General features: G+C 65.8%; 116 protein-coding genes and 1 pseudogene (2 of these 117 only partly in view). 41 read left to right on the top strand and 76 right to left on the bottom strand.

The window, feature by feature from the left end; all coding sequences use genetic code 11:
- The 4 genes from ACIGJG_RS01015 to ACIGJG_RS01000 all read left to right on the top strand — a co-directional run.
- Positions 1–533, top strand: partial view of a lysophospholipid acyltransferase family protein gene (locus tag ACIGJG_RS01015; protein ID WP_011296390.1) — the 3' portion only. Its footprint begins 355 nt before the window's first position; only the last 533 of its 888 coding nucleotides appear in the window; its start codon lies off the left edge, out of view; it ends in the stop codon at positions 531–533.
- A complete protein-coding gene (locus ACIGJG_RS01010; protein ID WP_140949357.1) occupies positions 530–1423 on the top strand; it encodes a lipid A biosynthesis lauroyl acyltransferase in 894 nt (297 codons plus the stop codon). The genes ACIGJG_RS01015 and ACIGJG_RS01010 overlap by 4 nt, the downstream gene beginning before the upstream one ends.
- Positions 1424–1466: 43 nt before the next feature.
- The gene (gene dapF, locus ACIGJG_RS01005; protein WP_011296388.1) at positions 1467–2333 is read left to right on the top strand and encodes a diaminopimelate epimerase; all 867 of its coding nucleotides are present in this window, start codon (positions 1467–1469) and stop codon (positions 2331–2333) included.
- A gap of 108 nt (positions 2334–2441) precedes the next feature.
- On the top strand, positions 2442–3251 hold the full coding sequence (locus ACIGJG_RS01000) for a polyphosphate kinase 2 family protein (protein ID WP_011296387.1): 810 nt from the start codon (positions 2442–2444) through the stop codon (positions 3249–3251).
- Between the two features lie 25 nt (positions 3252–3276).
- Here ACIGJG_RS01000 and ACIGJG_RS00995 read toward each other — a convergent pair whose 3' ends face one another.
- Together ACIGJG_RS00995 and pyrE are read right to left on the bottom strand one after the other, a co-directional pair.
- A complete protein-coding gene (locus ACIGJG_RS00995; protein ID WP_373460830.1) occupies positions 3277–4458 on the bottom strand; it encodes a patatin-like phospholipase family protein in 1182 nt (393 codons plus the stop codon).
- A gap of 194 nt (positions 4459–4652) precedes the next feature.
- Complete coding sequence (gene pyrE / locus ACIGJG_RS00990; protein WP_011296385.1) at positions 4653–5354, bottom strand: orotate phosphoribosyltransferase; 702 nt, start codon at positions 5352–5354, stop codon at positions 4653–4655.
- Between the two features lie 32 nt (positions 5355–5386).
- Between pyrE and ACIGJG_RS00985 the strand changes: the two genes are divergently transcribed.
- Both ACIGJG_RS00985 and argC read left to right on the top strand, forming a co-directional pair.
- The gene (locus ACIGJG_RS00985) at positions 5387–6163 is read left to right on the top strand and encodes an exodeoxyribonuclease III (protein ID WP_011296384.1); all 777 of its coding nucleotides are present in this window, start codon (positions 5387–5389) and stop codon (positions 6161–6163) included.
- 200 nt (positions 6164–6363) lie between these two features.
- Complete coding sequence (argC, locus tag ACIGJG_RS00980) at positions 6364–7311, top strand: N-acetyl-gamma-glutamyl-phosphate reductase (protein WP_011296383.1); 948 nt, start codon at positions 6364–6366, stop codon at positions 7309–7311.
- 62 nt (positions 7312–7373) lie between these two features.
- On the opposite strand, the gene ACIGJG_RS00975 is transcribed toward argC, so the two are convergent.
- Positions 7374–8333, bottom strand: coding sequence for a M48 family metallopeptidase (locus ACIGJG_RS00975; protein WP_220631219.1), 960 nt, complete (start codon positions 8331–8333; stop codon positions 7374–7376).
- Positions 8334–8454: 121 nt separating this feature from the next.
- Between ACIGJG_RS00975 and ACIGJG_RS00970 the strand changes: the two genes are divergently transcribed.
- Positions 8455–9714: a muropeptide transporter gene (locus ACIGJG_RS00970; protein WP_011296381.1), complete on the top strand. Its 1260-nt coding sequence runs from the start codon at positions 8455–8457 to the stop codon at positions 9712–9714.
- Positions 9715–9732: 18 nt separating this feature from the next.
- Here ACIGJG_RS00970 and ACIGJG_RS00965 read toward each other — a convergent pair whose 3' ends face one another.
- Both ACIGJG_RS00965 and ACIGJG_RS00960 read right to left on the bottom strand, forming a co-directional pair.
- The gene (locus ACIGJG_RS00965; RefSeq protein WP_041679448.1) at positions 9733–10587 is read right to left on the bottom strand and encodes an acyl-CoA thioesterase; all 855 of its coding nucleotides are present in this window, start codon (positions 10585–10587) and stop codon (positions 9733–9735) included.
- A gap of 74 nt (positions 10588–10661) precedes the next feature.
- Entirely contained in the window at positions 10662–11549 is an 888-nt protein-coding gene (locus ACIGJG_RS00960) for a DMT family transporter (protein ID WP_011296379.1), read from the bottom strand.
- A 111-nt stretch (positions 11550–11660) separates the two neighbouring features.
- Between ACIGJG_RS00960 and ACIGJG_RS00955 the strand changes: the two genes are divergently transcribed.
- The gene (locus ACIGJG_RS00955; RefSeq protein ID WP_483672662.1) at positions 11661–12569 is read left to right on the top strand and encodes a LysR family transcriptional regulator; all 909 of its coding nucleotides are present in this window, start codon (positions 11661–11663) and stop codon (positions 12567–12569) included.
- 22 nt (positions 12570–12591) lie between these two features.
- On the opposite strand, the gene metW is transcribed toward ACIGJG_RS00955, so the two are convergent.
- Complete coding sequence (gene metW / locus ACIGJG_RS00950; protein WP_011296377.1) at positions 12592–13203, bottom strand: methionine biosynthesis protein MetW; 612 nt, start codon at positions 13201–13203, stop codon at positions 12592–12594.
- Positions 13200–14372 (bottom strand): homoserine O-succinyltransferase MetX, encoded by a 1173-nt coding sequence (gene metX / locus ACIGJG_RS00945; RefSeq protein WP_011296376.1) that lies wholly within the window; start codon positions 14370–14372, stop codon positions 13200–13202. The genes metW and metX overlap by 4 nt, the downstream gene beginning before the upstream one ends.
- A gap of 310 nt (positions 14373–14682) precedes the next feature.
- Between metX and creB the strand changes: the two genes are divergently transcribed.
- From creB to creD, 3 genes are all read left to right on the top strand, one after another.
- A complete protein-coding gene (gene creB / locus ACIGJG_RS00940; protein WP_011296375.1) occupies positions 14683–15363 on the top strand; it encodes a two-component system response regulator CreB in 681 nt (226 codons plus the stop codon).
- A 19-nt stretch (positions 15364–15382) separates the two neighbouring features.
- Entirely contained in the window at positions 15383–16828 is a 1446-nt protein-coding gene (creC, locus tag ACIGJG_RS00935; protein ID WP_011296374.1) for a two-component system sensor histidine kinase CreC, read from the top strand.
- 111 nt (positions 16829–16939) lie between these two features.
- Positions 16940–18340: a cell envelope integrity protein CreD gene (gene creD, locus ACIGJG_RS00930; RefSeq protein ID WP_483672661.1), complete on the top strand. Its 1401-nt coding sequence runs from the start codon at positions 16940–16942 to the stop codon at positions 18338–18340.
- Here the strand turns inward: creD and slmA are convergent.
- The 3 genes from slmA to argB form a co-directional block, all read right to left on the bottom strand.
- Entirely contained in the window at positions 18337–19002 is a 666-nt protein-coding gene (slmA, locus tag ACIGJG_RS00925; RefSeq protein WP_041679447.1) for a nucleoid occlusion factor SlmA, read from the bottom strand. The genes creD and slmA overlap by 4 nt on opposite strands.
- A complete protein-coding gene (locus ACIGJG_RS00920) occupies positions 18999–19967 on the bottom strand; it encodes a pyrimidine 5'-nucleotidase (RefSeq protein WP_011296371.1) in 969 nt (322 codons plus the stop codon). Before ACIGJG_RS00920 ends, slmA begins: the two co-directional genes overlap by 4 nt.
- A gap of 75 nt (positions 19968–20042) precedes the next feature.
- The gene (gene argB, locus ACIGJG_RS00915; RefSeq protein ID WP_011296370.1) at positions 20043–20972 is read right to left on the bottom strand and encodes an acetylglutamate kinase; all 930 of its coding nucleotides are present in this window, start codon (positions 20970–20972) and stop codon (positions 20043–20045) included.
- A 237-nt stretch (positions 20973–21209) separates the two neighbouring features.
- Between argB and ACIGJG_RS00910 the strand changes: the two genes are divergently transcribed.
- Genes ACIGJG_RS00910 through ACIGJG_RS00900 form a run of 3 tightly spaced genes read left to right on the top strand, consistent with a single transcriptional unit; the run spans position 21210 to position 22288 of the window.
- Positions 21210–21809 carry a sigma-70 family RNA polymerase sigma factor gene (locus ACIGJG_RS00910; RefSeq protein ID WP_140949362.1) on the top strand — a complete coding sequence of 200 codons (600 nt, stop codon included), beginning with the start codon at positions 21210–21212 and terminating at the stop codon, positions 21807–21809.
- An 18-nt stretch (positions 21810–21827) separates the two neighbouring features.
- A complete protein-coding gene (locus tag ACIGJG_RS00905; protein WP_140949363.1) occupies positions 21828–22061 on the top strand; it encodes a zf-HC2 domain-containing protein in 234 nt (77 codons plus the stop codon).
- Positions 22058–22288 carry a cysteine-rich CWC family protein gene (locus ACIGJG_RS00900; RefSeq protein ID WP_483672660.1) on the top strand — a complete coding sequence of 77 codons (231 nt, stop codon included), beginning with the start codon at positions 22058–22060 and terminating at the stop codon, positions 22286–22288. Before ACIGJG_RS00905 ends, ACIGJG_RS00900 begins: the two co-directional genes overlap by 4 nt.
- Here ACIGJG_RS00900 and ACIGJG_RS00895 read toward each other — a convergent pair.
- Positions 22273–22791: a DMT family transporter gene (locus tag ACIGJG_RS00895; protein ID WP_220631216.1), complete on the bottom strand. Its 519-nt coding sequence runs from the start codon at positions 22789–22791 to the stop codon at positions 22273–22275. The genes ACIGJG_RS00900 and ACIGJG_RS00895 overlap by 16 nt on opposite strands.
- A 94-nt stretch (positions 22792–22885) precedes the next feature.
- On the opposite strand from ACIGJG_RS00895, the gene ACIGJG_RS00890 reads away from it, so the two are divergent.
- A complete protein-coding gene (locus tag ACIGJG_RS00890; protein ID WP_483672659.1) occupies positions 22886–23821 on the top strand; it encodes a LysR family transcriptional regulator in 936 nt (311 codons plus the stop codon).
- Positions 23822–23982: 161 nt separating this feature from the next.
- On the opposite strand, the gene ACIGJG_RS00885 is transcribed toward ACIGJG_RS00890, so the two are convergent.
- Entirely contained in the window at positions 23983–24459 is a 477-nt protein-coding gene (locus ACIGJG_RS00885) for a copper chaperone PCu(A)C (RefSeq protein ID WP_483672658.1), read from the bottom strand.
- A 156-nt stretch (positions 24460–24615) separates the two neighbouring features.
- On the opposite strand from ACIGJG_RS00885, the gene ACIGJG_RS00880 reads away from it, so the two are divergent.
- Positions 24616–25971 carry an ATP-binding protein gene (locus ACIGJG_RS00880; RefSeq protein WP_140949625.1) on the top strand — a complete coding sequence of 452 codons (1356 nt, stop codon included), beginning with the start codon at positions 24616–24618 and terminating at the stop codon, positions 25969–25971.
- Between the two features lie 5 nt (positions 25972–25976).
- Positions 25977–26588 (top strand): response regulator transcription factor, encoded by a 612-nt coding sequence (locus ACIGJG_RS00875; RefSeq protein WP_041679788.1) that lies wholly within the window; start codon positions 25977–25979, stop codon positions 26586–26588.
- A 37-nt stretch (positions 26589–26625) separates the two neighbouring features.
- Here ACIGJG_RS00875 and ACIGJG_RS00870 read toward each other — a convergent pair whose 3' ends face one another.
- A complete protein-coding gene (locus ACIGJG_RS00870; protein WP_140949624.1) occupies positions 26626–26922 on the bottom strand; it encodes a hypothetical protein in 297 nt (98 codons plus the stop codon).
- Between the two features lie 271 nt (positions 26923–27193).
- Between ACIGJG_RS00870 and ACIGJG_RS00865 the strand changes: the two genes are divergently transcribed.
- Positions 27194–27751, top strand: a complete 558-nt coding sequence (locus tag ACIGJG_RS00865; protein ID WP_483672657.1) for a YcnI family copper-binding membrane protein — start codon at positions 27194–27196, stop codon at positions 27749–27751.
- A gap of 85 nt (positions 27752–27836) precedes the next feature.
- Here ACIGJG_RS00865 and ACIGJG_RS00860 read toward each other — a convergent pair whose 3' ends face one another.
- The 5 genes from ACIGJG_RS00860 to ACIGJG_RS00840 all read right to left on the bottom strand — a co-directional run bounded on the left by ACIGJG_RS00860 (position 27837) and on the right by ACIGJG_RS00840 (position 32805).
- On the bottom strand, positions 27837–28289 hold the full coding sequence (locus ACIGJG_RS00860) for a PA2169 family four-helix-bundle protein (RefSeq protein WP_140949623.1): 453 nt from the start codon (positions 28287–28289) through the stop codon (positions 27837–27839).
- A gap of 211 nt (positions 28290–28500) precedes the next feature.
- On the bottom strand, positions 28501–29832 hold the full coding sequence (gene hslU / locus ACIGJG_RS00855; protein ID WP_140949622.1) for an ATP-dependent protease ATPase subunit HslU: 1332 nt from the start codon (positions 29830–29832) through the stop codon (positions 28501–28503).
- A gap of 55 nt (positions 29833–29887) precedes the next feature.
- Entirely contained in the window at positions 29888–30424 is a 537-nt protein-coding gene (hslV, locus tag ACIGJG_RS00850; RefSeq protein ID WP_140949621.1) for an ATP-dependent protease subunit HslV, read from the bottom strand.
- 232 nt (positions 30425–30656) lie between these two features.
- Positions 30657–31643 carry a tripartite tricarboxylate transporter substrate-binding protein gene (locus ACIGJG_RS00845; protein ID WP_140949620.1) on the bottom strand — a complete coding sequence of 329 codons (987 nt, stop codon included), beginning with the start codon at positions 31641–31643 and terminating at the stop codon, positions 30657–30659.
- A gap of 262 nt (positions 31644–31905) precedes the next feature.
- On the bottom strand, positions 31906–32805 hold the full coding sequence (locus tag ACIGJG_RS00840) for an alpha/beta fold hydrolase (RefSeq protein ID WP_140949619.1): 900 nt from the start codon (positions 32803–32805) through the stop codon (positions 31906–31908).
- A 180-nt stretch (positions 32806–32985) separates the two neighbouring features.
- Here ACIGJG_RS00840 and ACIGJG_RS00835 point away from each other — a divergent pair, with 180 nt between their 5' ends.
- From ACIGJG_RS00835 to ACIGJG_RS00810, 6 genes are all read left to right on the top strand, one after another.
- Positions 32986–33504, top strand: coding sequence for a Fur family transcriptional regulator (locus ACIGJG_RS00835; protein ID WP_140949618.1), 519 nt, complete (start codon positions 32986–32988; stop codon positions 33502–33504).
- Positions 33505–33551: 47 nt separating this feature from the next.
- The gene (locus tag ACIGJG_RS00830; protein ID WP_011296353.1) at positions 33552–34625 is read left to right on the top strand and encodes a CobW family GTP-binding protein; all 1074 of its coding nucleotides are present in this window, start codon (positions 33552–33554) and stop codon (positions 34623–34625) included.
- Positions 34626–35230: 605 nt separating this feature from the next.
- Positions 35231–35650 (top strand): RNA polymerase-binding protein DksA, encoded by a 420-nt coding sequence (gene dksA, locus ACIGJG_RS00825; protein ID WP_041679444.1) that lies wholly within the window; start codon positions 35231–35233, stop codon positions 35648–35650.
- A gap of 212 nt (positions 35651–35862) precedes the next feature.
- Complete coding sequence (locus tag ACIGJG_RS00820) at positions 35863–37053, top strand: GTP-binding protein (protein ID WP_483672656.1); 1191 nt, start codon at positions 35863–35865, stop codon at positions 37051–37053.
- The gene (locus tag ACIGJG_RS00815) at positions 37043–37450 is read left to right on the top strand and encodes a hypothetical protein (protein WP_011296350.1); all 408 of its coding nucleotides are present in this window, start codon (positions 37043–37045) and stop codon (positions 37448–37450) included. Before ACIGJG_RS00820 ends, ACIGJG_RS00815 begins: the two co-directional genes overlap by 11 nt.
- Positions 37451–37605: 155 nt before the next feature.
- A complete protein-coding gene (locus tag ACIGJG_RS00810) occupies positions 37606–39735 on the top strand; it encodes a TonB-dependent receptor (protein ID WP_041679786.1) in 2130 nt (709 codons plus the stop codon).
- Positions 39736–39820: 85 nt separating this feature from the next.
- On the opposite strand, the gene ACIGJG_RS00805 is transcribed toward ACIGJG_RS00810, so the two are convergent.
- The 25 genes from ACIGJG_RS00805 to ACIGJG_RS00685 form a co-directional block, all read right to left on the bottom strand.
- Complete coding sequence (locus ACIGJG_RS00805) at positions 39821–40714, bottom strand: MBL fold metallo-hydrolase (protein ID WP_140953483.1); 894 nt, start codon at positions 40712–40714, stop codon at positions 39821–39823.
- Positions 40715–40762: 48 nt separating this feature from the next.
- On the bottom strand, positions 40763–40999 hold the full coding sequence (locus ACIGJG_RS00800) for a DUF1289 domain-containing protein (RefSeq protein ID WP_140953484.1): 237 nt from the start codon (positions 40997–40999) through the stop codon (positions 40763–40765).
- A gap of 2 nt (positions 41000–41001) precedes the next feature.
- A complete protein-coding gene (locus ACIGJG_RS00795) occupies positions 41002–41430 on the bottom strand; it encodes a thioesterase family protein (RefSeq protein ID WP_140953481.1) in 429 nt (142 codons plus the stop codon).
- The gene (locus ACIGJG_RS00790) at positions 41427–41951 is read right to left on the bottom strand and encodes a YbaK/EbsC family protein (protein WP_011296344.1); all 525 of its coding nucleotides are present in this window, start codon (positions 41949–41951) and stop codon (positions 41427–41429) included. The genes ACIGJG_RS00795 and ACIGJG_RS00790 overlap by 4 nt, the downstream gene beginning before the upstream one ends.
- Before the next feature lie 31 nt (positions 41952–41982).
- Positions 41983–42918: a hydroxymethylglutaryl-CoA lyase gene (locus ACIGJG_RS00785; RefSeq protein ID WP_140953480.1), complete on the bottom strand. Its 936-nt coding sequence runs from the start codon at positions 42916–42918 to the stop codon at positions 41983–41985.
- 42 nt (positions 42919–42960) lie between these two features.
- Entirely contained in the window at positions 42961–43902 is a 942-nt protein-coding gene (locus ACIGJG_RS00780; protein WP_140953479.1) for a 2-hydroxyacid dehydrogenase, read from the bottom strand.
- Positions 43903–44002: 100 nt separating this feature from the next.
- A complete protein-coding gene (locus ACIGJG_RS00775; RefSeq protein WP_483672655.1) occupies positions 44003–46027 on the bottom strand; it encodes an acetyl/propionyl/methylcrotonyl-CoA carboxylase subunit alpha in 2025 nt (674 codons plus the stop codon).
- A 73-nt stretch (positions 46028–46100) separates the two neighbouring features.
- Positions 46101–47129: a biotin synthase BioB gene (gene bioB / locus ACIGJG_RS00770; RefSeq protein ID WP_140953519.1), complete on the bottom strand. Its 1029-nt coding sequence runs from the start codon at positions 47127–47129 to the stop codon at positions 46101–46103.
- Between the two features lie 15 nt (positions 47130–47144).
- Entirely contained in the window at positions 47145–47891 is a 747-nt protein-coding gene (gene bioD / locus ACIGJG_RS00765) for a dethiobiotin synthase (protein ID WP_483672654.1), read from the bottom strand.
- A complete protein-coding gene (gene bioF, locus ACIGJG_RS00760; protein ID WP_140953520.1) occupies positions 47888–49114 on the bottom strand; it encodes an 8-amino-7-oxononanoate synthase in 1227 nt (408 codons plus the stop codon). Before bioF ends, bioD begins: the two co-directional genes overlap by 4 nt.
- A complete protein-coding gene (gene bioA, locus ACIGJG_RS00755; RefSeq protein ID WP_220631210.1) occupies positions 49104–50522 on the bottom strand; it encodes an adenosylmethionine--8-amino-7-oxononanoate transaminase in 1419 nt (472 codons plus the stop codon). The genes bioF and bioA overlap by 11 nt, the downstream gene beginning before the upstream one ends.
- Positions 50523–50809: 287 nt before the next feature.
- Positions 50810–51715 (bottom strand): dienelactone hydrolase family protein, encoded by a 906-nt coding sequence (locus ACIGJG_RS00750; protein ID WP_140953522.1) that lies wholly within the window; start codon positions 51713–51715, stop codon positions 50810–50812.
- A 33-nt stretch (positions 51716–51748) separates the two neighbouring features.
- Positions 51749–53356: a carboxyl transferase domain-containing protein gene (locus tag ACIGJG_RS00745; RefSeq protein ID WP_483672653.1), complete on the bottom strand. Its 1608-nt coding sequence runs from the start codon at positions 53354–53356 to the stop codon at positions 51749–51751.
- 99 nt (positions 53357–53455) lie between these two features.
- Positions 53456–54148: a glutathione S-transferase family protein gene (locus ACIGJG_RS00740; RefSeq protein ID WP_140953216.1), complete on the bottom strand. Its 693-nt coding sequence runs from the start codon at positions 54146–54148 to the stop codon at positions 53456–53458.
- On the bottom strand, positions 54145–54576 hold the full coding sequence (locus ACIGJG_RS00735) for a YchJ family protein (protein WP_011296333.1): 432 nt from the start codon (positions 54574–54576) through the stop codon (positions 54145–54147). Before ACIGJG_RS00735 ends, ACIGJG_RS00740 begins: the two co-directional genes overlap by 4 nt.
- Positions 54573–55280: an HAD family hydrolase gene (locus ACIGJG_RS00730; RefSeq protein WP_483672652.1), complete on the bottom strand. Its 708-nt coding sequence runs from the start codon at positions 55278–55280 to the stop codon at positions 54573–54575. Before ACIGJG_RS00730 ends, ACIGJG_RS00735 begins: the two co-directional genes overlap by 4 nt.
- Positions 55277–55936 carry a 2-hydroxychromene-2-carboxylate isomerase gene (locus tag ACIGJG_RS00725; RefSeq protein ID WP_011296331.1) on the bottom strand — a complete coding sequence of 220 codons (660 nt, stop codon included), beginning with the start codon at positions 55934–55936 and terminating at the stop codon, positions 55277–55279. The genes ACIGJG_RS00730 and ACIGJG_RS00725 overlap by 4 nt, the downstream gene beginning before the upstream one ends.
- A 99-nt stretch (positions 55937–56035) precedes the next feature.
- A complete protein-coding gene (locus ACIGJG_RS00720) occupies positions 56036–57166 on the bottom strand; it encodes an acyl-CoA dehydrogenase family protein (RefSeq protein WP_483672651.1) in 1131 nt (376 codons plus the stop codon).
- A 33-nt stretch (positions 57167–57199) separates the two neighbouring features.
- A complete protein-coding gene (locus ACIGJG_RS00715) occupies positions 57200–57880 on the bottom strand; it encodes an SDR family oxidoreductase (RefSeq protein ID WP_483672650.1) in 681 nt (226 codons plus the stop codon).
- A 90-nt stretch (positions 57881–57970) separates the two neighbouring features.
- A complete protein-coding gene (locus ACIGJG_RS00710) occupies positions 57971–59152 on the bottom strand; it encodes an acetyl-CoA C-acetyltransferase (RefSeq protein ID WP_140953219.1) in 1182 nt (393 codons plus the stop codon).
- A 110-nt stretch (positions 59153–59262) separates the two neighbouring features.
- Positions 59263–59934, bottom strand: a complete 672-nt coding sequence (can, locus tag ACIGJG_RS00705) for a carbonate dehydratase (protein ID WP_011296327.1) — start codon at positions 59932–59934, stop codon at positions 59263–59265.
- Entirely contained in the window at positions 59931–61757 is a 1827-nt protein-coding gene (gene aceK, locus ACIGJG_RS00700; protein ID WP_011296326.1) for a bifunctional isocitrate dehydrogenase kinase/phosphatase, read from the bottom strand. Before aceK ends, can begins: the two co-directional genes overlap by 4 nt.
- 166 nt (positions 61758–61923) lie before the next feature.
- Positions 61924–63105: an isovaleryl-CoA dehydrogenase gene (locus ACIGJG_RS00695; protein WP_011296325.1), complete on the bottom strand. Its 1182-nt coding sequence runs from the start codon at positions 63103–63105 to the stop codon at positions 61924–61926.
- Between the two features lie 45 nt (positions 63106–63150).
- Positions 63151–63630 carry a PaaI family thioesterase gene (locus ACIGJG_RS00690; protein WP_011296324.1) on the bottom strand — a complete coding sequence of 160 codons (480 nt, stop codon included), beginning with the start codon at positions 63628–63630 and terminating at the stop codon, positions 63151–63153.
- Positions 63631–63723: 93 nt separating this feature from the next.
- A complete protein-coding gene (locus ACIGJG_RS00685; RefSeq protein ID WP_011296323.1) occupies positions 63724–64179 on the bottom strand; it encodes a MerR family transcriptional regulator in 456 nt (151 codons plus the stop codon).
- 230 nt (positions 64180–64409) lie between these two features.
- Here ACIGJG_RS00685 and ACIGJG_RS00680 point away from each other — a divergent pair, with 230 nt between their 5' ends.
- Entirely contained in the window at positions 64410–65486 is a 1077-nt protein-coding gene (locus ACIGJG_RS00680) for an MBL fold metallo-hydrolase (RefSeq protein WP_011296322.1), read from the top strand.
- 6 nt (positions 65487–65492) lie between these two features.
- Here the strand turns inward: ACIGJG_RS00680 and ACIGJG_RS00675 are convergent, their stop codons facing one another.
- From ACIGJG_RS00675 to argS, 5 genes are all read right to left on the bottom strand, one after another.
- Positions 65493–66320 (bottom strand): helical backbone metal receptor, encoded by an 828-nt coding sequence (locus ACIGJG_RS00675; protein ID WP_220631205.1) that lies wholly within the window; start codon positions 66318–66320, stop codon positions 65493–65495.
- 2 nt (positions 66321–66322) lie between these two features.
- Positions 66323–67120, bottom strand: coding sequence for an SDR family oxidoreductase (locus ACIGJG_RS00670; protein WP_011296320.1), 798 nt, complete (start codon positions 67118–67120; stop codon positions 66323–66325).
- A gap of 67 nt (positions 67121–67187) precedes the next feature.
- Positions 67188–67823: a thiol:disulfide interchange protein DsbA/DsbL gene (locus ACIGJG_RS00665; protein WP_011296319.1), complete on the bottom strand. Its 636-nt coding sequence runs from the start codon at positions 67821–67823 to the stop codon at positions 67188–67190.
- A 103-nt stretch (positions 67824–67926) separates the two neighbouring features.
- A complete protein-coding gene (locus ACIGJG_RS00660; protein WP_140953220.1) occupies positions 67927–68715 on the bottom strand; it encodes an SPOR domain-containing protein in 789 nt (262 codons plus the stop codon).
- A 126-nt stretch (positions 68716–68841) separates the two neighbouring features.
- Positions 68842–70629, bottom strand: a complete 1788-nt coding sequence (gene argS, locus ACIGJG_RS00655) for an arginine--tRNA ligase (protein WP_140953221.1) — start codon at positions 70627–70629, stop codon at positions 68842–68844.
- A 272-nt stretch (positions 70630–70901) separates the two neighbouring features.
- On the opposite strand from argS, the gene ACIGJG_RS00650 reads away from it, so the two are divergent.
- Entirely contained in the window at positions 70902–71219 is a 318-nt protein-coding gene (locus ACIGJG_RS00650) for a DUF1840 domain-containing protein (protein WP_011296316.1), read from the top strand.
- 172 nt (positions 71220–71391) lie between these two features.
- Here ACIGJG_RS00650 and ACIGJG_RS00645 read toward each other — a convergent pair whose 3' ends face one another.
- Positions 71392–71811, bottom strand: a complete 420-nt coding sequence (locus tag ACIGJG_RS00645) for an ElaB/YgaM/YqjD family protein (protein WP_011296315.1) — start codon at positions 71809–71811, stop codon at positions 71392–71394.
- Between the two features lie 45 nt (positions 71812–71856).
- Positions 71857–72021, bottom strand: a complete 165-nt coding sequence (locus tag ACIGJG_RS00640) for a DUF1328 domain-containing protein (RefSeq protein WP_011296314.1) — start codon at positions 72019–72021, stop codon at positions 71857–71859.
- 301 nt (positions 72022–72322) lie between these two features.
- On the opposite strand from ACIGJG_RS00640, the gene ACIGJG_RS00635 reads away from it, so the two are divergent.
- Entirely contained in the window at positions 72323–73723 is a 1401-nt protein-coding gene (locus tag ACIGJG_RS00635; protein WP_011296313.1) for a CHASE3 domain-containing protein, read from the top strand.
- A gap of 49 nt (positions 73724–73772) precedes the next feature.
- Here the strand turns inward: ACIGJG_RS00635 and ACIGJG_RS00630 are convergent, their stop codons facing one another.
- The 5 genes from ACIGJG_RS00630 to ACIGJG_RS00610 all read right to left on the bottom strand — a co-directional run bounded on the left by ACIGJG_RS00630 (position 73773) and on the right by ACIGJG_RS00610 (position 79670).
- Complete coding sequence (locus tag ACIGJG_RS00630) at positions 73773–74183, bottom strand: response regulator (protein ID WP_011296312.1); 411 nt, start codon at positions 74181–74183, stop codon at positions 73773–73775.
- Between the two features lie 71 nt (positions 74184–74254).
- Positions 74255–74887: a response regulator gene (locus tag ACIGJG_RS00625; protein ID WP_011296311.1), complete on the bottom strand. Its 633-nt coding sequence runs from the start codon at positions 74885–74887 to the stop codon at positions 74255–74257.
- A 334-nt stretch (positions 74888–75221) separates the two neighbouring features.
- Positions 75222–75584 carry a hypothetical protein gene (locus tag ACIGJG_RS00620; RefSeq protein WP_011296310.1) on the bottom strand — a complete coding sequence of 121 codons (363 nt, stop codon included), beginning with the start codon at positions 75582–75584 and terminating at the stop codon, positions 75222–75224.
- A 263-nt stretch (positions 75585–75847) separates the two neighbouring features.
- Positions 75848–78595, bottom strand: coding sequence for a methionine synthase (metH, locus tag ACIGJG_RS00615; RefSeq protein WP_011296309.1), 2748 nt, complete (start codon positions 78593–78595; stop codon positions 75848–75850).
- 19 nt (positions 78596–78614) lie between these two features.
- Positions 78615–79670, bottom strand: a complete 1056-nt coding sequence (locus ACIGJG_RS00610) for a homocysteine S-methyltransferase family protein (protein WP_483672649.1) — start codon at positions 79668–79670, stop codon at positions 78615–78617.
- Between the two features lie 167 nt (positions 79671–79837).
- On the opposite strand from ACIGJG_RS00610, the gene ACIGJG_RS00605 reads away from it, so the two are divergent.
- The gene (locus ACIGJG_RS00605) at positions 79838–80230 is read left to right on the top strand and encodes a rhodanese-like domain-containing protein (protein ID WP_011296307.1); all 393 of its coding nucleotides are present in this window, start codon (positions 79838–79840) and stop codon (positions 80228–80230) included.
- An 82-nt stretch (positions 80231–80312) separates the two neighbouring features.
- Here the strand turns inward: ACIGJG_RS00605 and ACIGJG_RS00600 are convergent, their stop codons facing one another.
- From ACIGJG_RS00600 to ACIGJG_RS00585, 4 genes are all read right to left on the bottom strand, one after another.
- Positions 80313–80570, bottom strand: a complete 258-nt coding sequence (locus tag ACIGJG_RS00600) for a BTH_I0359 family protein (RefSeq protein ID WP_011296306.1) — start codon at positions 80568–80570, stop codon at positions 80313–80315.
- A gap of 216 nt (positions 80571–80786) precedes the next feature.
- Positions 80787–81635 carry an alpha/beta fold hydrolase gene (locus ACIGJG_RS00595; RefSeq protein ID WP_483672648.1) on the bottom strand — a complete coding sequence of 283 codons (849 nt, stop codon included), beginning with the start codon at positions 81633–81635 and terminating at the stop codon, positions 80787–80789.
- 52 nt (positions 81636–81687) lie between these two features.
- Positions 81688–82668 (bottom strand): DUF3108 domain-containing protein, encoded by a 981-nt coding sequence (locus tag ACIGJG_RS00590; RefSeq protein WP_011296304.1) that lies wholly within the window; start codon positions 82666–82668, stop codon positions 81688–81690.
- Between the two features lie 85 nt (positions 82669–82753).
- Positions 82754–83587 (bottom strand): IclR family transcriptional regulator, encoded by an 834-nt coding sequence (locus ACIGJG_RS00585; RefSeq protein ID WP_011296303.1) that lies wholly within the window; start codon positions 83585–83587, stop codon positions 82754–82756.
- 244 nt (positions 83588–83831) lie between these two features.
- Here ACIGJG_RS00585 and ACIGJG_RS00580 point away from each other — a divergent pair, with 244 nt between their 5' ends.
- From ACIGJG_RS00580 to rfaE2, 8 genes are all read left to right on the top strand, one after another.
- On the top strand, positions 83832–84848 hold the full coding sequence (locus tag ACIGJG_RS00580; RefSeq protein WP_483672647.1) for a Bug family tripartite tricarboxylate transporter substrate binding protein: 1017 nt from the start codon (positions 83832–83834) through the stop codon (positions 84846–84848).
- A gap of 76 nt (positions 84849–84924) precedes the next feature.
- Complete coding sequence (locus tag ACIGJG_RS00575) at positions 84925–85905, top strand: fumarylacetoacetate hydrolase family protein (protein WP_011296301.1); 981 nt, start codon at positions 84925–84927, stop codon at positions 85903–85905.
- 117 nt (positions 85906–86022) lie between these two features.
- Positions 86023–86856 carry an enoyl-CoA hydratase/isomerase family protein gene (locus tag ACIGJG_RS00570; protein ID WP_483672646.1) on the top strand — a complete coding sequence of 278 codons (834 nt, stop codon included), beginning with the start codon at positions 86023–86025 and terminating at the stop codon, positions 86854–86856.
- Between the two features lie 74 nt (positions 86857–86930).
- Complete coding sequence (locus ACIGJG_RS00565) at positions 86931–87728, top strand: PhaM family polyhydroxyalkanoate granule multifunctional regulatory protein (protein ID WP_041679440.1); 798 nt, start codon at positions 86931–86933, stop codon at positions 87726–87728.
- A gap of 40 nt (positions 87729–87768) precedes the next feature.
- A complete protein-coding gene (locus ACIGJG_RS00560) occupies positions 87769–89097 on the top strand; it encodes a patatin-like phospholipase family protein (protein WP_483672645.1) in 1329 nt (442 codons plus the stop codon).
- Between the two features lie 159 nt (positions 89098–89256).
- Positions 89257–90111, top strand: a complete 855-nt coding sequence (locus tag ACIGJG_RS00555; RefSeq protein WP_011296297.1) for a ferritin family protein — start codon at positions 89257–89259, stop codon at positions 90109–90111.
- 661 nt (positions 90112–90772) lie between these two features.
- A complete protein-coding gene (locus ACIGJG_RS00550) occupies positions 90773–91729 on the top strand; it encodes a LysR family transcriptional regulator (protein WP_140953223.1) in 957 nt (318 codons plus the stop codon).
- Positions 91730–91790: 61 nt separating this feature from the next.
- Complete coding sequence (gene rfaE2, locus ACIGJG_RS00545) at positions 91791–92285, top strand: D-glycero-beta-D-manno-heptose 1-phosphate adenylyltransferase (RefSeq protein ID WP_140953224.1); 495 nt, start codon at positions 91791–91793, stop codon at positions 92283–92285.
- Positions 92286–92291: 6 nt separating this feature from the next.
- Here the strand turns inward: rfaE2 and ACIGJG_RS00540 are convergent, their stop codons facing one another.
- The 3 genes from ACIGJG_RS00540 to ACIGJG_RS00530 all read right to left on the bottom strand — a co-directional run bounded on the left by ACIGJG_RS00540 (position 92292) and on the right by ACIGJG_RS00530 (position 94836).
- The gene (locus ACIGJG_RS00540; protein ID WP_483672644.1) at positions 92292–93077 is read right to left on the bottom strand and encodes an SPOR domain-containing protein; all 786 of its coding nucleotides are present in this window, start codon (positions 93075–93077) and stop codon (positions 92292–92294) included.
- 74 nt (positions 93078–93151) lie between these two features.
- Complete coding sequence (locus tag ACIGJG_RS00535; protein ID WP_140953226.1) at positions 93152–93979, bottom strand: type III pantothenate kinase; 828 nt, start codon at positions 93977–93979, stop codon at positions 93152–93154.
- Positions 93976–94836: a biotin--[acetyl-CoA-carboxylase] ligase gene (locus ACIGJG_RS00530; RefSeq protein WP_483673095.1), complete on the bottom strand. Its 861-nt coding sequence runs from the start codon at positions 94834–94836 to the stop codon at positions 93976–93978. Before ACIGJG_RS00530 ends, ACIGJG_RS00535 begins: the two co-directional genes overlap by 4 nt.
- Positions 94837–95156: 320 nt before the next feature.
- On the opposite strand from ACIGJG_RS00530, the gene ACIGJG_RS00525 reads away from it, so the two are divergent.
- The 5 genes from ACIGJG_RS00525 to ACIGJG_RS00505 are packed head-to-tail and all read left to right on the top strand — an operon-like array spanning position 95157 to position 99865.
- Positions 95157–96170: an MlaE family ABC transporter permease gene (locus ACIGJG_RS00525; RefSeq protein WP_245001965.1), complete on the top strand. Its 1014-nt coding sequence runs from the start codon at positions 95157–95159 to the stop codon at positions 96168–96170.
- Positions 96167–97003, top strand: a complete 837-nt coding sequence (locus ACIGJG_RS00520) for an ABC transporter ATP-binding protein (protein WP_483672643.1) — start codon at positions 96167–96169, stop codon at positions 97001–97003. Before ACIGJG_RS00525 ends, ACIGJG_RS00520 begins: the two co-directional genes overlap by 4 nt.
- Positions 97000–97941 (top strand): MlaD family protein, encoded by a 942-nt coding sequence (locus ACIGJG_RS00515; RefSeq protein ID WP_140953228.1) that lies wholly within the window; start codon positions 97000–97002, stop codon positions 97939–97941. The genes ACIGJG_RS00520 and ACIGJG_RS00515 overlap by 4 nt, the downstream gene beginning before the upstream one ends.
- Before the next feature lie 34 nt (positions 97942–97975).
- Entirely contained in the window at positions 97976–98602 is a 627-nt protein-coding gene (locus tag ACIGJG_RS00510; RefSeq protein ID WP_483672642.1) for an ABC-type transport auxiliary lipoprotein family protein, read from the top strand.
- A 12-nt stretch (positions 98603–98614) separates the two neighbouring features.
- Positions 98615–99865: a VanZ family protein gene (locus ACIGJG_RS00505; protein WP_220631202.1), complete on the top strand. Its 1251-nt coding sequence runs from the start codon at positions 98615–98617 to the stop codon at positions 99863–99865.
- A gap of 72 nt (positions 99866–99937) precedes the next feature.
- Here the strand turns inward: ACIGJG_RS00505 and ACIGJG_RS00500 are convergent, their stop codons facing one another.
- From ACIGJG_RS00500 to lipB, 14 genes and pseudogenes are all read right to left on the bottom strand, one after another.
- Positions 99938–100102 (bottom strand): hypothetical protein, encoded by a 165-nt coding sequence (locus ACIGJG_RS00500; RefSeq protein ID WP_181184460.1) that lies wholly within the window; start codon positions 100100–100102, stop codon positions 99938–99940.
- Positions 100103–100142: 40 nt separating this feature from the next.
- Positions 100143–100187 (bottom strand): annotated as a pseudogene (locus tag ACIGJG_RS00495) (hypothetical protein); the annotation flags it as partial.
- Positions 100178–100693 (bottom strand): hypothetical protein, encoded by a 516-nt coding sequence (locus ACIGJG_RS00490; RefSeq protein WP_041679438.1) that lies wholly within the window; start codon positions 100691–100693, stop codon positions 100178–100180. The pseudogene ACIGJG_RS00495 and the gene ACIGJG_RS00490, both read right to left, overlap by 10 nt.
- Positions 100694–100720: 27 nt before the next feature.
- Complete coding sequence (locus tag ACIGJG_RS00485; protein ID WP_258234602.1) at positions 100721–102394, bottom strand: ShlB/FhaC/HecB family hemolysin secretion/activation protein; 1674 nt, start codon at positions 102392–102394, stop codon at positions 100721–100723.
- An 84-nt stretch (positions 102395–102478) separates the two neighbouring features.
- On the bottom strand, positions 102479–102883 hold the full coding sequence (locus ACIGJG_RS00480) for an Imm63 family immunity protein (RefSeq protein ID WP_140950882.1): 405 nt from the start codon (positions 102881–102883) through the stop codon (positions 102479–102481).
- Positions 102880–104631, bottom strand: a complete 1752-nt coding sequence (locus tag ACIGJG_RS00475) for a TNT domain-containing protein (protein ID WP_483672641.1) — start codon at positions 104629–104631, stop codon at positions 102880–102882. The genes ACIGJG_RS00480 and ACIGJG_RS00475 overlap by 4 nt, the downstream gene beginning before the upstream one ends.
- A gap of 350 nt (positions 104632–104981) precedes the next feature.
- Positions 104982–105632: a pyroglutamyl-peptidase I gene (gene pcp, locus ACIGJG_RS00470; protein WP_483672640.1), complete on the bottom strand. Its 651-nt coding sequence runs from the start codon at positions 105630–105632 to the stop codon at positions 104982–104984.
- Positions 105633–105647: 15 nt separating this feature from the next.
- Complete coding sequence (locus tag ACIGJG_RS00465; RefSeq protein WP_011296281.1) at positions 105648–106598, bottom strand: DUF979 domain-containing protein; 951 nt, start codon at positions 106596–106598, stop codon at positions 105648–105650.
- Between the two features lie 3 nt (positions 106599–106601).
- Positions 106602–107333: a DUF969 domain-containing protein gene (locus ACIGJG_RS00460; protein ID WP_011296280.1), complete on the bottom strand. Its 732-nt coding sequence runs from the start codon at positions 107331–107333 to the stop codon at positions 106602–106604.
- 101 nt (positions 107334–107434) lie between these two features.
- On the bottom strand, positions 107435–108175 hold the full coding sequence (pxpA, locus tag ACIGJG_RS00455; protein WP_483672639.1) for a 5-oxoprolinase subunit PxpA: 741 nt from the start codon (positions 108173–108175) through the stop codon (positions 107435–107437).
- A 12-nt stretch (positions 108176–108187) separates the two neighbouring features.
- On the bottom strand, positions 108188–109207 hold the full coding sequence (locus ACIGJG_RS00450; RefSeq protein ID WP_011296278.1) for a 5-oxoprolinase subunit C family protein: 1020 nt from the start codon (positions 109205–109207) through the stop codon (positions 108188–108190).
- Positions 109204–109854, bottom strand: coding sequence for a 5-oxoprolinase subunit PxpB (gene pxpB / locus ACIGJG_RS00445; RefSeq protein WP_483672638.1), 651 nt, complete (start codon positions 109852–109854; stop codon positions 109204–109206). The genes ACIGJG_RS00450 and pxpB overlap by 4 nt, the downstream gene beginning before the upstream one ends.
- 241 nt (positions 109855–110095) lie before the next feature.
- Positions 110096–111091, bottom strand: a complete 996-nt coding sequence (gene lipA, locus ACIGJG_RS00440) for a lipoyl synthase (RefSeq protein ID WP_011296276.1) — start codon at positions 111089–111091, stop codon at positions 110096–110098.
- 49 nt (positions 111092–111140) lie between these two features.
- On the bottom strand, positions 111141–111477 hold the 3' portion of the coding sequence (lipB, locus tag ACIGJG_RS00435) for a lipoyl(octanoyl) transferase LipB (protein ID WP_140950887.1). The gene runs 374 nt beyond the window's last position; the window shows 337 of its 711 coding nt (coding positions 375–711); the start codon falls outside the window, past its right edge — the gene reads right to left on this strand; it ends in the stop codon at positions 111141–111143.

Here is a 111477-nt window from a genome sequence, read left to right as displayed (position 1 = left end):
ATGCGCTCTTGCGCCCCGTTACCGCCCTGTTCAAGCCGCCGCACCAGGCGTGGCTGCGCGACTGGATCGAACGCATGCGCACCCGGCCCAATTTGGCAATGGCGCCGGCAACGCCGCGCGGCGTGCGCATGCTGGTGAAAGCGCTCAAGCGGGGCCAGGCTGTCGGCATCCTTCCTGACCAGGTACCGAGCGGCGGCGAAGGCAACTGGGCGCCGTTCTTCGGCAAACCCGCCTATACCATGGCGCTGGTCCACCGCCTGCAGCAACTGACCAGAGCGCCGGTTGTCGCCATCTTCGGCGAACGGCTCCCTCGCGGCGCTGGCTACCGCGGCCATCTGTGCGTCATCAACGATGGCGGCATGTTGCCCGAAGACCCGGCCGAAGCTGCCGCCATCATCAACCGGACCATAGAGGCACTCGTGGCCATCGCGCCCACGCAGTACCTCTGGGGCTATCACCGCTACAAGACTCCGTCCGGCGTGCAGGACCCCGATCGGGGCACGCTGGCGGCTACCGAATCCTCCCGCTCATGAGCCGTATCTTTACCTGGCTCGGCATCGGTCTGCTGACCGTGCTGGGCAAGCTGCCCTACCCGTTCGTCGCCCGTTTCGGCGAGGGGCTGGGCAGCCTGCTATATCTCTTTCCGAGCAGCCGGCGCCGGATCGTGCAGGCCAACCTGCGCGCCAGCTTTCCCGACAAGACCGAAGCCGAGATCGACACGCTGTCGCGTGATTCCTTCCGCACCGTGTTCCGCAGCTTTGCCGAGCGCGGCATCTTCTGGACCGGAAGCGAGGCACAGATGCGCCGCTGGGTGCAGATCGACGACCAGGCGGATCTGGTCGCGCTCGACGGTACACCCCACATCCTGGTCACGCTCCACCTGTCCGGCGTGGAAGCCGGTGCGATCCGCCTGACCATCCACCTGCGGGACCACGTCGGTCGTTCGGGTGCATCGCTGTACACCGCGCAGAAGAACACGCTGTTCGACGGGTTCCTCAAGCACGCACGGGGCCGCTTTGGCGCGAAGATGATCTCGCGCAACGACAGCGCGCGCGACATCCTGCGCTGCCTGAAGAAAGGCGAAGCACTGCAGCTCATCGCCGACATGGACTTCGGCGAGCGCGATTCGGAGTATGTGCCGTTCTTCGGCGTGCAGGCGCTGACGCTGACCTCGGTGTCGCGCCTGGCGCGGATGACGGGCGCCAAGGTCGTGCCGGTCTACACGGAGATGCTGCCCGACTACCAGGGCTACGTGCTTCGCATCTTGCCGGCCTGGGACAACTACCCCGGCGACAGCGTGACGGAGGACACGCGCCGCATGAACGCGTTCTTTGAAGACTGCATCCGCCCGCGCGTGGCCGAGTACTACTGGGTGCACAAGCGCTTCAAGAACCGCCCGCCCGGCGAACCGTCCATCTACTGACTACCGCCGGCAGGTCCGGCCCTGCGCGGCTACAATTCGCACCATGAAACTCCAGTTCACCAAGATGCACGGTGCCGGCAACGACTTCGTCGTGCTCGACGGCATCCACCAGAAGCTCGACCTGACCACCGAACAGTGGCGTGCGCTTGCCAGCCGGCATTTCGGCGTCGGCGCCGACCAGATGCTGATCGTGGAAAAGCCCACGCGCGAGGACGTGGATTTCCGCTACCGCATCTTCAATGCCGATGGCAGCGAGGTCGAGCACTGCGGCAATGGCGCGCGCTGCTTCGTGCGCTTCGTCACCGACAAGGGCATGACCGACAAGCGCTCGGTGCGCGTGGAGGTCATGAACGGCGTGATCACGCTGACACTGCAGGACGACGGCCAGGTCACCGTGGACATGGGCGCGCCCGAACTGGAACCGGCTCGCGTGCCGTTCCGCCCGGATGGCCTGCCAGTCCGCACGCAAGGTGAAGACATCGCCTACGGGTTGGAAATCAACGGCCGCACGGCGTGGATTTCCCCGGTGTCGATGGGCAATCCGCACGCAGTGCAGGTGGTGGACGATGTCGAGAACTTCCCGGTACTGCAGGACGGTCCGTTGATCGAACATCACGCGACGTTCCCGAACCGCGTGAACGCCGGCTTCCTGCAAGTGGTGGACCGCCATACCGCGCGCCTGCGCGTGTTCGAACGCGGCGCCGGCGAGACGCTGGCCTGCGGCACGGGCGCTTGCGCGGCCGTCGTAGCCGGCATTCGCCGCGGCCTGCTGGATTCCCCGGTCAAGGTCCACACGCACGGTGGCGACCTGAACATTGCCTGGGACGGCGGCGCCGAACCCGTGCGCATGACCGGTCCGGCTACCACCGTGTTCGAAGGCACCATTGACCTCGCCGCCCTGCCGGCCTGACTATAGGGGCCTGTGCGCCCCGCTTCGCATCCTCGTGTCCCGACTGCGGCGGGGTTCCCCGAACGTTCCGCGCGGTGCCCTGCCGCCGGACGCACCGATGGATCACCCATGCCGCTGGACGATTACCGCATCACCTCGGGCAAGCGCTTCAACCTCGCCAGCTTCGACCCGGGCAGCAAGCCCATGTCGCAAGGCGACAAAGAGACCGATCTCGCTTGCATCACGCGGCTGAGCGATGCCCTCGACGCTCAGCAAGACATCTTCTATGCCGAACACCGGCGCAAGATCCTCGTCGTCCTGCAAGGCATGGACACCAGCGGCAAGGACGGCACCGTACGTTCGGTGTTCCGCAGCTTCGATCCGCTAGGCATCCGCGTGGTGAGCTTCAAGGCGCCCACGCCCGACGAACTCGCGCGCGACTACCTGTGGCGCGTACACGTGCAGGTGCCCCGGGCTGGGGAGATCGTGCTGTTCAACCGCAGCCACTACGAAGACGTGCTGATCACGCGCGTGCACGACTGGATCGATACGCAGGAATGCGAGCGCCGCTACAAGCAGATACGCGCGTTCGAGACACTGCTGACCGAGACCGGCACCACCATCGTCAAGTGCTTCCTGCATATCTCGAAGGACGAACAAAAGGCGCGCCTCGAAGCACGCCTGGCCGACCCGAACAAGCACTGGAAATTCGACCCGACCGACCTGGCCGAGCGCAAGCACTGGAAGGCTTACATGGATGCCTATGAATCGGCCATTGCGGCCACGAGCACCCCGGAATGCCCGTGGTACATCGTGCCGGCCGATTCCAAGACCCATCGTAACCTGATGGTGGCCGAGATTCTCGCCGAGGTATTCCGCCAGCTCAAGCCGGCCTACCCGCCGGCGCGGGCCGACCTGGCGGGGATCAAGGTCGAGTAGCGCGCCGCATGACTCGAGCGCCGCATTACTCGCGGTCGCCGTTGCCGCGATGCACGTCGTGCGTGACGAACGGGCGTTCGGGGCTCGGCATGGCCAGCCAGTGCGGGTGGCGCAGCGTGTCGCGGATATCGTCCAGACCGCTGGACCAGTGTTCGTTCATGGCCAGGAGCCCAAACTGGTAGTCCTTTGCGCTGTTCTCGAACGACTTGTCGCGGTAGATAAGCTGAATCACGTTGCGGCGCGCATCACAGGCATGCTCGGCGGCGCGGCGGTACCAGTCGCTGTCGCGCTTTGACGCGGGCACCAGCGCCATCACTTCGCTGAGCATGCGGCGGTAGTTCTGCTGCTCGCGCATGTAGTCGGTGATGGTGCGGGTGCGGCTGGAATACTGGATATCCTTCTGGCGCTCGGCTACCTCGCTCAAGTCATGCGGCAGCTTGCCGCGCGCGCTCCACAGGTCGACCTGAAAGATCAATGCGTCGCGGCGCGGCTGCGCGGTAAGCACCTCGGCCAGCGGCGTGTTGGACACCAGGCCGCCGTCCCAGTAGTACTCGCCATCGATCTCCACGGCCGGGAAGCCCGGCGGCAACGCGCCCGACGCCATGAAATGCTCGGGCCGCAGCGTGTCGCGCGTGTTGTCGAAATAGGCGAAGTTGCCAGTGCGGATATTGACCGCGCCGACCGACACGCGCATTTCCTTGGGCCGGTTGATCAGGTCGAAGTCGGCGAAGCGTTCGAGCGTGGCCTTGAGCGGCGTGGTGTCGTAGTAGCTCGCTCGCGTAGGGTCGGTGTAGCGCGTCACCAGTTCCAGCCAGTTGCGCGGCATGAAGAAGCCGCGCTGGCCTTCGAACATCGCGCGCGCCGCGTGCATGCCGTCGAACCAGACGCGCAACGGCTCCGGCCAGGTATCCGCGCTGTCGAACATCGACGACTGCGACAGGCTCGGCAGCCACGGCTGCGCGCAGATGTAGTCCCAGAACGCGCGTAGCTGCTCGACGCGCCGCTCGGGCGGGTTGCCGGCAATGATCGCCGCATTCAGCGCGCCGATCGAGATGCCCGCGACCCAGTTCGGATAGATGCCGCCTTCGGCGAGCCCCTGGTAGACGCCCGCCTGATAGGCGCCGAGCGCGCCGCCGCCCTGCAGCACCAGCGCGCGCACGGCATAGGCCTCGTGTGCCGGCCGACCGGGTTCAGGACCCTTGGGCAGGTCTTCCGCCGGCCCGCATGGGTCTACCGAAGTCGCCTTGCGCTTGCGCACTGGCTTTGCGCGCCGCGCCGCCGTTTCCTGGGATTCCTGTCGCTCTTTGCCCGCCACGCCTTGCTCCTTCACAGATGGTGAATCCTGCCTTGGGCGCGGCACGCCGGCAGCCACCTCCGGTCAGCCGCGCGCCACAGTGCCGGTCAGACGCCGTAGCGCTGGCGATAGGCGGCCACAGCCTCGCGCGAGGCCGACAGCGAGGGATTGTTGGACGCGTCCAGATAGGCCAGCAGATCCTTCAGGCTGGCAATGGCGATCACGGGCACGCCGTATTCGCGCTGCACGTCCTGCACGGCCGAATGGGTGCCGATCTGGTCGGCGGTACCGCTCTTTTCCATGCGGTCCAGCGCGATCAGCACGGCGGCCGGTTCGGCGCCGGCCGCCCGGATCAGCTGCATCGATTCGCGCACCGAAGTGCCGGCGGAGATCACATCGTCGATGATGACGACCTTGCCCTGGAGCTTTGCCCCGACCAGCGTACCGCCCTCGCCATGGTCCTTGGCTTCCTTGCGGTTATAGGCGAAGCCGACGTCACGTCCCATGCCCGCCAGCGCCACTGCGGTGGCAGACGCGAGCGTGATGCCCTTGTAGGCCGGCCCGAACAGCACGTCGAACTGCACGCCCGAGGCCAGCAGGGTTTTCGCATAGAATTGCGCCACCTGGCCGAGCATGGCGCCCTGGTTGAACAGGCCGGCATTGAAGAAGTACGGCGACTTGCGGCCCGCCTTGGTGACGAATTCGCCAAAGGACAGCACGCCGGCGTCCAGCGCGAAGCGGATAAAGGTCTGGCTGAGATCCGGCTGGCCCGCCTGCTGCGTGGTCGAAGTCGTCGTCTGCTGCGTCATGCTCTTCTCTCTGAATTCAAAAATTTTCCCGCATGTTACGGATTATCAGCGCCAACCTCAACGGCATCCGCTCCGCTTCCAAGAAGGGCTTTTTCGAGTGGATGGGCAAGCAGGACGCGGACATGGTCTGCGTGCAGGAACTCAAGGCCCAGGCCGCCGACATGACCGAAGCGTTCTTGGCGCCACATGGCTACCACGGCTACTTCCACTACGCCGAGAAGAAGGGATACAGCGGTGTCGGCCTCTACACACGCCACAAGCCGGAGCGCGTGATCACGGGCTTTGGCAACCCTGAGTTCGACAGTGAAGGCCGTTACGTGGAGGTGCAGTATCCGCACCTCGCGGTGATCTCGGTCTATGTTCCGTCGGGCTCAAGCTCGGAGGAGCGCCAGCAGGCAAAGTTCCGCTTCATGGAGGCGTTCCTGCCTCACCTGTTGCAACTGAAGGCCAGTGGGCGTGAGATCGTGCTGTGCGGCGACGTGAACATCGCGCACAAGGAAATCGATATCAAGAACTGGAAGGGCAACCTGAAGAACTCGGGCTTCCTGCCGGAAGAACGGGCCTGGATCGGTCAGTTGTTCGACATGCACGGCTACGTGGACGTGTTCCGCCAGCTGGATCCCCGCCCCGAGCAATACACATGGTGGAGCAACCGCGGCCAGGCCTATGCCAAGAACGTCGGGTGGCGCATCGATTACCACCTGGCCACGCCGAAGATTGCCGGAACGGCGCATGTCTGCTCGATCTACAAGGATGAGAAGTTCAGCGACCACGCGCCGCTGTCGATCGATTACAACTATCCTCTGTGACGGGTCAGGGCGGTCATGCCGCCCTGACTTCCTCTAGCAGTTCCGGGGGGCGGTCCAGCAAGCCACTAACCCTGCCAAATCACAAGAATCCAATCGGTACAAACCCCTGCGACCCGCCCCCATCCCCGTTACAATGCAGGTTCGCCCCTGCGCCCGGCAGGGACGTTTCGCATTCCCCGCATCTCTAGAGCGAGTCCGCCATGGTTTTCAAAGTGTTCGTCGATGGTCAGGAAGGCACCACCGGTCTCCGGCTGCTTGACTATCTCTCTGGTCGTTCCGACGTCGAATTGCTGCGCATTGCTGATGACAAGCGCAAGGACCCGGCCGAGCGTGCACGCTTCCTGAATGCCGCAGACGTCGCTTTCCTGTGCCTGCCGGACGTGGCCTCGCGCGAGGCCGTGTCGCTGGTGACCAACCCGAATACCTGCGTGATCGACGCCAGCACCGCGTTCCGCACGTCAGACAGCTGGGCCTATGGCCTGCCGGAACTGGTGCGCGGCCAGCGCGAAAAGATCCGCGCGAGCAAGCGCATCGCTGTGCCGGGCTGCCATGCCAGCGCCTTCGTGCTGGCGGTGCGTCCGCTGATCGATGCCGGCGTGCTGCCGCGCGACTACCCGGTCTCGGCGTTCTCGCTGACCGGCTACAGCGGCGGCGGCAAGAAGATGATTGCCGACTTCGAAGCCGGCGGTAATCCGAAGCTGCAAAGCCCGCGCCCGTACGCGCTTGGCCTGGCGCACAAGCACCTGCCCGAAATGCGCGTGCAGGCCGGCCTGGCGGCGGAGCCTATCTTCAACCCGATCGTCGGCAACTTCTTCAAGGGCCTGGCCGTGACGGTGCCGGTCTATGCTGACCGCCTCGCGCGCAAGGTCAGCCCCGAGCAGATCGTCGACATCTACCGCGAGCACTATGAAGGCGAGCAGTTCGTGCGCGTGCTGCCGTACAACAGCGACGACAACCTCGACGATGGTTTCCTCGACGTGCAGGCCAACAACGACACCAACCGTGTCGACCTGTTCGTGTTCGGCACGCCCGATCGCCTGAATCTGGTCGCGCGCCTGGACAACCTGGGCAAGGGCGCGGCCGGCGCGGCAGTGCAATGCATGAACGTGCATGTCGGCGCCGACGAGGCGACCGGGCTGCAGGCCTGAGCGTTTCAAGGTCTCAAGTAAAAAAGCCGGCATTGCCGGCTTTTTTACTTTCTGCGGGATCATCAGCGTTTGAGCGGCCGCTGCCGGTCGTCGTCGCCGGCATCGACGGGTGCATCGCCAAGGTTGGCCATATTGGCGCGATACGGCGGCAGGCGGTCCACCGTGGTGTTGATGGCGCGCGCGTAGAGCGGCAGCACCTCGGGCATGTGCTTCTCGAGATCGGCAATTCGGGTACGCCCCGACGGGTGCGTGGACAGGAAATCCGCGCCCGACTGCGTGACCTTGGCCATCTTCTGCCACAGCGTCACGGCAGCGCGCGGGTCGTAGCCGGCGCGCGCGGCAATGTCCATGCCGATCAGGTCGGCCTCGCTTTCATCCGCACGCGAAAAGCGCAGCGTCAGCAGATGCGCGCCCGTGCCCAGCGCCATATTGCCGAGGTTGCCGAAGCCGAACAGCTGCGACACGACATTGGCGCCAAGGTTGGTAATCTCCGACTTGGCCGCGCGCTCGCGCGCATGCTCCTGCAGCGCGTGTGCGATCTCGTGGCCCATGGCCATGGCGATCTCATCGTCGGTCAGCTTGAGCTGTTCGAGCAGGCCCGTGTAGAACGCGATCTTGCCGCCCGGCATGCAGAACGCATTGACCTGCTTCGAGCCAATCAGGTTGATTTCCCACTGCCACTGGCGCGCGCGTTCGTTCCAGCGCGTGGTCTCCGGCAGCAGCCGCTTGCCGATAGCACGCAGGCGCTGCAGCTGCGCATTGCTGTCGCCAGCGAGCGCATGCTTGGCGATCGCTTCTTGCTTGATCTGCTCGTACTCCTGCGCGGCCTGCTGCTCGATCACCTCGACCGGTACGATGTTTTTCACCGCCGATCCGCCACGCTGCAAGCGGATGCCATCCTCCTGTCCGGGATCCTGCTGGGCCAGTGCCAACGGCGCCATGCTCATCGCCGCGCCCATGGACAACGCACAGGCCATGCGGGACAGGACAGGACGCGGAACACCTGGCAGGTGGCGGGACATGTTCGGTTCCTTGGGGGCAGTAGGGAAAGCCGGGAGCAGTCTTGGACAGAGGGGGCAAACGGGTGATGCAATAATACACGGCGCCTGCGCAGCCGCGCGGCGCCATCCGCCCACGCCATCCATGAATTTCCAGGACTATCTCGACATCTTCCGAAACCGCCGCATCGGCGCCATGCTGGCGCTGGGCTTCGCCTCAGGACTGCCGCTGGCGCTCACGTCCGGCACGCTGCAGGCCTGGATGACGGTCGAAGGGCTCGATATCAAAACCATCGGCTTCTTCTCGCTGGTGGGCCAGGCCTACATCTTCAAATTCCTGTGGGCGCCTCTGATGGACCGCTACACGCCGCCGCTGATGGGCCGGCGCAAGGGCTGGCTGCTGGTCACGCAGATCGGGCTCGTGATCGGCATTGGCGCGATGGCATTCTGCCCGCCGCGCGAAGCGCTGTGGACGCTGGCGGCGCTGGCTACGCTCGTGGCGTTCCTGTCGGCCTCGCAGGACATCGTGTTCGATGCCTACAGCACCGACGTGCTGCGCCCGGCCGAACGCGGCGCCGGCGCGGCCGTCAAGGTGCTCGGCTACCGGCTGGCGATGCTGGTCTCGGGCGGTCTAGCGCTTTGGCTGGCAGACCGCGTGATGGGCTGGCCGCAGATGTACCTGCTGATGGCCGCGCTGATGGGCGTCGGCATGGTCACGCTGCTGTGGGCGCCCGAGCCCGACGTGCCCGCGCGTGCGCCGCGCTCCCTCGAAGAAGCCATCGTCGGCCCCCTGCGCGACTTCTTCTCGCGCCCCGGCGCATGGTGGCTGTTGCTGCTGATCGTGCTGTACAAGCTTGGCGACGCGTTCGCCGGCAGCCTCTCCACGACGTTCCTGATCCGCGGTGTCGGCTTTTCCGCCGGCGAAGTCGGCATCGTCAACAAGACGCTCGGACTGGCCGCGACCATCGTCGGCGCGCTGTTCGGCGGCACGCTGATGGTGCGGCTCGGGCTGTATCGTTCCCTGATGCTGTTCGGCCTGCTGCAGGCCATATCCAACCTCGGCTACTGGATCCTGTCGGTGACGCCGCCGCACCTGTGGTCGATGGGCGCCACCATCGCGGTCGAAAACCTCTGCGGCGGCATGGGCACGGCGGCGTTCGTCGCGCTGCTGATGACGCTGTGCAACCGCTCATTCTCGGCCACGCAGTACGCGCTGCTGTCGGCGCTGGCGTCGGTGGGCCGCGTCTACGTCGGACCGACCTCCGGCTATATGGTCGAAGCCTGGGGCTGGGCGCCCTTCTACCTGGGCACGGTGCTGGTGGCATTGCCCGGCGTGCTGCTGCTCTGGGCCATGCGCCACACCGTCCATCGCTACGAAGCCCAGGCGCGCGAAGCGATTGCCTGATCGGCGTAGCCGGCAGCCTTATTCCTTGTAGTAGACGATCTGGTGCGACGTGGCGAGCAACTCGCCACCCGCGCTCCAGACCTGCGCGCTTTGATCGAAAAAGCCCTGCCGGAACACCTGCGCCTGGGCGCTGCACAGCACGTGGCTGTCGCCGAGCGCGGCCAGCGTGGCAGCATCGGCATGGAAATAGGTGGTCAGCGACACTGTGCCCGCTGGCACGAAGCCAGCGCGCTTGAGGAAGATGCGCGGATAGAAGCTGTCGCACCACGCCGCCACGGCAGCGAAGTCTGGTGTGCGCGCCGGTTCGTCGCGCAGCCAGAACTGAGTGAGGCTGTCAGGATGCTCCGTGCCCGGCTCCGTCGTCGGCTTGGCGCCGCGGAACGGACGCATGTCATAGGACTTGAGCCAGCGCACCGGCGCAAAACCCGCCATCGGCGGAACTTCGTGTGCGGGCGGTGCCTCTGGTCGCGAGGCTTCCCCGCAAGCCCAGGTCTCGCGCCGCACGGAAAACACCGCGGTCGCCGTGGTCGCCACCGCATCGCCCTGCCGCAACGCGATCTGCCAGTGCTGGGTCGAGCGATTCGTACGCGTCGGACGCGCTTCGATCTCGAACGGCCCTTCGGCAATCGGGCCGGCGAAGTTGACCGTCAGCGCAAGCGGATCGCCAAGCCGCTCCGGATGCCGCAGGGCCGCCTGCAGCAGTGTGGCCGCCGTGATGCCTCCAAACGGCCCGATCATGTTCCAGTAGGCCGGCGTAGTACGGCCCAGATAGCAGTGTTCGCCTGCGCGCTCGAGCACAAGCGCATCGTCGAAGGGATGAAGCAGCGTGCCGGCGGCGGTGGCGGCGTTGACAGTCTGGGGCGCGGTGGTCATAGCAAATAGCACGGTCGTTCGATTACCCTGCCTACATTAGCCGTAGTCAGGGTTCGCGTCAATGCATATCCGCGTCAGCCTCGGGCACGCGTTCGCAGCGGCACGCTCCAGCCGAGCTGGTTCGCGATCACGCCAAGCAGCACCAACGCCATGCCGGCGAGCTGCAGCGGCCCAAGCACCACATCGAACACCGCCACATCAATGACGATCGCGACCAGTGGGTAGATGAACGACAGCGTCGCGATCGACACCACACTCAGCCGCTGGAACGCGCCATACAGCAGCGTGTACATCACGCCCGTGTGGATCAACCCGAGCGCGAGCAGCGCGCCCCATGCCTGCCCCGTCAAGGTGCCCACTGCCGGATGCGCCAGCGGTGCCAGCATCAGCACGCCGATCACCATCTGCAGCCCTGCGATCTGGCCCGGCGGAATGCCCTGCAGCCGCCGCGTCGCCATGGTGGTGATCGCATACAACAGCGCCGCCAGCATGGCCAGCCCGATACCAGCCAGCATCGCCGTCCCCTGCGCGCCGTGCTCCAGCCCCGTGATCAGCATCACGCCAGCAAATGCCAGCAGCAGCCATGGCAACCGGCCGAAGGGAAACGGCTCGCGCTGGAACACCGCAGTCAGGATCAGCAGGAAGAACGGCTGCGTGTGATAGACCACGGTCGCGATCGAGATCCCGCTATACGCATAGGCCGAAAACAGGCACAGCCAGTTGAGGATCAGAGTGACGCCGCCCAGCGCGAGCCAGCCCATGCGCGCGTTGTCCATGCGCACCCAGCCGCGCTGCAGCGTCAGCACGCTCAGCAGCGACGCGCCGCCGAGCAAGCAGCGGAAGAACACCACGTCGATGGTCGGCTGGCCGCTGGTGACGACGAACCAGCCGATGGTGCCCGACAACGCCATCGCGGCGACCATGCGCCACGTACCGCCTGTGCCTGCTTGTTGATTGCCCATGAAGTGCTCCGCAGAATCTTTGCGTGCATTGTTCCATCATGATCAGAGATCAACAATCCCGCAAGAACTCAATTAGTATTTGACTCTAAGTCAAAGAATGGGGAGACCCGGATGCAGGCTGCGCCACTCAATGCCATGGCCGTGTTCGCGCGCGTGGTGGAATGCGGCAGCTTCTCCGCCGCCGCGCAGGATCTCGGCATGACGCCTTCGGCGGTCAGCCGGCATGTATCGCGGCTCGAAGCCACGCTTGGTGCCAGCCTGCTGCAGAGGACCACACGGGCTTTTGCGCTGACTGAACTTGGCCATGCCGTCTACGCGGCCAGCGCCCGCATGTCGGCAGCCGCGCGCGAAGTCACCGCACTTGGCACCGACCATACCGGCGAGCCGCATGGCGTACTGCGCGTCAGCGCGTCGGTCGTATTCGGCCAGGCGTGGCTGGCACCCCGCCTTCCCGCGCTGCTGGAGCGCTATCCGGCCCTGGAACTCCAGCTGACGCTGGTTGATCGCATGGTCGATCTGGTAGAGGAAGGACTCGACGTCGCGATCCGCATCGCGCGCGAACTGCCGCCTGGGCTGGTGGCGCGGCCGTTACGCCCGGTGCGCTACCAGCTCGTCGCCTCGCCGGGATGGTTGCGGCTACATGACGCACCAGCAAGCCCGGAAGAGCTGCCGCACACGCGCTGCGTGTACCTTGGGTATGGCGCGTTCGGCGAGCGTTGGTCGTTGCGGCACAAGACTTCGGGCGATGATGTCACCGTGCGCATTCCGCCACGCTTCACAGTCAACAACAGCATGGCCATCGTCGCGATGGTCGAGCGCGATGCCGGTATAGGCCTCGTGCCAGATTTCTCCGCAGCCGCGGGCCTCGCCGACGGCCGGCTGGTCACGGTGCTGGACGACTGGGACATCCTGGAGCCGTACATCGGTACGGCCTACGCCGTGTACACCCCGACGCGGCACGTGGCGCCCAAGGTGCGCGCGTTCGTCGACTATCTGGTGGCCACGACCGCCGAGCGCTGACCGCCCGGCGTTCGCGCGTCGCTCAGGCCGAGCAGACCCGGTACACCGCGAGGCTGCCGCGCCAGTTCACGCCCCAGTTCACGGTGATGCCTTCGTGCATGACCACGCGGTCGACAATGCGCAGGCCCACCTTGGGCGCCAGCGCCTCGAAATCGCTGATGGTCAGCACGCGCACGTTCGGCGTGTTGTACCACTGGTACGGCAGCGACTCCGACACCGGCATGCGGCCGCGGAACACCGACAGCCGATGCGGCCAGTAGCCGAAGTTCGGGAAGGAGACGATGCACTCGCGCCCCACGCGCAGCGTGTCGCGCAGCACCTGAGCGGTGTTGTGGATGGTCTGCAGCGTCTGCGACAGGATTACCGTATCGAAGCTCTTGTCCTCGAACAGCGCAAGACCGCCTTCCAGGTTCTGCTGGATGACATGCACGCCTTTCTGCGCGCACGCAAGCACGCCTTCGTCCTGGATCTCGATGCCATAGGCCTGCACGTCGAGCTCGTCCTGCAGCACGCGCAGCAGGCTGCCGTCGCCGCAGCCGAGGTCGAGCACGGTGGAATTAGGCTCGATCCAGCGAGCGATCGCGCGGAAGTCCGGACGCAGCGCGAGGATATTCGGATTGGCCAGGGCGTTCATGCGCCGATCTCCTCTGCAATGCGGTCGTAGTAAGCGCGCATCAGGTTGTGGTAGCGCGGATCGTCGAGCAGGAATGCATCGTGGCCGTGCGGGGCGTCAATCTCGGCGTACGAGACCGGGCGCTTGTTGTCGAGCAGCGCCTTGACCAGTTCGCGGCTGCGGTTCGGCGCAAAGCGCCAGTCGGTGGTAAAGCTCGCGACGAGGAAGCTCGCCTGCGTCTGCGCCATCGCGCGCGTGAGGTCGCCGCCATAGGCCAGTGCCGGGTCGAAATAGTCGAGCGCGCGCGTGATCAGCAGGTAGGTGTTCGCGTCGAAATACTCGGCAAACTTGTCGCCCTGGTAGCGCAGGTAGCTCTCGACCTGGAACTCGACATCGAACGAGAAGCGGATGTCCTCGGTCTTCAGCTCGCGGCCGAATTTCTCGGCCATGTCCTCGTCCGACAGGTAAGTGATATGGCCGATCATGCGGGCCACGCGCAGGCCGCGCTTTGGCTTCACGCCATGCGCGTAGTAGTTGCCGCCGTGAAAATCCGGGTCCGACAGGATCGAGCTGCGCGCGACCTCGTTGAACGCAATGTTCTGCGCCGAAAGCTTGGGGGTCGATGCGACCACGATGCAGTGGCGCAGCCGCTGCGGATACATCAGGCTCCAGGCCACCGCCTGCATGCCGCCCAGGCTGCCGCCCATCACCGCGGCGAACTGCGTGATGCCGAACACATCCGCCACCCGCGCCTGTGCGTTGACCCAGTCCTCGACGGTCACCACGGGAAACGCCGCACCATAAGGCTCGCCCGTGGCAGGGTTGGTGCTCATCGGGCCCGTGGACCCGAAACACGAACCCAGGTTGTTCACGCCGATGACGAAGAAGCGGTTGGTGTCGAGCGGCTTGCCGGGACCGACCATGTTGTCCCACCAGCCCACGTCGCGCGGATCGTCCGCATAGACGCCCGCCACATGGTGCGACGCGTTCAGCGCGTGGCAGACCAGCACGGCATTGGAGCGGTCGGCGTTGAGCGTGCCGTAGGTCTCGACCATCAGGTCGTACCCGGCGATCGACGAGCCGTTGCGCAGCTTCAGCGGCTCCTGGAAATGCATACGCTGCGGCGTGACGACGCCGACGGAATCGTTCGGCAGCGTGAGCGCGGCAGGCGGCAAGGCGACATCTGTCATGGAATCGGCCCGCGCGAAGCAGGCATAAAAAAACCCGACCGGCAGTGCGTGTGAAGCGTCGCAGCCAAGTCGGGCATTCGCGGTGTTCCGCGTGCCGGCGTGAACCCCGATCCTGCCTGGGGGCGCCGACCCAACCTCTTTAGCCGCATTTATATTCGCAGACGGAGGATCGTGGGACCATCCGGCTGCCGCGCGCCCGCAAGCCAGTCATCAAATCGGCGCGACGGCTTATTATAGTGCAATCCGCCGACCGCGCCGCATCGGGCGTTCATCCGCCATCCGCAAGCCACGTCGGCGCCGCCGAATCGCCATGCACAAGCCGAACATCCTGGTCATCGAAGATGAATCCGCCATTGCCGACACGATCGACTATGCGCTGTCCACCGACGGCATGGCCGTGGAGCGCTGCGCGCTCGGTGGCGATGCCCTGGAGCGGCTGCGCACGCAGGCATTCGACCTGGTGATCCTTGATGTCGGCCTGCCCGACCTGAGCGGCTTCGAGGTCTGCCGTACCCTGCGCACGTTCACCGATGTGCCGGTCATCTTCCTGACCGCGCGGCATGATGAGATCGACCGCGTGGTCGGCCTGGAGATCGGCGCGGACGACTATGTGGTGAAGCCCTTCTCGCCGCGCGAGCTGGCCGCGCGCGTGCGCGTGATCCTGCGGCGCACGGCGCGCCAGCCCGTTGCGGAACCCGCGAGCCAGAGCGTATTCACGGTGGACAACGACGGCGCACGCGTGGCCTTCCACGGCCACTGGCTCGAACTCACGCGCTACGAGTACCGCATGCTCGCGCTGATGCTGCGCCACCCTGGCCGCATCTATTCGCGCGCGCAGCTCATGGACGAGGTCTGGCACGACGCGCCGGACACGATCGACCGCACCGTCGATACCCACATCAAGACCGTGCGCGCCAAGCTGCGCGCACTCGATGCCGCCAGCGACCCGATCCGCACGCACCGCGGCATGGGCTACTCCATCGAACCATGACGGTCGACCGGGCCTGAACATGCATATCGGGCTTCGCATCTTTTTCGGCTTCTTCGTGATCGTCGGGCTGGCCGCTTTCCTCACGCTGCGCGTCTTTGTGCAGGAGGTAAAGCCCGGCGTCCGGCAGGCCATGGAGGACACGCTCGTCGATACCGCCAATGTGCTGGCAGCCTTGGCGGCGGACGACATGAAGCACGGTCGGATCAACGAAGGCGCCTTCGCCCAGCGGCTGGCGCGGCTGCAGGACACGCCCGTCGATGCAAGCGTCTGGGGCCTGCGCAAGCAGTCGGTCGGCTACCGCATCTACGTCACCGACACGCATGGCATCGTCCGTTTCGACACCAGCGGCAGCGCGGTCGGCGCCGACTATTCGCGCTGGAACGACGTCTACCTGACGCTGCAGGGCAAGTACGGCGCGCGCAGCACGCGCGCCAATCCCGATGACGAGAACAGCACGGTCATGCACGTCGCCGCGCCGATTCGCGATCCCGACAATGGCCAGACCATCGGCGTGCTGACCGTCGCCAAGCCGAATCTCGCGATGGCGCCGTTCATCGAGCGCAGCCAGCGCAAGATCCTGCTGTACGGTCTGCTGCTGATGGGCGTCGCGTTCGCGGTTGGCCTGGTCTGCACGCTGTGGCTGGTGTTCGGGCTGCGCCGGCTGCAGCGCTACGCGCGCACCGTGGCAGCCGGCGAGCGCGCGGAAATGCCGCTGCACGGCGCGAGCGAGCTGGCCGAACTGGGGCGCGCGGTGGAAACCATGCGGCTGCGGCTCGAAGGCAAGCAGTATGTCGAGCACTACATCCACACGCTCACGCACGAGATGAAGAGCCCGCTGGCGGCGATCAGCGGCGCGGCGGAGCTGCTGCAGGAAGACATGCCACCGGCGGACCGTCAGCGCTTTGTCGCGAATATCCGCGGCCAGTCCCAGCGCCTGGCCCAGATGATCCGCAAGCTGCTGGCGCTGGCCGCGGTGGAACAGCGGCAGCGGCTGGACCATGCCGAGCGCGTCGCGCTGTTGCCATTGCTGCAGGCACTCGTCGATGAGCTCGAACCGCGTGCGCGCCAGCGCGGCGTGACGTTTGCCCTCGCACCGGACGCCGAACCTGCACTGGCCGTGCTGGGCGATCCCTTCATGCTGCGGCAGGCCGTCACCAACCTGCTCGAAAACGCGCTCGATTTCGCGCCAGCCGGCAGCACGGTGCTGATAGATGTAACCGGCGCGCCGGCCGGCCAAATCGCCATACAAGTTGCCGACGATGGTCCTGGCATCCCTGACTACGCGCTGCCGCGCCTGTTCGAACGCTTCTATTCGCTGCCCCGCCCGGACGGCCGGGACAAGAGCACGGGCCTCGGCCTCTGCTTCGTGCGCGAGGTCGCGACGCTGCATCACGGCGACATCACCATTCACAATCGCGACGGTGGTGGCGCGCTTGCCACGCTCACGCTGCCGGCCGCGTCCTGACCCAGCCGGCACGCACTTCACAGCGGGCACACAAACGCTTCACACCGGCCCCGCGGTCTGCGCACACGCGGTAGCTAATCTGGCCGGCACCATCACTCCCGGGCCCGAGCCATGAACAAAGTCCTGCTGTACAAATCGCTGATCACCGGCGTGCTGATCGTGCTGATCCTGATCCCCCTCAGCCTTGTGGGCAACCTCGTCCAGGAGCGCAAGTCCTACGGCCAGGAGGCAGAGCAGAGTATCTGGAAGAGCTACGCCGGCCCGCAGACGCTGACCGGACCGGTGCTGGTGGTGCCGTACAAGGAAGTGACGTCCGTCACCGAACGCGCCGATGCGAAGCAGCCCGCCGTCTCGACGATGCACGTCGAGGTGCGGCAGTTGCTGGTGTTTCCGCAAACCCTGCGCGTGCAAGCCGGCGTTACGCCGGGCGAACGCTACCGCGGCATCCACAAGACGCTGGTGTACGAGATGCAGAGCCGCTGGGAGGGCAGCATCACCCTGCCCTCGCCCGATGACCTGGCCCGCTCGCCCGGCCATGTCCGGTTTGAAGTCGGCCAGCCTTATCTGGCACTGGGCATCACCGACACACGCGGCCTGATGACTGCGCCCGTGATCGAACTCGATGGCAAGAAGTTGCCGCTGCAACAAGGCGCGAAACTGCCCACGCTGCCGCAGGGCCTGCATGCCGATCTGGACCTGCCCGACTTCAAGGCCGCGGCGAGCCATCCGCGCGATGCGGGCCGCACGGTGCCGTTCGCCCTGACGCTGCCGCTGCTGGGCGCGCAATCGCTGTCCGTGGTGCCGATCGCCGCGCAGAACGATATCGCGATTCAGTCGGCGTGGCCGCACCCGAGCTTCGACGGCGAGTTCCTGCCGCGTACGCGTACGGTCGACAACAAAGGGTTCCGCGCGAACTGGAGCGTAACCGCCTTCAACACCAAGGCACGCGAGCAGATTTCGGGCGCAGGCGGCGGCGGTCTGGACACGGTCACGGTTAAGCTGATCGAGCCGGTCAACATCTATCTGCAGACCGAGCGCGCAACCAAGTACGGCATCCTGTTCGTATTGCTGACGTTTGCGGGGTTCTTCCTGTTCGAGCTGGTCAAGCAGCTTCGCATCCACCCGGTGCAATACCTGCTGGTGGGCCTGGCGCTGGCGCTGTTCTTCCTGCTGCTGCTGAGCCTCTCCGAACATATCGCCTTCGCGCTGGCCTATGTGGCGGCAAGCGCGGCCTGCATCGGCCTGCTCGGCTTCTACCTGTCGTTCGTGCTGCGAAGCTGGAAACGCGGGCTGGGCTTCGCCACGCTGCTGACCACGCTGTATGGCGCGCTCTACGTGCTGCTGCGCTCGGAAGACAACGCGCTGGTGCTTGGCTCGCTGCTGCTGTTCCTGCTGCTGGCCGCGATCATGGTCGTGACGCGCAAGGTGGACTGGTATGCCGCCGGCGCGGCCTTGCAGCCGCAGCGCGACAAGCCCGCCGCCGTTGCGGCGGCGGGAGAGGGTGCGGTCTAGCCGAGCAGCACGCGCAACTGCGCGTCCACGCGCTCGCCCGGCGACTTGCGGAAACCGCTCTTGGCATAACGATGCCACTGGCCCTGCACGTACGCCATGACCAGCGCGGCGCGCAGCGCGACATCGGCATCGGCCGGGAACGCGCCCTGCGTCACGGCGATCTTCAGGCACTGGCGCAGCGAGGCCTCGATGCGGTCGACCATCTGGTTGATGCGGTCCTGCAGGCGCTCGTGCTCGCCGACGAGCGCCTCGCCGGTCAACACGCGCGTCATGCCGGGGTTCTTCTCCGCGAACGACAGCAGCATGCGCACGATGGCCTGCACCTGGCGCAGGCCATGCTCCTCGGTCGTCGTGATCTGGTTGATCAGGCCGAACACGGTCTGCTCGATGAAGGCGATCAGGCCTTCGTACATCTGCGCCTTGCTCGCGAAATGGCGGTACAGCGCGGCCTCCGACACGCTCAGGCGTGCTGCCAGCGCGGCGGTGGTGATCTTTTCCCCGCGCGGGTGCTCGAGCATCGCTGCCAGCGTCTGCAGGATCTGCACGCGGCGCTCGCCCGGCCGCGGCCGCTTGCGCGCAGGCGGCGCGGTTTCAGTAGCCGGCGCGGCATCCTGCCCGCCCGGCAGGACCGCTTCCGGCGGGTTTCCGTTGCTTTCCATCATGACCCGGTTCTCCGCAATCTTTGTTGTAGTTGATGCATCGATTGTACTTTTATGTCCACATACGCCGGCCGGTTCGGCACGCGCGCCCGTACCCGCGGCGCGTTTTCAGGCTGTGACTGCGGTGACAGCCCGGGAGCGCCCGCCGCCGGCGGGACCTGCGATTCGGCCGCCACCAGCGTCACCGAATGCTCTTGCGCGGCATGGCTCGCGTGCTGGCGATCCTCGGCGTCCAGCGTGGATCGCACCGCGGCATCGCCGCGGCTGCCGGAAGCTTCCGGCGCAGCCACCACGTGCGGGCGCGATGGCGCGATCGTGCGCAGGTAGCCCGTGACCCAGGCCGTGCGAATGCCCGTGCCGGCGTAGCGCTTGAGATGCGACAGCGTGTCTTCCACCAGCACCGCCCGGTGCGGCGCGATGCCCGTCTGCGCGAGCAGGCGGCGCAGCATGCGCCGGTCCGGCTTCGGGCGCAGATGCCCGTGCACCCACATCTGCTCAATGGCGATCACGCGCTCGAAGCAATGGCTGATGCCGGCGATATCGAGCACCGCGCGCGCGTAGGCCTGCGGCGCGTTGGTGACGATGATCTTGCGCCCGGGCAGCCGGCGCAGATGCGCGGCCAGCCCGCGCCGCACGCGCACCATGTCGGCCAGTTCGGGGAATTCATGCGCGGCGCGCAGGAAATCGGCGGGGTCCACGCCGTGATGGCGGATCATGCCCAGCAGCGTGGCGCCATAGCGCTGCCAATAGTCGACGCGCACGCGGCTCGCAGTGGCGTCGTCGCAGCCGAGTACGCGCGCGACGTACGCAGTCATCAGCCGGTTGATGGCCGGGAAGATGGCATGCGAGGCGTCGTGCAGCGTGTTGTCCAGATCGAACAGCCACACCGTGTCGCCGGACTGATCGCCGGCCGGACGCCGGCGCAGGCGCGCCTGGACACGGCGCGAAGGGGAATGACTGGAAGACACGCCGGATCGGTGCTGAGGCAATGGGGGAGAAAACAGCGGGCAGCGCGCCAGTCGGGTGCCGCCCCGTGGCGCCGCTCAGTGCGAGCGGATCATCGTGCCGAACGCCTGTTCGGTCAGGATTTCCAGCAGCAGCGAGTGCTCGATGCGGCCATCGATGATGTGAACCGAATGCACGCCGCTCTTGGCGGCGTCGAGCGCCGACGAGATCTTCGGCAGCATGCCGCCCGAGATGGTGCCGTCGGCGAACAACTCCTCGATCTCGCGCGCGGACAGGTCGGTCAGCAGGTTGCCCTTCTTGTCCATCACGCCGGGGATGTTGGTCATCATGACCAGCTTCTCGGCCTTGAGGATCTCGGCCATCTTGCCGGCAACCACGTCGGCGTTGATGTTGTAGGCCTGGCCGTCGTCGGAGAAGCCGATCGGCGAGATCACCGGGATGAAGGCGTCGTCCTGCAGTGCCTTGACCACGGCCGGGTTGATGGCTTCGATGTCGCCGACGTAGCCGATGTCGATGAACGCACCCGGATTCTCGCGATCGGGCATCTGCAGGCGCTTGGCGCGGATCAGGCCGCCGTCCTTGCCGGTCAGGCCCACGGCCTGGCCGCCGTACTGGTTGATCAGCATCACGATGTCCTGCTGGACCTCACCGCCGAGCACCCACTCGACCACTTCCATGGTCTCTTCGTCAGTCACGCGCATGCCCTGCACGAAGGTGCCGACCTTGCCGACCTTCTTCAGCGCCTCATCGATCTGCGGGCCGCCGCCGTGCACCACCACCGGGTTCATGCCGACCAGCTTCAGCAGGATCACGTCGCGCGCGAAGCCGTGCTTGAGCTTTTCCTCGGTCATGGCATTGCCGCCGTACTTGACCACGATGGTCTTGCCGTGGAACTTGCGGATATAGGGCAGCGCCTCGGCGAGGATCTCGGCCTTGAGGGCGGGGGCGATAGCGGCCACCGCAGTCGCGGCAGCTCCAGGGTTGTCGGCGTTCATGGCTGGGGACATCCGTGAGAATCAACAGGTATGATGGCAAATCTGCCGCAAACCTGACGGAAAACTCACGGGGATCGCCCGAAAGTGCACCATAGGGCCACGGCAGGCGCCGATTTTACAAGAATCCGCGAGGTGCGCGGGCGACCGGCTCACGGGGCCGGGCACAAGCCGGGCCGATGCGCATCGTGGCGCACGACACGGCGCCCCGGCGTCATCTTTGCGCAACACGTCCGGACCAACGCCGCAGCGATGCCTCACGACACCGCCGACCTTGAAACCCTTCGCCCCCACCTGCTGCGCTTCGCCCGGCTGCAACTGCGCGACGAGGCGCTTGCGGAAGACGCGGTGTCCGACACGCTGCTGGCCGCGCTGGAGCACCCGGAGCGCTTTGCCGGGCAATCGGCGCTGAAGACCTACCTGGTTGGCATCCTCAAGCACAAGATCATCGACCTGCTGCGCAGTGGCCGGCGCGAGGTGCGGTTGGCGCTGGCCACCGACGAGGACGGCGAGACCCAGTCCGAGCAAGACGCCTTCGACGCGCTATTCACACGCAATGGCCACTACCAGGACATGCCGTCCGACTGGGGCAACCCGGACCGGACGCTGGAGCGGCGCGAGTTTTTCGAGATCCTGCAAGCCTGCGTCGACCGCCTGCCCGCCAAGACGGCGCGTGTCTTCATGATGCGCGAGTGGCTGGAACTCGATACCGAAGAAATTTGTCAGGATCTGGAGGTCAGCGCGACCAATGTGTGGGTCATCCTGTACCGCGCCCGCATGCGCCTGCGCGAGTGCCTGGAACTGAACTGGTTCGGGCAGCAGCCCAAACTAACTTCCGGCAAGACGCGGTGACCCGCCTGAAAGGAACCCATGCCTGATTCGTCCCGCCACCGCCTGCTGCCCAACTGCGAGGAAGTCCATCATCTGACCATGAAGGGGATGGATCGCCCCCTGAGCTGGACCGAGCGCCTGCGCGTGCGCAGCCACCTAGTCATCTGCGACGCCTGCACGCGTTTCAGCGCGCAGATGCAGATGATGCGCTCGGCCATGCGCCGGCTGGGCGAGGATGACCAGGACGGCGATATGCCGGACAGCCCGCGGTGACCAATCCGTCCACGGTGCTTACGGGCCAGCTGCGCCCGATCGAACACTGCAGCGAGTGCGGAGCGGGCTTCCTGTGCGGTTACGTGGCCGGTTTGCCCGAATGCTGGTGCGCCAGCCAGCCGCTGCTGCCGGCGCGCAGGATCGTGCCGAACCAGCACTGCCTGTGCCCGGCCTGCCTGCAGAAGCGCCGGATCGCGGCTCAGGAAACCTCTCAGGCCCCGGACTGAAGCGGCGGCGCGGCTTGCGGCCGTGCCTCATGCGCCGCACTCCACTGCATCAGCACCATGCCGGCCACGATCAGCGCAGCGCCGGCCACGCGTGCAGGCGTCAGCGCGCGCGCAGCAAAGCCGGCCAGCCCGAAGTGATCGACCGCCAAGGCCGCCGCAACCTGTCCGGCCACCACCGCGGCAATGAAGCCGCCGGCACCCAATCGCGGCGCCATCAGCAGCGCGGCTGTGATATAGAAGACGCCCAGCACCCCGCCGATCCACATCCATGGCGGCCGGGGCGCCGACAGCGATAGCGCCGGCAGTGGCACCCTCAACAGCCAGAGCAGCGGCAGGATGGCGGCCAGACTGACCAGCAGGGACACCACCGTCGCCCACAATGGGTGACCGAGCGAGCGGCTAAGCGTGGCGTTGGCGCCCGCCTGAAACGGAATGGCTGCCCCGGCCAGCACGGCCGTCAGAAGCGGGAGAAGCAGGTTTGTCGGAAGGGTCGTGCCTGACATGGCGCACTCCGTAAGGCAATATTCGATGCCTGACAGTGTGAAATATCGCAGAATGAATTTCCAATTCTGCTTTCATACGTTTAACATTCGCCGAATGAATAGCCTACGCGGAATCGACCTGAACCTGCTGGTGGTGCTGGAAGCACTGCTGGCCGAACGCCATATCTCCCGGGCCGCGCTGCGCCTGCACCTGAGCCAGCCGGCGGTCAGCCACGCGCTGGGACGGCTGCGGCAATTGCTGGACGACCCCATCCTCGTACGCGGCAAGGGTGGACTGGTGCCGAGCGCCCGCGCCCATGAAATCGCCGGGCCGCTGGCAGAAGCGCTCGCGCAGGTGCGTATCCTGCTCGGGCCCGGCGGCTTCCAGCCCGCCACGGCGCGCCGCACGTTCCGCCTGGCGATGTCCGACTACGGCGCGCTTGTCGTGCTGCCGCGGCTGCTGCGAGCGGTGCGCAAGGCCGCGCCTAATATTGATCTCGTCGTCACGCAGGCCAGCCGCGAAGCCATGACGGCACAGGTGGCCGATGGCGAGATCGACATCGCGCTGGGCGTCTTCGCGCACCAGCCGGAAGGCGTGCATGCCACGGCCCTGTTCGAGGAAAGCTACGCCTGCGCCGTCGATGCGGCAACCGTGCGCGATAACGGCAAGCTGGACCAGGTGGCTTACCTCGCGCGTTCACACGTGCTGGTGGCCACGCACAGCGAGCGCGTCGATGCCATCGATGCGGCTGTGGCGAAGATTGGCGGAAGGCGCAAGATCGCTTGCGTGGTACCGCACTGGAGCGTGGCCCCTGCATTGATCGCCGGCACCAACCTGGTCCTGACCACGGCACGCCGCAGCCTGGCGACACTGGAAGCGGACCCGCGCTACGCGGTGTTCGATCCGCCGTTCCCGCTGGACGACTTCACCTTCACCATGATCTGGCACGACCGCACCGAGGCAGACCCGGGCCACACCTGGCTGCGCGAACGCGTGCAGGCCGCGGCAGCCACTCAGGAATCGGACGAGCCGATCAGCTTGCGCGGCTGACGCGGAGGCGTCGACTTGCCGCTGGTCTGTGGCGGACCGGATTTTCGCACGGTGCCTTTGCCGCGCGGCGGCGGCTGTGAACCCGTGCCGCCACGGAATACGAGTTTCTGGCGGGTACCGAGCTGCTTGTTCGCCATCACTTGCCCCGGCGCTCGGTCGATTTAGTGCTTGTGATCGCCGTGGCCACCCTGGCTGGCGGCACTGGCGGTCATGTCGCGCACTTCGGCAGTGACCTTCTGCTCGATCACCTTGCCGCCCTGCTCGATCTTCAGCGTGATGGGCACGGTGTCGCCCTTCTTGAGCTGGGATTTCAGGTCCGTCAGCATCACGTGGTAGCCGCCCGGCTTGAGTTCGACATCCTGCATCTTGGGCAGCTCCAGCGACGGAATCTGGCGCATGCGCATAACGTTGCCTTCCATCTTCATCTCGTGCAGCTCCGCCACGCCGACCGGCGACGACACGCCGACCAGCTTCGCGTTGTCATGCGCGTGCAGCACCATGAAGGCGCCGGACGCCGTCTGGGTCGGTACCGTGCCGCGCACCCATGCGTTGCTGACATCAACCTGCGCCAGCGCGGCGCCCGAGGCCAGCATGGCGAACGATGCGGCCAGCGTGGCCGCGCGGAATTTGGCTTGCATGTAGGGCTCTCCCGAAAGCAGACATTAGACCATGCCACCGCTGGCAGGTGCCGGGGTGCAGATAACCGGATAGTCTGGAGCCGAAGCGCCACGTGACCAATGCGGCAAGGTGTCGCACATGCCGGAGCGCTCCGGCCGCATTGATACACTCGCGGCATGCATGCCGCTCCTGCCGTGTCCCATCCGCCAGCTTTCACCGCTTCGCCGCCGCTTCCGGCCGGACCCGCCGCGCGTCCCAGCCTGGTGAGCCTGCGCCGCCTGTTCTGGCTGCGCTGGGCGCTGCTGGCCGGGCAGGCACTGTGCCTGCTGTCGTGCGAGCCGATCATTGGTGTCACGCTGCCGACGGGCCCGCTGCTGGTCGTCTTTGCGCTGCAGGCGCTGTTCAACGTGCTGACCGGCCTGCGCCTGCGGCTGCACACGCGGCAGGGCTCGGTGCCCGGCGAAGCGGAGCTGATGGGGCAGTTGCTGGTCGACCTGACCGCGCTGTCGGCGATCCTGTTCTATACGGGCGGCGCCACCAACCCGTTCGTGTCGTTCTACCTGCCGGGGCTCGCCATCGCAGCCGCGATCCTGCCGTGGCGGCAGGTGATCGCGCTCGCGTGCTTCGCGCTGGCCTGCTACACGGTGCTGCTGTTCGAGTACCTGCCGCTGGATCTGCACGATCCGGACAAGGCCGTGAACTATCACCTCGCCGGCATGTGGCTCAATTTCGTGGCCAGCGCAGTGATGATCGCTCTGTTCGTGGCGCGGCTTTCCGGCGTGCTGCGCCAGCGCGAGGCGCAACTGCACCTGGCGCGCGAACAGCTGTTGCGTGAAGCGCGCGTGGAAGACCTCAATGCCCAGGCGGCAGCCGTCGCCCACGAGATCGGCACGCCGCTGGCAACGCTGGCGGTCATTGCCGGCGAACTGCGCGCCGATGCCTCGGACCGCGCGCGCAGCGGCACGCCAGTGGCCGATTACCTCCCGGACCTGCTGACGGTCGAGCAGCAACTGGAATTGTGCCGAACCATCCTGGCGCGGCTACGCGAGGATCCTGCCACGCTCGAGCCCGAGCGCATCGACGCATGGCTTGGCAGCTTTGCGGAGCGCTGGCAACTGCGTCATCCCAATGCCACGTTGCAGGCCAGCGCCACTGCGCAGGCTGGTGCACTGGCCATCGAACCGGCACGCGTGGGACAGATCCTGACCATCCTGCTGGATAACGCCGCGCGCAGCCAGCAATCGGCCGGGCATGCGCAACGGCCGCTGCAACTGGAAATCGCGTTCGAGCAGGGCAATATCGCCTTCCGCGTGAGCGATCACGGCGACGGCATTCCGCCCGAACTGCGTTCGCAGCTTGGCGAGACTCCTGTGGTCAGCCCGCACGGTGGCCAGGGCATCGGCCTGTACCTCGCGCAGAGCGGCGCGCGGCAGATGGGCGGCGGACTCACATGGCGCGATCGCCCCGGCGGCGGCACGATCGCCGAATTGCGTGTGCCGTCCTCCCCTTCGCTGGCAGTCAATCCGTCATGACCGTTATGACCGTTACCCACCACCCGGTTCCCGAATCGACCGCGCCGGCCGGCACGCCCTTCCTGGTCATCGACGATGATGCCGTGTTCTCCGGCACGCTGGCCCGCGCGCTGACACGTCGCGGCTACGCCGTGCAGGTCGCGCACAACAGCAGCACGGCGCTGGCACTGGCTGCGCGTACGGCGTTCGCCTACGTCACGCTGGACCTGCACCTCGGCCCGCCCCCCGAAGCGGGTAGCACCGCGCCGGCCGAATCGGGGCTGCAACTGGTCGGGCCGCTGCGCCAGTCGCTGCCGGACGCGCGCATCCTGGTGCTGACTGGCTACGCGAGCATTGCCACTGCCGTGGCGGCGGTCAAGCAAGGGGCCGACGAATACCTGGCCAAACCGGCGAACGTGGATTCGATCCTCACGGCCCTGATGGCGGGGATCTCGGAAGATGCAGCGGAAGCCGCGATGGAAGAGCCGGTGCCCCTGTCGGTGGCCAGGCTCGAATGGGAGCACATCCAGCGCGTGCTCAACGAGCACGGCGGCAATATCTCCGCGACCGCGCGCGCGCTCAACATGCACCGGCGCACGCTGCAGCGCAAGCTGGGCAAGCGCCCGGTATCGCGCTGACGGCGCTGGCCGTACGGATGTGGATTACGGATGTGGATTACAGCCGAAGCTGCACGTAGTCCCATTCCAGCGCATCGCTGGCTCCGTCCGGCTTGTCTTGCCGCGCGACCACGCGCAGCGCATCGCTGGCGTGACGGTCGGCCAGTGTGAACAGCTCTCCGGATTGCAGTGCAAGCGTGGCCGCAGCAACTGCGGCGGCGCCCAGGCTGCCGTGCCGGGCGATGGGCGCCGCGGCGTCTGCCGGACGCATGCACAGGAAGGCAGTCGCCGCGGCGATCGCGGCCAACAAGCCGGCGGTAGCGACCGCCACGCGGCTGAACTGTGTCTTCACCATGTTTTTCCTCCTGCCAGTAGGTTGTTGAAATGCGGTGGCTCCCGCATCTGCCATTCGGCTTAAGGTGCGCAAGGGTCTCATTGGGCGACCGGTGTGCGCTAGCGTGCTTACCAATGCTTACCAACCTTACCGAGGTGTGGCAGGGTCGATACGTTTGATACGCCCGTGACACGTGGCACTGACATCCATGGCTGCGGCACTACGCCGCATCGGCCCACAACACGAGACAGCACCTGCGCCGCTAGACTGGCGGGCCGACAAGGAGAACTCCATGCATGACCCGCTTTCCCCGCGCCGACTCGCGCGCCTGTGGCTGCTGCCCGCCGCGCTGCTGACGATGTCCGCCGCCGCGTCGGCCCATATCGTCTTCGAACAGAAGCAAGCGCCGGCAGGGAGCTACTACAAGGGCACGCTGATGGTCGGCCACGGCTGCAACGGCAGCGCCACGCGCGCCATCACAGTCACCATCCCCGAGGGCGTGCAAGGCGCACATCCGCAGCCTAAGGCGGGGTGGCAATTGGAGGTCAAGCGCGCATCGCTGGCCAAGCCCGTCCAGTCGCACGGCAAGCTGATGACCGACGATGTGCGTACGCTGCGCTGGTTCGGCGGCACGCTGGCCGACGCGCATTTCGACGAGTTCGTGATGCTGATGAAGTTGCCCGAGCAAGGCGGCAAACTGTACTTCCCTGTGCTGCAGGAGTGCGACAACGGCACGACCGAATGGACGCAGGTGCCTGCAGACGGACAGACGATGCGCGATCTGAAATCACCGGCGGCGGAGCTGGAGGTGTTGGCGCCGACGGGGCATATGCAAGGGCACTCGCACTAGGGTCTCGTCGCCATCGCAAAAAACAGGGGCAACCGTGATTCGGTTGCCCCTTCCTCATCCAAAGGTAGACCTGTTAGACCTCGCGCTAGTGGATCTGCATGCCGCGCATGGCATGTAGCCGATCATGGTGCTGCCGCAGGGCCTCATACTGACGCTGGACCGCGGCGGTAGCGTCCGGCGGAAGCGTCTTCATCAGTACGGACTGGTACTGGCGCCTGGCCGCCTCTTCCTCACGCTCGCACAGCCCGAGCACGGCGTCGTCATCGTTCGGCGAAAGCATATGGCGAAAAGCCATCCAGCCACGCGCGAACATGGCGTTCATGCTGCCCCGGTCCGATGGCTCGCCGCCCATGGCGCTGACCATCGACTGCAACTCCCTGGCCGAGGCGCGGCAGGTTTCCGCCGTGCTGGCCAGGATGTCGCGAAGCTCCGCATTGCGCACGTCGCGGGCCCCAGCCATGCAGGCACGTTCACTGTCCATGTCGACCTCGATCAGCTGGTTAAGGGCGATCACGGTTTGTTTCTGAATGACGTCCATGGAAGTCTCCTGACATGCCTGGAGAACAGCCATTCGGCGGCTTTCCAGGCTCCGCCGTCACTGCGCTGCAGATCGGGCGCCTTTCCATCATAGGAAAATGCATGGCGCGCGGTGGAACTCGTCGGTGCCCGGTTCGTTTTTCGCGCCGGCCCCAGAAGCAAGAAAGGGTGCACTCCTGTGCACCCTTCCCGATTGCGATCGCGCTACCCGCTTACAGCACGTAGCGTGACAGGTCCTCGTTGACGGCAAGATCACCCAGCCGTTCGTTCACATAGGCGGCATCGATCGTCACCGTCTCACCCGACGATTTGCTCGCGTGGAAGGACAGGTCTTCGAGCAGGCGCTCCATCACCGTGTACAGCCGGCGCGCACCGATGTTCTCGACCTTCTCGTTGACCGAGAACGCGATCTCGGCCAAGCGGCGGATGCCGTCCTGCGCGAACTGCAGCTCGACCTCTTCGGTCTTGAGCAGCGCCTGATACTGCTTGGTCAGGCTCGCATCGGTCTGCGTCAGGATGGCCTCGAAGTCCTGCACGGACAGCGATTCCAGTTCAACGCGGATCGGGAAGCGGCCCTGCAGCTCGGGGATCAGGTCGCTCGGCTTGGCCAGGTGGAACGCGCCCGAGGCAATGAACAGGATGTGGTCGGTCTTGATCATCCCGTACTTCGTGCTCACCGTGGTGCCTTCCACCAGCGGCAGCAGGTCGCGCTGCACGCCCTGGCGCGACACCTCGCCGCCGCCCATTTCGCTGCGGTTGGCGATCTTGTCGATCTCGTCCAGGAACACGATGCCGTTCTGCTCGACGTTGGCGATGGCCTTGTGCTTGAGCTCCTCGTCATTGACGAGCTTGGCGGCCTCTTCATCGATGAGCAGCTTGAAGGCTTCCTTCACCTTCATCTTGCGGCGATGCTTCTTGCCCTGCCCCATGCCGGCGAACATCGAGCGGATCTGCTCGGTCATTTCTTCCATGCCCGGCGGACCCATGATGTCCATGCTCGGCAGGCCGGCGGCGACTTCGAGTTCGATGTCCTTGTCGTCGAGCTGGCCTTCGCGCAGCTTCTTGCGGAATACCTGGCGCGTGTTGGAATCCTTCTCTTCCGGCTGCGAGAAGCCGATGTCGCGCGGCGGCGGCAGCAGCACGTCGAGCAGGCGGTCCTCGGCCGCTTCTTCGGCCTTGGTGCGCACCTTCTTCATCTCGGACTCCCGCGTCTGCTTGATGGCCATCTCGGCCAGGTCGCGCACGATGGTGTCCACGTCGCGGCCGACGTAGCCGACTTCGGTGAACTTGGTCGCCTCGATCTTGATGAAGGGCGCGTCGGCCAGCTTGGCCAGGCGGCGCGCGATCTCGGTCTTGCCGACGCCGGTCGGGCCGATCATCAGGATGTTCTTCGGCGTGATTTCCTGGCGCAGCGGCTCGGCCACCTGCTGGCGGCGCCAGCGATTGCGCAGCGCGACGGCCACGGCCTTCTTGGCCTTGTTCTGGCCGATGATGTGCTTGTCGAGTTCGGAAACGATTTCCGACGGGGTCATGGTATGCGACATGGTGTCCGTTCAGCGTTCAGTGGGGCGCCCGGCCCGTGCACGGGCCGGCCGGCGCTCATTCCAGCGTTTCGATGACGAAGTTGGTGTTCGTGTAAATGCAGAGTTCGCCGGCAATGGTCAGCGCTTTCTCGACCACGTCCTTCGGCCCAAGCTCGGTGTTCTCCACCAGCGCCTTGGCGGCCGACTGCGCGTACGAGCCGCCCGAGCCGATCGCGGCAATGCCGCCTTCGGGATCGAGCACGTCGCCGTTGCCGGTGATGACCAGCGTGGTGTCGCGGTCGGCGGTAATCAGCATCGCCTCCAGGCGGCGCAGCGCGCGGTCCGAACGCCAGTCCTTGGCGAGATCCACCGCGGCGCGGGTCAGGTTGCCCTGGTACTTTTCCAGCTTGGCTTCAAAGCGGTCCAGCAGCGAAAACGCGTCGGCCGTGCTGCCGGCAAACCCGACCAGCACCTTGCCGTTGTAGATGCGGCGCACCTTGCGCGCGGTGCCCTTCATCACGATATTGCCGAGAGTGACCTGACCATCACCGCCGAGTGCGACCTGATTGCCGCGGCGGACGCTGACGATGGTAGTGCCGTGATACTGTTCCATGGTGGCTTCCGTGAATGTGTCAGGAGGCTAGGTGGCGACGCAGGGGCCGGTTTCAAGAGCCGACCCGGGCACGCCGCCGGCCGGTGATGCGCAATCAGACCAATATAGGACGCCGCCGCGCCCCGCGCGGTTCGGAAGACCGCAAAAGAAAAAGGCCATGCGCAGCGGCACGGCCTTTGTCTTTTGCAGCGGCGCAGGGCGCGGGCGGTCAGCCCGGCGCCCCTCGCATCACTCAGTCGGCATAGACGCCGGCCTTCTTGATCACCGGGGTCCACTTGTTGATTTCCGCGCTCAGGTAGGTGCGCAGCGAATCCGGCGTGGCGCGCTGCGCCGGCACCGCTTCGGCACCGAGCTCGGCCATCTTGGCGCGGAAGGTCGGGTCGGTGACGGACTTCTGCAGTGCAGCAGACAGCTTGTCGATCACGGCCTTCGGCGTGCCCTTGGGCGCGTACATGGCGTGCCAGACCTTCACTTCGATGCCCGGCATGCCCTGCTCCTGCGCGGTCGGCACGTCCTTGAACGCTTCCACGCGGCGTGCCTGCATGGCCGCGTACGGCTTGACCGAGCCGGCCTTCAGATGCCCGGCCAGGTTGGTGGTCTGGTCGCACAGCAGGTTGACCTGGCCACCCAGGATATCGGTCAGCGCCGGCGCAGCGCCCTTGTACGGCACGGTGGTCAGCTCGGTCTGGATCGCGCTCTGGAACAGCAGGCCGCACAGGTGCGAGGCCGAGCCGATGCCGGCATTGGCCAGCGACAGTTTGCTGGCATTGGCCTTGATGTACGGCAGCAGGTCCTTGAAGCTGCTCGGCGGCAGTTGCTTATTGCCGACCATGATCATCGGCACGTCGGCGATTTCGCCGACCATCTCGAAGTCCTTGAGCGGATCGAAGCCCAGGTTGCGGTACAGCGCTGGCGCCGTGGCCATGCCGATATGGTGGATCAGGATCGTGTGGCCGTCGTTCTTGGACTGCGCAACCTTCTTGGCGCCGATGGTGCCGCCGGCGCCACCGAGGTTCTCGATCACAACGGTCGTGCCCAGGTGCTTGGACATAATAGCGGTCAGCTCGCGCGCCACCTTGTCGGTCGGGCCGCCAGCCGAGAACGGCACCACGGCCGAGATCGGCTTGCCGCCGGGAAACTCCTGCGCCTGCGCGCCGGCATATGCGCCCATTGCGCCCACTGCCACGACTGCGGCGACCAGTTTTGCAACTCGTTTCATAGTACTCTCCTGTTCCTGCTTCCGTCTGCAAAGCGCTGCCGGTGCCGGATGCCGCGTGTCGTGATGCGGTCTGTGCGCAAGCCGCGGGGGGGGTCCCGTTGCGCGATCGACGATGGGATGTCTGGCAGCGCCGCCCCGCACACCTGTATATAGCGGCCGAGGGCGGCGTTGATGTTAGCAATTGCAGACATCCAGACGGAATCAGGGCTAACCCGCGCGCATCGGGGTGGAATGCGACGGAAGCGCCCTGACGGGAGGAGGGCTAGCGGAAGAAGGCGAGCATCTCTTGCGCCAGGGGCTGCGGCGATTCCTCCGGAATGTAGTGTCCGCAGTCCAGCGCCTTGCCGCTGACGCTATGGCCGACGGCTTCCCACAGCGCCAGCGGCTCGAAGCAGCGCGCCACCACGCCGTGCTCGCCCCACAGCACGCGCACCGGCATTTCCAGGCTGCGCCCGGCATCACGGTCGGCGCGGTCGTGTTCGAGATCGATGGTGGCTGCCGCGCGATAGTCCTCGCACATGGCGTGCACGCGCGCCGGTTCACGCATGGCGGCGCCATAGGCCGCCATGGCATCGGGAGAGAACGGCGTCAGGCCCGCGTGGCGCAGGCCCATCAGCTTGCTGAGATAGAAATCAGGCTCGGCGTTGATCAGCGTCTCGGGGAAGGGGGTGGGCTGGATCAGGAAGAACCAGTGCCAGTAAGCCGCGGCAAACGCCATGCTGGTGCGCTCGTACATGTCCAGCGTCGGCGCGATATCGAGCAGCATCAGCCGCTCGACCGCCCGCGGATGGTCCATGGCAAGGCGGTGCGCCACGCGCGCGCCGCGGTCGTGGCCGCACAACGCAAAGCGATGGAAGCCAAATGCGGCCATGACGTCGACCTGGTCCTGCGCCATGGCGCGCTTGCTGTAGTTCTCATGTCCGGCGTTGCCGGCCGGCGCCGAACTGCTGCCATAACCGCGCAGGTCGGTCGCGATGATGGTGAAGTGGTCGGCCAGCACGGGCGCCACCTTGTGCCAGATCAGGTGGCTCTGCGGATGCCCGTGCAGGAGCAGCAGCGGCGGACCGGAACCGCCCTGCACGCCGGCGATCTCGATGTCGCCCACGCGGCGCCTGAAGGGTTCGAAGTTGGGGAACAGCAGCGCGCTTGCATCGTTCAGCATCGCGTGTCTCCGGTCTGGGCCGTTGGAAGGAGTGGGTGGCGACGTACTTCCTTGCCGATCATAGGCGCAAACCGCGCACTCGGTGTGCTGTGGGGGCAACCTTCAGCGCGCGGCCGCGTCCCCATCACCCCACACGCAACTGAATTGCAACAGCGCAGTGCCTATGGTTAAATCCTCTGCATGACCAGTCTTACCCCGAGCCAGCCCGATAGCGCACCGGCGCCGGCTGTCCTCGAAGCCGCGCAGGAGCGTCTGCGCCGTCTCGGTGCCCGCGTGACGCAGCCGCGGCTGTGCATCCTTGCCTGCCTGATCGGCAGCAACGAGCCGCTGACCCACCAGGCCGTGATCGACCGTTTGCCCGGGCAGGGCGAGGCCATCGACCGCGTCACGGTCTATCGCGTGCTGGACTGGCTGGTGGAACAAGGCGTGGCGCAGAAGCGCGCCGGCAATGACCGCGTGTTCCGCTTCAGCCTGGTCGAGCACGAGGCCGCGCGCGCCGAGGTGCATCGCCAGCACAGCCATTTCCACTGCACGCGCTGCGACCGCACGTTCTGCCTCGATGACGTCGGCCTGCCGGCGCAGCCGGCCGCGCCGCGCGTGCCCAGCGGCTTCGCCATCGAACATGTCGAGCTGACCGTGAACGGCGTGTGCGCGGAGTGCGGCGCACGGGTGGCACGGCAGCCCGACAGCGCAACCTGACGCCTCTGCCCGGCGCAAGACCCCAAATTCCCCCGGAGAATCCACCCATGTCCAAACTGATCCCGGTCACGATCCTGACCGGCTTCCTCGGCAGCGGCAAGACCACGCTGCTCAAGCGCATCCTCAACGAGCAGCACGGCATGAAGATCGCCGTGATCGAGAACGAATTCGGCGAAGAAAACATCGACAACGAAATCCTGGTACAGGACGGCCGCGAGCAGATCGTGCAAATGAGCAACGGCTGCATCTGCTGCACGATCCGCGGCGACCTGGTGCAGGCGCTGTCGACGCTGATGACGCGGCGCGACGCGGGTGAGATCGAGTTCGACCGCGTGGTCATCGAAACCACCGGCGTGGCCAATCCGGGACCGGTCGCGCAGACCTTCTTCATGGACGACGAGATCGCGTCGCGCTACCTGCTGGACGCGGTGATCACGCTGGTCGATGCCAAGCACGCCCACCTGCAGCTCGACAAGCAGGAAGAGGCGCAGCGCCAGGTCGGCTTTGCCGACGCGATCTTCATCACCAAGTCGGACCTGGTCAGCGAGGCCGAGGTGGCCGAACTGCGCCACCGCCTGCTGCACATGAACCCGCGCGCCCCGATCCGCCAGGCCAACTTCGGCGAGACGCCGATCGACACCATCTTCGACCTGCGCGGCTTCAACCTGAATGCCAAGCTGGAGATCGATCCGGAGTTCCTGAGCGCCGATGACCACGATCACGGTCATGGCCACGACCATGAGCACGAGCACGAGCACGGAGAGCATTGCGGCACGGAGTGCGGCCATGACCACAGCCACGACCACCATCATCACCACCACCACACCGACCGCATCGCGTCGTTCGTCTTCCGCAGCGACAAGCCGTTCCACTACGGCAAGCTTGAGGAATTCCTGTCGGGCATCCTGGCCGTCTATGGGGAAAAACTCTTGCGCTACAAGGGCGTACTATATATGGAAGGTGTGGACCGGAAAGTCGTGTTCCAGGGAGTCCACCAACTGATGGGCAGCGACGTCGGTGCCAAGTGGGAAGAGGAGACGCCTGGCACCAAGATGGTGTTCATCGGCGTGGACCTGCCCCGCGATGCCATTCTGAAGGGGCTGGGCAACTGCCTGGCCTGAGTGCGGCAGCCGCCCCACGGCGGCTATCTCGCTCCGCGTCGGCTCCGGCATGTCCCCCGTTCGGGGTACCGGGGAAACACCGAAGGCATGGCTAGGCCTTTTCCGTATCTTGGAAAAATTTGTTCAAGTACAATAGGCCGGATTTGATACTGGCGGCGCACCTTTTTCCCGCCGCCGGTATGGTCCACTGAAGCACGGTGGGCCGCAGGGCGGCGGTTGTCGTCAGCACGAGGCAGACCGCCGGCAGGTGCGGTCGCAGGGCTTCGTGCGGAGACCGCCCTCCGCTTGGGGTACCCGGCACGCGCCGTTCCATACCGACGCGAGAGAGAGGTGTCCCCATGACAGCCGCAACAAAGACAAAAGAAAGCCGCAGCAAGACAGGTAGTGCCGCGGCAGAGACGCTCAAGGCGCAGTCGGTGAAGGCTGCGCCAGCTCCCCGCGGCAGTACGGCGCACGCCGGCGCGGGCGAGGCCAAGGGAGGCCCGCGAAGCAGCAAGACTGCAGCCAGCCAGAGTGAAACGTCCGCCCCGCGCAAGCACGTGGACACAGCACCCGAGCGGACACAGACGCCGCCGGTCGGATCAACAAGAGAATCAGCAGCAACCATGAGCAGCAACAAACTTCTGACTGAAGCTGAAATCCTGAAGATGAGCGACAAGGATTACATGAACGAAGCGCAGCTCGCCTTCTTCAAGCATCGCCTTGAGCAGCTGCGCGACGACATCCTGAAGAACGCTGATCAGACCACGGAACACCTGCGCGAAACGGTCATCGTGCCGGATCCGGCGGACCGCGCCACGATCGAGGAAGAGCACGCGCTGGAACTGCGCACCCGCGACCGCGAGCGCAAGCTGCTCAAGAAAGTGGAACAGTCGCTGGCCCGCATCGAGTCCGGCGACTATGGCTGGTGCGAGGAAACCGGCGAGCCGATCGGCGTGCCACGTCTGCTGGCCCGTCCGACCGCCACGCTGTCGCTCGAAGCTCAGCAACGCCGCGAACTGCGCCAGAAGCTGTTCGGCGATTGATGAACGACTGATCCGCGTGCCGGCCTCGCCGGCGCATGATCATCCTGACGGCCCGGTTATCCGGGCCGTTTTGTTTTGTCGCGGCGCGGCGACGGCACTACCATGGTGGGAGCCTGCCGGCTGTCGGGCGAAGGGCCTTTCTGGTACAGTCGCAACTTTGTTGCAATAACAGGCGCATCTCACCGGGCGCCCTCTTTCGCGTTCACATCGCCATGGCCGATCGCCTGCCCATCACCGTGCTGTCCGGATATACCGGTGCCGGCAAGACCACCTTGCTGCAGCACGTCCTTGCTGCGACAGTCGGCAAGCGCGTGGGCGTGGCTGGCAGCCTCCAGCAGGCCGGCGAGCTCGCCGTCCGTGGCGGCTTCGACCATCTGCTGCTCGAGCCCGCAGGCACGGACGACCCGATGGCAATCGCCGAGGCCGTGCTGTTCGAGGATGAACATGGTGGCAGGGCCACGCTGAGTCTCGACACGCTGGTGACGGTTGTCGATGCATCGACGTTCCTGCGCGACGTCAACGATGCCGAGTTCCTGCACGGCAGCGACGATGTGCACGACAACGGGATCGAGGAAGACGACCGCACCGTGGTCGACGTGCTGATCGCCCAAGTCGAGTTCGCCGACGTGATCGTGCTTAACAAGTCGGATCTCGTCGACGCGAGCGCGCTGGCGCAGCTGGAGGCGATCCTTCGCGCGCTCAACCCGCGTGCGGACATTGTCGCGGCGAGCTTCGGCAAGATTGCTGCCGAACGCGTGCTCGGCACCGGCCGGTTCGACTTCGAAGACACCGCAAGCGCCCCGGGCTGGCTGGCCCTGCAGCGTGGCGAGACGCTGCCCGAAGCACACGGCATCAGCGGCTTCCTCTACCGCCGTCGCCGCCCCTTCCATCCCGCACGCTTTGCCGAGCTGATCCACACCGAGTGGATGCGCGAGCATGGCAGCGTGCTGCGTTCCAAGGGCCTGTTCTGGCTGGCGAGCCGCATGGGCATCGCAGGCGACTGGGCACAGGCCGGAGGCGTATGCCGTCCCGCTGCGGCTGGTGCGTGGTGGGCAGCTCTCGATGCTTCCGAATGGCCGACTGATGCAGCAGACCTCGCAGCGCTTGAAGCCGACATGCTGGACGAAGGACAGCCTGCCGCCTACGGCGACCGCCGCCAGGAAATCGCGCTGATCGGCGCAGACCTCGATCGCTCCGCACTGGAGGCTTGTCTCGATGCCTGCCTGCTGACCGATGCCGAGATGGCGGCCGGGCCCGAAGCCTGGGCCGCGTATGCCGATCCGTTCCCGGCATGGGAAGACGCCTTCGACGACGAAGATCACGATCACGATCATGGTCATCACCATGGCCATGACCACCACCACGGCGGCGACTGCGACTGTGGCCATCCGCATGATCACTGAGATCGCCGGGCACTTCGCCCGCCTGCGCACACGTGGTCCAGGGCTGTGGATGGCCCTGTGGCTGGCGCTGAGCCTGCTGCTCGCACAGCATGCGGGCCTGACGCACCGTGTCGTGCACGGCGGCCTGATGGGCTCGCCGGTATCGGTCCTGATTGCCGAAACGGGCACCGACCATGGCGATGCCGGCCCATTCGCGAAGAAGCTGGCCGGCCATTCGTGCGTGCTGTTCGATGGTGCCACGGTCGCCGACAGCCATTGCATCCAGATGCCAGCGCTCGCGCTGGCCTTCGGCAAACCGGTCAAGCCGGCCAACCTGGCCTGGCGCTGGCCCGATCTTCCCTCCGCGCACCCCTTCCGCTCGCGCGCGCCGCCGGCGCACACGCCCGCCTTCGCCTGATCCCGGGCCGCGGCCAAGCCGCAGGCCCGCAGTACGAAGCGCGCGTCCACGCCTGCCGGCTCTGCCCACGACCTCGCACCTTCCCGTGCGGGCTCCGTACCATGCCGGCACCGCGCGGCCGTTCGCCCGATTGCCATCGCATCGAATCGCGAGCCATGTCTTCTACCCTGCAACACCTCATGCTGCGGCGCACGCCGCTGGCAGCCTTTGCTGCCCTGATCGTCTCGAACGGCGCATTCGCCCAGTCCGCCAGCGAACCTGCGGCGGCCCCTGCGCCCGCCGCTGCCACCCTCAAGGAAGTGGTGGTCACCGCGAACCCGCTGGGCAGCGACCTCAACGACATGGTCGCGCCGGTCTCCTCACTGAGCGGCGACGCGCTGTCGCTGCGCCAGAACAGCACGCTCGGCGAAACGCTGGACAAGTTGCCGGGCGTGTCGTCGAGCTACTTCGGCCCCAACGCCAGCCGGCCCGTGATCCGCGGACTCGATGCCGACCGCATCAAGGTGCTGCAGAACGGCGGCTCGTCGGTCGATGCCTCGACGCTGTCCTACGACCACGCCGTACCGATCGATCCGCTCGTGGCCGAGCGCATTGAAGTCGTGCGCGGCCCCGCCGCGCTGATGTACGGCGGCAACGCCATCGGCGGCGTCGTCAACGTGATCGATAACCGCATCCCGAAGGAGCCCATTGAAGGCATCGGCGGCGCTGTCGATGCCAGCGCCACGGCCGGCGGCGACGTGGCGCGCAACGCCAGCGCGCTGGTCGAGGCCGGCAACGGCCAGTTCGCGATCCACGCCGACGCCTTCGCGCGCAAGACCAGCGACCTGCATATTCCCGGATTCGCGCGCAGCGACCGCCTGCGCGCAAGCCAGCCGCTGCCCGAGGGCGAAACCGAGGCCAGCGGCCGCCTGCCCAACACCAGCGCGCAGCAGGACGGCGGCGCGCTGGGCGGCTCGTACACGTGGGCCGACGGCTTCATCGGCGCGAACTACAGCGCCTACCGCAACGAATACGGCACGCCTGCCGAAGACGACGTCCGCCTGAAAATGCGCCAGGACCGCTTCGCGCTCGAAGGCGAAGCGCGCAACCTGCAGGCCAACACGTCCGGCATCATCGAATCGGTCAAGGGCAAGTTCAGCTACACCGACTATGAGCACAAGGAAATCGAAGACGGCCAGGTCGGCACCATCTTCAAGAACCAGGGCTGGGACGCACGCTTCGAGGCCAAGCACGCGAAGATCGGCAACATGAGCGGGGTCGTCGGCACGCAGTTCGGCCACACGCAGTTCTCCGCGCTCGGCGAAGAAGCCTTCGTGCCGAGCACCAATACCGACAACGCCGCGCTGTTCGTCTTCGAAGAACTGCCGCTCGATAGCGCCGGCGACTTCAAGCTCAACTTCGGCGGCCGGCTGGATCACAGCAATATCAAGGCCAGTGCGAACGGCAACGACCGCTTCAGCGATGCCGACCGCAGCTTCAACGCCACCAGTGCATCGGCGGGCCTGCTCTACAAGCTGAATTCGCTGTGGTCGCTGACCAGCAATGTGTCGTACACCGAGCGCGCACCGACCTTCTACGAGCTGTACGCCAACGGCCCGCACGTCGCCACCGGCGCCTGGGAGCTCGGCGATCCCAACGCCAACAAGGAACGCGCCACCTCGGTGGATCTCGGCCTGCGCTACAAGTACGGCCCGCACAGTGCCGGCGTGTCGGGCTACTACAGCCGCTTCGCCAACTACCTCGCACTGACGTCGACGGGCCGCTCGCGCGACGAGGCTGGCGACGTGGTCGCGTCCGGCAGTCCCGGCGCGCTGCCCGAGTTCGAGTACCTCGGCGTACCGGCCACGCTGTATGGTTTCGAAGCCGAAGGCAAGGCGCGGCTGTTCCAGAAGATGCTGACGTCGAGCGATACGCTGGACTTCGAGGCACGGGCGGATTATGTGCGCGGAGAGAACCGGGATACCGGGGAGCCGCTGCCGAGGCTGGCGCCTTTGCGTCTGGGCGGCGCGCTGGTCTATGGTGCGGGGCCTTGGGGGGCGCGTGTGGATGTTACCTATGCGGCCAAGCAGACGCGCGTGCCGGTCAACGATACGCCGACCGATGCGTACACGCTTCTCAGCCTTGCGCTGACGTACAAGTTCAAGACTTCCGGGACACAGACGCTGATCTACCTGCGCGGCGATAACCTGACGAATCAGGAGGCGCGGAATGCGTCGTCGATTCTGCGGGATATTGCGCCGTTGCCGGGGAGGAGTGTGAAGGTGGGGTTCAGGACGACGTTCTGAGAGTTGGGGGCGGCTGTTATTGGGGCCGGTGTCGTTTTTGACCGGCGCCGCTGTTTCGCCGGCGTAGCCGGCGACTTACTTCTTCCTAGTCGGTATTGGTAACCACTTCGCCTTCGACCACTAACGCCTTTACGCCGGCGAGTGACCTCAGCGTCTGCGACAGAATTTCGTCCATCGATTGCTCAGCCATAAAGCGCTGGTGAATGGCCCGCATCAGCGGCGCAGCTTCCATCCAGGCGAGCAGCGCATCACGCCGCATCCGCTGCGCCTCAAGCAGCTTGAATTTGACCAGCACCTTGACCGCATGACTCGCATTGCGTTGCGGGTCCTTGCCGAGGTAGGCGAGCCGACCGCGAGCACGCTCGACCGCCGCAGCGACATCCGTGAACGGTCGGCCGTGGCCGGGAATCACCAGGTGCGCATCCAGCTCAGCAATCCGTTCCAGCACCGCCGCCTGTTCGATAAACCCGCTCTCCCCCTCCAACTCGGGAAAGATCACGCCAAACCCGTTCTCCCATAACGCATCGCCTGCAATCAGGATGCGCGACTGCGGCGCAAACAGCATCACCGCGTGCGGATCATGCCCAGGCGCGGCCACGACCTGCCAGTCGATGCCGCCGAGACTCAGCGTGTCACCGTCATGGAGCAGTGCATCGAAGGTGAAGCGGGCGCATTCCTGGCCGGTGGCCTTGTAGGTCAGCGCATCGACATCCCACGCAGCAACGGCGGCCGCTTCGGCGCCGGGAATCCATGTCTTTGGCTGCCAACGCACCTGCAGCGCACCGTTGCCGCCGCAATGGTCGGAATGCAGGTGGGTGTTGATGAGCCGCTTGAGCGGACGCCCTTGCAGCGCCGATTCCACCAGCGCCACCGTCTGCGGCGCGTGTGTGACATAGCCGCTGTCCACGAGCGCCGTGTCGTCGCCGTCAATGAACAGAATGTTGTTAGCCGAGAGCCAGCCGCGTTCGAAGACGCGCATCGTGGACGGCAACTGCGGGGGCTTGGTGTCGCTCAAGTCGATGGTCTCCTATTCGGCAAGCCAGTCGGCGCGCTGCGGCAGTTGCGCCCAGACGCGGCGCTTGTCTTCGTCCGCCATGCCAGACCAGCCGGCGATTTCTTCGATGGTGCGCAAACACCCTTCGCAATAGCCGCTGGCCGCGTCCATGCGGCACACGTTGCGGCATGGCGAGGGAACCGGTTGCGCTGTCTCGGCCGAGCGTGCGCGGCGCGTGATGTCCTTGATGAGGGAAGCTGCCAGCACCATGCTCATCCAGCAGCCCGGGCGGCCTTGGCGGCGACCTTCTCATTAAAGCGAGCGGCATCGATCACGTGACGTTCGTGCACGCCTTCCGTGATCTTGTCTTCGCCATCCCATGCGCTCACTTCAAAGCGCAGCCGGCGCCCGTCCACCTCGACCAGCTGGCCCTTGACCGTGATCGTCATGCCGGGCGGCGTGGCGGCCAGGTGCGAGAAGCTGACAAGCGTGCCGAGTGTCTGCTCGCGCGGCCAGTCCAGGTAGTCGCGCAGCGCCTGCAGGCACGCGCACTCCATGATGCCGACCATGTAGCCAGTAGCCAGCACGTCCGGCATCTCCGTGCACATCGCGATGTCGTCATACAGGCGCGGCACAGTGGCCTTGGGCGGTACGGGGTACTCCCACGTGAACGTAAGGCCCGGGCGCAGCTCGGGACTCATGCCGCCGTCCCCTGCGCCACGTCGGCCACTTCGGCGCCGGTCATCTGCTGCAGCTGCTGCGGCGTCAGATTGAACACCGCATGCGGATGCCCAGCGGCAGCCCACAGACTTTCATAGCGGAAGAGGTCCTGGTCGAGCAGCATCACCGGGGCCACCGCATGGCCGATCGGGCAGACGCCGCCAATCGCATAGCCGGTCTTCTCGCGCACGAACTTCGCGTCGGCCTTGCCGAGCGCGCCCACGCGCGCTGCGACCTTGGCTTCATCGACACGGTTGCTGCCACTGGCGATCACGAGCACCGGCGCATCGTCTTCGAGGCGGCGGAAGATGATCGACTTGGCGATCTCCGCCACGCTGCAGCCGAGGCCCGCTGCAGCCTCGGCCGACGTCTTGCCGGTGGCCGGCAGCATCACCACGGGACGGTCATGCCCGATCCCGGCCAGCAGGCTGGCAACGCGGTGCGCGGATTCCGGCAATCCTTCGGTCTGGTTGGCGCTGCCCTGGTCAGCGGACTGGCTCATGCTTGCTCCTGAATTCTTTGGTGTCGTGGATTCATGCGCACGCCGGCGCGGCTTCGCTTGTCGCCGCCCATTTGGTCAGCAGTGCGCGGCCTACGCGTGAGCTGTTGGCGCGGCCGATGGCCTGCGAGATATAGTCCCCCGCACGCACCACGGCTTCGAGATCGATGCCGGTATGGATGCCGAGCCCGTGCAGCATGTACAGCACGTCTTCGGTCGCCACGTTCCCGGTCGCGCCCTTGGCGTACGGGCAGCCGCCGAGGCCCGCCACCGATGCATGGAAGATCGAGATACCGACTTCCAGGCTGGCGAGGATGTTCGACAGCGCCTGGCCATACGTGTCATGGAAATGCCCCGACAGGCGGTCCATCGCGAACTCGGCCGCCACCGCGCGCATCACGTCCTGCACCTTGCCGGGCGTGCCCACGCCGATGGTGTCGGCGATATCGATCTCGTCGCAGCCCAGTTCGCGCATGCGGCGCACGACATCCACCACGGCGCTCACCGGCACCTCGCCCTGATACGGGCAACCCAGCGCGCACGAGATGCTGCCGCGCAGGCGGATATTTTTTTCCTTCGCGGCCGCTGCGACCGGCTCGAACCGTGCGATCGATTCGGCGATCGAGCAGTTGATGTTCCGTTGCGAGAACGCCTCGCTCGCGGCGCCGAAAATCACAACCTCATCGGCACCGGCTGCCACCGCGCCCTCGAAGCCCTTCATATTCGGCGTGAGCACCGAATACAGCGTGCCGGGACGGCGCTGGATACGTGCCATCACGTCGGCGCCGTCGGCCATTTGCGGCACCCACTTCGGCGAGACGAAAGAAGCGGCCTCGATATTGACGAAGCCGGCATCGGTCAGCTGGTTGATCAGCGCGACCTTGACGTCGGTCGGCACCATCGCCTTCTCGTTCTGCAAGCCGTCGCGCGGGCCGACTTCGACGATCTTCACGTAGTTGGGCACGTTCATCGCTGTCTCCAATGTCTGTTCGTGTACCGGATGGCTTGCGGCTCAGTAGCCGCGCTGCAGGTCGACGACGCCGGCGATCGGCTGGCCCGCACGCAGCGCGCGGATCTTGCCGGCAATCTGCGCGATGCTGTCCTCGCGCAGCGTCAGCGCCGAGATATGCGGCGTGATGGTGATGCGCGGTTCCTGCCAGAACGGGTGGTCCGCCGCCAGCGGCTCGGTGCGGAATACGTCGAGTGTCGCGCCGGCGATCTGTCCTGCCTGCACAGCGGCGAGCAGATCGTCCTCCGCGAGATGCTGGCCACGCGCGACATTGATCACGTAGGCGCCCTTCGCCAGCTTGCCGAACAGTTCGCCGTTCAGGATGCTTTCGGTCTCAGGCGTCAGCGGCAGCACATTGACCAGCACGCGCAAGCCGTCGAGGAACGGCACGCGGCCGGCATCGCCATGGAAGCCCACCACGCCCTCGATCGCGCGCGCGGTGCGGCTCCAGCCGCGCACCGGAAACCCGAACCCGGCCAGCGTGCGCGCGATATGCGTGCCGAGCGCGCCAACGCCCATCACGCCGATGGTGAAGTCCGCACGGCGGTGCGGCTTCAGGAACTTCCAGTTGCCGGCCTGCTGCTGCGCCGCATAGTCGTCCAACCGGCGGAAATAGCGCAGCACCGCATGGGTGACGTATTCGACCATCTGGGCGGCCATGCCGGCGTCGTCCAGGCGCACGATCGGCACGCCGGCGGGCAGCGCATCCGGATCCTGGTCGCGCAGGCGCAAGATGCCGTCCACGCCGGCGCCGAGGTTGAACACCGCCTTCAGGTCGGTACGGCCGCGCAGCATTTCCACGGGAGGACGCCAGACCACGGCGTAGTCGGCCGGTTCGCCGCGGCTATCTTCCCAGGTGACGCACTGCGCTTCGGGCAGCGCCTGCGCGAAGCCTTCGATCCAGGGTTCATAGCGGCCATCGGGCACGTACAACTGCAACTTCATGGGGACTCCGGGTCTTCTGTGGCGGGATGCCTGCATTTTCGCAGAGGTCGCGCGACGGTGCCGGCCGGTGGCCGGCAATCGCCCCGCTCCCTCCGGCGGCTCAGCTTTCGCCAGTCGCAAACGCCAGCAACTGCGCCCCTTCCGTCACCTGTTCGCCTACGCCGAACAGGACTTCGCTGACCACGCCGTCCGCCGGCGCGCTGATGGTGTGTTCCATCTTCATCGCTTCCATCACCAGCAGGGGCGTGCCGCGCGTGACCGTGCTGCCGGGCTCCACCATGACAGCGATGACCTTGCCCGGCATCGGCGCAGTCAGCTTGCCGCCCTCGCCCTCGGTCTCCCCTGCATGCGCAAGCGGATCGAGCCAGCCCAGCACCGCATGGCGGCCCGCGTTGAAGACGTGGAAATCATCGCCCTCCACATGGACCTGGCCATGCGCGCGGCGCGTGCCAAGATCGACGCGGATGTCGTCGGCCTGGCACGCAGCCTTGAACGGCGCAGCCTGATCCGCGTAGATCAGCGTGCTGCCCCGCGCGTTAGCGGTCAGCGTGACGTCCAGCGTGTGGCTGCCATAGGCAAAGCGCAGCGTACGCGTGGCGCCGCCGTTAAGCCGCCATGCGCCGGCGTGGGTCCACGGGGAATACTGGTCGGCGGTGTCGATATGTCGCTCGCGCGTTTCACGATCGAGCAGCGCGGCGACGGCCAGCGCGATGATCTCCATGCCGACCGGCGCGGGTGGGGGGAACAGCGTCGCTTCGTTACGCTCGATGAGGCCCGTGTCGAGGTCCGCCGTGCGGAACGCTTCGGATTTCACCAGCCGCTGCAGGAATGCCACGTTGGTCGACAGCCCCACCACGTGGTACGCGGCCAGTGCCTGGCGTATCCGCGCCAGGGCCTCGTCTCGGTCTTTGCCCCAGACGATCAGCTTGGCAATCATCGGGTCGTAGTAGGGGCTGATGGTGTCGCCCTCTCGCACGCCTGCGTCGATGCGGACACCGGCCGGGCCATGCGCATCGCCACCACGCATGAACTGCACGGCAGGCGGCGTGCGCAGGAAGCGCAGCGTGCCCGTCGATGGCAGGAACTGCTTGTCAGGGTTTTCGGCGTAGATGCGCGCTTCGAGCGCGTGGCCGTGGATGTGGAGTTGTTCCTGCTTCAGCGGCAGCGGTTCACCAGCCGCCACGCGCAGTTGCCATTCGACCAGGTCCTGTCCGGTGATCATTTCGGTAACCGGATGCTCGACCTGCAGGCGCGTGTTCATCTCCATGAAGTAGAACGAACCGTCCTGGTTGGCAATGAACTCGACCGTGCCGGCGCCGACATAGCCGACTGCTTTCGCGGCGGCGACGGCCGCTTCGCCCATCGCGCGGCGACGTTCCTCCGTCATGCCCGGCGCGGGCGCTTCTTCGAGCACCTTCTGGTGACGGCGCTGCACGGAGCAATCACGCTCGAACAGGTAGACGCAGTTGCCGTGCGTGTCGGCGAACACCTGGATTTCAATGTGGCGCGGACGGGTCAGGTACTTCTCGACGAGCACCTTGTCGTCGCCGAAGCTCGCCGACGCTTCGCGCTTGACCGAGGCGAGCGCGGCTTCAAACGCATCGCCCGATTCGACCACGCGCATACCCTTGCCGCCGCCACCGGCGCTGGCCTTGAGCAGCACCGGGTAGCCGATGCGGTCGGACTCGCGGCGCAGCAGCGCCGGGTCCTGATCTTCACCGTGATAGCCCGGCACCAGCGGCACCGAGGCCTTTTCCATCAGTTGCTTGGCCGCGCTCTTGCTGCCCATCGCGTGGATGGCTGAAGCCGGCGGCCCAATGAAGACGAGGCCCGCGGCGGCGCAGGCTTCTGCAAACGCCTCATTCTCGGAGAGAAAGCCGTAACCGGGGTGGATCGCCTGCGCCCCGGTCTCCTTCGCCATCTCGATGATATGGTCGGAACGCAGGTAGCTGTCGCGCGCCGCAGCGCCGCCGATATGCACGGCCTCGTCGCAGAAGGCGACGTGGCGCGCATCGGCATCGGCGTCCGAGTACACCGCGACGGTGCGGATGCCCAGCCGGCGGCAGGTGGCGGCAACGCGGCAGGCGATCTCGCCGCGGTTGGCGATCAGGATCTTGCTGAACATGAGCTCCCTCCTTTTAACCCCGTTATGGCGATCTTACGGCGGGGGAGCCCTTCACGTGAAGATTTCTTAACTATTAGCCTGCGTAGCCTTCCGCACGGATGTCGAGTCGCGCCAGCAGCGCGCGGTCGCGGTCAGCCTGCGGATTGCCCGTGGTCAGCAGCTTTTCGCCGTAGAAGATGGAGTTGGCGCCCGCCATGAAGCACAACGCCTGCAGCGCCTCGTCCATCGCCTCGCGGCCGGCGGAGAGGCGCACCATCGCGCCCGGCATGGTGATGCGGGCCACGGCGATCGTACGGACAAACTCGAACGGGTCCAGCGCCTCGGTGCCGGCCAGCGGCGTGCCTTCGACCTGCACCAGGTTGTTGATGGGCACCGATTCCGGATACGGATCCATATTGGCGAGCTGCGCGATCAGCCCGGCACGCGCCTCGCGTGATTCCCCCATGCCGACGATGCCGCCGCAGCACACCTTGATGCCGGCGTCGCGCACATGGCCGATCGTATCGAGACGATCCTGGTACGTGCGCGTGGTGATGATCTTGCCGTAGAACTCGGGCGAGGTATCGAGATTGTGGTTGTAATAATCCAGGCCCGCGTCCTTGAGCTGCTGCGCCTGCTCGGCCTTCAGCATGCCGAGCGTCACGCAGGTTTCCAGGCCCATGGCCTTGACCTCGCGCACCATGTCCATGACCGGCTCCAGGTGGCGGTCCTTCGGGCTGCGCCAGGCGGCTCCCATGCAAAAGCGCGTAGCGCCGTTGGCCTTGGCAGCGCGGGCGGCTTCGAGCACTTCATCGAGTTCCATCAGCTTTTCGGCCTTGACGCCGGCGTCGTGGTGCGCGCTTTGCGGGCAGTAGCCGCAATCCTCTTCGCAGCCGCCGGTCTTGATCGACAGCAGCGTGGAAAGCTGCACGGTGTTGGCGTCGAAGTTCTCGCGATGCACCTGCTGCGCGCGGAACAGCAGGTCGTTGAACGGCAGCGCGAACAGCGCGGCCACGTCGTCGACGCGCCAGCGGGCGTCTTCCGGCAATGCATGGGTGTTGCGCGCGGTCTGGCGCAGCGCTTCGGCGGAGATGGTGGCGACGGTTTGAGCGGCTTGGTTCATGGTGAGGTTCTGGTTTTATGCGGCGAGGCTTGTGGCCTCGGCTCGGTATTGGAGGGAATGGGCAAACAGCGGCGCGAGGTCGAGACGGGCAGCGGCATCGGCCGGCGCCAGTTGCCACGGCAGCTCGCCCAGGCAAGGTGCGTCGAGCGCGTCATGCAGCGTGGCGATGTTCTCGTCAGCCAGCAACATGTCCGGGTCGACACGGTTGGCGATCCAGCCAGCCAGTGTCAGGTCGCGTGCGCGGATGGCTTCGGCGGTCAGCACGGCGTGATTCAGGCAACCGAGGCGGATGCCCACCACCATGACGACTGGCAGCGCCAGCATCTCGGCAAGGTCCGCCGTGCTCCAGCGCACCGCGCCGGTATCGAGCGGCACATGGAAGCCGCCGACGCCTTCAACGACGACGGCATCGGCCTGCTCGCGCAGCGCGTCGAACGCATGGCGGATCGGCGCACGCGTGATGCGCACGCCTTCCTGCGCCGCAGCCAGATGCGGCGAGCATGGCGTGCGCAGCAAGAACGGGCAGGTCTGTCCCAGCGGCACCGCGACGGAGCTGGCGGCACGCAGCGCGGCCACGTCATCGTTGTGCCAGTGATCGACGCGCCATTCGCTGCCGCTGGCCACGGGCTTCATGCCGACGGCGGCATAGCCGGCCGCGTGCAGCGCATGCAGCAGCGTGGCGCTCGCGTGGGTCTTGCCGACGCCGGTGTCGGTGCCGGTGACGAAGCACTGGAACCTGGCGGGCTGGTTTATGCGGTTCATGCGGCCTCCCGCTTCGCTTCGGGGGGCACCGCGTCGGCCAGCACGCTAACGAGGCGCTGCACGTCCGCCGCCGTATGCGTGGCCGACAACGTGATGCGCAGCCGCGCGGTTCCCTCGGGCACGGTTGGCGGCCGGATCGCGCCGACGCGGATGCCTTCTGCTTCGAGGCGCGCGGACAATGCCAGCGAGACAGCGTTGTCCCCGACAATCAGAGGCTGCACAGCGGTGGCACTGTCGCCGAGTTCCCAGCCGGCTGCGGCGGCCAGCGGCGCGAGGCCTGCGCGGAGGTCGGCGATCAGCTGGTTCAGGTTGGCGCGGCGCTGCCGGCCCTCCTCGCCCTCAATGATGGCAAGGCTTGCCATCAGCGCATGCGCAACCGCCGGCGGGGCAGCCGTGGTGTAGATGTAGGGCCGCGCGGTGTTGACCAGATGTTCGATGATGGTCTCGTGCGCGGCGACGAACGCGCCCGCCACGCCGGCGGCCTTGCCGAGCGTGCCGATGTAGATGAAGCGCTCCGAGTTCAGCCCCAATGCCTGCAGTACGCCATGGCCATCGTCGCCGAGCACGCCGAAGCCATGCGCATCGTCGACGATGATCCACGCGTCATGGCGTTCGGCCAGCGCAAGCAATTCCGCCAGCGGCGCCACGTCGCCGTCCATGCTGAACACGCTGTCGGTGACGATCAGCTTGAGCGGGCTGGTGCTGGCCGCGAGCAGCGCGTCCAGTGCGGCGGCGTCGCAGTGCGGGTAGCGCTGCACATCGGCGCGCGCAAGGCGTGCGCCGTCGATCAGCGAGGCATGGTTCAGCGTTTCGCAGAACAGCGTCGCGCCCGCGGTGCCCAGCGCCGTCAGCACGGCCATGTTGGCCATGTAGCCGGTGCAGAAGTACAGCGTGCGCGCTTGCGGGATGTGCGGCGCGAACCAGCGCGCGAGTTCCTCTTCGAGCCGCGCATGCGCAAGCGAATGCCCGCTGACAAGATGCGAAGCGCCGCTGCCGGCGCCGTAGAGACGTGCTCCGTCGGCTAGCGCGGCAACGACATCGGGATGGCTTGCGAGTCCCATGTAGTCGTTGCTGCAGAACGTCAGCAACGGCTGCGGCGCCGGTGCATCCACCGGGCCCACGGCCTGGTGCGGCGCGCATGCGGTATGCGCAATGCGGCGCCGGCGCGTGAGCGCGCGGGCCTGGCGTTCGTCCGCGGCGCGGCGCAATTGTTCAAGCAGCATGGCGTACCTCCTTGTCAGCCTCGGCGTTGCCGAGCACATCGTCCAGCGTGGCCTGCAGTTGCGTGGCGAGCCAGCGCGCCTGCTCGGCATCGAATACGTAGGGCGGCATCACGTACAGCGTGTTGCCGATCGGCCGCACCAGCAGTTCGCGCGCACGCGCGGCCTGATGGAAGCGCCCGGCGAAGCCTTCGCCAGCCCGTTCCTCGCGGACATCGACGGCCCAGATCAGCCCGCGCTGGCGCATGCGGTGCAGGCGCGCATCGCGGGCGAACGGCGCCATCGCGTCGGCCAGCCACTGCGACCGGGCGCGGTTCTGCGCGATGACGTCGTCCTGCGCGAACAGGTCGAGCGTTGCCACGGCGGCGCGGCAGGCGAGCGGGTTGCCGGTGTAGGAATGCGAATGCAGGAAGCTGCGCGCGAGCTCATCGGCAATGAAGGCGCGCTGGATTTCCGGGCGCGACAGCACGAGCGACAGCGGCAGATAGCCACCGCTGATGCCCTTGGACAGGCACAGGAAATCGGGCCATGCATGCGCGGGCAGCGGCTGGTCCGCATCGCGGCATTGCTCCCACGCGAAGAACGTGCCGGTGCGCCCGCAGCCAACCGCGATCTCGTCGGCGATCAGGTGCACACGGTAGCGATCGCACAGCGCGCGCGCGCCCTCCAGATACGACGGGTCGTACATGGCCATGCCCGCCGCGCATTGCACGAGCGGCTCGACGATCAGCGCGGCAATCTGGCCTGCGCGATCGCGCAGCAGTGTCTCGAGTGCGGCCAACGCGCGCACGGCGACATCGGCGGCGGTCTCGTCATCTGCGGCCTGACGCGCGTCGGGCGACATCACCACATGCGCGCGACGGATCAGCGGGTCATAGGCATCGCGGAAGACATCGAGATCAGTCACGCCCAGCGCGCCCACGGTTTCGCCGTGGTAGCCATTGGCCAGGCAGACGAACTCGCGCTTGGCCGGCAGGCCGGTGTTGCGCCAGTAGTGGAAGCTCATCTTGAGCGCGATCTCCACGGCGGACGCGCCGTCCGACGCGTAGAACGCGTGGCCGAGTGCGCCGCCGGTCAGTGCGGACAGGCGCTCGGCAAGTTCGACGGCAGGCGCGTGCGTACAGCCGGCGAGCATGACGTGCTCAAGCGTCTGGAGCTGGTCTGCCAGCGCGGCGTTGATCTTCGGATTGGCGTGGCCGAACAGGTTGACCCACCAGGAACTGGTAGCGTCGAAATAGCGGTGGCCGTCAGCGTCATGGAGCCAGGGGCCCTCGCCACGGACGATGGCGAGCGGCGTGGCGGTGTCGTCTGGACGCAGGCGCGTGCAGGGGTGCCAGACGGCGTGCTTGCTGCGCAGCGCTAGCGAATCGCTGGCGCCGGGCAGTGGGGCATGCAGGGACTGTTGTTCCAAGGGAGTCCTCCTTTGTTGACCATTTCGCGGTGCGTACTCGCTGCGCTGCGGAATGGTTCGGGAGGATCATGTTAGGAATGTCTCCTTGGGGTTGGCAATGGCGATGAATTTCTGGTTTTAGGGTAGAGTTATCGTGATTTGACCGAACTTACCGCGACGAAGGCCGACTCTTGGTGCCAGCGTGTCGCTATCTTCACGCAAAATTTTCTTCGAATTGCCGCGCAAAAAGGCGGGGGGCGGTTGGGCTTGAGGTGCATTGCCTGGCATGCGTCTGCATCGACGACCAATCAGGACCCGTTATCAAACGGCAAACCCAGCGACCGAAAAAAAGCGCCGACTTCCGGCAGCCAGATGGGAATGCCTTCGCGCGCGCTGAACAGCCGATGCGAATCGCCGCCGAATTCGCCGACATCGACCATGCGCGCCTTTGCGGCCGGTCCTTTCGCGTTGGCCTTGTACGCATTGAACATGCGGTCGGGCAGCGGCGCTGGCCAATAGCTGTCGTTGTCCCCGTAAATCCACAGCGAAGGATAGCGCGCGTCCTTGCCATAGTCGCCGAAGGTCTCGATCAGCCTGTCTTCCCAGTCCGCGCAACTGAGGTTGCGCAAGCCGCCGGCGAAGTTGACCACGCCAAGCACGCCGGGATAGGAAATCGTGCTGAAGGCCATGGTGGTCAGGCCGCCGTGCGACTGGCCGATCACGACGATGCGGTCCTTGTCGACATAGGGCTGGTTGACCATGTAGTCCAGCGCGGCCACCACATCCTCGGCCTGCTGCTGGCCGTTGACCTCGATGTTGCAACTGCCCCCGATATATGGCCCACCCGAGCGCGCGAAGCCCTGGCGCATCGGCAGCACCACGACGTACCCGCGGCGCAGGAACTCGACTGTCTGCGCCGGGAAGCGCGCCCGGCCCTGGAACGCCGGCTTGCCGGGGGCCTTGCCATGATTGATGACCACGAGCGGAAACGGACCCTCGCCGTTCGGGCGGAATACCGTGGCTTCCAGGTCGATGCTGAACGGCGAAGCGGCCTTGGGCACCAGTACCACCTGCTCCGAAAAACGCACGCGCGCGGTTGCCGGCGCCGGTGCCGTGCCCGGAGGCTGCGCCTGCGCCACGGTCTGCGCATACACCAGCAGGCCGATCACCGGCAGTAGGGAAAGACATCGAAACAGCAAGGCAGGACAACCCATGACAATCGCGCAAGGCGAGTTTTTCTGACGCCCTTACATGCGGAACACGCCGAACTTCATGTCGTCGATCGGCGCGTTGAGGCTGGCCGACAGGCCCAGCCCGAGCACCGTGCGCGTCTGCGCGGGATCGATGACCCCGTCGTCCCACAGCCGCGCGCTCGCGTAGTACGGATGACCCTGATGCTCGTACTGGTCGCGGATCGGCTGCTTGAATGCCTCTTCTTCCTCCGCGCTCCAATTACCGCCCTTGGCCTCGATGCCGTCGCGGCGCACCGTCGCCAGCACGCTTGCGGCCTGCTCGCCGCCCATCACGGAGATACGCGCGTTCGGCCACATCCACAGGAAGCGCGGCGAATACGCGCGGCCGCACATGCCGTAGTTGCCCGCACCGAACGAGCCGCCAATGATCACCGTGAACTTCGGCACCTGTGCCGTAGCGACCGCCGTGACCATCTTGGCACCATTGCGTGCGATGCCTTCGTTCTCGTACTTGCGGCCTACCATGAAGCCCGTGATGTTCTGCAGGAACACCAGCGGAATCTTCCGCTGGCAGCACAGTTCGATGAAGTGCGCGCCCTTGAGCGCCGATTCGGAAAACAGGATACCGTTGTTGGCGATGATGCCGACCGGGTAGCCCCAGATGCGTGCGAAGCCGCAGACGAGCGTCGTGCCGTAGCGCGCCTTGAATTCGTCGAACTCGGAGCCATCGACAATGCGCGCGATGACCTCGCGTACATCGAACGGCTTGCGCGTATCGGTCGGGATCACGCCGTACAGTTCTTCTACCGGATACAGCGGATCGGCCGGCGCATGCAGGCGGATCTGGTCGGGCTTGCGCCGGTTCAGGTGCTGCACGATGTTCCGGGCCAGCGACAGCGCGTGATGATCGTTCTGCGCGAAGTAATCCGCCACGCCTGACAGGCGCGTATGCACATCGGCGCCGCCGAGGTCTTCGGCTGTGACTTCTTCGCCCGTAGCGGCCTTCACCAGCGGTGGACCGCCGAGGAAAATCGTGCCCTGGTTCTTGACGATGATCGACTCATCGCTCATTGCCGGCACATAGGCGCCGCCGGCCGTGCAAGAGCCCATCACCACGGCGATCTGCGGGATGCCCTGCTTGGACAGGTTGGCCTGGTTGTAGAAGATGCGCCCGAAGTGATCGCGGTCGGGGAATACATCGTCTTGGTTCGGCAGGTTCGCACCGCCCGAGTCCACCAGATAGATGCACGGCAGGTTGTTCTGCTCGGCGATCTCCTGCGCACGCACGTGCTTCTTGACCGTCATCGGGTAATACGTGCCGCCCTTGACGGTCGCGTCGTTGCAGACGATCACGCATTCCTGCCCGGCCACGCGCCCGATGCCGGTGATGATGCCCGCGCCCGGCGCAGCGTTGTCGTACATGTCGTACGCGGCGAGCTGCGACAGTTCCAGGAACGGCGTGCCCGGATCCAGCAGTTGCTGCACGCGATCGCGCGGCAGCAGCTTGCCGCGCGACAGGTGCTTGTCACGCGCGGCATCGCCGCCGCCTTCGGCGAGCTTGGCGACCTTGGCCTTGAGGTCGGCCACGAGCGCCTGCATGGCTTCGGCATTCGACTTGAACGATTCGGAGCGCGCGTTGAGTTTGGTTTCCAGCGTGGGCATGGTTTGTCCCTTCCTGCTTGTCACCCCTGTCATTCCCGCGCATACCCAAAGGGCACGTGGGCGGGAATCCAGCGTCCTAAGAAGTCACTGGGTTCCCGCCTACGCGGGAACGACGGGCTTGTTAAGCGGATGTCCGGGCATCAGGTCATACGGATGTTTCCATCCCGGCAGCGCGCGCATGCGTTCCGTCCAGGCGTGGATGTGCGGGTACTCCTTGCGCCAGTGCACACCGATCTCGTCATCGAAGAACACATAGCCCGCCAGCGAGAAGTCGGCGATGGTGGCGTGGTCGCCCACCACGAAACTGCGGCCGGCGAGTTGCGCGTTCAGCACGCTCCACGCGCCTTCGCAGCGTGCGCGGAAGAACTGCACCACCGTCGGGTCCGGCGACGATGCAAACGCGCGCAGGAAGCGGTAGGTCGCGGTGTACGACGTGAACTTGTGGTTGTCGAACAGCAGCCAGCGCAGGACTTCGGCGCGCTCTGCATCGCTTGCGGCGCCGTAGGCATCGAGGCGCGACGCGAGCGTTTCCAGGATCACACCGGACTGCGTCAGGCGCTGCCCGCCGAACTCGAGCACCGGCACCTCGCCCATCACGTTGATGGCGCGATACTCCGGCGTACGGGTCTCGCCATTGAAGAAATCGACGAAGCGCGGCTGCCACAGCTTGCGGCCGCGCTGTATGCCGACGGTTTCCATCAGCAGCGCCGCCTTGTAGGCATTGCCCGACTGGGCAAAGCAGTACAGCAGGTATTCCGGCGCGTCGCCGGATGCCTTCGCTTCGATGCTCATGACGCCTCCCCGATCATGTCGCCATCCACATAGAGCCACACGGGCGGCTCGCCGGCCGCGCGCGGCTCGCGCACGAACCGGCTGCGCTCATGCAGCCGCCAGGCGCGCCCGCCTACCTTGTAGCGCGCCACGAATTCCACTTCGGCATGCGTATCGTCCTGCTGCGAATGGGCCTTGACCGACAGGCCCAGCCAGCGCGTCGCCGTGTCCGGCAACAGGTCGGCCGGGCACGTGGACGGGTGCCAGGTCTGTCGGACCCAGTCCATATTGCCCATGACGTACGCGGTATAGCGCGAGCGCATCAGCGCCTCGGCATTTGGTGGCACGGCGTCGCCGCGGTGATAGCGGCCGCAGCACGCGTCATATTCCGCGCCCAGGCCGCACGGGCACGGCGTGGGCGTGGCGCGGGGCGGGCGCCTGGCACTCATCCGAGCAGCTCCACCAGTTCGCGCATATCCGTGAACAGGTGATGCGCGCCGGCAGCACGCAGCATGGCGGCATCGTTGCGCGCCGCGTAGCCAAACACGGTCATGCCCGCGGCCACGCCGGCGGTGATGCCGGCCGGGCTGTCTTCGATCACCGCGCAGCGCGACGGCTCCACGCCCATGGTACGCGCCGCGAGCAGGTACACGTCCGGCGCCGGCTTGCTACGGTCCACCTCGGTGGCCGAGAAGATATGCTCGCGCTCGTCCTGCTGGAACAGTTCGACCAGGCCTGTTTGCTTGAGCTGCAGCTTGACCTTGATACGATCCGCGCCCGATGCCACGCACACCGGCATGCCGGTCGCGGCAATCGCAGACACCGCTTCACGTACGAAGGGCACGCTCTGCACCTCGGCCTCGAGCACCTGGTTGCGCCGCACGAGCCAGTGCGACAGCCAGTTCTCCGGCAGCGGCGCGCCGCGCATGCGTTCGATGTTGCCGAGTTCCTCGCGCACCGCGCGCCCCAGGAACATCTTGGTCGAATCCTCGAGCGAGATGGCGATGCCCAGCTCGTTGAGCATTTCGTTGAGCACGCGGTTGACGATGGGTTCGCTGTCGACGAGCACGCCGTCGCAGTCGAAAATCACACAGTCGAAACGCGAGGATGGGCCGGAGGTCAGGCCGGAATCGGCCCGGTTTGCTGCAGTCATGCGGGTTTCTTTTCCTTGTTGCTGTCCACGCTGGCCACGGCGCGCAGTTCGGTCTGGCGGCCGCGTTTCAGGTGGTCTTCAATCTGGTTGAACCGGTCGAAGCCCCAGAACGGTTCGCCGTCGATGATTACGAACGGAGAGCCGAACACGCCCTTGGCCATGGCGACTTCGATTTCCGCCTTGAGCTGGTCCTTGATCTGGTAGCTGGTGGCGCCGGCATCCATGGCGTGCACGTCCACGCCAAGCGGTTCGGCCAGCTTCGAGATTTCCGCCGGCTCGGCGATATTGATGTCGTCCACGAACAGCGCGTGGTAGACCGACTTCGCGAACGCCGTGGCGACATCGGCGCCGTGATGGTTCTGCAGCCACAGCATGGCGCGTGCGGCATGCGTGGTCGGCAGCGGAAAGTGCGTCGGGCGCTTGTACTCGATCTCGTGGAAGCGCGCGGTGCGCTCGAAGTCGCGCCAGCAGTACTCGCCCTTGAGCGGGATCTGCGGCAGCGGTGACGAGCCGGTGGTCTTGAACACCACGCCAAGCAGGATCGGATGCCAGGCCACATTGCGGCCGTACTTCTGCGCCAGTTCGTCGATGCGCGTGCTGGCGAAGTAGCCATACGGCGACGAGAAGTCAAAGTAGAAGTCGATCGCAGCGGTCATGAACGGGGCCTCTGTCGTGAGTTGGATGGCTTGGGGAAGCCTCCAGGACGCCTGGCCGTGCTTCCCAAGCCCCATGGTACGCGTGTCCGCGCGTCGCGGCTACGCCAGTGCGCGGGCGATCAGGATCTTCTGGATATCGCTGGTGCCTTCGTAGATCTGGCACACGCGCACGTCGCGGTAGATGCGCTCGACCGGGAAGTCGCTGACATAGCCATAGCCGCCGAACACCTGGATGGCGTCGGAGCAAACCTTCTCGGCCATCTCGCTGGCAAAGAGCTTGGCCATGGCGGCTTCCTTCAGGCAGGGCCGGCCGGCATCCTTGAGCGAAGCGGCGTGCCAGACCATCTGGCGCGCCACGTCGATGCGCGTGGCCATATCGGCCAGACGGAACTGCACGGCCTGGTGCTGGAACAGCGGCTGGCCGAAGCTCTCGCGCTCCTTGGCATACGCCAGCGCCGCGTCGAACGCCGCACGTGCCATGCCGATGCTTTGCGAGGCAATACCGATGCGCCCGCCTTCGAGCCCCGACAGCGCCATCTTGTAGCCAGCGCCTTCATCGCCGAGCATATTGGCGGCTGGCACGCGGCAGTCCTCGAACACGATCTGCGCGGTATCCGACGAATGCTGGCCGAGCTTGTCTTCCAGACGCGCCACGATGTAGCCCGGCGTGTTCGTCGGCACCAGGAACGCGCTGATACCGCGCTTGCCGGCGGCCTTGTCGGTCACGGCCAAGACGATGGCCACATCCGCATTCTGTCCGCTGGTGATGAACTGCTTCACGCCATTGAGCACGTAGTGGTCGCCATCGCGCACGGCGGTCGTGCGCAATGCCGAAGCATCCGACCCCACGTGCGGCTCGGTCAGGCAGAACGCGCCGAGCATCTCGCCGCGCGCCAGCGGCACCAGCCACTGCTGCTTCTGCGCTTCATTGGCGAACGCCATCATCATGCTGCACACGGGGCAGTTGTTGACGCTGATGACGGTCGACGTGCCGCCATCGCCCGCGGCGATCTCTTCGAGGATCAGCGCCAGTGACAGGTAGTCCAGCCCCGCGCCGCCGTAGGCTTCCGGCACGGCCACCCCGTAGGCGCCGAGCCCGGCCAGCTCGCGGTGCACGTCTTTCGGGAAGGTCTTGTCGCGATCCCACTGCGCGGCCTGCGGCGCGATCACCTCTTGCGCAAACTGGCGCACGGCGTCGCGAATCATTTCCTGTTCGGATGTCAGCAGCATGTCGTGTCTTTGATCGATGAGTCCGGCCCGCGCTTACCAGGGGATTGGGGTGCCGTCGTAATTGAAGAAGCTGCCGTTGTCACGGCGCTTGGCGCCAGCCAGCACCTGGCGCAAGCCCTTCACGCTCTGCTGCGGCGTGATGTCGGCGCCCTTGCCACCCATGTCGGTCTGCACCCAGCCCGGATGTAGCGCCACGCAGGTGGCATGGCGCGCGTCGAGTGACACGGACTTCAGCGCCGCGTTGACGCCGGCCTTGCTCACGCGATACAGCCAGCTGCCGTTGCTGTCCATGGAGCCGAGGCTACCCATGCGCGATGACAGTACCGCGAGCACACCGCCGTGTCCGCCCTGTCCGGTTTCGACGTAGGGCAGCACCAGCGGCAACGCCATCATCGGGCCGAGCACGTTCACGTGCATCACGCGGTCGAAGTCCTCGGGCGTGACCGGCTGCGCGCCTTCGGTGCGCGGACCGAGCACGCCGGCGTTGTAAATGGCGACGTCGAGCGATTCGCCATCAAGCTTCCAGCCGAGCCCTGCCACCGCACCGGGATCGGTCAGATCGGCCTGATGCGCTTCGGCGCCGAGCGCCTTCAGCGCCGCGACGCCTTCGGGCGTACGCGCCGCCGCGATGACGCGCCAGCCGTCGGCTCGGTACTGGCGTACGAATTCAAGACCGATGCCGCGCGAGGCACCGAGGATGAGTGCGGTTGGCAAGGGTTATCTCCTGAGGCGAGGTTCAGATGATCGGGTTGTTTGGCCCCCCCTCTTTCGCAAGCGGGAGAGGGGGGAACATGCTGGGTTGAATCAGACGATCTCGATACCAACCGCCGTCGCCTCTCCGCCACCAATGCACAGGCTGGCCACGCCACGCTTGCCGCCCGTCTTGCGCAGCGCGCCGATCAGCGTGGTCATGATGCGTGCGCCCGAGGCGCCGATCGGATGGCCCAGCGCACACGCGCCGCCGTGGATATTGACCTTCTCGCGCGGAATCTTGAGGTCGTGCATCGCAGCCATCGGCACCACGGCGAAGGCCTCGTTGATCTCGAACAGGTCGATGCTGTCGGTGGTCCAGTCCAGCTTGCGGTACAGCTTGGCCATGGCCTCGACCGGTGCGGTGGTGAACCAGCCCGGCGCCTGCGCGTGCGTGGTGTGGCCAAGCATGCGTGCGATGGGCTGCAGGCCCAGTTTCTTGGCGGTCGATTCGCGCATCATCACGAGCGCCGAGGCGCCGTCGTTGATCGACGAGGACGATGCGGCGGTGATGGTGCCGTCCTTGGCGAACGCCGGCTTCAGCGACGGGATCTTGTCGGTCTTGATGCGGCGCGGGCCTTCATCGGTATCGATGACGGTGTCGCCGCCCTTGCCCGACACGGTGACCGGCGCGATCTCCCAGCGGAAGTCGCCAGCCTCGGTGGCCTGCTGCGCGCGGCGCACGCTTTCGATCGCGAAGGTGTCCTGCTGCTCGCGCGTGAAGCCGTACTTGGCGGCGCAGTCTTCGCCGAAGGTACCCATCGCGCGGCCCTTGTCGTACGCGTCTTCGAGGCCGTCGAGCATCATGTGGTCATAGATCATGCCGTGGCCGATGCGGTAACCGCCGCGCCCCTTCGGGATCAGGTACGGCGCGTTGGTCATGCTCTCCATGCCGCCGGCAACGGCGATGTCGAACGAGCCCGCCACCAGCCCGTCATAGACGTTCATGGCCGCACGCATGCCCGAGCCGCACATCTTGTTGACGGTGGTGCAGCCAACGCTGAGCGGCAGACCCGCGCCGAGCGCCGCCTGTCGTGCGGGCGCCTGGCCCTGACCGGCCGGCAACACGCAGCCGAACACCACTTCCTCGACCTGTTCGGGCTTGATGCCTGCGCGTTCCACTGCGGCGCGGATGGCGACCGCGCCGAGCTGCGGCGCCGTCAGCGATGCGAACTCGCCCTGGAAAGCCGCCATGGGGGTGCGGGCGGCGGAAACGATGACGATCGGGTCTTGCATGTCTGTTCTCCTGATATCGGTATGCTTCACCACCGTCGCTCCGTGCGGGTAAGGGTACGCGCACGGAAACGACGGTGTTTGATTCGATGACTACATGATGCCGCGCACGTTCAGCGGATGGAGGCCTGCGGCGGATCGCCGAACTGTCGGTAGGCCGCGGCGAGCTGCTCGTGCAGTTCGTCGTTGTTGCTCGCAGCCATGCCGAGGTCGCGCAGCAGGCCGTCGGAGACGCCATAGATCCAGCCGTGCACCGTCACAGCCTGTCCGCGCGACCACGCGTCCTGCAGCACGGTGGTCTGGCAGATGTTGCTGACCTGCTCGATGACATTGAGCTCGCACAGCCGCGTGTGCGCATCTTCCTCGCGCAGGATGGTGCCGAGATAGGCCTCGTGCTTGTCGGCCACATCGCGCACATGGCGCAGCCAGTTGTCAGCCAGGCCGATGCGCTCGCGCTTAAGCGCGACCTTCACGCCGCCGCAACCATAGTGGCCGACCACGGTGATGTGGCGCACCTTGAGCACTTCCACGGCGAACTGGATTACCGACAGCGCGTTCAGGTCGCTGTGCGCGATCACGTTGGCGATATTGCGGTGGACGAAGACCTCGCCCGGCGCCAGGCCAAGGATCTGGTTGGCGGGCACGCGCGAATCGGAGCAGCCGATCCACAGGTATTCCGGCGCCTGCTGGTTGGCCAGGCGCATGAAGAAGGTCGGATCTTCCGCGTTGACGCGGTCGACCCATTCGCGGTTGTTGCGGAACAGCTGGGCGATAGCGTCACTCATGCGACTCTCCTTGCGAAACTGGCGACGGGCGTGCCGTGCGCAGCCGTGCCGTAGCGGTTGATGAAGCGTTCAGAAATGGGATAGGCAAAGAAGTCATGAACATGTCCGGCCAGCAGCCGGTCTTTATGGCTCTGCCACATGGCAGGGTCGAATAAATCTTCGTGATGGCGCAGGAACGCCTCGCGCACGCGCGGGTTCCCGAGCAGGAAAGTACGGAACGTCTCCGGAAAGATGTCGTGCGGCCGCACGGTGTACCAGATATCGCCCGACATTTCTTCCTCTTCGTTGCGCGGCTGGGGCACGCGGCGCACATTGCAGTCGGTGAAGTACTCGATCTCGTCGTAGTCGTAGAACACCACGCGGCCGTGGCGCGTTACGCCGAAATTCTTGTACAGCATGTCGCCCGGGAAGATGTTAGCGGCGATCAGCTCCTTGATGGCATTGCCGTATTCGATGATGCCGTGCTCGAGTTGCTCGTCGGTGCCTTCCTGCAGCCAGATGTTCAGCGGCGTCATGCGGCGCTCGATGTAGACGTGGCGCACCACGATCTCCTCGCCGCCGTCCTTGCCGCGCTGGTATTCGATCATCGACGGCGCGTGGTGTTCCAGCTCGCGCACGAGGTCCTCGTCGAAACGCGACAGCGGAAAGGCCACGTTGGAGTATTCCAGCGTGTCGGCCATGCGGCCGACACGGTCGTGCTGCTTGACGAGCTGGTACTTGGACTTGATCAGCTCGCGCGTGGTCTCCTTCGGCGCCGGGTAGAAATCCTTGATGACCTTGAACACATACGGATACGACGGCAGCGTGAACACCAGCATCACCAGCCCCTTGATGCCCGGCGCGCTGATGAACTTGTCCGACGAATGCTGCAGGTGATGGAGGAAATCGCGGTAGAACAGGTTTTTGCCCTGCTTCTGCAAACCGAGCGAGGTGTAGATCTCCGCGCGCGGCTTGCGCGGCATGATGTCGCGCAGGAAGGTCACGTAGGCCGACGGAATTTCCATGTCGACCATGAAGTACGAGTGCGTGAACGAGAACAGGATCAGCACCTGCACCTTCTTGAGCAGCACGGCATCCAGTGTCAGCTTGCCCGACGGACCGTGCACGATCGGAATCGCCAGCGGATAGGTGCGATCGGCGTTCACGATGCGGCCGATGATGAAGGCCGTCTTGTTGCGGAAGAACAGCGACGACAGCACGTGGATCTGGAAATTCGGCGCGATGCGGAAGTCGCCGAAGTGCTCCTCCACGCCCCGCACGACATGGCCGACGTCGCGGCGCAGGTCTTCGAACGGCGTTTCCAGCTGGAAGTTGTGCACGATCCGCTCGAAGCACTCGGCCATGCCCTGCCGGCTGCCGGGGTAGTAGGCGCGGAACGTGGGCCTGGTCGGCGACTCCTCGTTCTCGATGTACTCGGTCGAGATCGCCGGGCGCACGAAGATGAAGTCGTTGTTGAAGTAAGAGCGGTGCAGCAGGCGCGTGCAGACCGAATTGAAGAACGTCTCGGCCAGCTCCGGCTGGTGGTGATTGGTCAACAGGCCGATGTAGTGCAGCTTGATCTGCTGCCAGATCTCGTCCTCGATATTCTCGGCGTCGTACTCGTCCTCGAGGATCACGCTGGTTTCGCGCACGCGCTCGTTGTAGAACGCGATGCGGTCGCGTTGCATCTGCTGCAGGCTATGCCAGTCGCCGGCCTCGAATTTCACCTTGGCCTGGCGGCTGACCTCGCGGAATAGCCGGTAATGCTTGTCGAACCCGTCCAGCATGGTCCGCGCCACGTCGAAGGCAATCTGCGAAGAGAGCAGTTTGGGGAAGTGGGACATGAGACGAGTGGACGCGTTCTGGCGGGGGCTAGTGGGATTGTAAATGGGTTTCGGGACTCGATTTGGGGTGCTCAGTGGCGAATACCTTCCGAATAGCCGCCGGTTTGCTCCGCCTCTCCCGCTGACGGGAGAGGGAGGAACCCGGCGATACCAGGCGCCGTCAGAATCACATCGTCTCGGCAAACAATTCCCGACCAATCAGCATCCGCCGAATCTCTGAAGTCCCGGCCCCAATCTCGTACAGCTTGGCATCGCGCCACAGCCGCCCGGCCGGGTATTCGTTGATATAGCCGTTGCCGCCCAGGATCTGCACGGTTTCGCCGGCCATCCAGGTGGCCTTCTCCGCCGTGTACAGGATCACGGCGGCGCAATCCTTGCGCACCTGGCGCACGTGCTCGCTGCCGAGCGAATCCAGGTTCTTGCCAACTGTGTACAGATAGCTGCGCGCTGCCTGCAGCGTCGTGTACATGTCGGCGACCTTGCCCTGGATCAGCTGGAATTCGCCGATGCTCTGGCCAAACTGCTTGCGGTCGTGGATGTACGGTGTGACCACGTCCATGCACGCCTGCATGATGCCGATCGGGCCGCCCGACAGCACCGCGCGTTCGTAGTCGAGACCGCTCATCAGTACCTTGGCGCCGCTGTTCTCGCCGCCAAGTATGTTCTCGACCGGCACCTCCACGTCCTCGAACACCAGTTCGCCGGTGTGCGACCCCCGCATGCCGAGCTTGTCCAGCTTCTGCGCGACCGAGAAGCCCTTCATGCCCTTCTCGACGATGAACGCGGTCATGCCGCGCGCGCCGAGGTCCGGTTCCGTCTTGGCGTAGACGACCAGCACGTCGCAATCCGGGCCGTTCGTGATCCACATCTTGGTGCCGTTGAGCACGAAGCGGTCGCCTTTGAAATCGGCGCGCAGCTTCATGCTGACGACGTCGGAGCCGGCATTGGGCTCGCTCATCGCGAGCGCGCCGATCCACTCGCCCGACACCAGCTTCGGCAGGTACTTCGCCTTCTGCGAGGCGGTGCCGTTGCGGTGGATCTGATTCACGCACAGGTTCGAATGCGCGCCATAGGACAAGCCGACCGACGCCGAGGCACGGCTGATTTCCTCCATCGCCACCATGTGGGCCAGGTAGCCCATGTTGGCGCCGCCGTACTCCTCGGCCACGGTGATGCCGAGCACGCCGAGGTCGCCCATCTTCTTCCAGGCGTCCATCGGAAACTGGTCGGTGCGGTCGATCTCACCCGCGCGCGGCGCCAGCTCCGCCTGCGCCCAGTCGCGCACGGCACCGCGCAGCATCTCGATGTCATCGCCCAGGTCGAATTTCAGGCCAGGCAGTTCGGTCATGGTGGTCTCCTTGGGGTCTTGTTGGCAGCAGCGGTTCGGCGCGTGTCAGACGTGTCCGAGCGTACGCACGACGCAAAGCGTCATCAGCATGGTCGCCACGAGCTTGCGGCGACCCTGTTGTTCGACAAAGACATCGCCCTGGGCCACGATCAGCGTACGGCCGGGCTTGAGCACGCGCCCCACGGCTATCAGGCGTTCGCCCTGCGCCGGGGACAGCAGGTTGATCTTGTATTCGGCGGTCAGGCCCGCCTCGCCGTCGGCGACCAGGCTCAGCGCCGCATACCCGCACGCGCTGTCGGCCAGTGCGCCGACCACGCCGCCGTGGAAGAAGCCGTGCTGCTGGGTCACGCCTTCGGACCAGGGCATGGCGATTTCGACCTCGCCGCGCTCGACGCGGGCCAGGCTTGCACCGAAGGTCGTCATCAGGCCCTGGCGGGCAAAGCTCGTGGCAATGGTGTCCACACGAGCCGCCGACAACTGCTCGGGCTGGGCGGGGACAGCTGCGGCTTCAAGGTCCTGCGTCATGGCGGCTCCGTGGTGAGGTTGTCCGGAGTATTCTATTGACGTTTACGTAAACGTCAATCAGTAGTGGTGCGCTGACGCGCCACAAGTGCAGCGTCAGGCAGGTTCATGCTTGGCCGGAGCATTGCCGGGCGCCCGCTGGGCTTCAAGCAGTGCCTTGCACTGCTTCTCATGCTGATCGATCTCGGCGAGCTGCGCCTGCAGGTCTTCGAGCTGGCGCTCGAGCGCGGCGCGGTGCCCGGCCAATGCGTCGAGGAAGCGTTCGAGCTGCGGCGCGGTGTTGCGCGGAGACTCGTAGAGATCCAGAATTTCGCGGATCTCATTGAGAGTAAGCCCCAACCTTTTGCCGCGCAGCGCGAGCTTCAGGCGGGTGCGCTCGCGCCCGTTGAATACGCGCGTGCGGCCGCCAGGCCCGGCTCGCTCAGGCGAGAGCAGGCCCTGGTCTTCATAAAATCGGATCGTACGCGGCGTGACATCGAACTCGCGCGCAAGATCGGTGATCGTATAGGTGACCGGGCTGGCGGGTGATCCGGAAACGTGTGTGGCTGCCATGGTGCGCCCAAAGTAAGTGAACGGTCGTTCGTTGCGAAGTCAACTTTTGGCTTAAGATGGAGACGAGTCGCACGAGTTGACGTTTACGTTAGCGTCAACGCCTGCGGCTGGCAACCGGTGCTTTCATGCCCGGCCGATTTGGCCCGGCGTGACGGCAAAGACAAGAAAGCCCGCCTGCCCCGGCGTGAATCAGCGTGACACGGCGCAGGGCTTCGATCACGAGACTCCTCATGAACGCACTCGAACACCAGCTCCAATACCCGTTCGCGGACACCATGCCCGAGCCCGGCGCCAAACAGGAAGTGGCGCCCGGCGTCTACTGGCTGCGCATGCCCCTGCCCTTCGCGCTCGACCACATCAACCTGTGGCTGCTGCGGGATCACCAGGACGGCAAAGACGGCTGGACCATCATCGACTGCGGCATCACCAACGACACCATCAAGGCGCACTGGGAAACCATCTTCGCCAACGAACTCGAAGGGCTGCCGGTGTTGCGCGTGCTGGTCACGCACAGCCACCCGGACCATGTCGGCCTGGCGCATTGGCTGTGCAAGCGCTTCGATGTGCGGCTGTGGATGAGCCTGGGCGACTACATGAGCGCGCGCGTGATGGGCAGCGGCACCGGCGCGGGTTCCAGCGCCGGCGGCGAGCTGGCCGCCGAACACTTCGCGCGCCACGGCCTGACCGACCCGGACAGCCAGGAAAAGCTGCGCGCGCGCAAGACCTACTACCCGTCGCTGGTGCCAGACCTGCCCACGCAGTATCGCCGCCTGATGGACGGCGACACGGTCACGATCGGCACCGATCCGGCGACTTCGGGCTGGCGCGTGATCACCGGTTTCGGCCATTCGCCTGAGCACGTGGCGCTCTACAACGCTGCGACCCATGTGCTGATCTCCGGCGACATGGTGCTGCCGCGCATCTCGACCAATGTCAGTGTGTTCGACATGGAGCCGGAAGCCAACTCGCTGCAGCTCTATCTCGATTCACTGAGCAAGTACGAAGGCCTGCCCGAGGACGTGCTGATCCTGCCATCGCACGGCCGGCCCTTCCGCAACCTGCACACGCGCATCGCCCAACTGCGCGAACACCATGTGGATCGCCTCGCCGAAACGCTCGAAGCGTGCCGCGAAAAGCCGTGCTGCGCGCACGATATCGTCAGCGTGATCTTCAAGCGCCAGTTCGACATCCACCAGATGACGTTTGCGATGGGCGAATCGCTCGCGCACCTGCATGCGCTGTGGCATCGCGGCGAGCTGGTGCGGGAAACGGGCGATGACGGTGTGATCCGCTTTCGGGCGGCTTGATATCGCTCAGCCGCGCGCAGCCAGCGCGGCGAGGTAGCGCACCCCTTCAATGGCGCGGCTGCCGTACCAGGACAGCATCTCGCCATCGACCAGCTGCACCGGCTTGCCGAGCTGCCGCTCGAGCGCGTCGGCATGGTCTTCGGTAAAGCGGTAGGGCTCGGTGGACAGCAGCACCTCATCGAGCCCACGTACCAGCGCGTCGTTCCAGCGAAAGCTCGGATAGCGCTCTCCCGCCGCGTTCGGCCGGGTGCAGTCGCCGTCCGCGCACGCCTGCGGCGTCTCTTCGGGCCAGGTCTGCCAGTTCACCAGCGCCAGCATGCGGCTGATATAGGTATTGCGCGACACGGTCATCCACGGGTCCTGCCAGATCGCGTAGAGCACCTTGCGGGCGGGCCACGCACGCGCTTGGATGGCCTTCAGTTCCGCCTGCAGCGCGGCGCACAGGCGCTCGGCCTGCGGCTGGCGTCCGAAAATGCCGCCGAGCAGCCGGTACAACTCGAAATTGTCTTCCGGCGCGCACGGATGCGTGACGATCACGTTGGGCACGAAGGCGCGGATCTCCTCCACGGTTTCGCGGCGGTTCTCGTCGATATTGACCACGACATGCGTGGGCGCCAGATCGCGCAGGCGGTCCAGCTTCACGTCCTTGGTGCCGCCCACCTTGGCCACGGCGCGCACGGCCGGTTCCGGATGGATGCAGAAGCCCGTGCGTGCGACCATCTGCTCGCCCAGTTCCAGCGAAAATAGCAGCTCCGTCACCGACGGCACCAGCGAGGCGATGCGCACATCGCCGCTGGCCGCGGCATGCTGCTCGCCGATGGCGTCGCGCCACATGGTCAGTCCCCTTCGCCGTTGCGCGGCTTGCGCGGCGCGCTTGCCGCCAGCGCATCGTAAAGCCAGCGTGGCATCAGGTGCATCAGCGACGCGACCATGCCCATCTGCCAGGGGATCACCTTGAAGCGGCTGCCGGCGCCGATCGCCTTGACGGCCTTGCGCGCAAAAACGTCGGCATCGGTCAGGAACGGCATGCGGTACGGGTTGTGCGCCGTCATCGGCGTACGGATATAGCCGGGCGCGATGGTCACCACGCGGATGCCATGGCGGCGCTCTTCCAGCCGCAGGCTTTCCAGCAGCTTGATCACCGCGGACTTGGACGCGCTGTACGCACCACCGCCCGGCAGCCCGCGCACACCGGCCACGCTGGCAATGCCGACCAGCGTGCCGCGCCAGCCGCCGACACCGGGGTCCCGGTCGCGCATGGGCTGCAGGAAGGGCTGGAAGGTGGTCAGCACGCCGAACCAGTTGGTATCCATGACCATGCGGAACGCTTCGAGGTCCTCGCGCTCGCTGGCCACCGTGCCGACCGACACGCCGGCGTTGGCGATGACCACGTCGGGCACGCCGTAGCGGTCCAGGAAGTCCTGCGCGGCCCGCTGCATGGCGTCGGCATCGCGCACATCGGCGGCATAGACGTGCACGGCGCCAGGATTGGGCAGGCTTTGGGCAAGGTCGCGCAGGGCATCTTCACGCCGCGCGACGAGCCCGAGGATGGCGCCTTGCTGCGCATATTCGCGCGCCAGCGCCTGGCCCAGGCCGCTGGAGGCGCCGGTGAGGAAGACTTTCAGGGGGCGCATCGGTCTACCGGAAGCTCAAATAAAAAAAGGCCGGTACGACATCGTACCGGCCTTCGGGAAATCGCGTTCAGAGCTTCTTGTCGCGGACCTGGGTCACCAGGTAATCCATGGCCTGGATTGCACCGGTCTTGGTGCCAGCAATGGACGGCGAAGTCACGTACTTGCCCTGGACCACCACGGTCGGCACGCCGTCGACCTTGTACGCGTCGGCAATCTTGTTCGCACGCTGCGCGTTGGTCGTCACCGAGAACGAGTTATAGGCATCGAGGAACGCCTTGCGGTCGATGCCGTTCTTGGCCATGAAATCGGCGATCTCATTCGGGTCCAGCATGCGCTTGCGGTCGACGTGGATCGCGTTGAAGACCTTGGCATGCATGGCGTCCAGCTTGCCGATGGACTCCAGCGCATAGAAGATCTTCGTGTGCGGCAGCAGGTCGTCGCGGAAGGCCACGGGCACCCGCTTGAAGACCACGTCCTTGCCCTGCTTCTTGACCCACGCTTCGAGTTCGGGCTCGAAATCGAAGCAGTGCGGGCAGCCGTACCAGAAGAACTCGGTGACTTCGATCTTGCCCGCCGGCACAGGCTGCGGCGCCTTCAGCACCTGGTATTCCTTGCCTTCGGTGGGCGCCGCGTGGGCGGGGGCAGTCATCAACAGGCTGCCGACAGCGGCGAACGTAGCAATCAGTGCGGCAAGTTTCTTCATCTTGGAACGGCCTTCCGGTTTGGGCGAGGTTTGGGCGATGAGCGTATGACAGCGGCGGCGGCATCCGGTTCAGCGGGGCCGCCAGCCTCGTGGTTACAGCGCGTTACTGCTTGGTGAAGCGGATCACGGAGGCATCGAATCCGGCCGACTGCAGCCGGTCGCGCGCCTTGTTCATGTCCTCGATGCGGGCATAGGGGCCGATGCGGACGCGGTACATCTTGACGCCGTTGACGTCACGGTCGGTGATCCTGGCTTCGAAACCCTGCATCGCCAGGTTGGCCTTCTGGCGATCGGCGTCGTCCGACGAGCGGAACGCACCGACCTGCAGCAGGTAGCCCACCTTGTTGGCATCTGCCTGGGCGATCTCGGCAATCGGATCCGACACCGGCTTCTCGGCCGGCTTGTTGTTCGCAACTGTCCTGTCGGCAGGCTTTTCAACCGGCTTCTCGGCGGGCTTTTCCGCGGGGCGCGCGACCGCCACGGGCGGCTGGCGGTCACCGTTGCCGTTTCCGTTGCTATTGCCATTGCCGTTGCGGTTCTCCGGCGCGGTGGCCACGGGCGGCTGTTGCTGCGGCTGCGCTTCAGGCGCGGGCTGGCCAACCGGCTTGGCCGGCGTCTTGCTCCACAGCGGCTTGTTCGGGTCGGTCGGGCCTTCCTGCTGAGACTGCGATTGCGTGGGGCTCGGCAGGTTGCTGGTTACGTTGCCGGGTTCGCTGGGCCGGGGCGGCGCATTCTTCTGCTGGAACGGCGCCGGCGACTTGGTGATATACAGGGCGACCACCACGGCAATGGCCAGGCCGACGATCAGCCCGAGCACCAGGCCCAGGAACGTTCCCCCGCGCTGCTGGCTGCGGCGGGCACTGCGCGCGTCGCGCTTGCGTTGCTGTTGCATAAGTCCTCTTAGGTGTTGCCGGGAGATTATAGTGCCAGCGCCGCCCGCGGCGGCGCCGGCCACATTGCGGAGCAACACTGCCCCGCCAGCCGGCCCGATCGCACGCCGGTGCCTTGACTTCCGTACTTACATGCGGCGCGGCGCCGAGACGCCGATCACCGCCAGGCCATTGCGCAGCACCTGGCGCGTGGCGGCCAGCAGTGCCAGGCGGGCACGCTTGACGGCTTCGTCATCGACCAGCACGCGGTCGGCGTTGTAGAACGCGTGGAAATCCCCGGCCAGGTCGCGCAGGTAGAACGCAACGGCGTGCGGCGCCAGTTCGCCCGCAGCGGCGGCCAGCATCTCGGGGAACTCGGCCAGGCGCTGGCCCAGCGCCAGTGCCTGCGGGCTCGCGTCGGCACCGGTGACGGCGGCCAGGTCGGTGCCGGCCAGTTCGGCCAGGCGGCTTTCCCAGTCGGCGCCGCCCCACGATTCGAAGATCGAGCAGATGCGCGCGTGGGCGTACTGCACGTAGTACACCGGGTTCTCGTCGTTCTGCTTGAGCGCGAGGTCCACGTCGAACACGAACTCCGTGTCAGCCTTGCGCGACAGCAGGAAGAAGCGCACGGCATCGCGCCCGCGCGTGAAGTGCTCGGGCCAGTCGGCCACGCCTGCGTCCAGGCAGCCGCGAATGGTTTCATCGCCGCCGTTTGACCACTCGATCAGGTCGCGCACGGTCACATACGAGCCGGCACGCTTGGAGATCTTCACCTCCTCGCCGTTCTTCATCACGGTGACCATCTTGTGCAGCACGTAGTCGGGGTAGCCCTTGGGGATGCCGATGTCGAGCCCCTGCAGCCCGGCGCGCACGCGCGCGATGGTGCCGTGGTGGTCGCTGCCCTGTACGTTAATGACCTTGGTGAAGCCGCGCTCCCACTTGGTGGTGTGGTAGGCCACGTCCGGCACGAAGTACGTGTAGGTACCGTCGGTCTTCTTCATGACCCGGTCCTTGTCGTCGCCGTCGTCGGTGGTGCGCAGCCACAGCGCGCCTTCGCTCTCGTAGGTCTTGCCCTTGCCGACCAGACCCTGCACCGCGGCTTCGACGCGGCCGTCGGTGTACAGCGATGATTCCAGGTAGTAGTGGTCGAACTTGACGCCGAAGGCCTGCAGGTCAATGTCCTGCTCGTTGCGCAGGTAGGTCACCGCGAATTTGCGGATCGAGTCGAGATCCTCTGGGTTGCCCGACGCGGTCACCGGCTCGCCATCGGACGCGCTCACGGTCTTGCCGGCCAGGAAGTCGGCGGCGATGTCGCCGATGTAGTCGCCGTTGTAGGCGGCTTCCGGCCAGTTGGCATCGCCGGGCTTGAAGCCCCGCGCGCGCGCCTGCACCGACACGGCCAGGTTCTGGATCTGCACGCCGGCGTCGTTGTAGTAGAACTCGCGGTGCACGTCATAGCCCTGCCACGACAGCAGATTGGCCAGCGCGTCGCCGAGCGCCGCCTGACGGCCATGGCCGACGTGCAGCGGGCCGGTCGGGTTGGCCGAGACGAATTCGACCAGCACGTTGCCGTGCATGCCGCGCTCCTGGGCGCCGTAGCCGTCGCCCTCGCTCAGCACCGCGCGCAACACGTCCGCCTTGGCGGCCGGCGTCAGGCGCAGGTTGATGAAGCCCGGGCCGGCGATCTCCATGCCCGCGACCAGTTCGGCCGCGCGCGGATCGGCCTGCACCATCGCCACGATGCGCTGGGCCAGTTCGCGCGGATTGCTCTTGAGCGCGCGCGCCACCTGCATGGCGATGTTGCATGCCAGGTCGCCGTGGGCGGCGGCCTTCGGCCGCTCGAATGTCACGGCGGGCAGGGCCGCATCGGCCGGCGCGAGCGCGCGCACGGCATCAGTGAACGCAGCGGCAAGATTGGAGGTCTGAACAGGCAGCATGGGTGTCGAGGCCCTGTTGGGCGGTAGTCGGGCAGGCGGTGCGTCGGCCCGCGCAGCCAAACCGGCAATGGCCGGCAGAGAGCACGTGCGGAACGCCGAAAGCGGTGCGCAAGTGCGCGCCGCGCCGCGTGACCGGCAATGGAATTCGGAAACGCGGAATTTTATCAGGTGCTATGCTGACATCATGCGCGCGGCTCGCAAGAGCCACAATCCGAGCGGTGACTTCCCCCGGGGAACCCGCCTTCTGCAGGTCCGTGAAAGGAAACAACATCATGCTGATCACCTTCAAATCCCACGCCGCGCAGGACCTGATCATGATGCGAGATCTGGCCGTGACGCTCATGGGCATCATCGGCAAGCATCTTGGAGAGCGAGGGGTGATCACAGTGGAAGAACTGCCGCGCGCGATCCAGAAACTCGAAGCCGCGGTTTCCGACGCCAAGCGCACTCACCCCGCCGAAGCCGCCGTCGACGGCAAGCATGACGAAGAGGAAGAGGAGCCACTGCACCTCGGCCAGCGCGCCTATCCGTTCCTCGACATGCTGCGCGCCTCGCAGCGCGAAGGCGTGGACGTACTCTGGGGCGTGTGAGGAAATTCTGAGGACGGTGCTGCGTTTTGTCGCAGCGCCGTAATGGCTGCACATACAAAAAAAAGCGCCCGACGCCGCCATGGCGGCGTCGGGCTTCCGGATCGTGGATGTCTTCCGGACAAGGGGGGAATGTTGCCGGCCATCGCGCCTGCCCGCGGATGGCCGCAGCGTGCTACTCCCGGTGATTGCGGGTGGCCAGCATCAGCCCAATCAGCGCGCCGATCGCGGCTGCCAGTCCCACGGCTTTCAGCGGGGACTCTGCTACGCGCTGCTGGGCATGCACGACGGCTCCATCCATCCGTTCGCGGACCTGGGATACGCCATCCTCGGCTTGCGCCCGCAAGCGCTCCGTCATTTCACTGGCCCGCGCGCGCAGGCGGCGCCCGGCGTTCAGGCTTTGCTCCGATCCTTCGCTGGCCAGCACTTCGATGGTGTGCTGGAGCTGCGAGATCAGCGATTTCACCTCGTCCGAGATGGGCCCTGCCGCGTCGCGCGTATCGCGTGCGGCGTGCCGGATCCGGCGAATGGTGCTGTCGGCGCTGTCGGCGAGGTGGGTGATTTCCTTCCGGACTTTGGGGTTCTGCGTCAGCATGGGCTCTCCTCAGGTCGTGGGGCACAGGTCAGGGCGCGTTAAGCGTCACCGTCTGCGGACCAGACCCATTACGGCGGTAACCAAAGCCACGATCAGGAAAATGAAGAACAGGATTTTCGCGATCTCTACGGCGCCGGCAGCAATACCGCCAAAACCGAAAACCGCGGCAATCAGCGCGATAACGAAAAAGACGAGTGCATATTGCAGCATGACTGGACTCCCGAAGGAGGCGAAACCTGCCCGCCTGGCGGACGGAATCGCCGGTTAGGGCTTGCGCGGTGACGAACAAGCTCATAGCCTCATCGTAGGAAGCCCTCCCCGGCGCAGACACCGACAGCGGGCCGATTCCGCTGTCAGCCAAGTCCTACAGTGCCCGCCCGGAGCACCGCATGCAGCGTCGAATCGTGCATGCCGAAAGTGGCCGCAACCACTTTCAAAGGTTGACCTCGCCGTGAGGATGTGATCCCATGGCCGCACCCCGGCGGCAAGCGCCCCACCGAGGAATTGCCTCATGTTCAAGCAGTCTTTCCTTCCACATACCCTGCTGCTCGCTGGCGGCATCCTGCTGACCCTGGCCGTGCTGGTCGCGTCAGAGACCGGCAACGTACGCCTGCGCGAAAGCTACAACGAGGTCATCCGCTCGCAGCGCGTGCAGACGCAACTGGCCGCGCTCAATGGCGAACTGGTCAATGCCGAGGCGGGCCAGCGCGGCTTCCTGCTGACCGGCAAGGACAGCTACCTGGATCCCTATTACCAGGCCCTGCCGCGCATCAACGAGCTGATGGCGCACATCCGCGCCGACTACGCGGCCGATCCCGAAGCGCTGCAGATGTTTGGCGAGACCTCCAAGCAGATCAGCAGCAAGCTCAATGAGATGGCGCTCACGCTGCTGTACGGCAAGCGCGACCTGGCGGTGGCGCTGGACCTGGTGCGCACCGACTACGGCAAGCAGACCATGGACAACGCGCGCCGCGGCCTGGACCGGCTGCAGGCGCGCGAAGCCGATACCGTCGCGCACCGGCTGGAGGGCGCCGAGCGCGACGTGCAGCTTTCGCGCTATGGCATCGCCTTGCTGACCGCCATCAATATCGTGCTGCTGATCGCCGTGGGACTCGGCCATGCCAAGCGCCTGACCATGTCGGAATCAGCGCGCGCGCAGGCCGAGGAGGAAGGCCTGCGGCTCGATCGCAAGGTGCGCGCGCGCACACGCCAGCTATCGGCGCTCGCAGGCCACCTGCAGCGCGTGACCGAGGACGAGAAGACCAGGCTTGCGCGGGAGCTGCACGACGAACTCGGCGCGATCCTGACTGCCATCAAGCTGGACTTGCACTGGGTGCGCCGGCGCGTACAGGAAAGCCAGCCGGAAGCCGCCGAAAAGCTGTCGCGCGTGATGCTTCACGTGGACCAGGGCATCCAGATCAAGCGCCGCCTGATCGAAGACCTGCGGCCGACCGTGCTGCTCAACCTCGGCCTGCGTGCCGCGCTGCTCCAGCTGGTCGAGGACGTTGCCGGGCGTAACCACTGGGAATCCGAAGTCAGCGTGCCGGAAGAACTGCCACGCCTGCGCGACGACGCCGCGATCGCGCTCTACCGCATCGCCCAGGAGTCACTCACCAACGCCAGCAAGTATTCGCAGGCCACGCATATCCGGCTGTCGGTCGGTTGCACCGACGAACAGCTGACGCTGACCGTTCACGACGATGGCAAGGGCCTGCCGCCCGATTTCGATGCCGGCAGCACCGCAGGACACCATGGCCTGCTAGGCATGGAGCAGCGCGTGACAGCGCTGGGCGGCAGCATGGAGATCGTGTCGTCGCCCAATACCGGGGTGAGCATACGCGTCGAAGTCCCGCTCACCGCATCGGTCCTGGCACCGGCGGAAGAACCCATCGGCGAGACGCAGCCGGAATAGACTGAAATACGGTAATTCGGGACATACGGGGAGTGTGGAGAAGCGCGCGTCAGGCACCTGCGGCCGCCCGCTCCTCGATCACGCGGAACACCTGCTCCAGCTCCAGCGATTTGTCGAAGAAGTAATCTGCCCCGGCTTCGGCGCACTGGTTGCGGTACACGGACACCTGCGCGTGGTTCGTATAGACGATGCGCAGGCCGGGAAGGTGTTCCCGCTGCATGACACGCAGCACGTTGACGCCATTGCCCTGCCGTAGCTGCAGATCGACGATGACCACGTCATACGGCTTGTCACCGGCGATCATGCGCACCGCCATGGCCTCGGTATCGGCCCAGTCGACGCTTTGCACATAGGGGAAGTCGTTCAGGTATTCGAGGAGCATGCCCCGCAGGACTGCCGAATCCTCGATCAGCAGTACGCGCAGTGCCCGGTATGGGGAGTTCGAAGCCTGCTCCGACATTCTTCAAAAACGTTCAGTGGGACGGTTCACCCGGCGCGTGATGCAGCGTTCGCGTCGGGATCTCCTGGCCGTCATTCGACCAGGCCGTTCTTGATGGCGTAGTAGGTCAGGTCCGCGTTGGTTTTCATGCCCATTTTCTCCAGGATGCGCGAACGGTAAGTGCTGACGGTCTTCACGCTCAGGAAGAGTTCGTCCGCGATCACCGATACCGACTGGCCGCGTGACAGCTTGCAGAAGATCTGGAACTCGCGCTCGGACAGCATCTGGTGCACCGGCTGTTCGGTTGGCTTGTCGAGCCCGCCGATCAGCAGGTCCGCCACAGCCGCGCTGACATAGCGGCGGCCCTGGGCCACGGTGCGAATGGCCTTGACCAAGTCATCCGGCGCGCTTTCCTTGGTGAGATAACCCGAAGCGCCCGCGCGGATCAGGTTGATCGCGTACTGGTCTTCCGGATAAGTCGAAAGAATCAGCACAGGCAGGTCAGGCTTGCGCTGTCGGATCAGTTTGAGCACATCGATGCCGTTGCGCTCGGGCATCGAGATGTCGAGCACCAGCACGTCGAATTCGCCGTCGCGCAATTGCGCCATGACTTCGTCGCCGCTGCCGGCCTCGCCGGTGACCTGGATATCGGGTTCGTCAGCAAGAAACTGGCGCAGCCCTGCGCGAACAATCTCGTGATCATCGGCGATCAGGACGCGGATCATCATGGGCTCCACTGGTGGGGCTTTCGCCTAATAGATTCGGGTGCAGGCGGAACCGCTTGCCGTGTAAGCATTGTAGTGCCGCAAGGCGCCGCGGACTGTCGGTGTCAGGCTGACATGGACGCGCTGCCGCAGTGCCGCAGCAGGGGACGGGTGATCGGGGACGGGAAAAGCGGCATAGGCACCGCCCCTTCCCGTGCACATGCCCAATCCGTACCACAAAAGCAAAGCGGGACGGCTGGAGGTCCGTCCCGCTTTGCAGGTTGCTGCAGTGCGTTAAACCGCGTGGGGCCAGTCCGGGCCCGGGGCGGCTGAGGCCGGCCGCGCCGGCCCCGGCTTACTGGGCCTTGGCGCCCGCGTCGGCACCCGCGTTTGCGCCCAGGGTCGCGTCGGCCTTGTCCTTCTTGTGCGACTTTGCGCTGTGCTTGCTCTTGGCCTTTCCGGCGTCTGCCTTCGCAGGCTCTGCCGGGGTGGCGGGAGTGGCCGGCGTTGCAGGCGTCGCCGCCGCGCTCTTGTCCAGCGAAGTCGATGCGCCTACGCCCGCGCTGGTGCCCCCGACCGGAGCCGGCGCATTCACGGCGGCGCCGACATCGGCCTTGACACCCGCGTTGCCGGCGGTAGTGCCCGTACCTTGCGCCATGGCCAGCGACGAAGCAGCAGCGATCGACAGGGCGGACAGGGAGATCAGCAGTTTCTTCATGGAAAGGCTCCTTTCAGGGTGATCCGCTGCGAAGTATTCGCTGCGGCATCCACGCTGTTGTTCACGTGAACTTGGAGCCAGTCTAGGGGTGCGCCCGTCCCCGGTCTGTGAGTGATTGCAATGCAGTGTAAGGAGTTGTGAAGCGGCGCGAACGGCGCCTGGGGTATGGCGATGCTGCGATGCAAGGCGAATTTCCCTGCCGCATCAAGGACCTGCGCCAGAGCAGGCGCCGCGCGATAGCGGCGCCCCGGCGACGCATGCGGTTACAGGTTGGGGGCCAGCGCCCGCGCCACGGCGTTGCGGTCTTCATGGCGGCGGGCCGCCATGTCGTCGACCTGGTCCTGGCCGATCTTGCCGATCGTGAAGTAGGTCGAGTCCGGATGCGAAAGGTAGAAGCCGCTGACCGATGCGGCCGGCGTCATGGCGAGGGCTTCGGTGATGCCCATGCCGATCTCGGCGCAATCGAGGTACTCGAACATCGGACCCTTGACGGTGTGCTCGGGGCACGCCGGATAGCCCGGAGCCGGGCGGATGCCGCGGTACTTTTCGGCGATCAGTTCGTCGTTGCTCAGGTGCTCGGCCGCGTCATAGCCCCACAGGTCGGTCCGCACGCGCTGATGCAGGCATTCGGCGAAGGCCTCGGCGAAGCGGTCCGCCAGCGCCTTGAGCATGATCGCGCTGTAGTCGTCGTGATCGGCCTCGAACTGCGCTTCCTTCTTGTCCACGCCGATGCCGGCCGTGACCGCGAACAGGCCGATGTAGTCCGCAACGCCCGACGATTTCGGCGCGATGAAATCGGACAGGCAGCGGTTCGGGCGACGCACGCCGTCGACCACCGGGCGCTCGCTCTGCTGGCGCACGTTGTGCCACGTCAGCGCGACCTTGCTGCGCGTCTCGTCGGTATAGATCTCGATGTCATCATCGTTCACCGTATTGGCCGGCAGCAGTGCCATCACGCCGTTGGCGGTCAGCCAGCGGCCCTGGATCAGGCGCGACAGCATGGCCTTGCCGTCCGAGAACACGCGGCGCGCGGACTCGCCGACGATCTCGTCGTTGAGGATGTCCGGGAATTTGCCTGCCAGGTCCCATGTCTGAAAGAACGGGCCCCAGTCGATGAAGTTGGCCAGTTCCGCGAGATCGTAGTTGCGGAACACGCGCCGGCCGATGAACTTCGGCTTCGGCGGCACGTAACCGCTCCAGTCGATCGGCGTCTTGTTCGCGCGCGCCTGGGCCAGCGTCACCATCGGCGTGGCCTTCTTGCCCGCGTGCTGGACGCGGATGCGTTCGTAGTCGGTCTTCAGGTCGTCCAGGTACTTCGCGGCGCCTTCGTCCGACAACAGGCTCGACGCCACACTGACCGAACGCGAAGCGTCCGGCACGTACACCACCGGGCCTTCGTAGTTCGGCGCGATCTTCACCGCCGTATGCACGCGCGACGTGGTCGCGCCGCCGATCAGCAGCGGAATCTTCTTCACGCGGAAGTAGTCGTCACGCTGCATCTCGGAGGCCACGTAGGCCATTTCCTCGAGCGACGGCGTGATCAGGCCCGACAGGCCGACGATGTCCGCGCCCTCGACCTTGGCCTTGGCCAGGATCTCGTTGCACGGGACCATCACGCCCATGTTGACCACTTCGAAGTTGTTGCACTGGAGCACCACCGACACGATGTTCTTGCCGATGTCGTGCACGTCGCCCTTCACGGTGGCGATCACGATCTTGCCACGCGAGCGCACGTCGCCGCCGGCCTGGGCCAGCAGGCGCTTCTCTTCCTCGATGAACGGCAGCAAGTGTGCCACCGCCTGCTTCATCACGCGCGCGCTCTTGACCACCTGCGGCAGGAACATCTTGCCGGCGCCGAACAGGTCGCCGACAACGTTCATGCCATCCATCAGCGGGCCTTCGATCACCTCGATCGGACGGCCGCCGCGCGCGGCGATTTCCTGGCGCGCCTCCTCGGTATCGTCGACGATGAAATTGGTGATGCCGTGCACCAGCGCGTGCGCGAGGCGCTTTGCCACCGGCACCGGCTGCTCGGGCGTGCCGCGCCAGGCCAGGTTCTCTTCCTTCTTGGCGCCGCCGCCCTTGAACTTGTCGGCGATCTCCAGCAGGCGATCGGTGGCGTCGTCGCGGCGGTTCAGCACCACGTCTTCCACGCGCTCGCGCAGTTCGGGATCAAGCTGGTCGTACACGCCGAGCTGGCCCGCATTGACGATGCCCATGTCCATGCCCGCCTCGATGGCGTGGAACAGGAACACGGTGTGGATCGCCTCGCGCACCAGGTCATTGCCGCGGAACGAGAACGACACGTTCGACACGCCGCCGCTCACCTTCGCATACGGCAGGTTCTGCTTGATCCAGCGCGTCGCTTCGATGAAGTCGACCGCGTAGTTGTTGTGTTCCTCGATACCCGTCGCCACCGCGAAGATGTTCGGGTCGAAGATGATGTCCTCGGGCGGGAAGCCGACTTCGTTCACGAGGAAGTCATAGCTGCGCTTGCAGATCGCGGTCTTGCGCTCGAAGGTGTCGGCCTGGCCTTTCTCGTCGAAGGCCATCACGACGGTGGCCGCGCCATAGCGGCGGATCAGCTCGGCATGGTGGCGGAACTGTTCCTCGCCTTCCTTGAGCGAGATCGAGTTCACCACGGGCTTGCCCTGCACGCACTGCAGGCCGGCCTCGATCACTTCCCACTTGGAAGAATCGATCATGATCGGCACGCGCGCGATGTCCGGCTCGGAGGCGATCAGATTCAGGAAGCGGACCATCGCCGCTTTCGAATCGAGCATCGCCTCGTCCATGTTGATGTCGATGATCTGCGCGCCGTTCTCGACCTGCTGGCGTGCGACCGCCAGCGCCTCGTCGAACTGGCCGTTCAGGATCATGCGGGCGAAGGCCTTCGAGCCTGTGACGTTGGTGCGTTCGCCGACGTTGACGAACAGCGTGTCGTCGTCGATCGTGAACGGCTCCAGGCCGGACAGGCGCATCGGGCGCGGGGGCAGTTGGTTCGTGCTCATGTCTTGTTGTCTCGCTGGCTCAGGCGGCTTCGCTGTACTGGCCCGGCCACGTGCGCGGGCTCCGCTTCGCCACGCGCTCGGCGATGGCGGCAATGTGTTCAGGCGTGGTGCCGCAGCAGCCGCCCACCAGGTTCACCAGCCCCGAGGCGGCGAATTCGTCGACCAGCGACGAAGTGACTTCCGGCGTCTCGTCGAAGCCGGTTTCGCTCATCGGATTCGGGAGGCCCGCGTTCGGGTAGCAAGAAATCGCCACGTCGCAGACCTTCGCCAGTTCGGCGATGTATGGACGCATCAGCGTCGCGCCCAGCGCGCAGTTCAGGCCGAACGTGACGGGCTTCACATGGCGCAGGCTGTTCCAGAACGCTTCGACGGTCTGGCCCGAGAGAATGCGGCCCGACGCATCGGTCACGGTGCCGGAGATCATCACGGGCAGGCGCTCGCCGGTGTCTTCGAAGAGCTGATCGATCGCGAACAGGCACGCCTTGGCGTTGAGCGTGTCGAAGATCGTTTCCACGAGGAACACATCGGCGCCGCCATCGAGCAAGCCCTTGCCCTGCTCGTAGTAGGACTCGCGCAGTTCCTCGAACGTGATATTGCGCGCGCCCGGATCATTCACGTCGGGCGAGATGCTGGCTGTCTTCGGCGTGGGGCCGAACGCGCCGGCCACGAAGCGCGGCTTGTCAGGCGTGCTGTACTTGTCGCAGGCCGCGCGCGCGAGCTTCGCGGCTTCGACATTCATCTCGTACGCGAGCTCGGCCATCTTGTAGTCCTCCTGCGCCACACTTGTGGCGCCGAAGGTATTGGTCTCGATGATGTCCGCGCCGGCGGCGAGGTACTGCTCGTGAATTTCGCTGATGACCTGCGGACGCGTGAGCAGCAGCAATTCGTTGTTGCCCTTCACGTCGACCTTGTGTTCCGCGAAGCGCTCGCCGCGATAGTCGGCTTCGGTCAGTTTGTAGCGCTGGATCATGGTGCCCATGGCGCCGTCCAGAATCAGGATGCGCTCGCGCAGCAGCCGGGGCAGATTGGCAGCCCGTGTATAGGGACGCACGGAGGGTTGTTCAGGGGCACTCATGGCGGGGACTGTTAGAAGGCGGGACGGATAGTCAAGACGGCGATTTTATCAGGTGCATCAAGGCCTTGCGGGTGTGGCGGGTTGCCTGCATACGGTCTGGGCGCCTACACTGAGAGGCGTAACGATCACCATTTGCCGGCGCTGGCGCCGGCTGCCTCCGCACCGCCATGGAACACCTCAGCCCCGCCGACGCCCAGGCCCTGTTGCAGCAATCGCCCGAGGCATTGTTCATCGATTGCCGCAGCGAGATGGAATACCTGTTCGTCGGACACCCCAAAGGCGCACACAACGTGCCCTGGAATGACGGGCCCGATTGGGAAGTGAATCCGCATTTCGTGCAGGTTGTGAAGAAGCTTGCCGGGCAGGCTTCGGCGCGACCTGTGCTGTTGATCTGCCGCAGCGGCAATCGGTCTACGGCTGCGGCTCGCGCTTTAGAGGGGGCCGGGTTTTCGAGTGTTTATAACGTTCTGCATGGATTTGAAGGTGATCTGGATGCGGAGCGGCACCGGAATACGGTGAATGGGTGGAGGTTCGAGGGATTGCCGTGGGAGCAGTATTGAGCGCCCCGGCATCGAACGAAGCGGCCAGAAATGACAACGCCCGCGATACCGCGGGCGTCACGTCATTCGAGGGCTGACACGCTCAATGCATCACCAGCGGATGCGTCATCACCGTATCGAACTTCCCGAGAAAATCGTCAACTTCTTCCACTGACGGCTCGCTTTCGATCAGCCTCTGCACGTCGGCACGGAAATTCTCAGCCAGCTTCCCGCCAAGAAAAATCTCCCGCTTCATGTTCTTGTCGACGATTTCATAGCCACCGAATTCAAGAGGCGCTTGCTCGACATCTGCGCCAAACTCAACGATGCAGTAGTTGTCGCTGTTGTAGATCATTTGCATGGCACACCTCCTTGCGTCATGGTTGGGGCGGCCGGCCTTTTTCATTGTTGCCGTTGAGCGGGGCGCGGCGTGGTTATCTCCAAGCTAGGGGCGGCCACGGCAATTTCAAGTTTTGCGTGCGAGCCGCCGTACGGATACAACGTTTTCTGCCTTTATAAGTTGGGCAACGGCAACACCAACAAGTTTCTTGAGGTTTGGACACCAGTGTGTTGTGCCTTACGGAACGTCGCATTGGCCGCCGCAGGCAGCGTGACCGAGGAACGTATCCAGCGCGGCATGGAAGCGATCCGCCTGTTCGACCGACACCAGATGCGCCGCAGGCAAGACTTCCAGCCGAGACCCAGGAATCGCCGAGGCGATGGACTTCGCCATGGCGACTGTCGCACCCTGGTCATGTTCGCCCGCTACGACCAGCGTCGGGCAATGGATGCGGCCCAGGGCGCTTGCCATGTCGAACGCCATTACGGCCTGCCCTACGCCGACATAGCCGCGTACCGGCGTGGCCAGCAGCATCGCGCGGATGCGCGCGACTTCGTCGGGATGCGCGTTGCGGAATGGCTCGGTCAGCCAGCGCTCCAGCGTGGCATCCGCAAGGCCCGACATGCCATGCGCTTCGACTTGCCCGATGCGGTTGTGCCACATCGGATGCGCTTCCAGCGGCGTGCGGCTGATGGTGGCCGCGAGCGTCAGCGATAGCAGCCGTTCGGCATGGCGCACGCCAAGCGTCTCGCCGATCATGCCACCCACCGAGATGCCGCAGAAATGCGCCTGCGGTATCTGCAGCGCGTCCATGATGGCGGCGACATCGTCGGCCAGCCGCACCATCGTGTAGGGCCCGACCGGTGCATCGCTGTTGCCATGGCCGCGCATGTCCGGGCGCACGACGCGATAGCGCGACGAAAGATGGCGCGCCGTGGCATCCCACAGCGTATGGTTGGCGCCGAGTGCGTGCGCAAGGATGACCCACGGGCCGTCGGCGCCATCCACGCGGACGTGCAGGTCGGCGCCATCGGCGTGGATGCGATGCGTCTCTCCGGATGTGTTGGCTGCGGTGCTGGCGGTCATGGCGGAGCTCCTTGAATGGCTGACGGTTCGGCGCGGGCGGCGCCGCGCGCCGTTACTGGCCTTCGGTGCTGCGATAGACGAGGTCGATCTGCGTGCCGTCCGGCTCGGTCTGGCGCAGCCGCACTGGCATCCACCCGAGCGACTGCGCTAGCCAGATTTCCACGCGACGCTTGTCGCCCGCGTGCCGTTGCAGCCGCACAAAGTGCTTGGCACGCACCATGCCGCGGCCGGTATCGATCTCTTCCTCTCCAACATACTGCACTTGCATCGGTTGCATGTCCCGCGTGTCGGCGACCTGGAACGCCTCGGTGACGCCCGGCGCCGCATAGCGCTGAGGATTGCCACGGACGCGACCCACCAGTTGCAGGAACACGCTGAACCGGTCCTGGGCACCCGGCGACAGCTGCGCCTGTGTGCCCCGCGCGAACGCGACCGTGCCGGCGGACTGGTCGAAGCGTGCGGCTTCGGATTTGCCGCGCCGGTTTTCCTCGTAGCGTTCGGGGACGAGGCCCGTCTCGGTCATGACACCGCTGCTCTGGAAGGCGAAGCGGAACCACAGCACGCGCGTCTCGACCGCCAGGCGATAGTGCTTGCCGTCCTGCTCCCAGCGGATCAGACCGTCCGGGTTCTGCACGCCGTTGACGAAGCTCGCGTAGTGCATGGTGGCCGAAGGCGGCGGAACGTATTTTTCGCCTTCCTGTGCGGGCGGACCGGCCGGTCCAGCAGGAGCCGGAGCCGGGGACGGCGCAGCGGCTGCGCCGGCGCCGTTGCCGCCAGGACCGGTGACGGTTTCGGTGGTACCGCCTTCGGATGTCGCTACAGGCGGCGCAGGCGGCTCGGGCGGTGTTTCCACGGCCTTGGGGACGGGCTGAGGCGCGGCAGGACGCGGCTTTGGCGTGGGATGAGGCACCGCGGGCGGCGGGCGCGCCGGCCGCGGCGGCGGCAACAGCACCGCTTCGAGCGCCGGCGTTTCACTGACATCGAGCGGGATCAGCGGGCCGGGCATGCGCAGGAAGCCGATCACGGCCAGCATGTGCACGAGCAGCACCAGCAAGATGACGAGGATCCAGCGCCGCCGCCGCCAAACGCGCGGATCGGCGCCGGTTCTGGCGCGAGAATCAGAGGGGGCCGTTCCGTCCGGCCGTTTGGGCGGCGCCAAGGTAGCCGAGTTCCGATGAAAGCTGTTTGGCGATCTCTCGCACGCGGCGATCGACCGTACCGTTCCATTCTGCATCGAATATGCTTTGCGCGCCGAGCACGATCAAACCCATGGCCAGATGGCCGTTGGCGTCGAACACCGGCATCGAGAACGCGTTGATGCCCGGCAGCACGCCGCCGCGCGTACGCGCCGCGCCGTGTGTGCGCACATCGGCGCAGATCGCATCGTATTCGGACAGGCTGGCCGGGATGTCGGGCACGTCGTCCTGGCCGCGCGCGGCCAGCTCGCGCTCGATCAGCGGCAGCGTCTGCTTGCGCGACAGGTACGCGCCGTAGAGGCGGCCGGTGGCGGAGTTGAGCATCGGCATCACGTCGCCGAGCCGCAGGCTGACCGTGACCGGGTGGCTCGATTCCTCCCAGTGCACGATGGTGGGCCCGTGGTTGCCCCACACCGCGATGCCCGCGGTCAGGTCGATCTCGTCACGCAACTGCGACAGGATCGGCCGCGCCTTCTTGACCGGATCCAGCCGGTTCAGGCCGGCCAGCCCGAGCTGCAGCGCGAACGGCCCGAGATCATAGCGCCCGCTCACCGGGTCTTGCGCCACTGCGCCGAGGCGCAGGAAGCTGACCAGGTAGCGATGGGCCTTGGCCGGATTCATCTCCGCCGCGGCGGCGAGGTCGCGCAGCATCATCGCGCGCGGCGAGGCGGCCAGCGCCTGCAGCAGCTTGAACCCTACCTCGATGGACTGGATACCGGAGCGCAGCTTGGCGTCGTCTTCCTCAAGTTCGGTCATGCGCGGCGAGCATCGGTGGCGTGAATGGAAAAAATCGGGAGATAAAGCAGAATTGTGGGGTATTCGGCGCCGGCAGCACAGGGGATCCGGCAAAAACCTTACGTAAATTTACTATAGCGAAATCGATTTACCAATTTTTAAACGGTGAGTAGACTTTGCCGACAGACCCGGGGCCCACTGGTCAGCATGGACCGCGGTGCCGCAGGACAAGGCCGGGCTGCGAATACCCAGACGGAGACAACCGATGATGCCCTTCCGCCCCGCGCGCGCCACGCTGCGCGCCGCCTCACGTTCCCTGGCCGTCCTTGCCGCTACCGCCACGCTGGCCGTGGGCGCCGCCGCGACTGCGCGCGCGGCCGACGCATGGCCGTCGCAGCCGATCCGCTGGGTGGTGCCCTATCCGGCAGGCGGCGGTACCGACGTGGTCGCGCGTACGCTGGGTCAGGCCATTACCCCTGCGCTCGGCAAGCAGGTGGTGATCGACAACCGTCCTGGCGCGGCGACCATCGTCGGCGCTGACGCGGTCGCGCACGCCAAGCCCGACGGCTACACCGTGTTGACCGCCGACACGGCCACGCTGGCCGCCAATCCGTCGCTGTACAAGAAGCTGCCCTACAACGCCGATAAGGACTTCGTGCACGTCGGCATGATCGCGCGCTTCCCGCTGGTGCTGGTGGCCACGCCGAATTTCCCGGCTAAGACGCTCAAGGAAGTCATCGAGTACGCGCAGAAGAATCCCGGCAAGGTCAATTTTGCGTCGCCGGGCCCGGGCAGCCCGCACCACCTGGCCATGGAGCTGTTCATGGACCAGACCCACATCAAGATGACGCACGTGCCCTACAAGGGCGCCGCGCCGGCCGTGCAGGACCTGCTCGCCGGCCAGGTGGACCTGATGTTCGTGGACCTGGCATCGGGCCAGCAGAACGTGACCGCCGGCAAGCTGCGCGCGCTCGGCGTGGCAACGCCGAAGCGCCTGGCCATGTTGCCCAATGTGCCGACCGTCGCCGAGGGCGGTGTCGCGGGCTTCGAGGCCTACGCGTGGCAAGGCGTGGTGGCGCCGGCCGGCACGCCGAAGCCGATCGTGACGCGGCTCAACGCTGAACTCGTCAAGGCGCTCAAGAGCCCCGATGTGCAGAAGCGCATGGAAGGCGTGGGCGTGGAACCGGTGTCGAGCACGCCCGAAGAGTTCGCGCAGTATGCGCACGCCGAAGCCGAGCGCTGGGGCAAGCTCATCAAGGCGAAAGGCATCACGGTAGACTAACGGCCGCCACGTGTGGTCGCCGGGAAATCCGGAAATCCGGCACCGCACGCATCGACAGATCAAGCCTCTATCCAACATGAAACTCGCCACCCTCAAGGATGGCTCGCGCGACGGCCAGCTGGTGGTCGTCTCGCGCGACCTGAAGATCGCCCATTACGCCGCCGAGATCGCCGGCAGGCTGCAGACCGTGCTGGACGACTGGGCCTTCTATGCGCCGCAGCTCCAGGACCTGTATGACGCCCTCAACGCGGGCCGCGCGCGCCACCCGTTCGCGTTCGATCCGAAGCACTGCATGGCGCCGCTGCCGCGCGCGTACCAATGGGCCGATGGCTCGGCCTACGTGAATCACGTCGAGCTCGTGCGCAAGGCGCGCGGTGCCGAGATGCCGCCCGAATTCTGGACCGATCCGCTGATGTACCAGGGCGGCTCCGACGATTTCCTCGGCCCCTACGACGACATCGTGTGCGCGAGCGAAACCTTCGGCATCGACTTCGAGGCCGAGGTCGCCGTCATTACCGGCGACGTGAAGATGGGCGCCACGCCCGAGCAGGCTGCCGAAGGCATCCGGCTCGTGATGCTGGCCAACGACGTGTCGCTGCGCAACCTGATCCCGGCCGAACTTGGCAAGGGCTTCGGCTTCTTCCAGAGCAAGCCGGCCACGGCGTTCTCGCCGGTTGCCGTCACGCCCGACGAACTCGGCGACGCGTGGCGCGAGCGCAAGGTGCACCTGCCGATGACCGTGCACTGGAACAGCAAGAAAGTGGGCCAGCCCGATTGCGGCACCGACATGGTGTTCGATTTCGGCCAGCTCATCGCGCATATCTGCAAGACGCGCAATGTGCGCGCGGGCAGCATCGTCGGTTCGGGCACGATTTCGAATGTCGACCGCAAGAAGGGCTACGCCTGCATCGCCGAGAAGCGCATGATCGAGACCATCGAAAACGGCAAGCCGTCGACCGAGTTCATGAAGTTTGGCGATGCGGTGAAGATCGAGATGTTCGACGCGCAGGGCCATTCGGTGTTCGGCGCAATCGACCAGCTCGTCGCGCAACCCTGACGGTCGAGCGCCGGCCAGACAGGGCCGTGCCGGATGTGCATATAATTTACCGACCGGCCGGTTGGTGAATTGTTCCATGCACCCGGCACGGCCCTTTTTCCATTCCACAGGCCTGCCATGACCACACCGACTCCTGCGCCTACACCGCTGTCTTCCCGCTACGAACGCTATCGCGCACTCACGCTGCGCCAGCATGGCCCGATCCTGGAAATCGTCATGGGCGCGGCGCAGTCCGCCAACCAGAAGCTGGCCACCGCGGATGCCAATATGCACCGCGAGCTCGCCGAAATCTGGCGCGATGTATCGGCCGACCCCGACGTGCGCGTGGCGCTGATCCGCGGCGAGGGCAAGGGCTTTTCCGCCGGTGGCGACCTGTCGCTCGTCGAAGACATGGCCAATGATTTCGAGACGCGCACGCGCGTGTGGCACGAGGCGCGCGACCTCGTCTACAACGTCATCAACTGCGACAAGCCGGTGGTCTCGGCCATGCACGGGCCGGCCGTCGGCGCAGGCCTCGTGGCCGGGCTGCTTGCCGATATCTCGATCGCGGCGAAGACCGCGCGCATCGTCGACGGGCACACGCGCCTGGGCGTGGCCGCGGGCGACCATGCGGCGATCGTGTGGCCCCTGCTGTGCGGAATGGCCAAGGCCAAGTACTATCTGATGCTGTGCGAGTCGGTCAGCGGCGAGGAAGCCGAGCGGATCGGCCTGGTCTCGCTGGCGGTGGAAGAGGAAGAACTGGTCGGGCGCGCGCTCGAGGTGGCCAACCGGCTGGCGGCTGGTTCGCAGACGGCGATCCGCTGGACCAAGTACGCTCTCAACAACTGGCTGCGCATGGCCGGTCCCGCTTTCGATTCCTCGCTGGCGCTCGAATTCATGGGCTTTGCCGGCCCCGACGTGCACGAAGGCATGGCGAGCCTGCGCCAGAAGCGGCCGCCTCAGTTCAAGTAGTCCAACCAGATCGGATGGAGACAGACCGCGGCGCCCCTTGCCTGCCCGGCTGCCTCTACCACGGAGCGCGCGACATGTTCGGACAGATTCCCGATTTCACCAACGGCTTCGAGCTCATGAGCAAGCTCTGGGGCACCGGCGCGGGCTTGCCCGGCAGCCTGATGCCCGGCCTGCAGGCGGCCATGACGCCGCCCATGAACCTGGAAGACCTCGACAAGCGCATTCATGACCTGAAGGCGGTGGAAGGCTGGCTGCAACTGAACACCAACCTGCTGCATACCACCATCCAGGGCCTGGAGGTACAGCGCGCCACGCTGGTCGCGCTGCAGACCTTCGGCAATGCGCTTTCGCCGGAAGCCATGCAAAGCGCCATGGAAAACGTGGCCCGCACCGCCAACGCGCCGAGCGCCTCGCCGCCGCCACGCCCTGCCGCCGACGAGAAGCCGGCACAGCAGGCCGCGCCTGCGGAAGACGCGCCGGCACCCGGTGCGCAGGCGGAAGCTGCCAGCCAGGCCGCGGAGTCCGCCTTGCCGCCCAATGCGTCGCTATGGTGGGACATGCTGCAACAGCAGTTCAACCAGATCGCGAGCGGCGCCGCCGCGGCCAGCATGGCGCCGTTCGGCATGGGCGGCTTTGCCGCCCATGCGCCAGACGCATCTGCCACGGCTGCAAAGCCGGCGGCCAAGACGGCCACCGCGGGCAAGACCGCAGGTGAACCGGCGCCGAGGAACGGCGCCGCCGCCAAGAGCCCGGCCAAGGGCGCCACGAAGGCCGCACCCAAGAGCACTGCCGCCCGCAAGAAACCGGCGGACGCCGCCAAGGCAGCCAAGTCCAACGGCGCTCCCGGCACTCCGGACGGCGGCGAGGAATAAGCCTGCCTGCATCGGGTCGCTCGCCCCCCCAACAAACCGCATGCACAGAGACAGTTTCCCCAGCCACGAAGCTGCACACGTCCAGGCGCGCCACGGCAGCGTGACGCGCAATGCCACCGCGCTGATCATGATGGGCGGCGGCGCGCGCGCGGCCTACCAGGCCGGCGTGCTGAGCGGCGTGGCCCGCATTGCGGCACAGCATGGGCGCGGCCATGACCCGATCCCGTTCGGCATCGTGGCCGGTACGTCGGCGGGCGCGATCAACGGTGCGGGACTGGCCATCCAGGCGGCGAACTTCCAGGCCGCCGCGGACAGCCTGTCGGCACTCTGGCACGGCATCCACACCGACGACGTCTATCGCACCGACGTGCTGCGCGCGGGCGTGTCAGGAGCGCGGTGGCTGTCCGCACTGGCGTTCGGCTGGGTCACCCACCGGCGTGCGCCGCGCGCCCTGCTCGACAACGCGCCGCTGGGCAGCATGCTGGACGAGCTGTTCGAAGGTCACCGCATCCAGGCTAGCCTCGACGCCGGCGTGCTTCAGGCCTTCGCGGTCACCGCGCTGTCGTACAGCACTGGCAGGCATGTGACGTTCTACCAGTCGCACCGGCGCATCCATCCATGGCACCGCAGCCAGCGCATCGCCGTCCCGGCGCAGATCACGGTGGACCACCTGCTGGCCTCGGCCTCCATCCCGTTCCTGTTCCCGGCCATGGCGCTGGAACTCGACGGCCACCACGAGTGGTTTGGCGACGGCACCATGCGCCAGATGTCGCCGCTGTCGCCGGCGATCCATCTTGGGGCTTCGCGCGTCCTGGCCATCGGCTCGGCGTCGCGGCAGCGTCCGGGGTGGTTCGATACCGTGCCCGCGGGTGGCTATCCGTCGCTGGCGCAGGTGGGCGGACAGGCGCTCGCCAGCATCTTCCTGGACGGGCTTTCCGCTGACCTCGAGCGCCTGCTCCATATCAACCGGCTGCTCGCGCGCATGCCGGAACTGGCGGGCGACGCAGAAGGCTGGCGCCCCGTGCAGGTCATGACGATTTCGCCGAGCGAGCCGATCGAGGCCATTGCCGCCGATCACCTGCAGCAATTGCCGCGCACGGTGCGAGCACTGCTGACCCCGCTGGGCGGCACGGAGGCACGCGGCGCCGCTTTTGCGAGTTACCTGCTGTTCGAGCCCGAGTTCACGCAGTCCCTGATCGCGCTTGGCGAGCGCGATGCCGCCGCACAGGCCGACGAGCTGGCTTCCTTCCTCTACGGCATCATTCCCGGCACTTCTTCGCGGCCCTCCCCGGGGTCCGGACCCGCCGCGCTGGCCGTGCAGGAACCCGTTCTGCAGGCCGCCGGCGAACTGCCCAAGCGCCGCCACTGACACATTACTGTATGTCAACGCCGTTAATCGCCCAAAAATGACTTCGAATCCGCACGAACCGTAGAGATAGTCGTTGCATTTGCGGCGATCCGCCCTAAAAAAGGGAATAGAGAATAATTCGCATCTGGTAGAATCCGCCCGTAATTTCAAAGGCTTACCATGCTCTACCCCGAACTGTTCAAATCGTTGGAAGCGGTCCGCTGGCACATGGACAAGGACATCCCCTGGGACACCTTCGACGCCAGCCTGCTGACGGACGACCAGGCCAAGACCATCCGCATGAACGCCATCACGGAATGGTCGGCCCTGCCGGCAACGGAGATGTTCCTGCGCGACAACCGCCACGACTCCGACTTTTCGGCCTTCATGAGCATCTGGTTCTTTGAAGAGCAGAAGCATTCGCTCGTACTGATGGAGTACCTGCGCCGCTTTCGCCCGGACCTGGTGCCGACCGAGGAAGAGCTGCACGCCGTGCGCTTCGAGTTCGACCCGGCTCCGCCGCTCGAAACGCTGATGCTGCACTTCTGCGGCGAAATCCGCCTGAACCACTGGTACCGCCGTGCGGCCGAATGGCACTCGGAACCGGTCATCAAGCATATCTACCGCACGCTGTCGCAGGACGAAGCGCGCCATGGCGGCGCCTACCTGCGCTACATGAAGAAGTATCTGTCGCAGTTCGGCGACAACGCGCGCTCCGCGTTTGCCAAGATCGGCGTGCTGATGGCGTCGGCGCGCCGCACCGAGAAGCCGCTGCACCCGACCAACCTGCACGTCAACAAGGCGCTGTTCCCGAACGACACGGTGCAGTCGCGACTGCCGGATCCGGACTGGCTCGAGAAGTGGCTGGACGAACAGATCCGCTTCGACGAAGGCTGGGAGAAGAAGGTCATCGAACGGATCCTGCACAATATGTCGCTGCTGTTCGAACGCACCTTCGAGACGGTGCAGGACCTGAACCGCTACCGCAAGGAACTGAATGCGCGCCTGCAAGCTGGCGGCGAGCAGCCGGCATAAGCCGCGAAACCTTCCTCGCTGACCTGAAAGCCCCGTCGATTCGATGGGGCTTTTTCATTGGTGCCCGTCATTTTCGCGCACCCCATCGGCGCGCACGCTTAATCCGTCAGAAAAAGCGCGCCGACACAATTCTCGTGTAGCCACGCAGGGATCGGCAGTAAATACGTGCCCGCAGTCGGCCGCTACTGGCCAGGGCGCAAGATGCTACAGAACATATCGGCCGACGCGGTAGTAGCGGGTTACTACATAGGCCTCGATCTGTCGGCCCATACTCTTCGGAGTGCCGCCTGCAGCATGGGTAAGCGGCATTTCAACGAAACTTTTGAAATCACGAAAAAGAAAAAATAAATCACCTGCATTGGTCGATGTGGTAATTGGCGCCGATTATCAATGTTCACCCTTTCAAACATTAGACGATTTAATCTAGTCATTTTGTAAGGCTTTGAAATATACGATAAGATAATCACGCCTCCCGACCCGGCGAGGCACTTACCGCAGTGCTCCTACCCCGAAAGGGTGAGTCATTCCCGTTTGTCGAAGGGATCCCATTTCGCATATCGGTGCTTCCGCAAAGTATGGAAACCACCAGATATGGCCCGCCCAAGGCCGGGCGGCAATTTCATTCAGGCGCGCGGCAACATAATCGTTGGGGGGTTCGATATTGCGTCACATTGATTTCAAGGCGCTCGACGTTTTTCTCCACGTCATGCGCCACGGCAGCATCGGCAACGCCGCTGCGGCACTCGGCATGCGCGCGCCCACGGTCGTGTATGCGATCCGCAAGCTGCGCGAAGTCACCGGCGACGAGCTGTTCCTGGAGCGTCGGGGCAACCTGGTTCCCACGGCGCGCGGGCTGAAACTGGAGAAAGCCGCATCCGGCATGCTGCAAAGCTGGCACGGCCTGATCGAACACAACCGGCAGGCGCCACGGGAAACCGGACCGCGGCAGACCATGCGCATCGGGTTGTCGATGGCGCTTGGCGATCCGGCCCTGACGCAGGTCCTGGCGCGGCTGTCGGCGGCCCTGCCCGAGCGCCAGATCGTCTCGAGCGTGCTCGAAAATGGCCGGCAGGTGGGACAGGCCCTGCGCAAGGGACTGATCGATTGCGCGGTCACGGTCGACGGCGTGGTATCGCTGGACGGCATCGCGGCCGAGCACATGCTGATGGCGCAGCGCTGCCTGATCGGCCTGCCGCTGGCGGAAACCGGAAACGAGGACCACGATCCCCGAGAACACTGGACGCTGCTCAGCGACGACGCCGATCACGACAGCGCCGTGCGGCGCTACCTGGCGAATACCACGGGCGGCGTGCGGCTGACGGTGGCGCCGTCCTGGAACGGGCAGCTGGCGCTGTGGCGCTCGCGCGGCGGACTGACGCCGGTGCTGAAGTTCAACGTCCCGTGGATCGACGGTGCCAGCGCGGCGTATATCACCGAGGTGCCGCACGGCTTTCCGGCCTGGGGCAACGTGAGCTTGTTCTACCTGGCCGGCTGCGCCGAGGCACCCTGGCTGGCCACGGTGCGCAGGGAATTTCTGGCGGTGCTGCGCGGCATTGCGGCGGCCACGATGCCGCTGCCGGCCAATGACGCGCTGCTGCCGCTGTTGCGCGCAGGCTGATCCGGCCGCAGCGTCGCCAAGCCGGGGTACCATTCCGGGGATGAGAAACCTGGCCCCAGACATGTCCGTACCCGCCTTCGAATCCAAACTGACCCCGCCCGACGACGTTGCCGCGCTGGCCGCGCGCATTGCTACGCTGCCGCGCCCGCTGGTGTTTACCAATGGCGTCTTCGACATCATGCACCGCGGCCACGCCACCTACCTGGCCCAGGCGCGCGAGCTCGGCGCCAGCCTGGTCGTGGGCGTCAACAGCGACGCCTCGGTCAGGATGCTTGGCAAGGGCGACGACCGCCCGCTGAACCATGAATCCGACCGCATGGCGCTGCTGGCCGCGCTGGCGTCAGTCGACCTGGTGGCGATGTTCCGCGAGCAGACCCCGGTGGAGCTGATCCGCCAGGTGCGTCCCGATATCTATGTAAAGGGCGGCGACTACGATATCGACACGCTCGAAGAAACGCGCCTGGTGCGCAGCTGGGGCGGCACGGCGATTGCCATCCCGTTCCTGCACGACCGCTCGACCACCAAGCTGCTGACCAAGGTCAGGCAGCATGGCTGAGCGCCTTCAGGCGGCGCCGCAGGCCAGCAAGGTTTCGGCGCCGTAGCGCTGCCGCATGTCATTGAGCCGGGCGCGCGCAGCGTCGTCGGCGCCGCGCACGCGCAGCCACTGGCGCGTGAACGGGTGCGGGGCGTCCGCCAGCACCGCGGTGCGCACGCCCTGCCCGCGCAGCGTTTCCATGTAGTGCTCGGCGGGCTCACGTTCGCGGAACAGGCCCAGCGACACGGTGAAGGACTCCGCCTCGGCCGAGCCGCTGGTCACCACCGAATAGTCCGTCACATTGCGGCGGCGCAGTTCGGCCAGCTTTCGCTCAAGGTTCTCGCGCGTCGGCTGGGGCGGCAGGTGGATCCACCAGCGCACCTGTTCGCGGCGCTCGAATTGCTCGACCTGCCAGGATCCGCCTGACAAGTCCTCCGCCGCGCGGCGGACCGCCTGCGCGCTGAATCCGCCGATTTCCACGCACTGGTCCTCGCTGGCCGCAACTGCCACGCGCTTTGTCGCCGCCGCGAGCACCTTGCCGGCCGGCCCGGCACCGCGCGCCTCCGGCTCGGGCACCGCGCCGGAGGCGGGTCGGTTTGGTTGGGCCGGTTGAAGCTCCATGCGTTCGGTACGCACCTGCTGCCGCAGCCGCGCCGGTTCGCGCGGCGTGCCAGACCAGTCCGACAGCGGATCCGGGCCGAACACGCCCAGCACGGCCGCAAGCAGGACGACGTTGGCGAGCAGCAGCAGCAGCAGCAGCGGCAGCGAGATCGACAGCCATCGCGGCTGGTCGGGCGGATCTAGGCGGAACATGGGGGCGGCGCGTTGGGAAAGGGTCGGCGCGTTGACGATGGCGGAATCACCGAGATGCGGCGGCAGAGCTGCGCTCAGGCCGTTGCCATTGCATGCAGGCCGAGCAACACGAGATTATCGTGCATCTCGAATGGCACAGCGAGCGCCCCGGCCAATGCGTGTCGCGCGCCGCCCGACAGCAGGCAGCGCGTCGGCCCGCGTTCGCTCAGCGTGCGCCACGTCCGCTCGATGGCGCCGGCCTGCGCGGCCAGGCAGCCAGCGGCAATGGCATCGTGCGTGTTGTCGGCCCACGGCAGGCGCGAGGCGGCCGCGGTGCCGGTGTCCTCTACATCCAGCGCCGGCAGTTGCGCGGTATTGCGCGCAAGCGTGGCCAGCATCAGCGCCAGGCCCGGCAGGATCAGCCCGCCTTCGAAGCGGCCCTGCCCGCCAGGCTGCGCCGTGACGATATCGAGCGTCGTCGCCGTGCCGGCCGTGACGATCAGCAGCGTCTCGCCGGGGAGCCAGCGGTGCGCGCCGATGCTGCCGACCCAACGGTCCACGCCGAGTTGCGTGGGCTCGCGGTAGCCGCTGACGAGACTCCCATGGGCGGCGGCGCTGCGCACCCATTGCACCGATGCGCCATCGCCAAATGCTGCGTTGAGCGCGGCATCGACCTGGCCGGCAATCACCGGCCCGGCCACATTGGTAATCCATACCGACGGAACCGGACCCTCGCCGCGCAGGTTGCGCAATGCGGCAGCCAGCGTGCTCATGGCGCTGTCGTCGGTATGCGTGACCGCGCCGCTGTGCTGCCATGGCGTCGGCAGCCGGCCCGGTTCCTGCACGGCGACCTCGCCGGCATTGCACCAGGCCCATTTGAGGCGCGTATTGCCGATATCGATCAGCAGCACGGGTGCGCTCATGCCGCGCCTCCGGCCGGCCGCAACGACAGCTCGCCACTGGTAATGCGTTCGAGACCGGCAGGCGTTTCCAGCAGCAGATGGCCCTCGCCGTCGACGCCCCGGGCCATGCCTTCAGCCAGTACCTGGCCATCATGCAGAAGCCGCACGGGCTGGTCGCGATAGGCATCGCGTGCCGACCACTCGGCCGCCATCGGCGCGAAACCGTGCGCGACGAACGCATCGCGCATGGCGCCGAGCCGCCTGAGCACGGCGACCAGCAGCCGGGTCGCGTCGCGCTGCGCGTCGAAACCCGGCATGGCTTCGGCCACGCCGGCCAGTTCCCGTCCGAGCGCGACCTCCATCTGCGCATCGCGCACCAGGTTCAGGCCGATGCCGATCACGGCCCACACGCGCTGTGGCCCGGCCGGCACGGCTTCGATCAGGATGCCGGCGAGCTTGCGCCCGTCGATCTGCAGGTCGTTCGGCCACTTCAAGCCGACGCGCGCGCCCAGGGCCGCCTCGACATCGCCAAGCGCCTGCGCCAGCGCGAGCCCGACGCCCAGGCTCAGGCCGCTCAGTCGGGACGGCGACAGCTCAAGCGGCAGCGCCACCGAGAACGTCAGGCCCGCCTGCCCCTGCCACGGGCGGCCCTGCCGGCCGCGGCCAGCGGTCTGGCGATAGGCCAGGCGAAGGGTGCCGGCGTCCGACCACGGCGCCTGCCGGCAGGCCTGCGTCAGGTCGGCGTTGGTGGAACCGGTCTCTTCGACCAGGTCGAGCGTCCATGCCTGGAGCGCCTGCGGCAACGCGGCCCGCAGGGCGTCGGCGTCAATGCGCCAGGATTGCAGGCTGGCGGGTTGCGATTCGGGGGCGGTGGTCATGGCAAGCGTGGAAAAGACGTCGGGACGTGGGGACGCGGCGTAGACGCCGATAAACATGTCGGATTGCGCCGGTCTGGCCGGCCCCGGAACCGCCGCGAGGCGCGCGCCGGCTCAAGGCCGCATTGTAGCCGCCGGTGCCCTTTCCTCGCGCCACCCCGGCCTGTGGCTTAGAATCGGGACTAAGCCATCACATTGCCCAGCCCTTGGAACGCCAGACGACGCCTGCCTTCAACATCACGCGCCAGGACGGAGCCGTCAGTGTGCAGCTATGTGGCGACTGGACCGCGCTCGGCCTGGCTGGATGCCACCAGGCTCGCGCCATGCGCTCGCGCCTGCACGAGCTCTGCCAGACGCCGGACGATGCGCACTGGTCGCTGGCCGGCGTGGACAAGCTCGACCATATCGGCGGGCAGCTGCTGTGGCAGGCGTGGAACGGCAAGCTGCCGCAGCGGCTCGACGCCAGCGAAGGGCAGCGCCGCGTGTTCGAGCGCATCGCCGACCTGCATGCCGACGGCTGGAAGAAGCATATCGTCGAGCGCTTCAACCCGATCACGGTGTTCGGCGCCTCGGTCCTGTCTTTTTTCGCGCAGGCCGCCAACGGCGTCAGCATGCTGGGGCAACTCACGTTCGACCTGATCCGCTTCGCGCGCATGCCGCAGCGCGGCCCGTGGCGCGAGATCTCGGCCAACATCTACAACATCGGGTACAAGGCGCTTGGCATCACGGCGCTGGTCGGCTTCCTGATCGGCATCGTACTGTCGTACCTGTCGGCCAACCAGTTGCGCACGTTCGGCGCGAGTACCTTTATCGTCAACATCCTGGGCATGGCCGTGATCCGCGAGCTGGGCCCCGTGCTGGCCGCCATCCTCGTCGCCGGGCGTTCGGGCTCGGCCATCACGGCGCAGATCGGCGTGATGCGCGTGACAGAGGAGCTCGACGCCATGCGCGTGATGGGCATCTCGCACGGCTTCCGCCTGATCATGCCGCGCGTGATCGCACTGGCTGTCTGCATGCCGCTGCTGGTGGCGTGGACGGACGTACTGGCACTGGCCGGAGGCATCATCGCCGCGCGCATGCAGCTTGGCATCAGTCCGACGTTTTTCCTGCGCGCGCTGCCCGATGCCGTGCCCGTGGCCAACCTGTGGCTGGGCCTGGGCAAGGGGGTGGCCTTCGGCATCCTGATCGGCCTCGCGGCGTGCCACTTCGGCCTGCGTATCAAGCCCAACACGCAAAGCCTCGGTGAAGGCACCACCGCATCGGTCGTGGTGTCAATCACGATCGTGATCGTGGCCGATGCCATCTTCGCCGTGATGTTCAAGGATGTCGGCCTGTGAACGCGCCAACGACAACCTCCGAACTGGCGCAGCGGGCTGAGCCGATCATCGAGGTCCGCAACCTCGTCAAGCGCTACGGCAAGGCCGTGGTGCACGACGGCGTGAACCTCGATGTGTACCGCGGCGAAGTGCTGTCGATCGTCGGTGGCTCGGGCAGCGGCAAGACCGTACTGGTGCGGCAGATCGTCGGACTGGAGCGGCCGACCTCGGGGTCGGTCCGCATCTTCGGCGAAGACCCGACGCGCCTGAAGCCCTCGCAGCTGCAGGCGCTGCGCAACCGCTGGGGATTGCAGTTCCAGGGGGGCGCGCTGTTCTCGGCGCTGTCGGTCATCGACAACATTGCACTGCCGCTGCGTGAACTCCGCGCCCTTCCCGACAATCTCATCTGTCAGGCAGCCTTGCTCAAGCTGCAGATGGTGGGCTTGTCGGCGCGCGACGCAGACAAGATGCCGGCCGATCTTTCGGGCGGCATGACCAAGCGCGTGGCACTGGCACGCGCGCTGTCGCTGGAGCCGGAACTGGTGTTCCTAGACGAGCCAACCGCCGGACTCGATCCGATGGCGTCCGACGACTACGTGGCGCTGATCCGCGAACTGCGCCGCGAACTCGGCCTGACCGTGGTGATGATCACGCACGACCTGGACACGCTGGTGGCGCTGTCCGACCGCGTGGCCGTGCTCGCCGACCACAAGGTGCTGGCCGCGGCGCCGATCGAGGAGGTCGTCAAGGTGGACCACCCGTTCATCCGCGAATACTTCCTCGGCGAACGAGCGCAGCGCGCGATGCAGGCCCTGCACCAGGCCCGCGGCGACCGGCAATCTGGAGAAGCATGATGGAAAACAAGTCACACGCGTTCCTTGCCGGCGTGTTCACGATCGGCCTGGCCGTGCTGGTGCTGTTCGCGATTTTCTGGTTCAGCAGCGACCACGCCGTACGCGTGCCGTATGACCTCGTTACGCGCTCGACGGTCAATGGCCTGGGTCCGCAGGCAGACGTGAAGTACCGCGGCCTGGAGGTGGGCAAGGTGGTGTCGATTCGTTTCGATCCGCAGGTGCCGGGCCAGATCATCGTGCGCGTCAATGTGAACCAGGACACGCCGATCACGCGCACGACCTATGCCACGCTCGGCTTCCAGGGCGTGACCGGCATCGCTTACGTGCAGCTCGACGACACCGCCGCGGAAGAAGGCAACGGCGCCTCGCCGCCGCTGCACACCTCGCCCAAGGCCGTGGCACGCATCGCCATGCGCCCGGGATTTTTCGAGGAACTGGAAAAGCGCGGCGATTCGCTGCTGACGCAGGTCGAAACGATGATGACCTCACTCAACGACATGTTCCAGGGCGGCAACCGCGCCGAGCTGATGGCAGCCATTCGCTCGATCCACAAGACGGCCGAAGATTACTCGAAACTCTCCGACTCGCTCGCGCCCGCCGCGGCGCGGCTGCCGAAGGTCGCGGAAAACCTCAACGCAACGCTGGAATCGACACGCAAGCTCACGCACGAATTGTCCAACCCGAACGGCACGGTGCTGCGCACCGTCGATACGGTCGGGCGCGACCTCCAAGGCGCGGCCGCGTCGATCCAGTCCGCGGCCGGCACGCTGAGCCAGGAAACGCTGCCGCAGGTCAACGGCCTGGCGCGCGACGCGCGACAGACCATGCGCACCTTCGACCGCGCCGCCGGACAGTTCAGCGACAGCCCCAACAGCCTGCTGTTCGGTTCGCCGACGCCCGTGCCTGGCCCGGGCGAGCCCGGCTTCAGCGCACCGTGACCGCCATGCCCGCCCTGACCCACCGAGGCCAACCGTGACATCGACACCAGACCTGCCCACCGCCCGCCGCGCCGCCAGGACCCTGCTCGCCGCGCTGGCCATCGTGTCCGCGCTGCCGGGCTGCTCGCTCACACGCGCATCAGCGCCCGTCATCACCTATGACCTGGGCCCGCCGCTGTCCACGCAAGCGGCAGCCGGCACGCTGCCCAAGCTCCGCATCGCGCAGACCGACGGCCCGACGTGGATGGAAAGCAATGCGCTGTACTACCGCCTGCAGTATTCGCAGGCCCAGCGGATGCAGTCCTATGCGACGCAGCGCTGGGTCATCCCGCCCACGCAGCTGTTCGACGGCCGCCTGCGCGAAGCCGTGGCCGCGCGCGGCGCGCTGACCTGGTTTGGCGACACCTCGGTCCCCGCGCTCAAGGTCGACATGCTTGAATTCGAGCAGGTGTTCGACAGCGCGACGGACAGCCGCGGCGTGGTGCGCGTGCGCGCCACCGTGTACCAGCACGGCATGATCGGCCAGCAGACCTTCACCGCGCGCGAACCGGCACCGAGCGCCGACGGCTCGGGCGGCGTCAAGGCACTGGCGGACGCGACCGACAAGGTCATTGCCGACATGCTGGCGTGGGCGGCCGGGCTGCCCTTGCAGGGCAAGTAAGGAAGCAACGCCATGGTGCCGGCCCCCACGCCGCCCGCCATGCCGCCGCAGGCGCCACTGCCTGAGGCGGTCGAGCCCAAGTACTCGCCGCTCGCGCGCGTGGGTGTGGTGTGCTTCACGCTGCTGGTGGTCTACGCCAGCCTGTACCCGTTCACCGGCTGGGTCGATAACGGCGTCTCGCCGTTTGCATTCCTGACCGCGCCCAAGCCGCGCTACATCACCGAGTTCGATCTGCTGACCAATGTGCTCGGCTACTGTCCGTTCGGCGCGCTGGTCGTGCTCGCACTGCATCCGCGCATATCGGGCGCGCGCGCCACGCTGATCGCACTGGTCGCGGGCGCCCTGCTCTCCGGCTGCATGGAGGCGCTGCAGACCTGGCTGCCGAGCCGCATCTCGTCGAACATCGACCTCATCACCAACGCACTGGGTGCACTGCTAGGCGGCGCCGTGGTCGCGCCATTTACCTCCGCGCTGATCGACCGCGGCACGCTCACGCAGTTGCGCACCGCGTGGTTCGAGCCGCACGCAAGTTTCGCCATCATCCTGCTGATGCTGTGGCCGTTCGCGCAGATATTCCCGCAGGAACACCTGTTCGGCATGGGCGGCATCGTGCGCGAATGGCTGACCGACCCGGACTCATGGCCGATGCAGGTACTGCAGATGCTGGTGCCGGATCTGCCCGCGTGGCAGGAAAGCATCGGCCTGCGTCCGGACGACATGCAGAGCCAGCAGTTGCTCGAAACGCTCGTAACGGCGAGCAGCTGGCTCGGCACGGGACTGTTCGCATCGATCTCGATGCGGCGGCACGCGCCGATGCTACGCATTCTCGCCGGCTTGCTCGCCGCGGCGCTGCTGCTGAAGGCTGCGGTAGCCGAACTGCAGTTTCCCGATGGCAACGCTTTCATCTGGCTGTCCGAAGGCGGCCGCTTCGCGCTGCTGACCAGCTCGCTGGCGCTGGCGCTGTTGCTATACGTGCCGCGCTGGCTGCGCGCGGTGCTGGCCATGGCGGCACTGATCACGCTGGTCGTGCTCACCAATGTGCTGCCGTCGAATCCGTATGCGTGGATCTCCGAGCAAGGCTGGCGCATGGGGCGGTTTGTGCATTTCAACAGCCTGGCGCAGTGGTTGGGGTGGCTGTGGCCGTTCCTGGCGTTCTGCTATGTGATGTGGCGGTTTGAGCAGGTGAGCCTGAAGCGGCATGAGCGGCGCAAGGCGGCCGCGGCGCGGAGGGAGGCTGGGAAGAGGGAGAAGGAGGTGGTGTGAGGCGGGCCGGCAGCGCGCATCGGCGCTCCGCCCCTCCTGTACGAGCAGGCAGAAGACTGCCTGCGCCGAGTATCAGACGTTGAGTGACTGACCCTCATCGCGCCCCAGCGCCCTGCGCAGAGCTACCGCACCTGCAACCCCACCGGCAAGCGATATGGCCCAGATCCAAAGCGGCGTGCCGGACGTCGCCTCGACGCCGTACACTGCGAATGCCATGATCAGCGAATTGATGCCCATGCAGCAGGATTCCGAGCCATAGTGATCGAGTATGGCGGTACAGGGCCGCGGCAATGAGGCCAACAGCAAAAGCGCTTATTTGCACGATCCAGCTGGACTGACCTTAACCACTTCTGTGGGGGCGCTGAGCGACGTAATTTGCACGGTACAGCTTCGGGCCAGCTTCGTGCTGACGAACGACGCTTCATAGTCCTTGTCCTTTTCCGGCACGAAGGACACGGCGAACCAGCACTGATAGGGGTCTTGTCCGGCCATGTACTTCAGGGTGATCGGCTGGTTGGCCCGCACATAGAACTCCGCAGAATCGTTGTGCCGCCCCGGCTTACCAGCCGGCATACCCAGGCTGCGGTCGCGCAAGCCCCGGCTGCCAAGTGGCCCGCCGATCACGGTGCCCGAACGCTGTGCTTCCCAATCCATGCAATCCCGGTCCGGGGCTGCCCACACCGCGCCGCCAAAGGGATCGCCCTGCGTGGTCACCCGCAAGCGGGCGCGGTCGCCATCCACGGCCTCCTGCACCGAATTGAACTGCGTGTGCGTCACGCCCGCAATGCCGCACGCTGCGAGCCCGGCCACGGAGGCGGCGATCGTCATGGCTGGCCTCCATCTGATTCGTCGCATTCAGACCTCCAGTCCAAGTTGGGCCGCAATGTTGGTGCGATGGGTGCGGAAGTTGTCCGGCTTCCTGACCGGCGTGCCGAGCGTGACCTCGTAGGAGAGCGCCGCCCAGTGCCCCAAGCGCCAGCGCCCGCGCGCTCCAATCACGGCTCCCATCAGGGTCTGGCCGACCAGGAACGCTGCCGACGGGCCGCTGACATGGCCCATGTCGAAGCCGACGAAGCCCTCGTGTCCGGTGTTGCCGATTGACCAGGCGACGTCATTGCGCATGAGCGCGCCGTTCTCGGCAGCCAGCGTCAGTTGCTCATCGAAGCCTCGCACCGAGTAGCGGCTGCCGATCGCGAAGTAGTCGGACGGCAGGATGCGCGTGGGCGAGTATTGCAGGCGCACGCTGCCTTGGTAGCGCAGGCGCTGGCCGCTCACCTGGAACGGCACCATCAGGCCCAGGTTGCCCTGCAGGATCTCCGACTTGCCGTCCCAGTCGGGCTGGCCCAGCACGAATCCGGGGGCCTTGGAATGATCCGGCAACGACTGGCGCCACGCGGCGCCGATGTCGAAGACGCTGTTGCCGAAATACTGGCGATGCGAGGCGCCGACCTCGAAGCCGACGAAATCGCGGTGCTGGACGCTCAGATCCAGCCCATTGATGCTGCTGCTGGCCGACTTGCGGAACACCTTGCCGTAGACAGACGTCTTGCCCGACGCATTGCGGAAAGGCACGTAGCCCACTCCCGCCTCGACTTGCGCACTGCGCCCACCATAGACGATATCGTCCTCGAAGCCCGCAACGGTCTGCTTGTAGCGAGACTGATTGGCGTTGAAGAAAGCATTCCAGTAGCCAAACGGGACACTGTAGTTGATCGCCGACGAGCGCGTGCCCGCAGCGCCGTTGCCGACGTTCGCATTGGTGTTCCCCGAAATCGTGAGGCTGTCGTAGAGGAAGAGTGGCGAGTCGACCGTCAGGGTGCCGCCCATCTGGTACTTGCCGGTGTTCTGCAGGCAGGCGTTGTCGGCTGTGATCAGGCCATGCCAGCGCTTGCCGGTACCGGGCTTGACCACCAAGTCGGCCTCGCCGGGCTCGTCGCCGGGCACGAGGTCGATGGTAGCGTCGGCCTGGCCCTGCAGGCGGCGGATGTTCTCCATGCCCTGATCCAAGTCGCGCTGGTTCACGAGGCCGCCGGCACCGGTCGGCAAGGCCGTGCGCCACCGGCCAATGGTGTCATCGGACTTGACGTGCTCGATGCGACCCGCGACCACCTGCAGGCGCAACGTGCCCGTGGACAGGTTCTGTCCCGGAATCAGCACGCGCGTGGTGACGAAGCCCTCGTTGACCAGGCGCGTCGCGAAGTAATCGCGGATGGCCTGCAGGCCCTTGGTGCCGGCGCACTGACCGACGAGGATTTCGGATTCGGGCGTGAGCCAGCCGAACGCCTGCGCGTCATCCCACACCACCGCCTTGATCGGGAAGCACGGCGATTCGGTGGGGAGGATCAGCGGGCCAGAAGTGGGACCGCTGGCGGCTCGCGACAGCACGTCGGGCCGGGCCATGGCGCGCTGCTTGGCCGCGTCCTGCTGTTGTTCCTGGCGCTGCTCGATGGCGTCGTTGGGCGTGACGTTCGGGGAGAAAGGGCGAGCCTGGGCGACCGCAAACGACGGTAGGCTAAAGGCGACAGACAAAAACGGCGCGCGGCGAAGTCCTTAGGATGCATCGAGTGGGCTGTTTAGATATCTAGGCAGACTACCAGCGACTACACGACTGCATTAGCCATCGCGGAATGGATTGTTCCGCAGGATTTTCTGTATTTCCAATGCAAGCCGTTCGTCCCACTCACCGTTGATGCTGTGGATCAATTCCCGTTTCTTGGCGAAGGCGATTCGTCTGCAGTCTTGCCCTTCTACTCGATTCTCTAACTCGAAGTTGAAAGCCAAGGTCGAAGTCACAGAGTCGAAATACCAATACAGAATGTCATCGATGCTCGCCGAACTCCTACGACCAAATTCCATGCCCCGTTCAGAGTACACAAGGTGATACTTGCCATCTCCAATTTCTAAGTGCGGGCTACCGTCGCCGACAGGAACCGTCGGAAGAAAAAGAGAGCGCCTAGATATCGCCGCCTTTTGGCCATACGAGTAAATCATGTCTTGCACTTCGGAGGCCGTCATCATCGCTTTACTTCCTTTAGATAGCCATTGTTAAGGAGCCATTCAACATTCGCTCGCCTATCGGGTAGGTTGGGAAGAATCTGTGTTCCGCCACCAGGTTGACCAAATGCGGGGGCTGCAGTCCCCTGAATAGACGGAAGTGGCTTTATAACTTCATATGTATGATAGTCAAGCGCACCGGAGCCCGGCGCCAGAGACAACTTCTGCAGTGGCGTCCCGGCAGGAGCCAGATAGCTGCCGTTGGGATCACCCTGCCTGCCAAGTATTGTGCCTACTGGGATTATCGATGCTTGAGGCTTGTCCGTGAATCCGAGATTGCCTGGCCAGTCCCACTGACCGCTATTGACGGAGCTAGTGGACTGGCTAGTACCTGGCTTCTGATACTGAACGTACTGTTCTGAGTCGTCCGTTCTTGCCTTTAGATCGGTTTGCCGTTGCTTTGCGCTTGCGTCAGCTGCGTTGGCTTTTGCCAGCGCAGCCTTCATCTCATCAATCGCGGCTGAAACTTGCGCGGCAGCCTTGCCTGCGCCGGCGCCAACGCCATCGAGCGTAAAGCCAAGGGCAATGCGCTCCTGCGACGTCATGGTCTTGGTGTCGTACTGCCCACCCTGTGCCACCATGCGCAGCGTGCTGAGCTTGTCGTCGATGTAGGCGATCGTGGTGAAGTCACGATTCTGCAGCGCAATGGCACGCTGCTGGGTCAGAGCAACAGCGGCATCCCTCAGATCCTGCGGGTTGGAAGCGTAGTGGGAGGGATCGTTGAGAGCGTCGCCCAAGGCCAGGGTGCTGCCCGATAGCTTGGTGTTCTGGCCAGTTGCAGAGGTCTTCCACGCCTTGTCATACAGCGCACGCTCGTTGGCATTGTTCGCGATCGCGCCAGCAAACTTGACGTTATCGTTGAAGCTGCCATCGGCCTTGCCATCAAAATAGACAAAGCCGTTACCTTGCTTCCCAGCTTGCGATGCAAGGAAGTCACGCGCAGCGGTGTTCTCGCTATACCGCGACGCCCACTGATCGTCGTCCTGGCGTAGCGCCTGACGTGTCAGTTCGGCTTCCGCCTGATCCTGACTGATACCTTGCTGGGCCGCGTACTTGGCGGCGTTGTCCTTGATGTACTTCGCCTCGTCAGGGTGCAGTTGTCGGGTATTGGCGTCCACAACGGACGCCACGGCAGCGCCAGATCCGCCGCCAACAATCGCACCGATGCCGCCAGCGATAACGTTGGCCACGATGTTGCCCACGGCGCTACTGCCAGTTGCACCAGAGACGGATTGTTTCACTTCGCCCAGGGTTGGCGCAGCCATTGATGCAAGACCCGCAGCCGCTGCGCCGGCTAACGCACTGCCACCGCCCAGCCCCGCTACCAGTGCTCCGCCCGCCATATGCAGTTCTGCGCGGTAACTACCGCCTTCCTTCCAGCCTGCAACATCCGCTTGCGCGGACTCCATGGCGGCCTGGTTGTCCGCGCTTGGATCCTTCTCAAAGGCTTTCTGAGCGTCTGCAAAGCGGCTTTGCGCGTCTTTCAGACGACTGTCGGCAACATCCCCGACGGTCTTCGCGATTGCCGCGCCCGCCGCCTGCGCTGCCGCCATGGTGTCGGCTTGCTGGTCCAGTAGGTTCTTCAGGTTGGGATTGTTGCCGACCTGGCTATTGGTGCCGGTGGTGTCGCGCTTCAGGCCGGCCGGGTCCTGGGTCTGGTTGGCCTGGTCCTTGATCGTGATCGTGCCCTCCGCGATGGCCGACTGCGCCACGCCGGACCGGACAGGTCTATAGGACAATTCCGAAAAACAGTCGAATGTTGCAATTGTTTAAAGTTCGACTGACGTGACTATGGATTTGCGGTTCCATCACGAAAGAATCGGCAAATCAATGCAGTTATTTCGGACTTAAAAACAGCGCGAATGAGATACGAGCGCGCAAGGGACCTGATGGCGAGTGCCATCGCATTAGGAAGGGATGGGTGTTAAGCCAGTAGGGGCTTGAGGGAGAAAGCGGTCGTGTGACCGCCTGCGGGGGACTTCGCGGAGGCTCCGGCCCTCACCCAGCCCCTCTCCCGCTAGCGGGAGAGGGGAGGAACCACGGGGCGTCTTGATACCTGGACTCAGTGCAACTGACCGCCCTGCTCGCGCACGTCTACCTCCGTCGCCAGCGTAGTCGCGATAGCCTGCCGAATGCCGCGAACCATCGACTCCAGCGACATGCTGGCCTCCCCAGGATGCCGCGCGGCCTGCTCGGGCAGGTAGGGAATGTGGATGAAGCCGCCACGCACCCCCTCGCCTGCCGGCGTGGCCAGCGCGTGCATCAGGCCGTAGAACACATGGTTGCAGACGAACGTCCCCGCCGTCTGCGACACGGCGGCGGGGACACCCGCTGCACGCATATCGCGCACGATAGCCTTGATCGGCAGCGTGGAGAAATATGCGGCCGGGCCATTCGCGGCGATCACGGTATCGATGGGCTGCGCGCCCGCATTGTCGGCAATGCGCGCATCGTCGACATTGATCGCGACGCGCTCGACCGACATCTCGGTGCGGCCGCCCGCCTGCCCTACCGCAATGGCGATGGCGGGCTTCAACTCGCGCAGCAGCGCGGCCATGCCATCGATCGCCGCACCGAACACACACGGCAACTGGCGCGCGACGACGACGGCATCGCCGATGCGTTCGCCGTCGAGCGCGCGTACCGCCTCCCACGACGGATTGATCGGCTCGTTCTCGAACGGTTCGAAACCGGTCAGCAAAACGGTGCGCATGGCAACTCTCCTCGCTTACATCAGGAAATACAGCAGCGCGATATTCGCGACGAGGATCGCCAGTGCGGTCGGCACCTGCGCGCGAATCACGGCGTTCTTGTCTTCAAGTTCGAGCAGCGCCGCTGGCACGATGTTGAAGTTCGCCGCCATCGGCGTCATCAGCGTACCGCAGTAGCCCGAGAACATGCCGATAGCCGCCATCACCGCCGGGTTGCCGTGGAACATGCCGACCAGGATCGGCACGCCGACACCGCCCGTCATGACCGGGAACGCGGCGAAGCCGTTGCCCATGATCACTGTGAACAGCGCCATGCCGACGCAGTACACCGTCACGGCGACCAGCTTGTAGTCCATGTTGATGTAGGCGGTGGTCAGGTGCGCCACGGCCTTGCCCACGCCGGCGTCGGCGAACACCAGGCCCAGCATCGCCAGCATCTGCGGCAGCACCAGCGCCCAGCCGAGCGATTCCGTGAGCCGGCGCGATTCGCGCACGCCTTGCGCCACGGTGTCGCGCGTGAGCCAGCACACCACGCCCAGCGAGATCAGGCAGCCGATGCCAAGCGAGACGAAGGTCACGTTCTTCGGGTCGAGCAGCGGAATGCCGGCGATCTTCACGTCCTTGAACAGCACAGTACCGATCACGGTGACCACCGGGATCAGCAGCGCCGGTATGAACAGCTTGTTGCCGAGACGGCGCGCGCTGGCGCGGCGTTCTTCTTCGGGCAGCGTGTCGTGCTTGCCGTGGCCGACGCCGCCGAAACCGGCGATCAGCGCCATGACCACCGCGCCGATGCCCACTGCCGCGGGCGGCAGACGGTCACCGATCAGGAAGACGATGGCGTACAGCAGCCAGAACAGGCCCGTGCTGAAGCGGCGCGGATGCTCGCGGTCGGCAAAGGTCAGCAGCGCGGTGATGGCAAGGACCAGGCCCGCCAGCCAGTACAGGTACTCGATGGAAACGATCATGGCTTACTCCCCGCTCTTGGTGGCCGCGACATTGGCAGCGGCGGCCTTGCCACCGAGCTCGCGCTCGAGCCAGCCGTCCAGGCGCCTCAGGCGCACCGCGTGGATCAGGAACGCGCAGATCGCGGTCGGGATGCCCCACACAGCGATATGCAGCGGCTCCACGTCGATGTTCGACGACAGCAGGAACGTATGCATCAACGCGATGGCGCCGAACGCTACGAAGATGTCCTCGCCGAAGAACAGGCCGACGTTGTCGGTAGCCGCGCAGAACGCCAGTACTCGCTGGCGGATCGGTTCTGGCAGATGGCCAAAGCGGTTCTCCGCTGCGCCTTCCGCCATCGGCGCCAGCAGCGGTCGCACCATCTGCGGATGGCCGCCAAGGCTGGTCAGGCCAACCGCAGCGGTCAGCTCGCGCACGCCGAGATAGACGATCAGCAAGCGGCCGACGGTGGCCGATGCGATACGTGCGATCCACGCTTGCGCATGCTCGCGCAGGCCGTGCCGCTCGAGCAGGCCGATGACCGCCAGCGGCAGCAAAATGATCAGCGGCAGGTTGCGCGCCTTGACGAAGGCGGTGCCGATCGCGGTGAAGATCTGCATCACGGGCATCGACGCCGCCAGGCCCGTGGCAATGGCGGCCAGCGCCACCACCAGCATGGGATTGAAGCGCAGCACGAAGCCGATGATGATGACGCCGACCCCGATGAGGGGCCAGAGGTTGACTGCCTGTTCCATAAGAGACACCAGAGAGAGTGTGATGGAGGCGTGCGGCCTTCAGCCGTCAGACGGCACGACGGCGAAAGCCGCGGGACATGCCGCGCACAGGGCTGGTGGCCCTATGCGCCGGCGCGGACTGCAATGCCTTCGGCGCCGAGCCGCTCGCGGATGCGGCGCGCAAAGGCAAGCGCATGTTCACCGTCGCCGTGCAGGCACACGGTTTCAGCGCGGATCGGTACCCAGTTGCCGTCGATGGCGCGCACGCGTTGCTCGCGCACCATGGTCAGCGTCTGGTTCAGGGCGACTTCCTCATCTTCGTGCAGCGCGCCGGGCGTGCCGCGTTTGACGAGCGAGCCGTCGGCGTTGTAGCCGCGGTCGGCAAAGACTTCTTCCTTGACGCGCAGGCCGGCCTTGCGCGCCACGTCGATCATCTTGCTGCCGGCCAAGCCGAAGAAGATGAGGTCGGAATCGAAATCGCGTACGGCGCGCACGATGGCCTCGGCCAGCGCGGGATCGCGCGCCGCCTGGTTGTAGAGCGCGCCGTGCGGCTTCACGTGGTGCAGTTGGCCGCCTTGCGCACGTACCATCGCCGCAAGCGCGCCGATCTGATAGAGCACATCGGCGTAGACGGCTTCGGGGTCGCGCTGCATCTCGGTGCGGCCGAAGTTCTCGCGGTCCGGGAAGCTCGGGTGCGCGCCGATGGCGACGCCCTTTTCGATTGCCCACTTCACGGTCTGCAGCATGGTGGCGGCATCGCCGGCGTGCCAGCCGCACGCTACGTTGGCGGAGCTGATCAGCGCGAGCAGCGCCTCGTCATTGCCGCAGCCTTCACCAAGGTCGGCGTTCAAATCGATCTGCATTGCGTTTCTCCTTCAGGCTGCGGCGCGCGAGCCGGTGCGGCGGCGCGCGGCAATGGTCATGCCATCGCCCTGCCATTGCAGGGCCTGGTCAATCTGGCGCAGGTAGCGGTCCACGGCTGCCTGTGCATTGGTGGCTTCTTCCAGCGTGACGCGCACGAAACGTACCGGCGCGCCGAGCGGCACCTGCGCCAGGCGCCACAGGTCGGCGCCGATCACGACGCCGATCTTCGGGTAGCCGCCGGTGGTCTGCGCATCGGCCATCAACGCGATGGGCTGACCGGCCGGCGGCACCTGGATCACGCCCGGCACCACGCCGTGCGAAAGCAGGTCAGCGCTGCGGTCGGCCCTGCGTGCAAGCGCAGGCCCCTGCAGGCGCAGGCCCATGCGGTTGCTGTTCGGCGTGATGATCCACTCGGACTCCCACAGCGCAGCCTGCGCGGCGGGTTCGAAATCGTCGTACTCGGGGCCGGGCAGCAGACGGATCGGTACAGCATTGCCGGAATCGGTGCACCGCAGCGCCCACGCCGGAGCCTGCACGCCGAGCCAGTCCGAGCTGGCGGCCAGGCCGGGGCGTGCCGCGGCAAGGCGATCGCCGTCGTGCAGCGCGCGACCTGCAAACCCACCGAAGCCAGCCTTCAAGTCGGTGCTGCGCGAGCCCATCACGGGCTCCACGTCGATGCCTCCAGCCACGCACAGGTAGACGCGCGTGCCCCCGCGCGTCGGGGGGAGCGTCAGCGTCTCGCCGCGGCGGACGTCGAAGGCATGCCACGACCACACCGGCACGCCGTCGAGGTTGGCATTGCACTCGGCGCCGGTCAGCGCCACGCGCAGGTCTTCATGAAAACGCACGGCCGCGCGGCCGAGCGTGAATTCAATGGCGGCGCTGCCCGGCGCATTGCCGAGCAGCCGGTTGCCGATGGTCAGCGCCAGCGGGTCCATGGCGCCGGAGCGTCCGACGCCGAAGCGGCGAAAGCCGGTGCGGCCGAGGTCTTGTACGGAAGCCAGCGCACCCGGTCGGATGATCTCGATCACGCGATGACCTCCTCGGCAATAAAGCGCACCGTGTCGCCGGGGGCGAACAAGGAAGGCGGATCGCGGTCGGCCACGAACAGCGCGGCATCGGTACGCCCGATCAGTTGCCAGCCGCCCGGCGCGACGGCCGGATAGATGCCCGTCTGCTCGCCGCCAATGCCGACCGAACCTGCCGGCACCGCGAGCCGCGGCTCGCGCCGCCGTGGCGTGGCGAGCTCCGGTGCGAGTCCACCCATGTACGCAAAGCCGGGCTGGAAGCCGAGGAAATACACCACGTACTCGCCAGCGCTGTGACGGCGCACGACTTCCTGCGCGCTCAGCCCCGTATGCGCGGCCACATCGGCCAGGTCGGGCCCATGCTCGCCGCCGTAGCGAACCGGAATCTCCACGAGCCGCCCTGTCGCGTTGTGCGCCTCGCCAGAAGCCCAGGCGAGCTTCAGGTTGCGCTCCAGCGCCGCGACATCGGCCGTGCCGTCGAAGATCACCGTCAGGTTGTTCATGCCGGGCACGACATCGACCACGCCGTGCCAGTTTTCGGCGCGCGCTGCCATGGCCCAGATGCGGCGCTGGACCTCAAGCGAGGCCGGCGGCGGCGCGCTGCAAAGCAGCGCCTGTTCGGCAAGACGGTGGACGGTACAGGAAGTCATGAGGCAACACCGGCTGGAACACTGCTGATCAGTGTAGGCCGGGATGGCTCCAGATGTGACTCATCAGCTTTTCATAGACAATTTATCGATGAATCATCATAACTAAACAAATATTGCCTCGGCACTCAGGATTGACCCTAATACATTGGCCGCCATCCGGGACAGTTGTAGCGGGCGGCCCAAAAGCAAAACGGCCGGGTTTCCCCGGCCGTCTTTCCCTACTTCGTCACCACAGCGTCGATCAGGCAAACCCCGCCTGATGCGCCTGCTGGTCGGCGTGGTACGAGCTGCGCACCATCGCGCCCACGGCGGCGTGGGTGAAGCCCATCTTGTAGGCCTCTTCCTCGAACATCTTGAACGTATCGGGATGCACGTAGCGCAGCACCGGCAGGTGGTGGTTCGACGGTGCGAGGTACTGGCCGATGGTCAGCATGTCGATATCGTGCGCGCGCATGTCGCGCATGACTTCGAGGATTTCCTCGTCGGTCTCGCCCAGGCCGACCATCAGGCCGGACTTGGTCGGCACGTTCGGGTTGCGGCGCTTGAATTCCTGCAGCAGCTTGAGCGAGTGCGCGTAGTCGGCACCCGGGCGGGCCTGCTTGTACAGGCGCGGCACCGTTTCCATGTTGTGGTTCATGACGTCCGGCGGGCAGGCCTGCAGGATGTCCAGCGCCTTGTCCAGGCGGCCGCGGAAGTCGGGCACCAGCACTTCGATGCGGGTGGCGGGCGACAGCTCGCGCGTCTGGCTAATGCAGTCCACGTAGTGCTGGGCACCGCCGTCGCGCAGGTCGTCACGGTCAACGCTGGTGATGACCACGTAGTTGAGCTTGAGTTGGGCGATGGTGCGGGCCAGGTTGCCGGGCTCGTTCACATCGAGCGGATCGGGGCGGCCGTGGCCGACGTCGCAGAACGGGCACCGGCGCGTGCACTTGTCGCCCATGATCATGAACGTCGCCGTGCCCTTGCCGAAGCATTCGCCGATGTTCGGGCAGCTTGCTTCCTCGCACACCGTGACGAGGTTGTTCGCGCGCAGGATGTCCTTGATCTCGTAGAAACGCGAATTGCCGGTGGCGGCCTTCACGCGGATCCAGTCCGGCTTCTTGAGCTTTTCGGCCGGCACGATCTTGATGGGGATGCGCGCGGTCTTGTCGGCCGATTTCTGCTTGCGGGTCGGATCGTACTGCTCCGCGGGGGATTGGGGGGCTTCGCTGGAGGAGGCGATCAGGGCGTCGCTCATAAATTTCTCCGCACGCGCAACGGCGTGCAATTCGCTTGTCAGCTTGTCACTAAGAGGCCAGGGCCGGCGTGGCGGCAGTCTTGTCTGCCGCCAGCGCACGAGCCTCGCGCGCTGCCAGCACCTCGCACAATGCCGCCGCCAGGCGCCGCGCGATGTCAGGTTGTTGTGCGGCGGTCACGGGCTGGTCTTGCCAGTGCCCACCGGCGGTGGCCATGTCGACCGTTTCCAGTCCGGCATAGCCACACGGGTTGATGCGCAGGAACGGCGCCAGATCCATCTGCACGTTCAGGCTGACGCCGTGGTAGCTGCAGCCGTTGCGGATCTTGAGGCCGAGCGCCGCAATCTTGGCACCCCGGTGCGGGCCGTCCGACAGGTAGATGCCAGGG

Source organism: Cupriavidus sp. C1SS-2L, from assembly GCF_057073735.1.
Note: the sequence above shows the minus strand (reverse complement) of the source record. Positions and strands in the feature narration are given on the sequence as shown.

Coding starts and splice junctions, on each gene's coding strand:
- ACIGJG_RS01010 (WP_140949357.1), top strand. CDS start 530: ATGAGCCGTATCTTTACCTGGCTCGGCATCGGTCTGCTGACCGTGCTG.
- dapF (WP_011296388.1), top strand. CDS start 1,467: ATGAAACTCCAGTTCACCAAGATGCACGGTGCCGGCAACGACTTCGTC.
- ACIGJG_RS01000 (WP_011296387.1), top strand. CDS start 2,442: ATGCCGCTGGACGATTACCGCATCACCTCGGGCAAGCGCTTCAACCTC.
- pyrE (WP_011296385.1), bottom strand. CDS start 5,354: ATGACGCAGCAGACGACGACTTCGACCACGCAGCAGGCGGGCCAGCCG.
- ACIGJG_RS00985 (WP_011296384.1), top strand. CDS start 5,387: ATGTTACGGATTATCAGCGCCAACCTCAACGGCATCCGCTCCGCTTCC.
- argC (WP_011296383.1), top strand. CDS start 6,364: ATGGTTTTCAAAGTGTTCGTCGATGGTCAGGAAGGCACCACCGGTCTC.
- ACIGJG_RS00975 (WP_220631219.1), bottom strand. CDS start 8,333: ATGTCCCGCCACCTGCCAGGTGTTCCGCGTCCTGTCCTGTCCCGCATG.
- ACIGJG_RS00970 (WP_011296381.1), top strand. CDS start 8,455: ATGAATTTCCAGGACTATCTCGACATCTTCCGAAACCGCCGCATCGGC.
- ACIGJG_RS00965 (WP_041679448.1), bottom strand. CDS start 10,587: ATGACCACCGCGCCCCAGACTGTCAACGCCGCCACCGCCGCCGGCACG.
- ACIGJG_RS00960 (WP_011296379.1), bottom strand. CDS start 11,549: ATGGGCAATCAACAAGCAGGCACAGGCGGTACGTGGCGCATGGTCGCC.
- ACIGJG_RS00955 (WP_483672662.1), top strand. CDS start 11,661: ATGCAGGCTGCGCCACTCAATGCCATGGCCGTGTTCGCGCGCGTGGTG.
- metW (WP_011296377.1), bottom strand. CDS start 13,203: ATGAACGCCCTGGCCAATCCGAATATCCTCGCGCTGCGTCCGGACTTC.
- metX (WP_011296376.1), bottom strand. CDS start 14,372: ATGACAGATGTCGCCTTGCCGCCTGCCGCGCTCACGCTGCCGAACGAT.
- creB (WP_011296375.1), top strand. CDS start 14,683: ATGCACAAGCCGAACATCCTGGTCATCGAAGATGAATCCGCCATTGCC.
- creC (WP_011296374.1), top strand. CDS start 15,383: ATGCATATCGGGCTTCGCATCTTTTTCGGCTTCTTCGTGATCGTCGGG.
- creD (WP_483672661.1), top strand. CDS start 16,940: ATGAACAAAGTCCTGCTGTACAAATCGCTGATCACCGGCGTGCTGATC.
- slmA (WP_041679447.1), bottom strand. CDS start 19,002: ATGATGGAAAGCAACGGAAACCCGCCGGAAGCGGTCCTGCCGGGCGGG.
- argB (WP_011296370.1), bottom strand. CDS start 20,972: ATGTCCCCAGCCATGAACGCCGACAACCCTGGAGCTGCCGCGACTGCG.
- ACIGJG_RS00910 (WP_140949362.1), top strand. CDS start 21,210: ATGCCTCACGACACCGCCGACCTTGAAACCCTTCGCCCCCACCTGCTG.
- ACIGJG_RS00905 (WP_140949363.1), top strand. CDS start 21,828: ATGCCTGATTCGTCCCGCCACCGCCTGCTGCCCAACTGCGAGGAAGTC.
- ACIGJG_RS00895 (WP_220631216.1), bottom strand. CDS start 22,791: ATGTCAGGCACGACCCTTCCGACAAACCTGCTTCTCCCGCTTCTGACG.
- ACIGJG_RS00890 (WP_483672659.1), top strand. CDS start 22,886: ATGAATAGCCTACGCGGAATCGACCTGAACCTGCTGGTGGTGCTGGAA.
- ACIGJG_RS00885 (WP_483672658.1), bottom strand. CDS start 24,459: ATGCAAGCCAAATTCCGCGCGGCCACGCTGGCCGCATCGTTCGCCATG.
- ACIGJG_RS00880 (WP_140949625.1), top strand. CDS start 24,616: ATGCATGCCGCTCCTGCCGTGTCCCATCCGCCAGCTTTCACCGCTTCG.
- ACIGJG_RS00875 (WP_041679788.1), top strand. CDS start 25,977: ATGACCGTTACCCACCACCCGGTTCCCGAATCGACCGCGCCGGCCGGC.
- ACIGJG_RS00870 (WP_140949624.1), bottom strand. CDS start 26,922: ATGGTGAAGACACAGTTCAGCCGCGTGGCGGTCGCTACCGCCGGCTTG.
- ACIGJG_RS00865 (WP_483672657.1), top strand. CDS start 27,194: ATGCATGACCCGCTTTCCCCGCGCCGACTCGCGCGCCTGTGGCTGCTG.
- ACIGJG_RS00860 (WP_140949623.1), bottom strand. CDS start 28,289: ATGGACGTCATTCAGAAACAAACCGTGATCGCCCTTAACCAGCTGATC.
- hslU (WP_140949622.1), bottom strand. CDS start 29,832: ATGTCGCATACCATGACCCCGTCGGAAATCGTTTCCGAACTCGACAAG.
- hslV (WP_140949621.1), bottom strand. CDS start 30,424: ATGGAACAGTATCACGGCACTACCATCGTCAGCGTCCGCCGCGGCAAT.
- ACIGJG_RS00845 (WP_140949620.1), bottom strand. CDS start 31,643: ATGAAACGAGTTGCAAAACTGGTCGCCGCAGTCGTGGCAGTGGGCGCA.
- ACIGJG_RS00840 (WP_140949619.1), bottom strand. CDS start 32,805: ATGCTGAACGATGCAAGCGCGCTGCTGTTCCCCAACTTCGAACCCTTC.
- ACIGJG_RS00835 (WP_140949618.1), top strand. CDS start 32,986: ATGACCAGTCTTACCCCGAGCCAGCCCGATAGCGCACCGGCGCCGGCT.
- ACIGJG_RS00830 (WP_011296353.1), top strand. CDS start 33,552: ATGTCCAAACTGATCCCGGTCACGATCCTGACCGGCTTCCTCGGCAGC.
- dksA (WP_041679444.1), top strand. CDS start 35,231: ATGAGCAGCAACAAACTTCTGACTGAAGCTGAAATCCTGAAGATGAGC.
- ACIGJG_RS00820 (WP_483672656.1), top strand. CDS start 35,863: ATGGCCGATCGCCTGCCCATCACCGTGCTGTCCGGATATACCGGTGCC.
- ACIGJG_RS00815 (WP_011296350.1), top strand. CDS start 37,043: ATGATCACTGAGATCGCCGGGCACTTCGCCCGCCTGCGCACACGTGGT.
- ACIGJG_RS00810 (WP_041679786.1), top strand. CDS start 37,606: ATGTCTTCTACCCTGCAACACCTCATGCTGCGGCGCACGCCGCTGGCA.
- ACIGJG_RS00805 (WP_140953483.1), bottom strand. CDS start 40,714: ATGCGCGTCTTCGAACGCGGCTGGCTCTCGGCTAACAACATTCTGTTC.
- ACIGJG_RS00800 (WP_140953484.1), bottom strand. CDS start 40,999: ATGGTGCTGGCAGCTTCCCTCATCAAGGACATCACGCGCCGCGCACGC.
- ACIGJG_RS00795 (WP_140953481.1), bottom strand. CDS start 41,430: ATGAGTCCCGAGCTGCGCCCGGGCCTTACGTTCACGTGGGAGTACCCC.
- ACIGJG_RS00790 (WP_011296344.1), bottom strand. CDS start 41,951: ATGAGCCAGTCCGCTGACCAGGGCAGCGCCAACCAGACCGAAGGATTG.
- ACIGJG_RS00785 (WP_140953480.1), bottom strand. CDS start 42,918: ATGAACGTGCCCAACTACGTGAAGATCGTCGAAGTCGGCCCGCGCGAC.
- ACIGJG_RS00780 (WP_140953479.1), bottom strand. CDS start 43,902: ATGAAGTTGCAGTTGTACGTGCCCGATGGCCGCTATGAACCCTGGATC.
- ACIGJG_RS00775 (WP_483672655.1), bottom strand. CDS start 46,027: ATGTTCAGCAAGATCCTGATCGCCAACCGCGGCGAGATCGCCTGCCGC.
- bioB (WP_140953519.1), bottom strand. CDS start 47,129: ATGAACCAAGCCGCTCAAACCGTCGCCACCATCTCCGCCGAAGCGCTG.
- bioD (WP_483672654.1), bottom strand. CDS start 47,891: ATGAACCGCATAAACCAGCCCGCCAGGTTCCAGTGCTTCGTCACCGGC.
- bioF (WP_140953520.1), bottom strand. CDS start 49,114: ATGCTGCTTGAACAATTGCGCCGCGCCGCGGACGAACGCCAGGCCCGC.
- ACIGJG_RS00750 (WP_140953522.1), bottom strand. CDS start 51,715: ATGGGTTGTCCTGCCTTGCTGTTTCGATGTCTTTCCCTACTGCCGGTG.
- ACIGJG_RS00745 (WP_483672653.1), bottom strand. CDS start 53,356: ATGCCCACGCTGGAAACCAAACTCAACGCGCGCTCCGAATCGTTCAAG.
- ACIGJG_RS00740 (WP_140953216.1), bottom strand. CDS start 54,148: ATGAGCATCGAAGCGAAGGCATCCGGCGACGCGCCGGAATACCTGCTG.
- ACIGJG_RS00735 (WP_011296333.1), bottom strand. CDS start 54,576: ATGAGTGCCAGGCGCCCGCCCCGCGCCACGCCCACGCCGTGCCCGTGC.
- ACIGJG_RS00730 (WP_483672652.1), bottom strand. CDS start 55,280: ATGACTGCAGCAAACCGGGCCGATTCCGGCCTGACCTCCGGCCCATCC.
- ACIGJG_RS00725 (WP_011296331.1), bottom strand. CDS start 55,936: ATGACCGCTGCGATCGACTTCTACTTTGACTTCTCGTCGCCGTATGGC.
- ACIGJG_RS00720 (WP_483672651.1), bottom strand. CDS start 57,166: ATGCTGCTGACATCCGAACAGGAAATGATTCGCGACGCCGTGCGCCAG.
- ACIGJG_RS00710 (WP_140953219.1), bottom strand. CDS start 59,152: ATGCAAGACCCGATCGTCATCGTTTCCGCCGCCCGCACCCCCATGGCG.
- can (WP_011296327.1), bottom strand. CDS start 59,934: ATGAGTGACGCTATCGCCCAGCTGTTCCGCAACAACCGCGAATGGGTC.
- aceK (WP_011296326.1), bottom strand. CDS start 61,757: ATGTCCCACTTCCCCAAACTGCTCTCTTCGCAGATTGCCTTCGACGTG.
- ACIGJG_RS00695 (WP_011296325.1), bottom strand. CDS start 63,105: ATGACCGAACTGCCTGGCCTGAAATTCGACCTGGGCGATGACATCGAG.
- ACIGJG_RS00690 (WP_011296324.1), bottom strand. CDS start 63,630: ATGACGCAGGACCTTGAAGCCGCAGCTGTCCCCGCCCAGCCCGAGCAG.
- ACIGJG_RS00685 (WP_011296323.1), bottom strand. CDS start 64,179: ATGGCAGCCACACACGTTTCCGGATCACCCGCCAGCCCGGTCACCTAT.
- ACIGJG_RS00680 (WP_011296322.1), top strand. CDS start 64,410: ATGAACGCACTCGAACACCAGCTCCAATACCCGTTCGCGGACACCATG.
- ACIGJG_RS00675 (WP_220631205.1), bottom strand. CDS start 66,320: ATGTGGCGCGACGCCATCGGCGAGCAGCATGCCGCGGCCAGCGGCGAT.
- ACIGJG_RS00670 (WP_011296320.1), bottom strand. CDS start 67,120: ATGCGCCCCCTGAAAGTCTTCCTCACCGGCGCCTCCAGCGGCCTGGGC.
- ACIGJG_RS00665 (WP_011296319.1), bottom strand. CDS start 67,823: ATGAAGAAACTTGCCGCACTGATTGCTACGTTCGCCGCTGTCGGCAGC.
- ACIGJG_RS00660 (WP_140953220.1), bottom strand. CDS start 68,715: ATGCAACAGCAACGCAAGCGCGACGCGCGCAGTGCCCGCCGCAGCCAG.
- argS (WP_140953221.1), bottom strand. CDS start 70,629: ATGCTGCCTGTTCAGACCTCCAATCTTGCCGCTGCGTTCACTGATGCC.
- ACIGJG_RS00650 (WP_011296316.1), top strand. CDS start 70,902: ATGCTGATCACCTTCAAATCCCACGCCGCGCAGGACCTGATCATGATG.
- ACIGJG_RS00645 (WP_011296315.1), bottom strand. CDS start 71,811: ATGCTGACGCAGAACCCCAAAGTCCGGAAGGAAATCACCCACCTCGCC.
- ACIGJG_RS00640 (WP_011296314.1), bottom strand. CDS start 72,021: ATGCTGCAATATGCACTCGTCTTTTTCGTTATCGCGCTGATTGCCGCG.
- ACIGJG_RS00635 (WP_011296313.1), top strand. CDS start 72,323: ATGTTCAAGCAGTCTTTCCTTCCACATACCCTGCTGCTCGCTGGCGGC.
- ACIGJG_RS00630 (WP_011296312.1), bottom strand. CDS start 74,183: ATGTCGGAGCAGGCTTCGAACTCCCCATACCGGGCACTGCGCGTACTG.
- ACIGJG_RS00625 (WP_011296311.1), bottom strand. CDS start 74,887: ATGATCCGCGTCCTGATCGCCGATGATCACGAGATTGTTCGCGCAGGG.
- ACIGJG_RS00620 (WP_011296310.1), bottom strand. CDS start 75,584: ATGAAGAAACTGCTGATCTCCCTGTCCGCCCTGTCGATCGCTGCTGCT.
- metH (WP_011296309.1), bottom strand. CDS start 78,595: ATGAGCACGAACCAACTGCCCCCGCGCCCGATGCGCCTGTCCGGCCTG.
- ACIGJG_RS00610 (WP_483672649.1), bottom strand. CDS start 79,670: ATGAGTGCCCCTGAACAACCCTCCGTGCGTCCCTATACACGGGCTGCC.
- ACIGJG_RS00605 (WP_011296307.1), top strand. CDS start 79,838: ATGGAACACCTCAGCCCCGCCGACGCCCAGGCCCTGTTGCAGCAATCG.
- ACIGJG_RS00600 (WP_011296306.1), bottom strand. CDS start 80,570: ATGCAAATGATCTACAACAGCGACAACTACTGCATCGTTGAGTTTGGC.
- ACIGJG_RS00595 (WP_483672648.1), bottom strand. CDS start 81,635: ATGACCGCCAGCACCGCAGCCAACACATCCGGAGAGACGCATCGCATC.
- ACIGJG_RS00590 (WP_011296304.1), bottom strand. CDS start 82,668: ATGCTGGCCGTGATCGGCTTCCTGCGCATGCCCGGCCCGCTGATCCCG.
- ACIGJG_RS00585 (WP_011296303.1), bottom strand. CDS start 83,587: ATGACCGAACTTGAGGAAGACGACGCCAAGCTGCGCTCCGGTATCCAG.
- ACIGJG_RS00580 (WP_483672647.1), top strand. CDS start 83,832: ATGATGCCCTTCCGCCCCGCGCGCGCCACGCTGCGCGCCGCCTCACGT.
- ACIGJG_RS00575 (WP_011296301.1), top strand. CDS start 84,925: ATGAAACTCGCCACCCTCAAGGATGGCTCGCGCGACGGCCAGCTGGTG.
- ACIGJG_RS00570 (WP_483672646.1), top strand. CDS start 86,023: ATGACCACACCGACTCCTGCGCCTACACCGCTGTCTTCCCGCTACGAA.
- ACIGJG_RS00565 (WP_041679440.1), top strand. CDS start 86,931: ATGTTCGGACAGATTCCCGATTTCACCAACGGCTTCGAGCTCATGAGC.
- ACIGJG_RS00560 (WP_483672645.1), top strand. CDS start 87,769: ATGCACAGAGACAGTTTCCCCAGCCACGAAGCTGCACACGTCCAGGCG.
- ACIGJG_RS00555 (WP_011296297.1), top strand. CDS start 89,257: ATGCTCTACCCCGAACTGTTCAAATCGTTGGAAGCGGTCCGCTGGCAC.
- rfaE2 (WP_140953224.1), top strand. CDS start 91,791: ATGTCCGTACCCGCCTTCGAATCCAAACTGACCCCGCCCGACGACGTT.
- ACIGJG_RS00540 (WP_483672644.1), bottom strand. CDS start 93,077: ATGTTCCGCCTAGATCCGCCCGACCAGCCGCGATGGCTGTCGATCTCG.
- ACIGJG_RS00535 (WP_140953226.1), bottom strand. CDS start 93,979: ATGAGCGCACCCGTGCTGCTGATCGATATCGGCAATACGCGCCTCAAA.
- ACIGJG_RS00530 (WP_483673095.1), bottom strand. CDS start 94,836: ATGACCACCGCCCCCGAATCGCAACCCGCCAGCCTGCAATCCTGGCGC.
- ACIGJG_RS00525 (WP_245001965.1), top strand. CDS start 95,157: ATGCGCTCGCGCCTGCACGAGCTCTGCCAGACGCCGGACGATGCGCAC.
- ACIGJG_RS00515 (WP_140953228.1), top strand. CDS start 97,000: ATGATGGAAAACAAGTCACACGCGTTCCTTGCCGGCGTGTTCACGATC.
- ACIGJG_RS00505 (WP_220631202.1), top strand. CDS start 98,615: ATGGTGCCGGCCCCCACGCCGCCCGCCATGCCGCCGCAGGCGCCACTG.
- ACIGJG_RS00500 (WP_181184460.1), bottom strand. CDS start 100,102: ATGGGCATCAATTCGCTGATCATGGCATTCGCAGTGTACGGCGTCGAG.
- ACIGJG_RS00490 (WP_041679438.1), bottom strand. CDS start 100,693: ATGACGATCGCCGCCTCCGTGGCCGGGCTCGCAGCGTGCGGCATTGCG.
- ACIGJG_RS00480 (WP_140950882.1), bottom strand. CDS start 102,883: ATGATGACGGCCTCCGAAGTGCAAGACATGATTTACTCGTATGGCCAA.
- pcp (WP_483672640.1), bottom strand. CDS start 105,632: ATGCGCACCGTTTTGCTGACCGGTTTCGAACCGTTCGAGAACGAGCCG.
- ACIGJG_RS00465 (WP_011296281.1), bottom strand. CDS start 106,598: ATGATCGTTTCCATCGAGTACCTGTACTGGCTGGCGGGCCTGGTCCTT.
- ACIGJG_RS00460 (WP_011296280.1), bottom strand. CDS start 107,333: ATGGAACAGGCAGTCAACCTCTGGCCCCTCATCGGGGTCGGCGTCATC.
- pxpA (WP_483672639.1), bottom strand. CDS start 108,175: ATGCAGATCGATTTGAACGCCGACCTTGGTGAAGGCTGCGGCAATGAC.
- pxpB (WP_483672638.1), bottom strand. CDS start 109,854: ATGACTTCCTGTACCGTCCACCGTCTTGCCGAACAGGCGCTGCTTTGC.
- lipA (WP_011296276.1), bottom strand. CDS start 111,091: ATGAGCGACGCCCTGATCGCCTCCTCCAGCGAAGCCCCCCAATCCCCC.